This window comes from Halogeometricum limi (genome assembly GCF_900115785.1).
Classification (GTDB): Archaea; Halobacteriota; Halobacteria; order Halobacteriales; family Haloferacaceae; genus Halogeometricum; species Halogeometricum limi.
In genome coordinates, this window is record NZ_FOYS01000004.1 from 56,497 (window position 1) to 170,585 (window position 114,089).

Consider the following 114,089-nt stretch of genomic DNA (forward strand, 5'->3'; position numbering starts at 1 on the left):
ATGGGTCTGTTCGTCTACGGCGCAATCGGCTGGAACGCCGTCATCTCCTTGACCGAGTGGTCCGGGTTCGGCAGCCCCGACTACGGCGACCTGGACTTCTCGATGTACGAGCAGATGCTCGGGGACCCGACGTTCGTCGTCGCCGCGCGCAACACCGTCGTCTTGCTCGTCGTGTTCACCGTCCTCTCGCTCGCGGTGGGACTCCTCCTCGCCATCCTCGTGGACCGAGACATCCGCTACGAGAACACCCTTCGGACCATCTACCTCCTGCCGATGAGCCTGTCGTTCGTCGTGACGGCCATCTTCTGGGCGTGGATGTACAACCCCGAAATCGGTCTCATCAACGTCGTCCTCCGGGGGGTCGGATTAGACTTCCTCGCGAACGACTGGATAAGCGACCCGTCGACGAAACTCGGCGCGGTCATCTTCGCGCTGATGTGGCAGTTCAGCGGCTACTGCATGGTCGTCTACCTCGCCGGACTCCGCGCGATTCCGAACGACCAGTTCGAGGCGGCGCGCATCGACGGCGCGTCGACGCTCCGGATGTATCGCCGCGTCATCATCCCGCAACTGCGCGCCTCGACGATGAGCGCCGCCGTCGTGCTGATGGTGTTCGCGCTGAAGGCGTTCGACTTCCTGTTCGTGCTGTTCGGCGACACCCCCGGTCCCTCGACCGACATCCTCGCGACGATGATGTTCCGCGAGGCGTTCAGTTCCTCGAACTGGGCGTACGGCGCGGCCATCGCGACGGTGCTCTTCCTCCTCGCGTTGGTGGTCATCGGTCCGTACCTCTACGTGCAGTACCAGCGGGGTGACCTATGAGCGTCGCGGACGACCTCAGAGAACTCAGCCTCGGGCGGGCGGCGGTGTACGTCGTCCTCCTCCTCGTCGGCGCGTTCTACCTCGCGCCGTTGGAGAGCGGACTGATGACGGCCATCAAGACACAGGACGCGTTCTTCTCGTCGACGCCGTTCGTCCCACCATTCGGCGACGGTTTCACGCTCGAACCGTGGTACGAGGCGTGGGCGCAGATGCAGGGTCCGCTCTCGGACTTCTCCGGGGCGCTCTACAACAGCGCGTTCGTCGCCATCCCGGCGACGGTGCTGTCGGGCCTCATCGGCTCCGTCGCGGCGTACGGCCTCACGAATCTGAAGTGGCGCGGACAGGCGGGCGTGCTGATGCTGTTCGTCGCGGGGATGTTCGTCCCCTACCAGTCCGTCCTCGTCCCGCTGACGCGGTTTTGGACCATCGTGGGACTGCAGAACTACCTCGCGGCGGTGCCGTTCCTCCAGTCGCGCGTCGGTCTCATCGAACTCGTCGTCACGCACACCGCGTACGGGATTCCCATCTGTACCATCCTGTTCCGGTCGTACTACGCGAACTTCGACGAGTCGATGCTGGAGGCGGCGCGCATCGACGGCGCGACGTTCACGCGCATCTACCGGCGAATCATCTTCCCGCTGTCGAAGCCGATGTTCGCCGTCGTGCTCATCTACCAGTTCACGCAGGTGTGGAACGACTTCCTGTTCGCTCTCGTGCTGGTGTCCTCGCCGACGAACGAAGTCGCGACCATCGCCCTGAACAAGCTTCAGGGGTCGATGGTCCAACAGTACAACGTCCAGATGGCCGCCGCGTTCATCGCGGCACTCCCGACGCTTCTCGTCTACGTCCTGTTCGGAGAACAGTTCGCAGAAGGCGTCGCAGGTGAATCATAATGGCAGAACTCACACTCGACAACGTCACGAAAGTATTCGACGACAACGGCTCGGACATCGTCGCGGTAGACGACGTCTCGATAGACATCGCGGACGGGGAGTTCCTCGTCCTCGTCGGCCCTTCGGGCTGTGGTAAGTCAACGACGCTCCGCATGATTGCGGGCTTAGAGACCATCTCCGGCGGGGAGATTCGACTCGACGGCGACGTCGTCAACGGCAAACCGCCCCGCGACCGGGACATCGCGATGGTGTTTCAGTCGTACGCGCTCTACCCGCACATGACCGTCAAGCAGAACATGTCGTTCGGCCTCGAAGAGTCGACGGACATGTCCGACGGCGAGATATCCTCGCTCGTCACCGAGACGGCGGAGATGCTCAGTATCTCGCCGCTCTTAGAGCGCAAGCCCGGCGAACTCTCCGGCGGGCAACAGCAACGAGTCGCCCTCGGGCGCGCCATCGTGCGCGACCCGAAGGTGTTCCTGATGGACGAACCGCTGTCGAACCTCGACGCGAAACTCCGCTCGCAGATGCGAACGGAACTCCAGCGTCTCCAAGAGGACCTGGGCGTCACCACCGTCTACGTCACGCACGACCAGACGGAGGCGATGACGATGGGCGACCGCATCGCCATCCTCAACGACGGCGTCCTCCAGCAGGTGGCGACGCCGTTGGAGGCGTACCACCAACCCGCGAACCTGTTCGTCGCGGGGTTCGTCGGCGAACCGTCGATGAACTTCTTCGAGATGGAGGTTCGAGACGGCCGCCTCGTCGGCGACCAGTTCGACTACCCGCTCTCAGAGGAGACGCTCGCCGCCGTCGGCGACGCCGACCGCGTCACGCTCGGTATCCGGCCCGAAGACGTGCAACTCGTCGACGAGGGCTCCGGTGACCACGACTTCGGCACCGTCGTCGACGTGGTGGAACCGATGGGCAACGAGAACAACGTCTACCTCGGGTTCGCGACGGACGGCCCCGCGGACTTCGTGGCGACTATCGACGGGATGCGTACGCTGGAGGCGGGTCAACCCGTCGTCGCGCGTATCCCCGAGTCCGCAATCCACCTGTTCGACACCGAGACGGGCGCCGCGCTCAGGAACCGTTCGCTCGACGAACTCGAAGAGACCGAACCGAACCTCTGAGTCCTCGCGGACTCAGTCCGCGGCGTCGTACTCCTCCGGGGTGTACGTCTTCAACTCCATCGCGTGGATGTCCGTCGTCATCGACTCGCCCAGCGCGTCGTACACCATCTGGTGCTGTTGCACGAGGCTCTTCCCCTCGAACGCGGGAGAGACGACGACGGCCGCGAAGTGCGCGTCCTCGTGGTTCTCGTCCGGGACGCGCGGGAGCGACACCGTCGCCTCCGCGTCCTCGATGCCCGATTCGATGAGACGTTCGACCTCCGAAGTGTCCATATGCGTCCGTGGGGCCGTCCTCGGATAAAAGACTCCGGAACGTCCCCGCCCCGTCGACACCGGCCCCGCGAGTTCGAACAAACGGTACGAAACTTGCTATCCGTTCTTTCGTTGGTAGCGTGGTACTGTTTTATTCAAAACGATAGGTAGAAAAATCAATGTTGATAACTGGAAGCCTAGGTATAACAATCTGGTATACTAAGTCGAGACGTTACGATGAACATCGATACAGTCCCGGTGGTCGACACGCTCGAGCGAAGTCTCACACGAACGGTCGCGGCGCTGTTTCTCGCCGTCGCCGTATTCGTCGCCGGTGTCGGGGCGTACACGTATCTGAGTCTCAGCGCCGAGATAGAGAGACACACCGCCGCGGCGGCCGCGGCGTCGCTGGAACGGGCGCTGCTGTTGGACCTCGGAATCCTCGTCGGCGGCGTCTTGGTAGGCGTCGTCGGCATCGCACTCTTCTTCGGTCGGTACGTCACCGGGCCCCTCGAACAGTTGGAACGAAGCGTCGAACGCATCCGCGCGGGCGACTTGGACGAACGCGCCGACCTGAACCGACGAGACGAACTCGGACAGGTCGCGGACGGCATCGACGGCCTCCGGCGTGACCTGAGAGACCAAGAGAACGACGCCGAGGCGCACCTCGCGACGATTCGTGCGGGTGCGGAGGGCGACCTGACCGCGCGGATGGACGACGGCGTGAACAGTCGCGACATGCGCCGCATCGCGACGGCGTTCAACGCGATGATGGACGACTTGGAGACGACGGTCCACGCAGTCAAGCGATTCGGCGACGACGTCGCCGCGCAGAGCGAACAGGTCGCGACGAGTGCGACGGAGGTGAACCGCGCGAGTCAGGAGGTGGCCGAGTCCGTCGAGCAGATTTCGTCGGGCGCGCGCGACCAGTCCGACAGCGTCACCGTGCTCTCTTCGGAGATAGAGACGCTTTCGGCCGCGATACAACAGGTCGCCGCGGAGTCCGACCAGGTGGCGTCGCAGGCCGACGAGGCGGCGGCGCGGAGCGAACGGGGACAGCGGTTCGCGGAGGAGGCACTCGACGGCATCGAGACCATCGAACGGCAGACCACCGAGACGGTGGCGGCCGTCGAGACGTTAGACGAGAAACTGGTCGAAGTCGGCGAGATAACCGAACTCATCACCGGCCTCGCCGAGCAGACGAACATCCTCGCGCTGAACGCGAACATCGAGGCGGCGCGGGCGGGCGAGGCGGGCGAGGGCTTCGCCGTCGTCTCCAACGAGGTGAAGTCGCTCGCGGAGGAGACGCAGGCGTTCGCCGAGGACATCACGACGCTCGTCGACGAGGTGCGCGCGCAACGCGCGGCGGTTACGGACGGTATCGAAGAGATGCGTGAGTCTGTCTCCGAAGGGTCCGACGCCGTCTCGAACGCGCTCCGAACGCTCGACGATATCGACGCGGCCGTCGGCGAGACGAACGAGAGCGTCACCGAGATATCGGCGGTCACCTCCGAACAGGCCGGGGCGGTCCAGGAGGTGCAGACGATGACCGACGACGTGGCCAGCATCGTCGAGGAGACGACGGCGGAGTCCGAAAACGTCTCCGCGGCGGCCGAACAGCAGACGGCGTCGCTCGGCGAAGTGACCGACAGCGCCGTCACCTTGGCACAGCGAGTCGACGCCCTCCAACAGCATCTCGCCGAGTTCGCCGTCGACGCGGCGGCGGACGCGGACGACGTCGTGCGTGACGAGGCGGACGCCCTCTCCGGCGAAACCGAGACGGAACGGATGCTGGATGCCGAGGTGACCGACCGACTCGACGCCGCGTCGCCCGTACAGGGATAACATCTAACACGGCGCTGTCCCGTGGTTTTTGACTCAGAAATCAGATTCGATAATCGGCGGCGAAGGGTTTTGAACCGAAACCCCATCGGTCGAACGACATGAAGGTCGCCCGAACGTTTGACGAACTCCTCCCCGAATCGCTCCGGCGAAGCTACCTCGCCAAGTTGGCGTTGCTGTTCGCCGTCGTCTCCCTCGCCGTCGTCGCCATCGGCGGCTACACCTACGTCTCCGTTGCCGACGAGGTGAGCACCTCCGCACAGCGTGACCTGCAGTCGACCGCGACGCTACAGGCCGAGCAGTTGTCCGGATGGATGAACGCCCAGCGACAGACGGCCCGGATGATGTCGCGCTACGACGTGTTCCAGACCGGCGACTACGACCGGATATCGCAGCAACTCCGCCGCGAGAAGGCGGTCCTCCCGGCGTCCGTCTCGAACGTCCACTACGTCGACACGGAGGCGAACCGCATCGTCGCCAGTTCGACCCCCGACGCGGTCGGAAACGACCCCGTTCCGGAGGGCACGGCGTTCGTCGAGGGGTCGATGGAGATGGCCATCTCCGACCAGGTGTCGTTCACACGACCGTACGAACGCGACGGGCGAACGTTCATGGCGTTCGTTAGCCCCGTCCAACTGAAGTCCGACCGCGTGGTCGTCGTGGTCGCGGACCTGAGCTACGTCGAACTGACGCTCGACACCGCCGTCGAGGGGAGTTTCGCGCAGGTGCTCACCGGCGACGGTGCGGTCCAGTTCGACGCCTCCGGAGGCGAGTACTACGGCGACTACGCCGAGGCGAACGCGACGGCGCTCACCGACGGCACCGCGGGCAACGCCGGCGTCTACGAGGAGACGTCCAACGGCGTGATGGACGAACGCCACCTCGTCGCCTACGCGCCCGTCGCCGGCACCGACCTCGTGACGGTCGTTCACGCGCCCGCCGCCGCGGTGTACAGCGTCGAACAGTCCGTCCTCACCAAACTCGGAGCGCTCCTCCTCGCCGTCGGCGGCGGCTTCGTCGCCCTCGGCGGCATCATCCACGGCACGACCGTCTCCCCGCTTTCCACGCTCGCGGGCCGCGTCGAACGCCTCCGCGACGGTGACCTCGACGTGTCGCTCCCCGGCGGTCGAACCGACGAGTTCGGCTCCGTCGTCGACGGCGTCGACGCCCTCCGCGACGACCTGCAGTCTCAGCGCGCGGACGCCCGCCGCTACAGCGACGTGATGAGCGAAGCGGCGGACGGCGACCTGACGGTCCGCATGGACCGCGACTCCGACTCCGACGACATGGTGACTATCGCCACCGCGTTCAACGAGATGGTCGAGGAGCTAGAGACCACCCTCGTCGCCGTCACGGCGTTCGGCGAGACGGTGGCCGAGCGCAGTTCGGGCGTCGCCGACGGCGCGGCCGAGGTGAGCATCGCGAGCGACGAGATAGCCCGGTCGGTCGAGCAGATATCCGCCGGGGCGGGCGACCAGGCCGACCACCTCGCCGACCTCTCCGGCGAGATGGGCGACCTCTCGGCGTCCGTACAGGAGGTGTCGGCGACGACGGACGACCTCGCGTCCGGGGCCGCCGCCGTCGCAGAGAAGGCGGACGACGGTCGCGAAGCGGCGAACGAAGCGCTCGACGGCGTCGAAGCCATCGAGGCGGAGACGCACGAAGCGGTCGCTCTCGTGGAGGCGTTGGACGACGAGATAGCCCGCATCAGCAACGTCACCGGCGTCATCGCGGACCTCGCAGAGCAGACGAACATCCTCGCGCTGAACGCGTCCATCGAGGCGTCGCGGGCGGGCGAGGCGGGCGCTGGCTTCGCCGTCGTCGCCGACGAGGTGAAACACCTCGCAGAGGAGACGGCGACGTACGCCGAGACCATCGAGGACCACGTGGCGACGCTGGAGACGAAGCGTGCGGACGTCGTCGCCGGCATCGAACAGATGCGCGAACAGGTGGAACTGGGCGCGTCCGACGTGGACGAAGCGCTCTCGTCGTTCGACGAAATCGCCGCCGGAGTGAGTCAGAACAGCGCGAGCGTCGAACAGGTCGCCGCCGCGACGGCCCAGCAAGCGAGCGCCACCGAAGAGGTGCTGTCGATGGCCGACGAACTCGCGGGCATCGGAGAGGAGACGACGGCCGAAGCCGAGAACGTCTCCGCGGCGGCCGAAGAACAGACCGCGACGCTGAGCGAAGTCTCCTCCGGCGCGAGTCGCCTCGCCGACCGTGCGGGCGAACTGACCGACCTCCTCGACGCGTTCGAGGTGTCCGCCGCGAACGCGGACGTAACAGACCTCACGGAACTCGACGCCGACACGGCCGAACTGCTCGAAGAGAACTTCGGTGACGATTCGACGGAGGCCGACCCGACGGGAGCGACCCGCTCTGTGGCCGCGCGGTCACCCGTCACCAGCGACGACGACTGACGGCGATTGACGACTGAGGACGACCGACCGCGACGCGTCGGTGACCGACGACTCACCGCGCCTGACGGGGGCGAGTCGGCGTCCGACCGGCGTTCTTTTCCGTCGACTCTCGAATCCTCCTTCGTGTCCGAGACGACAACCCGCGTCGAGAAGCGCCTCCGCTCCGAACATCGCGAGGTACTGGACGGACTCGTCGCCTGCGCGGACGCCGTCGTCGCCGAGTGGGCGAGTGAAAACGGGGACTGGGACGAAGGAGACGACGAGTCGAACGAAGGAGACGACGAGTCGAACGAAGGAGACGACGAGTCGAACGAAGGAGACGACGAGTCGGCTGCGGCGTGGACGACCGACCGCGACAGCGTCGTCCCCGCCCTCGAACACGCACTGGACGCCTCCGGACTCCTCTTGCACCTCCCGAACGTCCTCGCCGACCTGGTGAGCGTGACGGGCCATCCGATGCCCGCCCCGCCCGTCGCCGCCCCGCCGTACGTCGTCGTCACGAGCGAAGGCGTCCTCCTTCGGGCGTCGCTCGACGGCGCACGACTCGTCGTGTCGCTCCGCGTTTTCGCGGTCGAACCCGACGCGGAGACGCGGTACGTGAGAAGAGACGGCGTCGCCGTCGGCGTCGAACTCCGCTGACCCGGCCTACATCTGGTAGCGTCGTTCGTCGTCGCGTTGCGGGTACTGGTCCTGGCCGGTCATCTCCTCGTACGTCATCCCCGAGAGGTACTCGTCGTACGTCACGTCGTAGCCCTGCCGCAGGTGGAAATCGAGCGTCCCGCGGTCGACGGTGGTTTGAAACAGCAGGTGGACGGCGCGGCGGAGCAGTTCGTCGACCTCGTCGGTTTCGAACGCCGCGGAGAGCATCGCCAGTTCGTGGCGCGTCTCGCGGTCGAGCGACACCGTCGACTCGGCGTCGATGTCGGTGTAGGCGGCCTCTACGTCGTCTGTGAGTTCGTCGAGTCCCATACCCACGGCCGAGAACGGCGGGAGGTAAGGCTCCTGCGACTCCGCGCGGCGTCAGTCGTACCCGGCCAGCGACCCCCGAACGAGTTTCGCCTCCGCGCGGCGGAGGTGTTCGCCGACGGTGCTGGCCGACAGACCGAGTTCGTCCGCGAGTCGTTCGTGCGTCGTCCCGCGCGGCGCGTCGTAGTAGCCGCGTTCGACGGCGGCGCGGACGACGGTCAGTTGTCGGTCGGTCAGCGTCGCGGCCGGAAACTCGCCGCCGACGTCGAACTCCGTCACCGACTCCACCTCGAACGCCACCCCGTCGGTGAGCGTCTCCACCGCGCGAGCGACGTCGTCCGCGGGGCCGACGAGGTTCCCGCGGACGCGACCCCCGCGGTAGACCATCGGACGGACGACGACCAACCCGCCGCGCGTCAGCGCGTCGAAAAGCGCCGTCAGCGGCATCGTCGCGACCAGCGTGACGTGCAGCGCGAACCACGGACCGCCGGTGTGCTGGACGTCGTACGCGTGGACGTCGGGGACGCCCGCGAGTGCCGCCTCGAACCGGACGCTGTCGCCGCGGACGACGAACAGGGCGGCGGGCCGTTCGCCCCCGAGCGTCCAGTTGACCAGACGCGTCTCGCGGACCCAGTCGCTCGCGGCCAGCAGGTCGAACAGCGGTCGTCTGAGCGCGCCCTCCGGCGACGCGCTGAATCGAACGTGTCGCACGCCGGGAAGAGTATTTGAATCCATATAAACACACCACGCATAGCCGGAGAAACGGCCACTCCGCTGGGCGACCTACGCTCGGGCATGGGACCAGAGACCGACGACGCGAACGGGCGGGAACGGCGCGGAACCGAGCGCGAACTGGAGACGGACGTGGTCGTCGTCGGTGCGGGTCCCGGTGGGTGCGTCCTGAGCGGCCTCCTCGCGCGGAGCGGTGTCCGGACGACGCTCCTCGAACGCCACGCGACGCTGGACCGCGAGTTCAGGGGGTTCGCCTTCCAACCGTCGGCGCTTCGCATCTTCGACCAGATGGGCGTCTTGGCCGACGTTCTCGACCTCCCGCACGAGCGGATGTCGCGGTTCGCCGTCGTCGTCTACGGACGGTCCTACACGTTCGCCGACTTCACGACGCTCGCCCCGCCGCACGACTTCGTCCTCTCTATCGAGCAGTCACCACTTCTCCGGACGCTCGTCGACGACGCTACGCGGTTCGACTGCTTCGACTTCCGCCCCGCGACGGTCGTCCGGGACCTCCTCGTCGAAGACGGCGTCGTCACCGGCGTCCGTGCGAGAGACCGCGAGACGGGCGAGAGCCTGACGGTACGGGCGCGACTCGTCGTCGGCGCGGACGGGCGGTTCTCGACGGTTCGCGAGGCGGCGGGCATCGACGCGGGACTGGTCGACACCGACTTCGAAATCGTCTGGACGAAGGTGCCGGGGTGGGCCTCCCACGACATCCAGGCCCGCATCGGCGACGACGGCCCCCTCCTGTACTTCGGTCTCGGGTCGAACGTCCAACTCGGGTGGGTGATTCCGAAGGGAACCTATCCCGACCTCCGCGCGGCCGGCATCGAGGCGTTCCGCGACCGAATCGCCGCGGTCGACCCGCGCCTCCGACCCGCACTGGAAGACTCGCTGACCGACTTCGAGCAGTGTTCGCTCCTGGACGTGTCGCCGGGGTTCGCCCCCGAGTGGACGCGCGACGGCCTCGCTCTCCTCGGCGACGCCGCCCACGTCGCCTCACCGCTGGGAGGGCAGGGGAACGCGCTGGCGATTCAGGACGCCGCCGCCCTCCACGCCGCCGTCGTTCCGGCCCTCCGCGAGAGCGAGGGCGTCGTCGCCGAGGACGCACTCGAACCGTACGCGACCCGCCGGAGGTCCGCGGTCAGAGAGGTACTCGACGCCCAACTCGTCGGCCAACGAGTCCTCTCGCGACTCGTGGTCCGCGACGACGTACCGTCCGTGCTCCGCCGAACCGCGCTTCGGGCGGGGGCGACGCTCGCGCGTCTCCCGCCGGCCCACGCCCGAATCCGGTCGCTCCTCGCGTTCGGTCCCGACCCGGTGGACGTGACGACGGCCCTGTTCGACCCCGTCGAGACGGCCGCCCGCGACTCCCCCTCGTCGGCGAATCAGCATCCATAAACGCCCGCCGACCAACCGAGAGACGATGACCGACGGCCACGCTTCGTCGCTCGACGACGGCGACGCCCCCGCCCTCCCGGAGGACCTCGACGCGGTTCGCGACGCCCTCGTCTCGTGGTACGAGGCGGACCACCGCGACTTCCCGTGGCGGCGGACCGAAGACCCCTACGAGATTCTCGTGAGCGAGGTGATGAGCCAGCAGACGCAACTCGGCCGCGTCGTGAAGGCGTGGGAGGACTTCCTCGACGAGTGGCCGACCACCGCCGACCTCGCGGCCGCAGACCGAAGCGACGTCGTCGCCTTCTGGAGTTCGCACAGTCTCGGCTACAACAACCGCGCGAAGTACCTGCACGAGGCCGCCCGACAGGTCCGAGAGGAGTACGACGGCGAGTTCCCGCAGACGCCCGACGAACTCTCCGAACTGATGGGCGTCGGCCCCTACACGGCCAACGCCGTCGCCTCGTTCGCGTTCAACAACGGGGACGCCGTGGTGGACACGAACGTCAAACGGGTTCTGCACCGCGCGTTTGACGAAATCCATAATGCGGACGATCCGGACTACGAAACCCTCGCGAACGCCCTTATGCCGCCCGGAGAGTCACGTATGTGGAACAACGCGATTATGGAATTGGGCGGAGTGGCCTGTCAAAAGACTCCGAAGTGTGACGAGGAGGGTTGTCCGTGGCGGAAATGGTGCTACGCGTACGAGACGGGTGATTTTACTGCGCCGGACGTTCCGACGCAGCCTGAGTTCGAGGGGAGTCGACGGCAGTTTCGGGGGCGGATTGTTCGAGTGCTAAGTGAGTACGACGAACTGTCACTGGACGAACTGGGACCAAAGATTCGTGTCGACTATAATCCTGAAGGGAATCACGGCAGAGAATGGCTTCGAGAACTGCTCAGTGACCTATCCGACGATGGATTGATCCACATGAAAAATTGCGACGGCACTACTATTGCCCAACTTCGCAGGTAAGTCAATATAGAACAAAGCCACTATTATCAACTTCTATAGCTAAGTTAGATTTCAAGGTTAGAGATTGGTACTATCGGGAATACAGTGGATTGAATATCATTTGAGCTTGATTGTAGAAACATTTTTTGAGGAAAACCGATAGCAGCTCAATTTTTGACGACTCGAGAAAGTCATTTATATACACGATAGGTATCAATAATGGACTGATGAATCTCGTAAGGGATAGTCTCCAACAGGCACCTGACCCGCTAGATCACATAAAAATCAATAACATGGCGATTTCTGATCTGGCATTTGAATTGAAGAACGCTAAGTTAGAGATCCCCGAATGGCGACATTCGATATTTCTTGATGAAAATGATCCAGACGAGTCTGTTGAGAGTGTCATTAATTACATTCTTGTCGGTAATTCGATAAATTTTCAGTTCCGGGATTACGAATCTGGAGAAAAATTCCGATCAGAATATAACGGACAGACCTGGACAGGAGCGTTTGGTATGTGGGCGTGTTTGAAGCGTGCCTGTGATAATGGAATACCCATTACGAATGGTGAATATTTGCAGTCTCTGTCACAAAGTGATGTAGAAAATATTTTCCACACATCTTCTGGACCAGATATCCCACTTCTGAATGAGAGAGTCAAAATACTTAATCAGATTGGGGAAATTCTAGTAAATAAATACGACGGCAATTTCTCATCAGTAGTGTCTGGAGCTGCAAGCTATCTCTATCATGACGGGAATGGTCTCCTTGAGATCCTGAATGAAGATTTCCCTCCATATCGAGACTGTGCTACAATAGCTACCGAACATGGTGATAGAGAAATTCACTTTCTAAAACGCTCTCAACTCGCAATAGCAGTTCTCTATGGAAGATTTCATGAGAGTAACAAATTTATGATACACGATCCAATGGAATTTACGGTGTTTTCAGATTACAACATACCCAATATCCTAAGATATTATGACATACTGGAATACGATCGATCATTAACGGAAAAAATCGATTCTGGCGAATTTATTGAAGAATGTAGCCAGATGGAGCTCGAACTTCGTATTGCAACGATACGTGCAGCCGATAGACTTCTCCTCAAGTTAAATGAATACCACGAAGATCAGATAACTGCTCCCCAGTTAGATTGGGAGCTATTCCAGAAACGTGATTCGGTAGACACCAAACCTCATAAATCAATTACTACTAACTATTGAGGATAATATCCTATATAGGAGAGGGGTTAGTACACTAGTATGAGCGACGAGAGAGATAATTCAACTGAGCCCGAACCCAGTCCGGAGAATAGCATAAGCGCCCGTGAAGAATTTCTACTCCAAATGTATGATCAGCTTTGGGAAAGTGTGGAACGTGTTGAAGGGGGAATTTGGTCATTCATCGCGGCTTTTGCAGCCATCGCAGTTTCATTTTCAGCTGGATTCCAAGGGTCGATTTCGATCTTCTACGCAGCAGTCTTCTCAATAATCATTGGATTTTGGGGAATGAACCTTTCAATTGTATCCTCTCGCTGGTTCAATAGGAATCTCATTCAAATATCAAATATAGAGAGTGAATTTTTAGAAGACAACGACTACGATAAAATTATACCAAGAGATTATGAAGAACCAGGTAATAGATTCTTTTTTCAAACATTGGACTTTTATAATTTAAATTTCTTAGCCTTCGCATCCGCCATATTTGTTATTCTTATGGCTATGTTTTCTAGTTCCTCCTCTAATGGTGTAGATGTTGTCGACCAATTACGAATACTCATTTTAACATTGATTGGATCTGGGATTACGTACTATCATTATCAGATCTCAGACGAACATATTGAACATATGCGCCGAAATACCAAGCAAATTAAAAGATCCAATCAGAATACTTACAATAACACGCCTTTGAGATTGGTAGTAGCCGTTTCAGTAATTTCCATTATACTACTTACAGTCTCAATCTTCGGAAATAGGATCACATCAAACATTAGTGGGATTCAAACCATTCCAAATTTGATATGTATGTATATTCTCTCTACGATAGGAGCACTAATAATTTGCTTTGGGTTCGTGGAAATCATAGGAAAATATTGATTGTTATCCACCCCACCCATAATATATGTCCAGAAATAGGGCATATCATCCACTAAAATATTAAACTTGAGGCCATATTGATTGGAAAAATTGGATTGATTAATTGTGTATGTTATATCTTATTGAAAGACATTAACTGAGTTTTGTTTAACAAATATTGTTGTATATTTACGATATGAACCCTACTCAAATTGAGAGAGGATAACGAGCATACGGCTTCAAGAACGATTGTTCTGACCTAATACCGATATTTCTACACGATGTGAGACTTTGACGTTAGAGCGACTAAATGAGAATACTTTGTACACATTATCTTCCTTGTCTTGTACCAGAGTGGTCGTGGACCGATCCTCTTTCAGCCGGAATATCCCAAAGTGAGAATAGCCGTCGTTCGCCAGGGATCTAAGATCTTCGTGGGAACAATTATGAAGATCACCAACCTCAATGAGTTTCCCTATGTAATCGGCCACGTCATGTTCGCGGAGATAGCGTAACTGGTACCAAATTGTATCGTCTTTATCTTCTTGAGAAGCCTCGAATTCTGACAGTTGGTTCAATAATATACTGGATGAATCAATATCATTATCGTTGTCAACCATCTTGCCCTATCATGGATCAGATTTGATAAGAAAGTATCGTTACAAGTGGACTGGACGAGCAATAATTCGTGATTGAGAATCCAGTCTGACGGATTCAACGAGTAGTCAGGCCCGCAACTCGTTATCGATCAAACTAGTATCAAACTCTACAAACGGAATGAACATTTCGTCGAATGTGAACGCTCCGTGAGTAGCAGTCATATCTTCTTTTTCGGAATAGTACCGCCGTTTAAACCGAAGCGTTCGACCATCGCACTTGTCTTTCGTCAAGGCTCTGAGCTCTTGCATGGTTTGCTTAGGTAGGATCTCGAACCATTGATTTTCTGGGTTCTTCCCGAAAGAATTGCTTTGTTGGTTATTATCTTTAAGCCCTGCAACCCGTTGACCAAGATCTTGATAGTATTCACCTCTGTTTTTCAAGGCGTTCAATCCCTCTCCTGATGTCAGTGATTTTCTGGAATTGGCGGTACGGACCATTCCGTGATCCGCCGTAAGAATAGGTAGTATATTGTCGCCGAGTCGCTTGGTAAGTTGTTTCACAAACGTTGCCAAATCATCTGCCACACCAGGTATCAATGAGTCTGCGATGTGGTCAGTGCCTTCGTGTAGTTGGTCGATTTGATTATGCTGGAGAAAGTGAACCGACTTCTCGTACTGGTTTACAACGTCTGCAATGTGTTTAACAGTCTCTTTCTGGAATGCAGCGTCCTCTGCCCTGAGCCCTTCCAAATGTACGAAGTTGTCTGCAGCACTTCCGAGAACTTCGCTGAAGCCGCCTGCGCCATCATGGAGATAGCTCAAAGCTTGAGTATATGCACCCGCTCTTCGGGCACGGTCGAAGAGGTTCCCCTCTGGCGGATTGATTGCTTTTTGAATATCGTCTCTGCCATGCTCAATCGGGAATTGGCCTGTGAAAAGCGAATAATGGCCTGCCCCTGTTTCTGACGGGAAGATTGTCGTCATGGGCGTGTTTGAGGCAACCCCATTTTTGGCCCAATCGCTGATTTTCTCGTTGTTGTGAGTTGCTTCAAGCCATTGGCGTAGACCGAATCCATCAGATACAATCACGAGAATGTGATCGTGATTATCGAGGAGTTTTTCAACCTTAGTTGGGATATCAGTGATCATCGCGACTTCTCGCGATGTGGGATCTGTGTTTGCCCACTGGCGATAAGTATCACGGATGTAGTCTTCACACACTCTAAGGACGGCATCTGCTATTTTCCTCTCTGTTTCCCCGAACTGAGTCGATAAAGACGCTTCCCGGTCGAGTTGATCATCGTATAATTCGATACAATCTGTTGGAGACTCTGGTGACGTCGGGGAGAGTGCCGAAATCATCTCCCGGGCGTCAGTTAGATTCGATCGGGTTTTCGCAGCTTCTTCCGATGCAACCGGTTCAATGAAATCTTCGATCTCTTCGAGTCTGGTTATTAGCTTATTCACCTGACTTTCTTCGTTCGCAATCGCTGTATCAAGATCTGATAGAAGGATATCCGATTCTAGGGCATCAACCACTGTTTGAATCCCACTTGTTGGAGAACTTGAAAACAGAGCTAATGGAATCTGATCCAGATTATTGATTATGTTCTCTTTGAGTTCTTTTGGTCGACTCTCCCTCACATGTCGTCGTATCTCGTCTATTCCGATATCGATTGAATCAATCGACCGGAGTGCGCCTTTCTCATCTGCGAGCTGTTGAGCCATCTCATAGCTCTCGGGAGAGGCAATGTTAACAAGAACAGACCGGAAGTCCGAGTCCAGATCGGTCAATTCAGTACTTATACTGAGTTCGTTTTTTGCCTTCTCGAGCTTCGTATCAATAAGCATATTAGACCGTGACGCTGCAGCTTCTTGAGCATGGGATAACAAAGCATACGACTCCCATTCGGTCTTCGCTCCTCGTGTTGCCTTTGCGTACGAAAGCGCCTGTTCACCTGATAGTGTTTTTTCGTTTTCTCTGATCCATCCCATGTGGATCGCCCACGCTTCATGTTCCAACGTGACTTTCGCAGGCTCCTCCAATGCGAAAATGAAATCATCACTGGTGAGAAGCTCTCGAAGAATCGTCTTTCGTATCTGTTCAGGAGAGTCTGCGTTGCGACACTCTGCTACTAATACTGGCTGTTTATCAATCAGTGCTGGAAGAGGGATTCCTGATTGACCCTTTCTCTTTGCTATCAGGAGCTCAAGAGCGTTCACACGGAGAGAGAGATCACACTCATCGTCAGCATTGATCAAGTCTTGGTACTGCATAACATCCGAGAACCGGAGGGAAAAGCGAACCTTTGATAGTACCTCTGTGAGGTCGTCGAAGTACTGGATTACTTGTGGAGCGTCTTTGACCTGTGATCGGGCTGCTATCGCTTCCCAATTTGCGGCAAAACTGTCAAAGTCCCTGGTGATATACAGCTGTGTAACTGCTCCACGATCTGCACTATTTCGGATTTCCCGAATTGACGACGCGTCCATCACATCGATCAATTCTGCTGAATCACCCTCAGGGCTGACTACCTCAGGTGAGGGACCTTCCCTTCGATACCAGTGATCAGGGTCTTCAACTATATACATATCTATTTGATAGTTACTTGTCCATCGAATCCCATACTCAGATCGCCAGTACTGATCAATGAGTTCAGTGCGCTCACTACCTCGCTCTTTGATTCGAGGAAGTCCTCATCAGGAATTTCACGTGCGATATCGTCTGGAGTAACGGTTTGTCTGGACCGAACCATCTTTTTGATCCGTTCTTCAATAGGGACCCGGTCAATCTCTCCTGCATCGGAGATACGTTCGATACGATTGAGAATCGACTCTATGCGATCCACAGGTTTGCTCTTCAGTGGTCTGCTACGAATGTCCTCGATTTCTTTGCGTCGACCTGGGGGAAGGTTTTCCTTCTCAGACTGGTAGTAGTCCTCTTCGATATCTTTGAGTTCCTCAGCGAAGGTGGAAAACTTCTCTCCATCGCTCATGAATTCTTCATAGTTTTCACGAATAGTAGCAAGTCCATACACTGTCGACGGCCTGACCTCAAGTACTTCTGATGCGGCGTCCTCAATGGTTTCACTGAATGCAGAAAAGTCGTCTCTCCAATTTTGGGCACGTTGCCGGGCACTTGCAGTCTGAATCTGAGAGAGTATAGTCCAATTTGGTTGTGAGCTTATTTCCCTTACATGAGCTCTGATCTCCTGTACTTCATCGGTGATCGAGCTCGTGCGGCGACGTATTTCTTTATCCACTTCGTTCCGCTTTTCCTGGGCGTTTTCGTATAGCTCAGCCGCGTCCTGCACAGTGGATTCTATTGAGTCTATGCTCTCTTCCGATACCCCCCGGAAGCTTGTATTTTCGATTTCTTCTGTCGCACTGATGAGCGCCTCACCAGCAGCGTCATACAGATTGATTACCTCTGCAGCGTCGTCGCTCAGGTCGATGTCTCTGTCAACATCGTATTCACTAAGATCTGTCTCCTCTAGCGATTGGAACTTTTCTAGGAGTTTTGCACTTTCTCGAACTACTCGCTTAGAGAGGTTAATCCGAGTGTCAAAGGTCTCAATGGCATCTACAGCATCTCTGACAGCCTTCGGATCTGGTCTTACTGTAGAAAAGTCTCGGAGAACTCTGTTAACAGCATCGTCATCATTATATTCGTTATAGACCCCTATCTTCTTAAACTCTGGTAGTATGTCATCATGAACTGCTTGCAAGGATTCAAAGACGTTACTCTCGCTGTCTGCATCCAGCTCTTGTTCAAGGAATCGTCGAGCACCGTTTGACAGGTCACTCGATTTTGATTGGAGGATGTTGACCTCGTTGAAATATTGAGTTGAGCTATAATCTGTATCGGGATCTGACTCTTTGATTTCCTCAATTCTTCGACTGGTTTGAACTAGTTTTAGTGCGTAATCCGTTGTATTGAACTTCTCTACCGCCTTGATTGTTGCTTCGTGGAACTCTTGGATGCTCTCGATTAATTTCTCAACGGGGTTTGATGTGCCATCATTATTATGTTTTTTTATTTGCTCGATTTGATCTTCACAGACTCCCTGAAGACGAACGATCTCATCTCGGTTTGGAATTACGTTCCTTTGGAAACTTTCTGGGAACTCTGGCGAAGTAAGCCATTCTGCAACTTCGTTCACCCCATCAAAAAATATCTTAGCTTCATACGAGCTATCTGATGTCCGTTGGATTGTACTGTCCTCAATGCGCACCTTGCCACGCTTTTCGAGAATCGTAAGGAACTCTCTGATGTCTGGGATCGGGTAACCCTCCACAGACATGTGGTTGAAGAGTTTATCCTGATGAATCATCCCATCGTCCTCGTTTTTTATACTATCCAGGATAAGCGACTCAGATTTTGATACCTTCAGTTCGATAGTTTTTATTGAAGAAGATTGTACTTCGTTCGCGAGGTCATACTTGACCCATTCGTCCATGTAATTTTCGACCGATCCTTGACCATCTGCTTTCCCGATCTCTTTGATATCTTCCCATGTCAGTTCCGCTCGTGATAGTCCTTCTTCAATCGCGTTCAGATATGCATCCTTCGCATTACTATTCATTCGACCAAGCGGACCCGGATAGTGTGGATAGACTCGAGTAAATTGGTCCGCTACCCTATTGCCGAATTCGAACTCATCAATATCAAGAGCGTGGCCGACCACTTTTGTTTGGATCCCAGACATTAGCGCATGAGCACCTTCCGGAAGTTCACTTTTTAATTGACGGTAGCCACAGATCCACTTCTCGAGCTTGTATTCTATGTTTTCAACCTCGTAGGACCAGTTTTGCTTAAGTGAACCCGGCTCAATGGCCAGAATCCTTTGATTGCTGTAGTTGTGGTTACCGTAGTCAATCGTGATTACGAGCTCGGCGTCTTGGTCGTCTCGAATCTCCTCCAGTTCTTCAGGAGACTGATTCCCGACTGCAACAAGAAGACGTCGGTCATGAAAGTCTCCGTATGTACTTTTGACAATGAAATAATGTTCATCGTCATTATGGCTTCCAGGAATTAGCTCACTTTTGAACGGATCAGTATCTTGGAGTACAGCACAGAGGTTACGATAGAGGATCTCTTCATCTACCATAACATTGGACATGGTATTCTCAACAATCCGTTTTAGTTCTCCAGCTGTCTCTGCTTCTCCCTCTTTTAGCAGAGCATCAAGTTTCCCACCCGACAGCTCGTATTTTAGTGTGCTTCCACTCTGTCGACGAGTAAGCCACCCTCTCTCATGCAGATGCTCAATCCGATCATCAAGACTATTCTCATCTAAGTGAAGTACTTCTAGTAACTCAGATCGAGAAATACCCACATCAAGGGTTGCAGCAATACTCGAGAGAACTCCCATCTCATCAAATTTCTTGATTTGATTAAATTGATCTCTGACAAAAAAGCCCCCGTCACCAGCTGTGAGGGCGTCCGTAGAGAGGAATATATCGCCGGGACTTACCCATCGAGTTTCGTCATTCTTGAAGAATAAATTATATCCATCCTTCATCAGTTTAATCGCAGTCCGATTTGAGTCTGCTCGATCTGCAATCTGATGAATCGCTCGTAGAGTCGTAGTATGGAGTGGAAATACGTCGCTATTATCTACTTCCGGAAGATCTACACCTTTTCGAACAAGATATTTCTCTCTTCGTAGTTTCCAGGTTTCGAGCAGTTCCTCTTCGTTGAGGGGACGCAGTCGTACATGTTGTCTCGGCGTCGGACCAAACATTCGGTCCATCATTGCAGCGTGGACCTGTTCGAACCGGTTCCACTGATCCCGAGGTGCGGTCATAATCATCAGGACCGGTGTCTCTTGGTCAATTTCGTCGAAGAACTCCCGATACTTATCGAGATCTTCGAAGCTTACGTCTTCTCCACGAACGATGCCTTCGATCTCGTCCATGAGAAGAACGACTGCGTCGTAAAGTTCCTCATTGACGATCGACTTACATCCTTCCGAGAAAGCTATGCCCGCATCCTGGCCTTGTCGCTTCTGAACCTCGCGATCTTTGAATCGAGCTTCTGCCTCCTCACGACTTAACCCTAGTTTGACAAATTCGTCAATGACCGCTTCTGTTTCGTCATCTTGGACATCAGAGATCTTCTCAGCAGCGTCAGGACCGATCTCTGCTTTTACCCGCTCACGCAGTGCTTCAACGATATCTGCCGGATTACTAGTGAAATTGAAGGGGTCTAAAGTCAGGAGATTCATCCCCTCGGGGCAGACAATCTCTTCCTCGTTTTGGAGGAGTTTATGGATCTGAGAAAGGAAGTGGGTTTTTCCGTCACCGTATTGGCCAACTACCCCGTACCCCTTCATTTCCGGATATCCCGCAGGAGAATTTTTGTACTCGCCGAGTAGCTCTTTGATGTTGGCAAGACCATCGGTGTGTACGTCGCCCAGTGAAGTGAGAGCAGCGTACTGTTCGATCTTTTCTTTAATTTCCCCTTTTTCGTATTGACCTGGTTTTGTCTTTCCTAGTTTGACAACGGTTCTGAACGCACTACTGTCTTGTTTGAAATACTTGCTGGGAGGGCCCTGAACGATTGATTGTGAAGACATTATTCTTTATTTGCTTTGATGAAGGAATTAACCACTGTATGGTATCCGAAGGTCTCTGCAGGATCTGTGTTTATCTCTGGAGAGACTGTGTCCATTGGTGATGCGTCTTTGAGGTTTGACAGTAAGTGATCCACCGTAAATGTATCCATTTTGTTCAGTTGGGTGTTAACAATACGCATTCCTCGAATTACTGTCTCAAACCACTCGTTAGTATAGTACTCTGGAAAGACAAGCCAAACTGAACGTTCGTATGAACTTAACGGATGTTCTATATACTCGTGAATCTGTTCTAAGTACGTTCGTTCTTTTGGAATTACGTCAAAGTTGTCTATGACTACAACTTCAGATCCGTCAACCTTGTCCTCTAATTCTGAACTTGACGTAGAATCCAACAGCTGAGAAGCTGGTAAATAGAGAAATTCAGACCCTTCTTCCCTTAAGAAATGGCGAATGGCAAAAGTCTTCCCGGCTCCGATTCCACCGTAGATTCTAAGATCATGATCCTGGTCTAATTCTTCGGTCAACAGTTTCTGATGACTAGTAAGTGAGTACTCTTCAGGTGACGACCAAAGAGCCTCTAATAGTCGATTTCCCAATTTGTTCATCCTCTATACAAGAAGTCATAGTAGGGTATCTTGTAAATCATTGGGTCCAATGTTTCCGACCTGAATGTCAAACACCCCCCCAAATGGATTAGTTCGTGCGCTATCACCCATCGTGCCATACGTGAAGAGAGAATATCGGTCTCTGGTTTGTCTCAGCAATTGTTCTGTTCCTTCATCAGAACAATTCACCAGCCTTGGAAGACGCTGACGCAAGTATGGTGCCTCGAGTGTTTGGTGATTTTGTCCCAAGAGATAGACACCATATGGAATTGATTCAGGGACTGCTTGGTCACGAGTAATCAGTTTCCATTTTTTCTCATCACCCGGTTGGTCTACATTCAATAATTTGAAATCGTCTATGAGATGAAGTGCGTTCCTCACAGAGTTCTCTTTCGAGGTCGAACTGGTGTCACTAATCGTAATCATCCGCTCATGGATCTCTTCTGCACTCAACGATTGAGATGCAGATCGCAGAATATCCAGGGTATATGCTATTGTCGGCATTCCTCGCATGTGTTGGATGAGAATGTCGTCAAGTAGATCGCTCCTTTTTGCTTTAATCACGTAACCAGCGAACTCTCCGCTATCTGTTGGTGAATTATCTGAACCCAGAAATCCGAATTTTTTCAATAATGCATTTGTCTCTTCGCCGGCGCTAGTGCTCGCGCCCGCATACTTTTCGAATTCCTCAATCAGCCGATCCCGATCGTAATCAACTTTCTCGCCTACGTGGTAGATAATGTGGAGAAATTTTCGAAGGTTGTCTCGACTGCGTGCCCGTACATGTTGACACTTCGCGGGCGTATTATCTATGTTGGCAAAGTATAATTCCATTTATATTTCCTTCTTCATGAGCGCCATTTCTCGTCCCCCATCCGTTGTCCTCGTTGACGTAACCTGGAAGTCCATAGTTAGCCAGAACTGTTTTGCATCACTTGAAGCAGCTGTTTCAGCTATCAATACAGTTTTCCCTGCCTCTTTGGCGTAATTCTCTGAGGCTTCGATTAAGTCCGCACCGAGGCCTGTACTACGGAAGTCCGGGTGAACAGCTATTAACCGTACTTGAGCTTGCCCTGGCTTTAGAACTCGTGATTCACACCAAACCATAGAAGCGCCGATCACCTCCTCCGTTTCGTTGTCATCAGTAAATAGTATATCCCGTCCTTCATTGCTGACTGCTCGTTCTAACCCATCACGATAGGTATACCAGTGAAGCTCCTTCTTAATCTGATTGTGGTTATACAATCGTTGAATTCGATCAATGTCCTCCGGGCGTGCAGTTTTAATCGCTGAGCGTTCAAACTCATTAGAAGTCATTAGTTTTCACCACCTCCGTGTCTGCTCCGACGTGGCCGCATCTGAACAATTGAAATGCTCTCATCTTCATCATCTACATAAACGGCTTGGCCAACCCGGTCCAATTTTTGGATATATGTCTTTAGTTCGCTACTCATATAATCCTGAGAAAGTCGGTTCAATTCTTGGATGTCCTCACGAGTCGTGATCTTATGACAGAGGATAACATCACACTGAGAAACCATATCATGATCTAATGCCGATGGTTGTTGGGTTGCTACGGTAAGAGAAACGCCGGGCTGCCTGCCCTCCTTGACCCACCGAATTAAGATGTCTTTCGAGAGGGAGGACTCACCAGAGGGAACGAAATTATGAGCCTCATCAATGAATAGCCAGACTCGAGGGACGTCGACTTGAAGCTCCAATTCTTCGCGTTTTCGTGCTTTGATTCGTCTTTTAAATAAGTCCCTGCACAGCACCGATACAACAAGATTCCGCAGACCGTACTTACCTGGATCCACAACACTCAGATCAAGTACGTTCAGGCTCGTCTCATCTAGACGATCCCATATCGGAGTATACGTATCGCTGAACAGCCCCCAGTCTCGGGACATCTCCAGACGGTTGAGCAGCGCTTCTTTCGTTCGCTCGTTGGATTGAGCATCGCCCTCTACCGTATCAATAATATCATCCAAATTGAACTCATTTCCCTGCTGTCGGGACAAGTTTCGTATCGCCCTGTAGAGGGTGATCCCCATTGGCTTATTGATATTCAAGTCAAACAAATCACACCAGCCATCGGGCGAAATGTCAGATGGATTGATCTTTATCGCGCTGACTTCAAGTCCTCTCCGCTTCATCTCTGATAGAACTTCTTCACCATATCGCTCCTTCGGATTGCCTGGAACGAGAAGGTTGACGCGGTACGCTCGCGACTGAAGTCCCCAGTCCCATAAGCTGTTCTGTTGTTCTTCATTTTCACTAACCATTGTCCAATATATTCCCATTGGGTCAACGATGAGAGGAACAACACCCTGGGTGTGGTCGTGGACTTCCTCAATGATGTCTCCCATCGAGTAACTCTTACCACTTCCCCGTTTTCCACAAATGAAGACTGCCCTGGAATGCGAGCCGTCTACGTACTCTTCTTCGTCTGTATCCAGTTCCTTCCCAATAAATAGTTCAATTTCGTCTTTCATTCTGAATCCTCCGAATTGCGAAACAGCAGTGGTACGAGTGACTCCTCATACGACAGTCCTCCATGAATTCCAAACTCGTCATGATGGAATTCCCGTGAGACAAACGGGTAGGGGAATACTGTGTACGTACTGCCATAAGCATCGAGCAGCTTTGCATCCCCTTGGACGCCGATTTTTGACTTTGCATACCGCATGTTGCTTTGACCATTTGTAGTCAGAATACTCATATGTGGCTCAAATTCTTTCCGCCACAAGATCCCGTGATCTGCCGTTAGAATAAATAGGTATGAATCGACTTGTTCGTCTAAGACCTCGCAGATTGCGTCAATATCTTGTTGGAGCTTCTTAATCTCATGATTGATGTCTGACTCTCGAACTTCCTTTCCGTCGTGGGCATCACCATCTAGTGCTCGTCTGCTAATTTGAATGAACGTCCGATGGTCGCTCAGCCTTCGGTTTTCCAGATCACTAATGATCTCCTCAGATGTCCGAACCCTCGTCAGTTCCGAATCGCTGAAGTTCTCAAAAACGAGCTTGTTGAGATCGTTGTAACTCTCCTTATCCCAGTAACTGTAACCTCGCCGCCGCATGAATCCTCGCTTGACTAAGTGATCAACGATTGGCTTATTATCATGGCCGAATACAATATTTCGGTATCCAATTGGTGTAATAGTTGGTCCGTTGACTAAGCAGGGTTCTCCTTCAAGCTCCGTACCTTGCACATCTTTGTATCCCAGCCCGTCAGCAATCATCAGAACGACTACCGACTCATCAGTCAGATAGTCCAATATCCGCCGCTTGATGTCTCGCTGAGTTAGTAGATATTCCTCAACTTCTTCATACTTGGTTCCGATAATCTTATTTAGTGCTGGGGAAAGTGGGTCGTGATCGATCGACATTGAGGGGTAGGTAGTCGATGTTTTCACCCTCGGCTCTTTGATCGCGACGTTCCTTTCGAAACTCTTCGATGGATTATCTAGCTCATCTTCGAACTGCTTCTCTGACTCGAATAACTCAAGCTCTTCTTGCAAATAGAGATAGCTCAGCGGATGATCAACATCGACTACTACGGGATGAGATTTTGCCTCATCGACGACTTCCTCTAGTTTTGCCATTATTTCTCAGGTAGATCTCGGAACCGTTTTTGAACAGATAGGTCGAGAAGGTTTAATTTGAATAACTTTGCTAGCTTCACTGCGATTTCCTCTGGGTCTTCCGCCTCTTCACCTTGAGACTCCAAAATCTCATCGAGTTGGATCTGTTCCCCGAAATCTAGTTTCTCGTAGAGCTCTTGGATATCGTCAGACTTCGGTCGAACAGGACGGTTGAGAGCATCTACTTCGTCACTAAGAGTGTCGACTTGCCTCCGAATCTCTGCGAGATTATCAGCAATCTCTGAACCCACCTCTTCACTATTCTGGAGAGACCAATCAGTTGTCGATTCAGAGACCTCTGAGAGTGCTTCGTATTGGGACTCAAGTTCGTGTGCAATCTCGTCAATCTCCGCACCCCTCGGAACTGTTTGGAAGCGCTTTGACCGTGAGACTGTTCTCTGCATATCGCTGAGACGACTTTCCATGGGGTCAATAACGTCTGAGTTCAACGTATCCAGAAACTCGGTTTCCAGATTGTCATATGATTGATCTGGATCCGCTTCAGAGAACTGAACTCGAAGTCCCGGATGCCCCCCATTCGCCGTAGATAGGATATTCTCTAACCGTTCTTTTTCTCTTTCGAATGCCTTCCGCTTCTGGCCGACCCGCTCGTCGAACTCGTCCTGGATCGCTTTAAATTCACCTTGGTAGGTATCTGCAGCCGTCAACAATTCTCTGCCATGCTCAGAGAACTGCTCTGCGATACGTGTAAGCAACCGATCGAGCTTGTTCTCAAACTCATCTTCACCGGAGCGCTCCGTAAACCGCATAATTCGCTCATCTAGATCGACTGCCCGACCAGCTAGCGTTCGCCAATCTTCAAATCCACCACAGTACTGCTCCTGTTTTTCTATTTCTCCTTCTATTTCTTCTAGTCGACTCTTTTCGTTTTCACGGGTTTCTGAGAGCTCGATTACCGTCTCAACATTCGGATTCTGCGTATCATTGAGAGTCTTATCTATCTTCGAAGCCACGTTTCCAGCACGCGAGCCTTGATACTCTAATTGATTGTTGATCTTCGTTCGTTGTTTGTTCAAGTGCCGATTGAATGTGGCAGGAACTTCGACCTTGTCCAGAAGATCTGATTCACTACGTCGCTTTAGCGACTCAGCTCGATCAGATAGCTCTTCGAGCGCCCGCTGATTACTGTGAAATTGGGATTTTATCTCTTCATCAACTGACCGCTTCAGGTTCGTAACTTCTTCTCGGAGATCTTCGAGAGTACCTTCGTCATCGGGAGAGGTATTTTCGATTTGTGTGAGTATTCTCTCACCCGTGTCTTTTAACTGTTCAGCTGAAGAAGATTCCTTAGGAACCCTATCGAGTCGGGAGAGAGCTTGTTCTAAATCTGGTTCGATATCTTCCTTACGGACTGCTGTTTCGACACGAACTAAACTGCCATCCTCCTCGTCAAGATATTGTCGAGCGGTGAGCAGTCGTAGAATCTGGTCAAATTCCTCGTCAGTATAACCTTCTTTCTCTGCAATTGCGGTTGCTTTCGTTTTACTCAGAGTTGCCCCTGCCTCGTCTTCGGGGAAATTCTCCAATATCACTTGCTCAAGAGGATGCAACGCGAATGTGATTTCCGCAGTATCTGCATCTCCATGCCCCCAATCGAGGTCGATCAGGTCTTCATACTTGCTCGTGAGTTTTGTTCGAAGACTGGAATGGTTCTTAACATTGAATGCGTCGCCGAGAGCGTCTTTGTCAACTACTACAGATCGACGACCCTGCTTTTGGGTGAGTCCAAGGTTTAGTACCGAGCTCTCGAGAGCGGACGTATATTCACCGACCAGTTTCGTGATACTATTTCCCTTGTATAAGGTGTGGTAATTTGGATATTGGTTTCGCATCACCGATCGGAACAGATCGTCGACCATGCGCTCGCGCAGTCTACGGATTCGGATATGACCTGGTGCCTGGTTTCGTAGTTCGTCATCGAAGAGGATCTCGATTGTCTCCGTGATCAGGTTCTCTCGGAGGTTTTCTAAGGATTGAACCTCAGCGAGCGTCATATTATCTTCCTCGCTGTTGAGTTCACGATTAATCCGACTCGTCAGCGCGAGCATTAGCAGAGGGGTGACGGAACGAGGGTTCATGTAATCCTTGAGCTTCCGAATACGCTGAGGAAGATCCCCCTTCATCAACGTCTCTTTTAGATCAAGTACGATCTGATACGTCTCGTTTTCTTCCAGCTCATTCAGGCCTTCCTCGACCAGATATTTGTGGTCAAGGTAGAACCCCAGCTTGAGATCTGCATCTGAATCAATTCCATTCTCTGAGTAGACGTCACCTATATCTTGTTGTCGTCCCGTGACCCGCACATAGAGCCCGCGGTTCGGGTAATTCGGGTCGAAAGTACCTTCCCGATAGGATTCTAGCGTTTGCGCATGTAGCTGATTAGATTCACGAACTGTCCACCCTGTTTTCGATTGTCCCCGTCCCCGAGAGGGAAGGAGTTTTGGGATAACATGGTCGTTGAATGCTTTGATCGCGTCAGCTACGTCTTCATCATTCTCTTCGAATTCTCGCCAGAAGTCCCGAAGAACCTCACTTCCGACAGAGATGTCAGGGTCACCCTCAACAATATCGACTAATGTAAAGCCGTCTGCGTAATATGTGAGGAGAGTACCCTGGAGCTCCTGACTGAGTTCCTCTATAGTATCCTTCAATCCATAGGTAGCTGAGACGTCTTCTGTGACACCATTCGGGAAGGCTGCCATGAGCTTGATCGCTCGTTCATGATCCTCCGTCTCTGCTACATCTGCTGCCATAGCCTCAGCGACCGCACCGCGGACTTTTTGTTGCGGTTCTGTGAACCTAAGGCGGTTATCGATATATGCCTCAATATACTCAATAGGCGTAAACGTGCTTTCCGATTCGATATATTGAGTCACCGCCAAACCCATGGCATCAATTACGGTTCGAGGACCACGACTGAGATCGTCGCGTGTTGCATACTGTCCGATTGCAATCAAGGTCTCTTCCGGAATGATCTCATCTTTATAATCCTCAAATTCGTATTTTTCCGCATAATGGTCCCAGAGACGTTTTGGGAATTCATGATCGTATGTAGAGGTTAGATTTAATAGCAGGTTGTTCTCTCGAACTCGGTCGAGAATATCCGCACCTCGTTCATTAATAACTGCTAGCTGTTCATCAGGGATCGAGAACATCATACCGAATGAGACTGTTCGCGGGTTGAAACCCCAGATTATAGAACGGAGTTCCTCTTCCGCATGAGAATACGAGTGTTTCTTGAAAAACTGTTGGACCTCATCAGGGAAAACAACTAACCCCTCGTAACCTGCCTCTTGGACGAGATCTGTTGCTTTGAGGAAGAATTCAACGAGGACCTCTGCTGGTAAGTCCTCATTCATTCGACCGCTTTCTTGGAGGCCGGTGATTATGTCGCTCAATTTGTCTGCTTCAATATCGTGTTCCTGACCTGCCTCTTCAGCAATTTCACTAATCCCTTTGCGCTGGTATTTTTCTCTAAGCTGCCTAACTTGATCGGTATAGCGGTCAGCGAGCTTGTGCTCAAGCCATCCCGTTGTCGCTTCTAAGACGTCAATGAGAGATGAAAGGATGAACGGCGGGACAGCAACATAATTTTCATTCTCGCACTTTTCCCAGAAGCTGATTGATGTACTGGTTTTTCCATAGGCGTACTTGCCAGCGATAATCCCGATGGTTCCATCTCCTTCCCCAAGATTCTTGAGAAGCCTTTCTTCAGTCTCTGAAGTATCCCCTAGTGAGAGATGTGTACGAAGATGGTCACGATACTGCTCTTCGACTTCGCGTGGACTGTCTCGCAAGTGACGAGCCTGGACAGTGTCTACTACTTCTTCTTTCTGGGCGATTTCTTGGAGACGGGAGAGTTGATTTTGAGTGCTCATGAGTGGTACCGGTTAAGATAGTTTCTAGTAGAGTCAAGTGAAGTCATCTCCGGATTAATGTTGTGTTTTGAGATGTTGATCCAGTTATCAATAATCTCTTCTTCTTCTTCGGTTGTCAAGCTCATACTTACTTGTGGAATTGTTTCTGCGTGACGTATAGGATGACGAGTGAGTAAGATACAATTAGAAATATAGTTCAGTTGACAATGTGCGCGAGTGGACCTGGCTTCAACTCGCCCAGAGGGAGCATCATCTACGACGACGTATTCCGATGCCACACTACTGAGCGGCCATTTCGTGTAAGACCATCCTTCATTTGAAAGGACCCATGCGAGGAACGTCTTTCCGCAGGAAGAACCGGCAGATAATACTACTAACCGATGAGTCTCCAGTTTGTTTTCAACTTTTGTGAGTACCTCTTCCTGGCTTTCTACCAGCATCTCTCGAGATGCTTTTTGCTTCAATCTGTTTGAAAGGTCCAGCAGAGGGGCTAAGTTAGATGAGGTCATGGTAGTTGACAGGGTCTGACAGTCGAACTTGCTTTGCCATCCCGGTAGAAACTTCTAGATGGTCGAATTCGCGAGCCCATTCAAGAACTTCGTCGAAGCCAGACTCGTCGAGAACGAGGATTCGACAGAGTGTTTCAATATTCTCGTTGTTTAGAATTAAGGCTGTTCCATAATCTGTATTCGACTCTTGATAAAGGAAATCGATTGCGACAAGAAGCATCTCTGCCGGTGCAAAGCTGCGAATTTGGAATTTCTCCTCCATCTCATTATTCGTATGTTGACCTTCTTCTATCACAGGTGGAGAGAGCTCTCTGAGATATTGAAATGCTCCGGAGATGCTTCGAGGGCCAATAGAGACCTCGTCCCGAATCGAGGTTAGTTCTTCCTGAGCTTGTTCAAAGATGGCTTCCGCGATCTCCTCGCGCGATTTTTTCGTACTAACTGGGTTAACGGGACTGTTGTCGATGAGGTAATCTACGACGGCTCCATAGGTCCACGATGACATTTCTCGATTTTTTGGCGGTACACCTTCTGCAGCGTCAATTCGATCTCGGGTATAGAAGAGATGATGTAGGATATTTTTGAAGAGTCGAATGTCGTGGTACATTACTTCAACTAGTTGTTCGCCGCGCTCTGTCCGGGTGGTTGCAGTTTCTAGAACACCCATCTTCTTGAGGACAGTGGGGACTTCACGCTCGGTTTGATAGCCGACTTCGTATCCGAACTCTTCAGCAAGTTCGTAGACCTCTTTTCCACTTGACGCATCCGGGTATTGGTCAAGAATATCGAGATACTGATAACACCATTCGGGGTTCGCTCCATCTCGAATGTGAAATGAAATGCGGGCCATGCTCACCATCATTGGCTGTGACTATTTAAAATATTACTGAGAACCCATGTGATAGAGCTAGTCACGAGTTATGATATGGATCGGAGGATAGTAGTGTATCTCGACTTATCATTCATCAGATCTAACATCTCTTCAGTTGAATAGCTGTTTATCGATTCCGCCATATCTCGAAGTACTATGAGATTATGTAGAATTCGGATAATGCGAGAATCGCGTAGCTTATCATAAGATGCACAGAATGGGCATTTGTGACCCGTTTCCTTCTTGAGTTCCTCTAGATCACTTCGGAAAACTTTCGGACCAGTGCGGTCGGTTTTATGAGTGACGTTCCGGGGAGTTCGGAAGGGGAAGTATATGTCCCCGTATCCGGCTGCCCGAAGCCAACTGGAGCAGTCAAATGAATCGACTCCCAATTTTCCTAAGACTGGTATAGCAGTTGGGCCTCCAACACCAAATGCGTGAATTTTCAACCCTCGCTCGTGTGCGAGGTTAACGGCATATCGCAAAGTCTCTGCTACTCGTTCAGAGATGAAGTTAATTCCATTGTTTTTCCCGAATGTCTCGAAGCTCCCAAACCCAACGGTTTGAATCTGATCTAACTCGGAGTATGTGTCAATACAGTCCGTAATGTGGGGATACTTACTGCCTTGAATGACTGGGACTGCTCGAGATTTCAATTCCTCAGGTAGAAAGTGATAGGAAAGCTTTGCATTCGTTCTAGTCTCTTTAACCTTTCTCTCAACAGTCTCATCGTCGTCATCACTCAGTGGAACATTATCCGGGAGTACGTACTGGTGAGCCCAACGGTTCTTATCATAGAAGGGCATAATGTAGTTATACAACTCATCAAAGTCGCCGTTATTGGTCTGGACGTGATACCCTCCCGAGTCAAACATCACATTCACGCCTTCTTTGCTCAACTGCTTCATTTCCTCGGTTAGCCCATCTCCCGTAGAAATCGGAGTGTATATGAGCGGATCCAGCGCTTCTAATGTGCCATATTCGCGCAGAAGATGCTCTTTAAATTTCCTGACCGTCGACGGACTTACCGTCATAGATGCATAGAGTTTCATTTAAATACCCCAAGATGACAACTCTACACTGTGCGGATTAGATTCCATCAAATTCTACTTTTCTTCTGAAGATTCGACAGTAGTGTAAATTCCACCGCGGGCTTTGAATTCGATCTCCACATGGACGGAATGTGGAGCAACTGCTTCTGCGATATGATTACAGATATCTGAGGCAGCTGCCTCATGCCAAATTCCCTTATCTCTGTATTCGAATAGATAGTCTCGCAGGCTCTTTTCTTCGATTATACGTTGATCTGGCTCATAGGTGATGTTCAATACCCCATGGTCTGGTCGTCCTGTGACAGGACAAACGTGAGTGAATTCCGGAAACTCAAGATTCACTTTAACATCGCCGAATTCGTTAGAAAAGGATTGGAGATCAGGCTCTACACGTTCACACTCGATATCCTCTGCATCAGCGTACGTGCTCATGTATTGTCAGTCGAAGTATTCACAACATATAATTGTATTGTAGCGAGAACAGTCTGTTATTGGTTCACACATCCTAAAGTAGCTCGCAGCTTTGACGACTTTACAGCATTTCTTTGCAGATTATTGCAGGCAGTGAAGCCACTTACTCATCGTGGGATAGTTTAGTTGCAACCATCCCATAGACACCAAAGGCAGAAGTTGAATAGACAGCGATATAACAACTGTATCTAAATTATGTCTGCAGAGTATTTGCCAATTTATTTGTATATGTCGCTTCCTGCTGCTGTACCGGCCACCGTCTGGTTCAGTTGGTTTCCAGTACATATGCCAGAAACTGCTGGCATCGCTCAGATACCTCGTGAATGAGACCATGAGACACTCCGGTAACGCACTGTAACGTACCAGATAATGGTTTACAAACCTGTTCTGACCCTACAGCGAGTAGAGATCGAGAAATACGACGTAACACACTGTTACAGGTCTTTGAGACGGCCACCTATTGTTTGGTCCAACGAGTTCGACTTCAGGAGATACAGTAGGTTCCACACAGTATTCTGGATATGCTCTCGCCATCTTGACCCACAAATCAATAATTGGTGTACTTACCCTGACCAGAAGTATCATCTGCCATTAGATGGCTGTTCGGAGTAAAATCAGACATCTCCAGTCAGGGGTTGGCTGTCTGTTCAGGTTCATTTCAGTCTACTCTCAATGTAGCATATTGTAGGTGTATTTACCGCCGAGCTATCTTCCAGATCGTGCCAAAAAATTGGGCTGGTTCAGCAAAACCAGATAGTTGATGAAGCGTCTATCTTGCTCGATACCCTCTTCTGGAAAGAACCTTGTATCATATACTGAATATTCAAAGTTACAATTGGGAATGAGTATGCGATCCACCAATTCTTATTGGTATACGGCCACCGGTAGCTGACTAATTTACGAATCAAAGAGATATTTTGATATTGAGGGCAGTTTAACATCCTCATACCCGATATTCTAGCTCATCTGCTGTCACTAATTGGGGAACACCAATTCACCAATCCCCAATTCTAATTGGCCCTCTAAATACTCAATTCAGCTCTCTCAGGGTGATGACGTCGAACACGTCAAGAGCATTCGCAGGTCGGCTCCCCGTCGACGAAGCGAAGCTCTTCGAAGCAGCGGTGGAAGAGTCGAACAGAACGAAATCCGATCTCGTGCGGCGGGCGATTCAGTACTACGTCAGTAAGAATCCAGACCGGCTGGAAGTTCTCTATCCAGACGATTCTCTGGAGCGGTTCACGCTGGAGTTGATGGACTGATGGCTGAAAACCAGGTGCCGACCATCGTCTACAACGAGCCTGAGGGACGTGAGGCTCGTATCGCGCGAGATGCGAACGGCGTCGCGATCGGAGTCGCCCTATTCTTCACTCCGGGAGAACTCGCAGCTGTCGGCGTTGACCCCGCGAGAACAGATATCGTTCGACTGCGGTTTGTCGACGGCGAAATAGACCTCGCACCAGCAGGAGCGAGAGAGTACCCATCAGCGTAGCCGTTGCGAATTGAGGAAACGGCTAAATCAGATGTTCCCGTTGCCTACATTAGAAATGGATAATCCCCACGAAGACGGTGAGGGACGGGACGACGAGGGTAAGTTCTCGACGAAATACTCTCCAGAGGATTTCCTCAGCGCACTAGACCAATTAGGTGGCTCAGGGTCGACGAAGGAGATCGCAGACGAAGTCGGCTGTTCCAGGCGGACAGCGAACTATCGCCTCTCTGACCTCGAAGACGAAGGGCGAATCAACTCGCGCGAGGTCGGACGCTCGATTCTGTGGCAGGTGAACGAAGATGGCGAATAGCCGCCACGCAGCGACGTATCCGAGCGAGGAGCAGTATCAGCGGTGGCAGGACCGCGCGAACGAGATGGGGATGTCCACTTCGGAATTCATCGAAGCGATGGTCGAGGCGGGGATGAAGAAGTTCACCGCAACCGTCGAGCCCGACGAAACGAACCAAGAGCTCCGAGATCAGCGACGGGAACTGAAAGACGAACTCGACCACACGCGGAGCCGAATACGAGAACTGGAGGACATGGTCTACCACGGAGAGCGCCGGACCATCAAACGCTACGTCGACGACAATCCGGGCGCGACGTACGACGAGATCATCCAGCACCTCATCGAGACCGTCCCCAGCAGAGTCACCACCCATCTCGGTGACCTCGAAGGAGACGAACTCCGCTACGAGGACGAAGGCTACTACCCGGTCACCGGAGACCATCTCTGATGGTCCAAGGCGACGCCGACACAGCCGAACTCGCTACCAACGAATTCGGAGAGCGAGACGTCGAATACTGGCTGGGAGTGTACAAGTCGATAGACGAGGTTCCGACCCGATATCGACTGGAGAGTTTCTCGTCCGAATTCGCTGGACAGGACACGTGGAGTGACTACTTGGATACGCGTGACGACCTCGCGGAGTCGACGAAGAAGAACTCGTGGTATCCGTGCGGCGACCGCTTCAAGAAGTTCATGCGAGAGAAAGTAGGGCGACACCACGCACTCGCTCACCCGGACGACATAGAGTCGTACCTGAGTCACATCAAAGACGGCGGTTACTCGATCAAGGTCACGGAGCGGTCGTCGAACACCGTCTACTATCAGCACCTCTCCCCGCTGAAGACGTTCTTCGCGTGGTTGGTCCACCACGTCGACTACCCGCACGTCTACAATCCGGTTCTACTGGCGGCCCACGCGGGCGGGATAACGTGCGAGGTGTGGTACTGGCAGACCGAATACAAACCCGGCTACGCGGAGCGACAGGATGAGTGAAAACCAAGCAACCCACGAGACGATAGCACAGGCGTTCGGTCGAACGACCGACCCGCTGGCAGAGTACGACGGCCGATTCAAGCAGCTCGACGTAGACCCGTTCCAGCTCTGGTTAGAAGAGCAGGTCTACACGAAGGAGTACGCGAAGGGGACGGTCAAGGCGTTAGAGCGTCCGATCGATCAGTGGTGCGAGTTCATGGCCGAACGGCACGACCGCCACCCGGCAGTTCCGACGACGAGCCACGTCATGGACTTCGCTCACTACTATCTGGAGGAGCGAGGCAACTCGAAGAACACGGTCGGCGTGAAGTTGGGTACGCTCAGCCGAGTGTTCCGCTACTTCCAGAGCGAGCCTGCCTTTCCCCACCCGACGGATTTCAATCCGTTTGACGCCGCGAAGGGGAAGATCGATCTGAACGGCGACGACCCGAAGGAACCGCGTCCGATTCCGCTGGAGGAACTTCAGAGCGTTCTGCAGAACGAGGTCAAACACGTCCGCGATAGGGCGCTCATCGTCATGCAGTTCAAGCTCGGCCTCCGGGCGTCGGAGACATCGAACATCAAACTGAGCGAGATCCACATCGCCAACGCGGAATTGCAGGACCACTACGAGGAATTGGGCACGCACCCGGCGCTTGAAGGGAGACCGAACGCGGTCTTCATCCCCCACGACCGAGAGCGGAACAAGTCGGAGCGCCCGCGCGTGCTGCCATTAGACGACGAACTTCGTCGAGTGTTGCTCCAGTATCTGCTCTGTCGACCGGACAACGGTGAGCCGTGGCTGTTCCTCTCGAAATCGGGTGGGCGAAAGGTCGGTCACACGAACATCAACGACGTTTGGAAGAAGTACTTCCGACCGGAGTATGGTCCGAACGAGCGATATCGCGGCGTGTCGTCACACTACGGTCGCCACTATTTCACGACGTGGTTCAGTATCGAGAGAGAGTGGCCACGTGACCTCATCAAGTACCTTCGCGGTGATCGACAGAGCGGCGGGAAGATTCGGTCGACACGAGACGCTATCGACTCGTACATTCACGCGTGGTACGAGGACATAGAAGATCGGTACCGGGAGGAGATCTACAAACTTAGAATATGATCGAACCGGAGAGAAGAAACAAAAATCGTCTAACGGCTCGCAATTTTCGCTTTCGCCGCGGTATTTTTTCGACTGAATGATGTGATTTTCACATTTACCACATCATCCACAGCGATATCTTCCGGTACGTCTTTCACAAAGATCTGAAAGCCTTGGTATGTACCTCTCAGATCTCGTCTACCAGAGTGATGGTCCGTCTCTTCTTCTAACAAGATTTCGTATACGCCACCCAGCTCGACTGGTGGTTCCCTTTCTTGAGCGTCTTTATGCGCCATGTACGATTCTTCAACCTTATTGTTGGGTTCATCTGGCGTAATTGAGCTATCACTCGCGCCTGCAGAAAATCGAGTCTCCTCCCCGTACTCACCACTGTCCGACTTTTCGATGTCGTCCGTGAAGTCACCTACAGACATTTCAGCCCCCTCCTCCTCTGCCCTCTCGTAGGCTCGAATTACTTCCTTCTTGAGAATGTCCTCAATCTCATTTGACTCGCGGGTTTCGACTTTGTAGCTTGTCTGGCTGGCTTCTCCCTCAGAAAAATATCTCTTCTCACCGATGACTACTCCCTCATCTCTAACCGCTGTTATGAATGCCTTTTTAGTATCGGTACTGTGAGAAGATGACGTCTGAGAACCAGCAGAGTTCCGCTTTCTGACTTTCTGTGCGACTTTGACCGCACCGACTACTGCAGCGAGCCCAGCCAAGTATGGAGCAACCATGTAGAAAAATAAACAGGTTAGTATATATTACTAACGCACTATTCAGTTGTTCAGAAAATTGGCAAGAAGAGGACTACTCCTCGTGCTTCGGACCTCGGGTGAACTTTTTGCTCTCTTTATCTCGGTAGCGTTCCGCCTCCTCGTTGTACTCCTCGCGAGTAATGGCGTTCTTCACCTTGTCGACTCCCTTCTTTACCTTGTTAGAGGCTTTCTCGGGCATACGGTCCAAAGTTTTGCTACGTTATCATATTATGGTTTCTACCAGTTTCAGATTTTGACTAGTAACTTCAAATTTGATTATTCCCGTCCTCTATCAAACGTGTATCTACTGGGTAGCGACAGTATACCTCGGTATTTGGCCATTCACAATCTCTGTACGTCGTTTCTAGCCGGACACTGACCTCAATCGAGGTCTATTATGAATTTCGCCCATAACCGCGCCTTCGACGTCCCCGACGACGACGCCGCGTTCGAACGCGTCGCGCAGTTCGTCATGCCCGACGGCGAGTCGAGAGTCTGGAACAACGCCATCATGGAACTGGGGGGCGTCGCCTGCGGGAAGACGCCACAGTGTGACGAGGCGGGGTGTCCGTGGCGCAGATGGTGTCACGCCTACGAGACGGGCGATTTCACCGCGCCGGACGTGCCGACGCAACCGAGTTTCGAGGGGAGTCGCCGCCAGTTTCGGGGTCGCGTGATTCGCGTCCTCGGCGAGTACGACGAACTCTCCCTGGACGAGTTGGGGCCGCGGGTTCGGGTCGACTACGGCGGCGACACCGGGGAAGACTGGCTTCGCGGGTTGCTCTCGGACTTGGAGGGAGACGAGTTGGTGTCCGTCGCGGAGACGCAGAACGGCGTCGTCGCGCGTCTGCGCGAGTAATCGCTCTCTCCGAACCGTTCCGAGGTCCGAGGGGCGCGTCGTACGAGGGGACCGACCCGATAGCGACCAGTTCGACGTTCGCCGGGGCGTTCAAAGGGACCGACCCCGACTGTGCGCTCATGGTCGGTGAGTCGGCAACGTTGCTCGTTTTTCTGGCCGGGTTGACGCTCGTTCTGGCGACCGCGCACGCCCTCGGAGCGGTCGCCGACCGACTGGGTTTCGCGCCGGTCGTCGGCGAACTCCTCACGGGCCTCGTCCTCGGTCCAGCGGTCCTCGGCGTCCTCGCTCCGAGGCTTACGGCTCTCGTCGTCCCCGTTCCGGACCGGTTGGCGGCGCTCGCGTCGCTCGGGCTCGTCCTCCTGTTGGTGCTGGCCGGAACGGAAGTCGACGTCGCGACGCTCCGGCGACACGTCGGTCCGACGGTCGCACTCGCCGCGGGAGCCTCGGTCGTGCCGTTCGTCTTGGGGTTCGCACTGGGATGGACGCTCCCCGAGAGCTACCTCGTAGACCCGGAGCAGCGGCTCTCGTTCGCGTTGTTCCTCGCGACGGCGCTGAGTATCTCCGCGGTCCCCGTCGCCGTTCGCGTCCTCGTCGACCTCGACGCGATGGACCGGGCGGTGGGGCAACTCACGCTCTCCGCCGCCGTCGTTATCGACGCGGCGGGATGGGTCGCACTCACCGTCGTGTCCGACGTCGCTCGGCAGGGACACGTGACGGCGTCCGCGCTCGGTCGGACGGTCCTCGCGCTCGTCGGATTCGTCGCCCTCGCCGTCGTCGCCGGCCCGCGAATCGTCGAACGGGCCTTCGACGTGGTCGCTCGCGCCCGGTCGCCCGCTCTGACGGGCTTCTCGCTCGTCGTCATCACCGGATTCGCGGCGGCGACTGCCTCGCTCGCGCTCGGACTCGAAGCCGTTCTCGGGGCGTTCGTCGCGGGCGTCCTCGTGAGAGACCGACTGAGCGGGGAGAGCGCTCGAGTGTTTCAGGTCGTCACGCTCGGACTGTTCGCACCGCTGTTCTTCGCGACCGCTGGGCTCCGCGTCGACCTGAGCGGCGTGTTCACGGTCGAGACGCTTCTGGTCGGGGGAGTCACGCTCGCCGTCGCCGTCCTCGGAAAGTTCCTCGGAGTCGCACTCGGTGCGGCGTTCACCGACCTCTCTCGCGCGGAGACGGTGTGCCTCGCGGTCGGTCTCAACGCTCGCGGAGCGATGGAAATCGTCGTGGCGGCGCTCGGGTTGAGCCTCGGAATCCTCACGCCGACGCTCTACAGCGTCGTCGTTCTCGTCGCTATCGTGACGTCCGTGATGACGCCGCCGCTCCTCCGTCGGGCGCTCTCGCGTCTCCCTGAGGAGGTCCCGTCGACTGGACCCCACGGACAGGAGTGACGACGGCCACCCCTCGATTACCCCTCAGCTACCAGTCCCGCTCAGTCGTCCAACGCCACGTCGTCGGGGTCGACGGCGACGAACGACCCGTCGGCGCGGGCGGACTCGTACGCCGCCTCGGTGACGGCCGTCACGCGGAGGCCGTCGAGCGCCGTCGCCACCGGTCGTTCGCCCGTCTCGATGGCGTCGACGAACGCCTCGGCCTTCGTCGGTTGGTCCTTCCGGGAGAGTCGCGGCCGGTACTCCCCGCTCTCGTCGTCTATCTCGGCGTACTCGCTCGGTTCCCAGTCCCGGCTGTCGAGCGTCACTGCGCCGTCTTCGTCCCACATCCGGACGTGTTCGCGCATGCACGGCGTCTCGCCCGAGAGCGAGAACGTCGCCGTCGCGTCGTTGGTAAAGCGAACCGTGACGTTCGCGCGGCCGTCGACGCGCTTCTCGTCGTCGAGAAAGTGCATGTTCGCCGAGACGGCCTCGGGGGTGAGGCCGGTGCTCCAGAGGACGCCGTCCAAGAGGTGACTCCCGGTGTCGTAGAGGTAGCCGCCGCCCGAGAGGTCGGGGTCCTGTCGCCACGCGCCCTCGAACCGGTCGACCCAGTCCTGTGAGACTTCGGCGGTTATCCAGCGCGGTTCGCGCCCGTCCTCGTTCCACACCTCCTTGGCCGCTCTGAACGCCGGGTAGAGGTGTCGCTGGTAGCCGACCATCAGCACCTCGTCGCGTTCGGCGTCGCGTTCGACGAGGTCGCGGGCATCGTCTAAGTCGGTCGTCAGCGGTTTGTCGCAGAGGACGTGGAGGTCACGCTCGAACGCCGCGAGAATCTGGTCGTAGTGCAGCGTGTGCGGCGTCCCGATGAGCACCGCGTCCAGTTCCTCCGCCTCCAGCATCGTCTCGTAGTCGGTGTACTGCGAGTCGGCGTCGACGCCGAGTTCCTCGCCGGCTTCTTCGAGGACGTCCTCGGCGATATCGACGACGGCGACGACGGCCGCGTCCTCGTGTTCGACGAACCCTTCGCCGACCGCCTTCCCGATGAACCCGCCGCCGACGATGCCGACCCGAAGGGGGGCGTGTTCGGCGTCGGCAGCGTCGCTCTCTTCGACTGCTGTGTTGCTCATGCCGGTGCGACTCGGGGAGGCGTGATAGCCGCTGGGGTTCTGGCCAGTTTGATGGGGAAGCCACGAGAGACCGTCGGCGGTGTCCGCGTCTCGCGGTGTCCGGCGCTGCCGTGCCGTGCTGAACAGTCAGGGTGCGTCGGTGCCTGCGACCGGTCCGACGCATCTTCCGAGACGAAGGGCTTCCACTTTATGCACGTCGTGGCCGTAGGCTGTTGTATGATAGCACGGATTCTCGTCCCGATGGACGATTCGGAGATGGCGCAGCGAGCGCTCGAGTACGCTCTCGAGAACCATCCCGAGGCGGATATCACGGTCCTGCACGTCGCGGGCAACCCGTCACTGATGGCGGGCGCGGCCACGGCACTCGCTCTCGAGGAGAATCCGGAAGCGGCCGCCGAAGAGCACGCGAAGGTGGTATTCGAAGACGCCCGGGAACTCGCCGCCGAGCACGGTGTCGAGATTACCACCGAAGTTCAGATGGGCCACCCGGCCCGGGCGATTCTGAACAGAGCGGACGACTTCGACGCGGTCGTACTCGGGAGCCACAGCGGTTCGTTAGTCGACCGACTGGTCATCGGGAACATCGCGCAGAAGGTGGTCCGCCAGTCGCCGGTCCCGGTCGTCGTCGCCCGGTGAGCGGCGGCGAGGACGGTCGTCGGACAGCTCTGCCTCCCGTCAGGTACCGACTGTCTCCGCAGGGCGGCTAATAGTATATCTCCGTTGGAAGCGTCTCTCTAGACGAGTGAGCCGAAATGACTTCGAGACGATACCTCGGATGGGCGGTCGGAATCGTCGCCGTCGTGGCCGCGTTCCTCCTCGGAACGACCGTCGCCTTCGGCGGGGGCACGACGGGCGGGTGGATGACTCCTGGTGGCTGGATGGCACCCGGAGGCTGGATGGGGATGGGAATGGGGGCCTGGGGGTTCGGGATGCTGTTCGTCGGCCTCCTCTGGATGGCCCTCCTCGTCGGCGTCCCGGTGGCGTTCGGCTACTGGTACGTCACGCGGCGCGACGAGACGAGAGCCGACCCGGCGATGGACGAACTCCGGAGCCAGTACGCTCGCGGCGAGATAGACGAAGGGGAGTACGAGTCGCGCCGACGGCGTCTGATGGGCCAGTAGGCGACGTGCTGAACGTTCGCGGGTCCGCACACAGCTTTTAGGCTCGGCCGCAGACCCACGAGTATGGCAGAGACACACGTCGTCGCCGTCTGCGGGAGTCTCAGGGAGCGAAGCTACACCAGACTCGCACTCGAACGCGCCCTCGAAGGCGTCCGGGAGGCGGGTGGTACCGGGGAGATTCTCGACTTGCGCACGTACGACCTCCCCGTGCTCGACGCCGACGAGGACGCGCAGGGCGACAGCGTCGAAGTCGTCGAGCGAATCCGCGAGGCAGACGCGTTGATACTCGGAACGCCCGTCTACCACGGGTCGTACTCGGGCGTGCTGAAGAACGCGCTGGACTACTGCGGGTTCGACGAGTTCGACGGGAAGACGGTCGGACTCCTCGCCGTCGCGGGCGGCGGATTTCCGGTGACGGCGCTGGAACACCTCCGCTCGGTCTGCCGGGCGTTGAACGCGTGGGTGCTCCCCCATCAGGCCGCGTTGCCGCACGTCTCCTCGCAGTTCGACGCGGGCGCGTTGGCGAACGAGGGGCTAGAAAAGCGCGTGCACGTCCTCGGCCGCCGCGTCGTGGAGTACGCGAGCATCGAACCCGACCCGGCGACGTTCGAGGCGGGCGAGAACGTCGGCGCGAGTGGCAAGTAAGCGGTCCGACACCACGCCGCGACCCGGGGCGAATGGACAATCGTTTTGACGTTCGCTCGCACCCGAACGAGATATGCACGCCATCACGAAGAGCGGGTGGATTGAGGTCATCACGGGGTCGATGTTCTCCGGGAAGACGGAGGAACTCCTCCGTCGTCTGCGACGCGCCGAAATCGCGGGGCAGGAGGTGGCGGTGTTCAAACCCGCCGTCGACGACCGGTACGGTGAGACGACGGTGGGGTCGCACGCCGGCAGTCAGTGGGAGGCGCACGTCGTCCCCTCCGAGGGCGAGGAGATGTGGGAAGTCACGGAGAAACTGAACGGCGAGGACGTCGTCGCCATCGACGAGGCGAACTTCTTCTCCGCGGAACTCGTCGATATCTGCGAACACCTCGCCGCCGACGGCCGGCGCGTCCTCGTCTCGGGCACCGACCAGACGTTCCGCGCGGAACCGTTCGAACCGCTCCCGCAACTGATGGCGCTCGCCGAGTACGTCGACAAACTGCAGGCAATCTGTACTGTCTGTGGCGAACCCGCGAGCCGAAACCAGCGACTCGTCGACGGCGAACCCGCGCACGCCGACGGCCCCACTATCGTCGTCGGCGCGGAGGAGTCCTACGAGGCCCGGTGTCGCAACTGTCATACGCTCCGACGCGACTAGTCTAGACGACGTGACCACCTGGGTAGAGAATCCGGAAGGCGGGCGCGAACGCGGCCCGCGCGGCATCGTTCGAGCGTGGGTCGAAGTGCTCGTTCGCCCCCGGCGGTTCTTCGAGAACGGCGTCGCCCCCGGCGACCAAGCGCCCGGACTCGTGTTCGCCATCGTCGTCGCCGTCGCGTACACGACGGGACTGTTCGCGACGACGCCCGCACGAATCCCGTCGCTCGCCGGCGGGCCGGGCGTCTCCGCCCTCGTCGCACTCGCGGCCGTCGCCCTCCTCCTCGCGCCGGCGACGTTACATCTCACCGCCGCGATACAGACCGTTCTGCTCGTGCTCACCGTCCGCTCCCGCGGCGGTATCAGCGAGACGGTGCAGGTCCTCGCGTACGCGTCGGCGCCGTGCGTCCTCGCGGGACTCCCGATTCCGGAACTCCGCGCCGTCTGCGCGCTCTACGGGGCGATACTCCTCTTCGTCGGCCTGAGCGAACGGCACGGCGTGAGCGTCCCGCACGCCGCCGTCGCCGGCGGCGTCCCCGCGGCGTTGCTGTTCGGGTACGTCTTCGGCGGGTTCGAGGCGATGCAGTCGCTCCTCCGCGGCGCGGGACTCCTCTGACGCTCGACGCCGGGCGGAATATGTGTAGTCAGATGTCAGTTCCGGCGTCCCGTCGGCGAATCCGTCGGAAAAACGGAGGAACGACGGGGAGACGGGGTCGTTTCCGAGAGTGATTCGACAAGGGTTTTAGTCCCGGGTCGTTTGTTGCACGCAATGGATTGGATTACGCACGACGAAGACGTTTGGTTCGAGTTTCGAGGGAATTCCCCTCATCAGCTGACGCCGGGGCGCTACTACAAGGGTGAAGTCGACGGGTTCGCGGAGTTCGGTGTGTTCGTCGACCTCGCACCGGGCGTGACGGGACTGCTGCACCGCAGCGAATTGGACCGCCGCTTGGAGAGTCTCGACTGGGACGCGGGCGACACCGTGTTCGTTCAGGTGAAGAACATCCGCGACAACGGGAACATCGACCTCGGCTGGTCCATCCGCCAGACCGAACGCGAGTTCCGCGGGTCGAAGGTTCACGACCCGGACGGCGACGACGACGGCAAACCCGTCGAGAAGTCCGACGACGACGACTCCGGCCCGGTGAAGAAGAAGCCGAAGGGGATGTCCACGAAGTCCAAAGAGCGCAACGGCGAGAGCCAGACGACGGCCGACGACACGGAAGACGAGGCCGACCACGACGAAGCCGATTCGGAAGTCGCCGCCGCCGCGGCGTCGGAAGCGACCACCGACGACCATCAAGCGGCCGAGACGGAGTCTGCGGAGTCTGACGCGACCGACTTCGACGAGAGCGAGGACGGTGCGTCCGACGAGGAGCGATTCACGCTCGTCACCGTCGACAGTCTCGGTGACCGCGTCGGCGAGGAAATCCGCCTCGAAGGCGAAGTCGTCAGCACGCGACAGACCGGCGGCCCGACCATCTTCGAGATTCGCGACGAGACGGGCGTCGTCGACTGCGCGGCGTTCGTCGAAGCCGGCGTCCGCGCGTACCCCGACATCGGTGAGGGCGACGTCGTTCGCCTCGACGGCGAAGTCGAACTGCGACGCGACGAACTCCAGGTCGAGACCGAAGAACTGGTCGCCCTCGACGGCGACGAGAAGCAGGCCGTCTTCCAGCGTCTCGAAGACGCACTCGCCGCGAAGGCCCGGCCCGAGACGGTCGAACCGCTGGCCGACCACGCGCCCGTCGAAGCCGTCGTCGAGCAACTCCGCGACGCCGCGGAGGTTCTCAACCGCGCCATCCTCGAATCGCGACCCATCGTCGTCCGCCACCCCGCGACGGCCGACGGCTACGTCGCCGGTGCCGCCGTCGAACGCGCCGTCCTCCCGCGCATCCGCGACGAGCACGAACGCGCCGACGCCGAGTACCACTACTTCACCCGCCGACCGCTCGACGACCCCGTCTACGGCATGGACGCGGCGACGAACGACGTGACGCGGATGCTGCAGGACAACGAGCGACACGACGAGAAACTACCGCTCGTCCTCCTCATCGGCGTCGGCGCGACGGCCGAGTCGCTGGACGGTCTCGGTCTCCTCGACGTCTACGGCGCGAAGCGCGTCGTCGTCGACGCCGCCACCGCGGACGAGGAAGTCGCCGACGCGGCCGACGTCGTCGTCAACCCCGGACTCGCCGGCGCAGACGCCGCCGACCTGTCGACGGGCGCGCTGGGTGCGAACCTCGCCGCCGCCCTCGACACGGACGTGCGCGACGACGTGGCCCACCTCCCCGCCGTCAGCTACTGGGAGGGGACGCCCGAGGCGTACGTGACGCTCGCCGAAGAGGCCGGCTACGACGCCGACCGGACGCGCGAACTCCGCGAGGCCATCGCGCTCGAAGCCTACTACCAGTCCTACGAGGACAAGCGCGAACTCATCACGGACCTGCTGTTCGACGACGGCGTCTCTGCCGGTGCACAGCGCGCCGGCGGCGACGCCGTCGAGGGCAACCTCGCCGGCCACATCGCCGAGCAGTTCCGCATCAAACTCGACACGGAAGTCGAGACGGCGCAGGCGAACCTCGACGTGCGCGAGGAGGGCGACGTGACCGTCGCCGTCTTGGACGCCGACGCCTACACCCACCGCTTCGACTTCCCGCCCACGTCGCTTCTCGTCGACGAACTCCACCGTCGCAACCGCGAGGGCGACAACTACGTCACCGTCGCCACCTCGATGGACGAACTGTTCGTCCGCGCGACGGGCGACGTCGACATCCGCGAAATCGCCGCCGCGGCGCGCGAAGCCGTCCCCGAGGGCGGCGTCACCGCCATCGCCGTGCGCGACAACCGCATCGAGTTCCTCTCCGGCGCCCGCGACGCCGTCGTCGACGCCGTCATCGACGCCGCCGTCGACCAGTTCTGAGCGGTTCTCTCTCGACGCGCTCTTCTCTCTGTTCTTTCGACGCCCGCGAGCGACACCCTTAACCCCGAAACGGCGCGATTGAGACCCAATGAGTTCCTTCGTTCACCTGTCGGTCCCGGCGGTGGTGGTGCCGTGAGCACCGACGCCGACGCCGACGCCGAGACGAACCCGGACGACCCGACGGAGACGGACGCGTTCCGCCGCACCTGCGAGTCGCTGGTCGAGCGGATTCTCGACGGCGAGGTGGGCCGCGACGACCTGGAGTCCGCGAAGCTGAACGCCTGCTCGGAGCACTCCTCGCCGAAGGTGCCGAAGAACGCCGAGATTCTCCAGTACGCGCCGAAGAGTCGGCGCGACGAGGTCAAAGAGGTGGTCCGCCGCAAGCCCGTCCGAACCGCGTCGGGCGTCTCGCCCGTCGCCATCATGACCTCCCCGCACATGTGCCCGCACGGGAAGTGTCTGTACTGCCCCGGCGGCCCGGCCTCCGAGTTCTCCTCCTCGCAGTCGTACACGGGTCACGAACCCGCCGCCGCCCGCGGCGTCCAGAACGACTACGACCCGTACGGACAGGTCACGCTCCGCCTCGAACAACTCCGCCACATCGGTCACCCCGTCGACAAAGTCGAACTCATCCTGATGGGCGGGACGATGACCGCGCGGAGTCACGACTACCAGGAGTGGTTCGTCAAGCGCGCACTGGAGGCGATGAACGACTACGACCTCGACTCGGAACCCCAACCCGCCGAGGACCAGTCGTTCAAGCCCGACCCCGAGGACGTGGAGTTCCGCTACCTCGAAGACGTCATCGCGGAGAACGAGACGGCCGACATCAGGAACATCGGGACGACGTTCGAGACGAAGCCCGACTGGTGCGACCCCGAACAGATAGACCGGATGCTCGACCTCGGAGCGACGAAAGTGGAGGTGGGCGTCCAGACCACCTACGAGCGAATCAACCGCGACATGCACCGCGGCCACGGCGTCCAGGCCTCCATCGACGCGAACCGTCGCCTCCGCGACTCGGCGTTCAAGGTGGGCTTTCACATGATGCCCGGCCAACCCGGGATGACCAAGGAGATGTGCGTGGAGGACTTCCGGCAGTTGTTCGAGAACTCGGACTGGCGGCCCGACTACTTGAAAATATACCCGACGCTCGTCGTCCGCGACACCATCACCTACGACATGTGGCGGCGCGAGGAGTACGACCCGCTCGACAACGAGGAAGCCGCCGACGTGGTGGCCGAGGTGATGGGGATGATTCCGAAGTACACGCGCCTGCAACGCGTCCAGCGTGACATCCCCGCGGACTTCATCGACGCGGGCGTCTGGAAGTCGAACCTCCGGCAACTGGCCGAGCAACGCGCCGAAGAGAGGGGTATCGAAGTGAACGACGTCCGCGCCCGCGAGGTGGGCATGAACGACGCCGACCCGGACCCGGAACGCGTCGAACTGCAGGTGGAGACGTACGAGGCCGCCGAGGGGACCGAACACTTCATGTCGTTCGAGGACCCCGCGGAGAACCTCCTCATCGGGTTCTGTCGCCTCCGGTTCCCGCACGACCCCGTCCGCAGAGAACTCCAGAACGCCGCGCTCGTCCGCGAACTCCACGTCTACGGCTCCGAAGTCGGACTCGGCGGCGAGGGCGACTGGCAGCACAAGGGCTACGGCCGTCGCCTCCTCGAACACGCCGAATCGATGGCTCGCGACGCCGGCTACGACAAGGTGAGCGTCATCTCGGGTATCGGCGTCCGCGAGTACTACAAGAACAAACTCGGCTACCATCAGGACGGTCCGTACGTCTCGAAGCGATTCTGAGAGCGGTAGTCGTCGTGCGGCGCGGTACGGTGCGGTGGCGGTGCGGTACGGCGCGGTGCGGTGCGGTGTTTTTCCTCCAGGTTTTGCGGGGGCGAGCGGAGCGAGCCCCCGGAAAAAGTGGAATACCACCGCTCGAACTAAGTTCGGGCTGTCGAAACTCACGCGAATGAACGACGTGACGGTGGACGTGACGGCGGCCCTCGCCGGGCGGAGAGACTGGTCGGACCCCGAACTGGCGGGGCGACTCGCACACCACCCGCTCGAAGCACTGGAGACGGAGTACCCCCACTACGTCCGCGAGGTGAACTCGCCGGACGGCGTCGTCCGCCCGCGAGAGAGAAATCCCGTGTTCTACGGCTGTTACGACTGGCACTCGGCGGTCCACAGCCACTGGACGCTCGTCCGCCAACTCCGACTGTTCGACGACCACCCGAGTCGGACCGAAATCGTCCGGAGTATCGACGCGCGACTGACGCCCGAGAACGTCGCCACCGAAGTCGAGTGGTTCGAGGAGCATCCGACGTTCGAGAAGCCGTACGGGTGGGCGTGGCTCCTCCACTTCGACGCGGAACTGTCGCTGTGGGAGGGCGGACGCGCCGACGAGTGGCGGACGACGCTCGCCCCACTCGCGGAGACGGTCCGGACGCTCGTCGACGAGCGGTTTCTCGCGCAGGACCGGCCGTTCCGCGTGGGGACGCACGGCAACTCCGCGTTCGCCCTGCACTGTCTGCACGACTACGCGAGAACGACCGGAGACGACGCACTCGAACGCGCCGTCGCGGAGACGGCAGTCGCGTTCTACGCGGACGACGAGTCGTACCCCGTGGCGTACGAGCCACTCGGCTGGGACTTTCTGTCGCCGTCGCTGGTGGAGGCGGACCTGATGCGACGCGTGTACGACGGTGAGGCGTTTCGCGAGTGGGCCGACCGGTTCTTCCCCGACGTGCGGACGGACCCGCACGCGTCGCTCTTGGACCCCGTCGGCGTCGACGCGGACCCCGAGGAGGGCGTCGCTCTCCATCTGGTCGGACTGAACGTCTCGAAGGCGTGGGCGCTTTCGGACGTGGCGACGGCCCTCGGCGACCACGAGTACGCCGGGCCGTTCGAAGAGAGCGCGCAGCGACACGCCGAATGCGGCCTCGAACAGGCGTTCACCGACGACTACGCCGGGTCGCACTGGCTGTCGTCGTTCGTGCTCTACCTCCTCTCGCGAGGGGAGGGCGGTATCGCGTCCGCCTGAGACCGAAGACACCCCGCCCCCGCGACACGACGAACGGAACTTATGGTTCGCTGACGAGACGTGCGGGTATGGTCTCGTTGCGAAGTCGTCCGCGGGTCGTCGCCGCGGCACTCGTCCTCTTCACTACCGGCGTCGCGTTCCTCCTTTCGGGCGGACTCGTCCTCGGTGCCGGCTTCTGTGTGCTCGCCGTCGTCCTCGCTCGCGCCGCACCGCGCGACGCCGAGTCGCCCGAACCGAACGAGGTTCCGCCCGAGACGTCTGACACCGCCCTCGCGACGCTCCGGACCCGCTACGCCCGCGGCGAACTCTCCGAGGAACAGTTCGAGGCGAAACTGGAACGACTCGTCGACGTCGAGACGCTCGAAGACGTCGAAGAGAGCGTGGAACGACGGCGCGAGAGAGAGCGAGCGTCCGAACGCGAGTGAGTCGCCTCCCGGCGGCCACGTATCAAATCTGATTTCTCTCAGGAGAACTTATGTGTCGGTGCCGTCGTCTGTTCGACGACGCATGACCAGTCGCGTACCGAACGAAGCTCTCAGTCGACGGACGAGATGCAGATGATGCTGCTCGAAGAACTGTTGACGGGGGTTCGGTCGTCGCTCGCACAACTGGCGACCACGGAGGCACGACTGGGCGCGACGGCGGTGTTGTTCGGCCTCGCCGTGAGTGTCGCGGCGTTGCTCGCTCCGCGTGCGGTGACCCGTGCCGCCGTCACGTTCGACCGGCGAGTGCTGTCCGACCCGCGCGTGCCCGAACCGGTGACGGAGGCGCGGTGGCTCTTGCCACCGTCGCTCGTCGTCAGGTCGCTCCAAACGGTCGTCGTCGTCACGACGGCCCTCGCCGTCCTCGTCGTCTGGGGGCGCGAGGACCTCGCTCTCGCGACGACGGTGTTTCTCGCCTCGCTCGTTCCGCACGTGGTTCGGATACTCTTGACCGTCGCACTCCTCGCGGGGGCGTACGTCGGAACGGACACGCTGGAGTCGTGGCTGTCGTCGTACGCCGCCGACTCCGACCGCATCAACGAACACCAGCAGGGAATCGTCTTCCGCGTCCTCCAGTTGGTCGTTCTCGCCGCCGTCGGACTGGCGACCATCACGCTGTGGGACCCCAACCTGTTGGACGGCCTCCTCGTCGGTGCGGGGTTCTTGGGAATCGTCGTCGGGATGGCCGCGAGACAGACGCTCGGGTCGCTCATCGCCGGGTTCGTCCTGATGTTCTCGCGGCCGTTCGAAATCGGCGACTGGGTGGAGATAGACGGCGAGGAGGGCATCGTCTCCGACATCACGATAATCAACACCCGACTCCGCAACTTCGACGGCGAAACGGTGGTGTTTCCGAACGACCGCGCGACGAACGCGACAATCACGAATCGGACGCGCCGGGACCAACTCCGCCTGACCGTGGACGTCGGCGTCGACTACGAGACGGACCTCGACGTGGCCGTCGACGTGGCGGAGGCGGCCGTCGAAGACGTGGACGTCGTCGCCGACGTCCCCGCGCCGAACGTCCTCCCGACGACGTTCGGTGACTCTTCGGTCGGACTCAAGGTGCGATTCTGGATAAAACATCCCTCCGCACCACGCCGCGCGAAGGCCAACGCCGCCGTCGTTCGCGCGGTGAAGTCGGCGTTCGACGCGAACGACATCAAGATACCCTACCCGCAGCGAGAACTGCACGGCCGCGAGGAGGTGGGCGGGTTCGTCGTCCGACGGACCGGACGAGAGGCGGAGACGCCGAACCGCGTCAGCACCGGCGGCGACTGAGCGCGCCCTTCGACCGTTCTTCGGTCACTCCTCGGCGTCCAACCGCTTGTGCATCTCGATGTGCGGGATACCGGCGTCCTCGAACTCCTCGCCGCGGCACTCGTAGCCGAGCGATTCGTAGAACGGTTGCACGCGAATCTGGGCGTTGAGCATCACGTTCGGAAAGCCGGCGTCCCGCGCCTCACGCTCGGCGGCCCGCATGATTCTGCTTCCCCACCCGTCCTCTCGCACGTCCGCGGCGACGACGACGCGTTCGACCTTCACCGTCTCGTCGTCGTACGCGCGGAGGCGGGCCGCGCCGACGACGCGTCCGTCGTCGTAGGCGACGAAGTGCGTCGCGTCGGCGCTCGGTTCGTCGTACTGGTCCCACTCCAGAGACTCGTCGACGCCCTGTTCCTCGACGAACACCTCGCGGCGGATGGCGAACGCGTCCTCGCGTTCCGCGTCGGTCCGGACAGCGAAGACGCCGCTCCGATTCGAGTCGGTCATCGTCGGTCAGACGGGCCGGGGTGGGCTGAGCGTTTCGGCTTGGGCGACTCGGACCGACGCGGACGCGTCGGTCGAACGTGCGGCTTTTCATCCGCGCGCGAGAACGGAGGGGTATGGATCCGAAGCGGGAGTTGACGAGCGTCGACCTCAGCGCTCTCGTCACCGAGTTGAACCGGTACGAGGGGGCGAAAGTCGACAAGGCGTATCTCTACGGCGACGACCTGCTTCGCCTCAAGATGCGGGACTTCGACCGCGGGCGAATCGAACTCTTCCTCGAAGTCGGCGACGTGAAGCGAGCGCACACGGCGAAACCGGAGCACGTTCCGGACGCACCCGGTCGGCCGCCGAACTTCGCGATGATGTTGCGGAACCGCCTGAACGGGGCGGACTTCGCGGGCGTCGAACAGTACGAGTTCGACCGCATCCTCACGTTCGACTTCGAACGCGGCGACGAGAACACGAGCATCGTCGTCGAACTGTTCGGACAGGGCAACATCGCCGTGTTGGACGAGACGGGCGAAGTCGTCCGCAGTCTGGAGACGGTTCGGTTGAAGTCTCGAACCGTCGCCCCCGGCGCGCAGTACGAGTTCCCCGCCTCGCGTCTACACCCCTTCACGGTCAGTTACGAGGGGTTCAAACGCCGGATGGACGACTCCGACACGGACGTGGTGCGGACGCTGGCGACGCAGGTGAACCTCGGCGGCCTCTACGCCGAGGAGTTCTGCACCCGCGCGGGCGTCGAGAAGACGATGGACATAGAGGACGCGGGCGACGACGAGTACCGCGCCGTCTACGACGCCATCCAGACGTTCCACGAACGGCTGAAATCGGGCGACTTCGACCCGCGCGTCTACGAGGAGGACGGCGCCGTCGTCGACGCGACGCCGTTCCCACTGGAAGAACACGAGGCCGACGGCCTGAACAGCGAGTCGCACGACACGTTCAACGACGCGTTGGACGAGTACTTCTACAGACTCGACCGGACCGCCGAGGACGAACCCGACGAGGAACCCGGGTCGAACCGCCCCGACTTCGAGGCGGAGATAGAGAAGAAAGAGCGCATCATCGCCCAGCAGGAGGGGGCTATCGAGGGCTTCGAAGAGCAGGCGCAGAAGGAGAGAGAACGCGCCGAACTCCTCTACGCCAACTACGAACTGGTCAACGAGGTGCTCACGACCGTTCGGAGCGCCCGCGAGGAGAACGTCCCGTGGGACGATATCCGCCAGACGCTCGAAGACGGCGCGGAACGGGGGATTCCGGCCGCCGAAGCCGTCGTCGACGTGGACGGCGCGGAGGGGACGGTGACCGTCGACATCGACGGGACGCGCGTGGAAGTCGTCGTCGACACCGGCGTCGAGAAGAACGCCGACCGTCTGTACAAGGAGGCGAAACGCGTCGAGGAGAAGAAGAAGGGTGCGCTGGCGGCCATCGAGGACACGCGCGAGCAGTTGGCCGACGTGAAAGCGCGCAGAGAGGAGTGGGAGGCGGGCGACGAAGAGGAGATGGACGACGAGGACGACGAACCCGAGGAGGTCGATTGGCTCTCTCGCTCCTCTATCCCGCTCCGAACCGAGGAGTACTGGTACGAACGGTTCCGCTGGTTCCACACCTCCGACGGCTACCTCGTCATCGGCGGACGAAACGCCGACCAGAACGAGGAGATAGTGAAGAAATACCTGAACAAACACGACCTGTTCTTCCACACGCAGGCGCACGGCGGCCCCGTCACCGTCGTCAAGGCCACCGGCCCCTCCGAACCCTCGAAACCGGTCGAGTTCCCCGACGCCACGAAGGAGGAGGCGGCGCAGTTCGCCGTCTCGTACTCCTCCATCTGGAAGGAGGGACGGTTCGCCGACGAGGCGTACATGGTCTCGGCCGACCAGGTGTCGAAGACGCCCGAGTCCGGCGAGTACCTCGAGAAGGGAGCGTTCGCCGTCCGAGGCGACCGGACCTACTTCCGCGACGTCGAGGCGCGAGTCTCCGTCGGCATCCAGTGCGACGGCGAGACGCGCGTCCTCGGCGGGCCGCCGTCGGCCATCGAAGACCGGGTGGCCGCGTCCGTCCGCCTCCAACCGGGCCGGTACGCGCAGAACGACGCCGCGAAGATGGTCTACCGGAAGTTCCGCGACGCGTTCGCGGACCAGTCGTTCGTTCGAAAGGTCGCCAGTCCGGACAAGATTCAGGAGTTCCTTCCCCCGGGTGGGAGCGAAATCGTCGAATAACCGGCGAGCGGCCTTCTTCCGGCGAGGTGGCTAATCGCCGGACGGCGAAGTAATACTCTGTTATTCTTACTGTACGCTGTACATATTTATCTCCGGAGGCGCTGTCTCTACGTCCGAGCGTACACTCCGTCCTACTGACGGAAAATATCACCATGGCCACATTACGAAACGGTGGCCACACGGCCGGTAGAGGGGGCAGGAGGACGCTCGTGATACACTATGATTAGCGAGTCACTCAACTACGTACGAAACGACGAGGACTGGATTCGGACCGTCCTCATCGGTGGTGTCCTGAGCTTACTGAGCTTCCTCGTCGTCCCGACGATTCTCGTCGCCGGCTACCTCGTCCGCGTCATCCGTTCGACGATGCACGGCGAAGAGAAACCCCCGGCGTTCGACGACTGGGGCGACCTGGCGATGGACGGACTGAAGGCGGCTATCATCGGGTTCGTCTACATGCTCATCCCCGGCATCGTCGCCGGCGTCCTCGTCGGCGGGAGCATCTTCACCATCGTCCTCGGACAGGGTTCGAACGGAGCCAGCATCCTCGGGAGCATCGGCGTCGTCGTCGGCCTCCTCGTGGCGTTCGTGCTCGGTCTCCTGGCGGCCTACGTCATCCCCGCGGCGGTGGCGAACTTCGCGGAGACCGACAGTCTCGGAAAGGGCTTCGCTATCGGCGAACTCCGACCGATACTCACCTCGGGTAAGTACTTCACGGCGTGGATTACCGGCTTCGCCATCATCCTCGCGGCCAGCATCGTCACGGGCGTTCTGAGCGTCGTTCCGCTCCTCAACCTCGTCATCGGTGCGTTCCTGACGTTCTACGCCGCGGTGGCCGCCTACTACCTCATCGGGAACGCGTGGGGCGAACTCCACGACATCCAGATGCAGGAGAGCGACGAACGGCCCGACGAACAGGCCGCCATCTGAGCGGCCGGCCCTTCCTCCTCGGATTTCGAGTTGATAAAGAGTTAACTCTCCAACGGGTGTCGGTTCCTGCAATGTTAGGTGACGCCCTATCGTACCCGCGAAACAACCCCGACTGGATACCGACGATACTCATCGGCGGCGTCCTGAGCGTCCTCGGTGTCCTGATTCTCCCGATATTCATCGTCCAAGGCTACTCCGTCCGCGTCATGCGGAGTGCGGCGAAGGGGGAGACGTCCGCCCCCTCCTTCACCGACTGGGGCGGCCTCACCGTCGACGGCCTCAAACTGTTCGTCATCAGTATCGCCTACGCGCTCCTCATCGTGATACCGATAGTCGCCGTGACCGTCGTCTTGGGTCTGGGGTCGACGCTCGCGGACCCGACGACCGGTCCGAGCGCCGCGTTCGGCGTCGCGACGCTTCTGGGCTTCCTCGTCATCGGTCTGTTCGGCCTCGCCATCGGTTACTTCGCGCCCGCGGGCTACGCTAACTTCGCCGTCGAGGACTCCCTCGGCGCGGCGTTCGACGTCTCCACCATCGTCTCGGCGGCGACGACGGGCGAGTACTTCACCGCGTGGGTCCTCGCCGTCCTCGTCGGTCTCGTCGGCGGACTCCTCGGCGGTGCCCTCTCCGTCGTCATCGTGGGTATCTTCGTCGTCTTCTACGTCCAAATCGTCGTCTACTACCTGTTCGGCCGCGGGTTCGCGAAAGGACTCGGGAAGAAGCGCCGGGCCGCCGCCGAGTCGAACGTCTAAACAGTAGCACCTTTCCCCGCCCGCCTCGCACGTCGCGTATGCGCATTTCGAGTCGCGGACGCGGCGAGGAGGGCCGCGAACGCATCACGCTCGTCCCCGAGAACGTGGACGACCTCTGGCACCTCTCGCACGTCCTCGAATCGGGCGATTTGGTCTCCGGCGACACCACCCGCCGCATCCAACGCGACGACGACCAGATGCGGGACACCGGCGGACAACGCGAACACCTGCACGTCACCATCAGCGTCGACGACGTGGAGTTCGCTCGCTTCGCCAACCGCCTCCGCGTCGGCGGCGAAATCGTCGGCTGTTCGCGGGAGGACCAACTCGGTCACCACCACACGCTCAACGTCGAAGAGCACGACGAGGTGACCGTCGAGAAACACTTCAAACCGGACCAGAAGAAGCGAATCGAAGAGGCCGAACAGGCCGCAGAGAACCCCGACGTCGTCATCGCAACCGTCGAAGAGGGCGAGGCGCACGTCCACACCGTCGCCCAGTACGGCACCGAAGAGCGGTTCTCCTTCACCGCGCCGACGGGGAAAGGCGAGTACGCCCGGCCGCGGTCCGAACTGTTCGCCGAACTCGGGAAAGCGCTCGCCCGGATGGACGTCGACGCCATCATCCTCGCCGGCCCCGGGTTCACGAAACAGGACGCCCGCGACTACATCGCGGAGAACCACCGCGACGTGGTCGACAAGATAACCGTCGTCGACACGTCCAGCGTCGGCGACAGGGGCGTTCACGAGGTGCTCAAGCGCGGCGCGGTGGACGAGGTGCAGACGCAGACGCGCATCTCGAAGGAGGCGGACCTCTTGGACGACCTGATGGAGGGCATCGCGACGGGCGAGAAGGTCACGTACGGCGTCGATTCGACGGCCGAAGCGGCCGAGTTCGGGGCCGTCGAGACGTTGCTCGTCCTCGACGAACGCCTCCGTGAGGAAAGACAGGGCGCGGGCGAGTGGGACGTCGACGTGAACGAACTCATCCAGACCGTCGAACGGCAGGGCGGCGAAGTCGCCGTGTTCTCCTCGGAGTTCGACCCCGGCCGACAGTTGAAGAATCTGGGCGGCATCGCGGCCCTCCTCCGGTACCGTCTACAGTAGGTCGCAGAGAGACTCGACGAGACGACCGACCGAAACGTTTTGCTCGCGGCGTGCCAACTCATCTCGTGGTTCGGCACGGAATTAGACGCGCGATTCGACGGGTCGACCGTTACTTGGACCTGACGTTCTTCGCCGGGATGGAAGTCTGGACGCTCGTCGTTCCGACGCTGTGGTTCCTCCTGGCCGCGCGGCCAGCGGAGGCGGTGTCGCTGTCGGCGATGACCACCGTCTGCGTTAGCCCGTTCGCCGTCGCCGCCTTCCGCGGCGGCTACGTTGGCGGCGGACGCTGGCCCAAGCCCGGACACTACGGGACGCTGGCCGCCCGTTCGGCGTACTACAGCCTCGTCGTCGGCGCGGCGACGTATCTCGGCGTCGTCTCGCAGGTACGCTGGGGGTCGTTCCTCCTCGGTATCGTCGTCCCGGCGGTGGTGTGCGTCGCCGCTCTCGCGGCGCTCCCGCGCGTCCTCGGCGCGTTCGCGCGCCTCTCGCGGGTCCGTCTCTACTAGCTTTCGCTTCGTTACTCCCCGGTCAGCGCGTCGCTGGCGGGCGCGAAGTCGATGGTCGTGCCGAGGCCCTCCGCTTTCGCCTTCTCGTAGAGCAGGTACGCGCCAGCGACGGTTTCGATGCCCGTCCCACCGCTATCGAAGACGGTTATCTCCTCGTCGTCCTCGCGGCCCGGAACCTCGCCCGCGACGACGTCGCCGAGTTCGGCGTAGACGTGGTCCTCGCTGACGACGCCCTCCTCCAGCGCGTGGAGGAACGACCCGGCGTCCTTCGTCGCGCGGTCACGCAGGTCGGGGACGTACTTCGCGCGTTCGATGGTCGTCGCGTCGAGTTCGCGCTTGCCGGGCGCGTACTGGCCCATCGCGGTGACGTGCGCGCCGGGTTCGAGTTTGTCGCCGTCGAACACCGGTTCGGAGGCGTTCGTCGCGGTGACGACGATATCGGCGCCTTCCACGGCGGCGGCGGGGGAGGCGACGGCGGCGACGCTCGTGTCCAGCGCTCGGTCCATCTCGCCCGCGAACGCCTCGCGGTGCTCCTTCGTCGGCGAGTACACCCAGACGGTGTCGAGGTCGCGAACCGTCGCGATGGCGCGCAGTTGACCGCGGGCCTGCGCCCCACTGCCGAAGACGGCCAGCGTCGACGCGTCCTCGCGGGCGAGGGCGTCGACGCCGACGGCGCCGGCGGCACCGGTCTTGAACGGGTTCATGCTCGCGCCGTCGAGGAGGGCAAGCGGTTCGCCCGACTCGGCGTCGAACACGGGCGTCATGAACCACGCGTCCCGTTCGCCAAAGCCCGCGCTGTACATGTACCCGCCCATCGCACCCGTCTCCGGGAGGACGGCGGCGTACGTCGTGAGAAAGCCCGGCGGTTCCTCGTTCGTGAGCTTCGTCCGCGGTTCTGCGGGCGCACCCTCGCCGCGCTGTCGGTACCCCTCGCGGACGGCGTCGACGAACTCCGCGGGCGTCGCGAGTCCGGTCACGTCGTCGCTCGTCAAGAACAGCGTCTCCGTCATGCCTCATCCCTCGGACGCCAGCGGCATGAACGTGCGGGGAACGGCAGACGGCGAGTGGAGACGGTGCGTCGAGACGGTGAGTGGCGGCGACGCCGTGGCTCGGTCGGTGGGTAATAATAGAAGGTCGCTGCGCCGAGTCGTCGATGTGACAGGGAGAGACGACTAGTCGGCGTCGACGGGCGTTGCGGGGTTCGAGCGCGTGGTGGTCGACACGTCCGTCTCGACGGACTGGCTCGCACCAGCCGAGACGGGTCCGTTGACGAACAACGCGTGACCGATGATGCAGGCGGCGACGCCTGCGGCGATTGGGACGGCCTGCGTCAGGCCGAACCCGGCGACGGTGAGTGTTCCAGTGAGTCCGAACAGTGCGACTGGAATGAGTCCGAGAACGTAGTCGTAGTACCCTGTCATAATACATACTATATTACGAGAACAACTGATATAATTCTTTCCCATGGGCCACCCATACGTCTCGCATCACTATCGAATAGGATTCTCATAAGTTATGGGGGAGTGATGGAGGTACGGGTGCCCTGTGTACATTTTTCTCTCATTTCGTACACGAATTAATTACTGTATACCACAGTGGAATATTTTATCTCTCAGTTCGGTTCACAGACTGCCCACATCGGAGCGTTCAACTGTACCCTCGTACGACTCACCGACGTGAATCGGAACGACCGTTCGATAGTCGCGCTCGTGATGCTCGCCCACGGGATGGTGCATACGTACGAGTTGTCCATCCCCATCTTCGTCTCCATCTGGTTGGTGGAGTTCGACGTGGTCAACCTCGGCCTCACGCAGTTGGAGGTGACGGCGGCGACGCTCGGGTTGGTCGTGACCGCGGGGTACGGACTGTTCGGCGTCGGCGCGCTTCCCGGCGGCATCCTCGTGGACCGCCTCGGGTCGCGACGCCTCATCTCGCTGTGTCTGTTCGGGATGGCCGGGTCGTTCGTCCTCCTCGGCCTCTCTCCGAGTCTCGTCGTCGTCACGCTGGCACTGCTCTTTTGGGGTGCCGCCGCCAGCGTCTACCACCCCGCCGGACTGGCGCTCATCTCGAAGGGCGTCGAAGAACGCGGAACGGGGTTCGCCTACCACGGCATCGCCGGCAACGTCGGCATCGGTCTCGGACCGCTCCTCACGGCTATCCTGCTCTTGTTCCTCGATTGGACCACCGTCGCCATCGTCCTCGCCGTGCCCGCACTCGGCGCGGGCCTGTACGCCACGCGCGCGAAGTTCGACGAGACGGCCGCCGTCGGCGCCGGTGAGGGCGGGTCCTCGAAGGCCGACGCGGGCGTCGACTCGCTCGGCGAACTGCTCTCGGAGTCGAAGCGCCTGTTCGCGGGCGGGTTCGTCGTCGTCTTCCTCGTCGTCATGTGCTCGGGGCTGTTCTATCGCGGCGTGCTCACGTTCCTCCCGAACCTCTTGGAGGGACTCGACGCGTTCGCTCCCGTCCCCCTCGCGTCGCTCCTTCCGGCCGCCGTCGCCGACGCTCTCGGCGTCGAAGCGGGGTCGGGCCGAACGCTCCAACCGGAACGGTACTTCTACTCCGGACTGCTCATGGTCGGCGTCCTCGGGCAGTACGCCGGCGGCAAACTCACGGACCGCCTGCCCGTCGAGTACGGACTCGTCGGGTCGTTCGGCGGCCTCGCCATCCTCGCCGTGCTCTTCTTACCCGTCGCGGGCGCGGGCCTCGTCCCGCTTCTCGCGTTCGGCGCGGTGCTCGGCTTCTTCCTGTTCGTCATCCAGCCGTTCTATCAGGCCACCGTCGCGGAGTACACCCCGGCGGGCACGCGCGGCCTCTCGTACGGCTTCACCTACCTCGGGGTGTTCGGCGTCGGCGCACTCGGCGGCGCACTCGCCGGAGCCATCCTGACGTACGCGACGCCCGCCGTCCTGTTCACGACGCTCGCCGGTATCGCCGTTCTCGGTGCGCTGTTCGGACTGTATCTCGCGCGGAAGAACGGGTCGTCCGCCGGGTCCGACGCCGCGTCGAACTGACGAGACGACGCGTCACGCGACGTCGACGCCTCGAACCTCGAATCGAGCGCCACCGTCTCGACTCTCGCGAACGCCGACGGTCCAGCCGTGGCTCTCGGCTATCTTCCGGACGATAGCGAGTCCGAACCCCGTCCCGTCGGCCGAGTTCGTGTAGCCGTCGTCGAACACCGAGTCTCGCTCCGCCGGCGGGATGCCCGGGCCGTCGTCGTCGACGAAGAAACCCTCGCCGTCGTCGAGTCGTCCGACGCGGACGACGACAGCCTCGTCGGCGTGGTCCACGCAGTTCCGAAACAGGTTCTCGAACAGTTGTTGGAGGAACGCGGGGTCGGCGTCGACCCTCTGCTCGTCCGCCGTCTCGAACGAGAGTGTCGCTCGCTTCGTCTCGACCGTCTCCCACGCTCTTCGGGCGACGGACTGGACGGAGACGGACGTCGGGTCCACCGCGTCGGTTCCCACGCGAGCGAGGGTCAGCACGCCCTCGATTATCGTCTCCATCCGCTCTAACGACCGCTCGACGGCGTCGAGGTGGTCCGTTCCGGCGTCTCGCTCTCGTGCGAGTTCGAGGTTCCCTATCGCCACGTTGAGCGGGTTTCGCAGGTCGTGACTCAGCGCGTTCGCGACGCCTTCGAGCCGTTCGTTCTGTCTGTCCAGCCGGTTGCGCTGGTCGCGGAGGAGACGCACCTGACGAACGCGCAGTCGCTCCCAGCGGACGAGTCCGACGAGGAGCAGTCCGACCCCGGCGATCATCGACCCGTCCTCTAACACGGTGAGCACGGCCGTCGGATGGGCGAGAAACTCGTCGAGGACGTCGGTCACGGCCCGTATCGTGAGAAGCGTGATTCCGAAGAGCACCGGGGTGGACGCGTATCCGACCCGTTCTCTGGGGTTGGCGGTCAGTTCTCTCGACGACGACACCGCGAACAGGCCGGCGACGGCGACGACGAGGAACACCGATTCGACGACCGCTTGACTCGTCACGGTCGTGTTGTCGACGGGGAACGCGAGTAACTGGGCGACGGTCACGACGACGACGAGAGCGAGGAGGAGAGACGGCTTCGCACCCGCCGCGTACCGTTCCATGTCCCTTCGAGGCGAACCCCGAGCATAGCTCTGATGATACGCACGCTGTCAGTTACTGCCGAGCGAGGACGCGCGGAGAACGGAACCGAATGGAACGACCGCGGAGAAACGGGGTTACGCGAAGAGCTTGAAGTAGAGCCAGCGCCAGCCGACGAGGGCGACGAGGCCCGTCACGACGATGACGACGGCGAACACGACGGCGAAACCGCCCTCGAACAGCGGAGACGCGCGGAGACCGAGGCCGAGAACCGACCCCGGAATCCAGCCGCGAATCGCCAGCGGAATCGCGGACTTCGCGGTTTCGGCCGCCCCGGCGGAGTACGCGCCGATGAGCGTCCCGAAGACGGCCCATCCGAGCAAGAACGGAACGAGCGTCAGTATCCACCCGACCGGTTCCGCCGAGAGGTAGTCCACGCCGTTGTGGTTGACGACACCGAAGGTCAACACGCCCGCCAACGCGAGGAAGTCACCCACTGCGAGGGGGGCCGCGCCGGCGTCGAGTCGTTCGTCGAGGAACGAACTGTTCGAGGTTCCCATACCCGTGGATTCGGAGCGTCCCACATGACTCTCTCGTTTTCTGGTCGGTCCACGCCTCGCTCGCTCGTCCGGGGAGAGCTGTCAGCGGGTAAGAACTATACTGCCGCTCCGAGAACTGACCGTATGGACCTTCCACGGAACGTCGGTGGGAGGGACCGCATCCTCCGAGGCGTCCTCGGCGTCTGGTTGGTCGTCGTCGCCGTCGCCGCCTACTCCGAAGACCGCAGACTCTCCGCCGCCGTCGCCGGACTCTCGGGGGCGGGCCTCCTCCAGAACGCCGCGACGGGGTTCTGCGGTGGTAACTTCCTCTTCGGCATCGACACGACGGACGACGCCTGTGCGCTCGACTGAGCGGACCACACCGGGCTCTCAGTCGTCTTCGACGCGCCCGACGACGACGTACTCGAAGCCGCCCGAGACGATTCTGGCGTTCAACCCCGCCCGTTCGAGCACGTCGCAGAGTTCGTCGGGCGTCCAGAACTGCGAGTCGAACCCGATGGCGCGTTCGGCGAGGACGAGTCCTCGCCCGCGGAGCGTCCGCGGACCGAACTCCTGAATCACGACGACGCCGCCGGGGACGACGACGCGGGCCGCCTCGCGAACCGCCCGTTCGGGGTCCGGGAGGTGGTGAAGCGCGTCGACGACGACGACGGCGTCCACGCTGTCGTCTCGCATCGGGAGCGTCCCGGCGTCGGCGTGGACGGCTTCCCGGCCGTCGTCGCGCGCGCGTTCGAGCATCCCGCGCGAGAAGTCCACGACGGTCGGTTCGGGGCCGTCGCGGGCGAGTGCGCGCGTCGCGCGTCCGGTTCCGCCCGCCACGTCCAGCACCCGTTCGACCGGGCGGCGAGCGAACGCGAGTCCCGCCCGAAGCGAGTCGGCGTCGGCGGCGGGCATCGCGGCGTCGTAGAGACGGGCGATTCGGTCGAAGAACTGCACGTCGCCGGGGCCGTGGAGTCGGGACATACGCGCCGTACGGTAGCGAGCGTGAAGAACCGACGCACTCATTCGTCCGACTCTCCACCGACGAGTATGGAGTTCGTCGTCCTCGGGTGGCCGGACGACGGGCCGACGCTTCGGTTGGACTACCGTCGGTTCGCCTACGCCGGGAAGTTCGTCATGTCGAACACGGGGAAAGCCGTGGCGCTCGACCGGTGGGACACGATGCCGACACAGTCGCGGGAGTACGACTCGAACGTCGTCGCCGCCGTCGCGTTCAACGAGGACCGCACCGACGAGACGACGCTGTGGCTTCGCTACGTCTCCGTCCGCGCCGACAGACGAGGCGAGTCTCTCGGCCCGCGACTCTGCGCGTTCGTCGTCGACGCGGCGCGGAGCGAACGCTACGAGACGCTCAGGATAGCCGTCAACAACCCGTTCGCCTACGCCGCCCTCTACAAAGTCGGCTTCGCGTGGACGGGCGAGACGACGGGCCTCGCGGAACTCGTCCTCGAACGTCCCGCCGACGCGCCCGCACCGCGGACGCGAGAGCGGTATCAGTCCGGCCTCGAACGCTACCGGGACCGCGAGTTGAGCGACGAAGAACGGACGTTCGTGGACGCCAACGAGGGCTCCGGGCCGCCGGAACTGCTCTCGGTCCTGTACGCCGTCGACGCCGACGCCGGAAGCGACGACGACGCCGGAGGCGGAGTGGACGGCGACGCCGAGGACGGGGCCGACGCCGGGACGGACACGGGACGTTGATACCCCCGGCGGCCCTACCCGAGGCCGATGGGTAACGCAGACTTACGGACGCTCGCCGCACTCTCCGACGTGTCGTTCGACGACGTCGCCGGGAGCGTCGTCGCCGTGGACGCGCACAACTGGCTGTACCGCTACCTCACGACGACGGTCAAGTTCACCAACAGCGACGTCTACACGACGAGCGAGGGCGACGAAGTGGCGAACCTCGTCGGCATCGTCCAGGGCCTCCCGAAGTTCTTCGAACACGACCTGGTCCCGGTGTTCGTCTTCGACGGCGGCGTCACGGAGTTGAAAGACGCCGAGGTGTCCGAACGCCGGGCGCAACGCGAGAAGGCCGAGGAGTTGAAACAGGCGGCCGAGGAACGCGGCGACGACCTGGCGGCGTCCCGACTGGAGGCGCGAACGCAGCGACTCACGGACGTGATTCACGAGACGAGTCGCGGCCTCCTCGAACGACTCGACGTGCCCGTCGTCGAAGCCCCCGCCGAGGGCGAGGCGCAGGCGTCCCACATCGCAAAGCGCGGCGACGCCGATTACGTCGGCAGCGAGGACTACGACACCCTGCTCTTCGGCGCGCCGTACACGCTCCGACAACTCACCTCGAAGGGCGACCCCGAACTGATGGACCTGGAAGCGACGCTCGCGGACCTCGACGTGACGCAGGAACAACTCGTCGACATCGCAATCCTCTGCGGAACCGACTTCAACGAGGGCATCTCCGGCGTCGGCCCGAAGACGGCGCTGAAGGAGGTGAAAGAACACGGCGACCTGTGGGCGGTGCTCGAAGCCAGAGACGCCTACATCGAGAACGCCGACCGGGTGAGAGAACTGTTCTTCGACCCCCCCGTCACCGACGACTACGAGTTCGACACCGACATCTCGCCGGATATCGAGGCGGCCCGCGCCTACGTCACCGACGAGTGGGAAGTTCCCGAAGCGAAGGTCGAACGCGCCTTCGACCGCATCGAGGAGTCGCTCGTCCAGACCGGGCTGGACCAGTGGACGTGAACCGAAAGTACGGACGAACGACACGTTTGTAACGCCCGAGCGAAAACCTCGGTGCATGGTCCCGCAGCCCTCTCTCACGCGCCGGACCCTCCTCGGCGGCGTCGGTGCCGCACTCGGCGCGAGTCTCGTCGGTACCGGACTGTTCGCTCCGACGTGGCTCCCCGACGCCGTGACGGACGAACTGCTCAGATACTATCCCGAACCGGCGGACAACTACCTCTGGCGGCCGCCGGTGTCGGAGTCGCACGCGGACGCCGCCGTCGAACGCCTCGCGGAGACGGTCGAAGCGGCGAACCGGCTGGCCGAACGAGTCGACGAGGAGTCGCTGTCGGACGACCAGTCGTACTACTTCCGCATCGGCCGCGACCCCTCGGGCGGTTGGCTCGGGTCGGCGCGAGACGCCTCGGACCCGCGGGAACGACTGTTCAACGCGACGTACGGGATGCAGTTCGCGGGCGAAGCGCTCGGCTACCTGAAGCTTCACTTCGACGAACTCGACGCCGAGGACGTCGTCGAACGAGGGGACAGACTCCGAACCGCCGCGGCCGACGTGCACGACTCCGTGCGCGACTACCGCGTCTCGGACCCGAGACGTGACCTCGCGTATCTCTACTCCGTCGAGAAGTATCTCGGACTCGTCAGACTCGACTCGCACCGAGGCGGCGTCTTCCTCGGCGGCACCGCAGACGCGGAGGAGTACGACGAACGGGACGTGGCGGGGACGGTGGGGTCGCACCTGCAGGCCGAACAGCGACTCGCGGACGCTCGCCACTACCGCGACCAGTACCGCGAGAATCTCGGGGACGACGCCCGGCCGTACGCCGACCAGTTGGACGGTGCCCTCTCGCGACTCACCGCGATGGCGAACGACTACCCGCGACGGCACGACTTGCAGGAGAGACTGCGCGAGGAGGACGTCGACCAGTCCACACCGCTCGGCGCGGCGCGGTGGGAACTGTTCACGCTCGGCTACGACGACGACTTCCGGTTCGGCTTCGACGATGACGGCTACCGACCGAACCACCGCGTCCAACACGTCGTCGAGACGGCGTGGGCCGTCCTCGCTCGTCGGGCACACGAGTTCGCCCTCGACGAACTCGACGTCTCGCCCGGCGACACGGGCTACGACTCCGGCCGGACCCTGAAGGCGAAACGGCGCGCGATGCGGACGTTCCGGTCCGTACGCGAGGCGTACGACTCGCCGTTCGCGGGCGTCCTCGCACAGGAGGCGGCCAGTCGCATCCGCGCGGGCGACATCGGCCTCGGGAGTCGCTGGGACGCCGCCGCCGACGACAGACCGGCGTGGCAGGACCGCGTCGAGTCGACGACGTACTACCTGATGGGGAACGGGACGATGCGCGAACTCGGCGACGTTCTCGGCGTGATTCTGGCGCGGTAGCGCAGACGGCGACTCCCCGTCACTCGCACTCTTCGACCGCTTCGCAGAACAGCGAGGCACCCAACTCGATTTCTCGCTCGGTCACGTCGAGGGGCGGCAGGATGCGAATCACGTCGTAGCCGCAGGCGAGCGTGAGAAGCCCCTTCTGGAGGCAGGCCTCCTGCACGTCGTTTCGCCGTTCTTTCGAGTCGAACTCGACGCCGAGCATGAGGCCCTTCCCGCGGACGTCGGTGACCGAGGACAGGCCGGCGTCGCGGACGAGTTCTTGGAACTGTCGTCCGCGTTCGACGGCGTTCTCCATGAGGTCGTAGTCGCGGATGGCGTCGAGCGTCAGTGCGCCCTGAAGCGAGGAGATGATGTCTCCCGCGCCCCACGTCGAGGAGATGCGCGATTTCTCCTCGGGGAACACGTCTTTCCGGGAGATGGTCGCACCGACGCGAAGACCCTTCGCGGAGGTGATGACGTCGGGTTCGATGGCGTAGTGGTCCGAGCCCCACATCTTCCCGGTTCGGCCGACGCCGGACTGAATCTCGTCGGCGACGAGCGTGATGTCGTGTTCCGTCACCAGCGAGTCCAGTTCCTCCATGAACGCGTCCGAGGGGAAGCGGTAGCCGCCCTCGCCCTGTATCGGTTCTAAGATGACGTAGGCCACGTCGTCGGGATGGACGTGTCCCTCGTCGGGGTCGAGTTTCTTCCGCAGGCGGGAGACGGGCGACTCGTCGGGGAAGAAGCCGCAGTCGCACGTGGCGGGCGAGCACCCGGTGTCCTCGCAGAACGGCACGTCGATGATACCCGAAATCTCGGGGAACCGCCGCCGGTAGACGGACTTCGAACGGTTCAACGAGAGTGCGCCGAGCGTTCGTCCGTGGAACGCGCCCTCGAAGGTGACGCCGTACTTCGCGCCGCCGGAGGCGTCGTAGGCTATCTTGATGCCGTTCTCGACGGCCTCCGCACCGGAGTTCGAGAGGAACACCGTGTCCATGCCGTACTGCGAGGTGGCTTCGACCAGCCGGTCCATGAGTCCGGCGGGGCCAGGGAACTCCTCTTCGCCCGGCGAACTGCCGTCGGAGACGTAGAAGTCCTGTCCCGCTATCTTCAGCGGGTCGACGAGGTCGAACTCGCGGAGGCGGCCCATTATCTTCGGGTTGTTGTAGCCGAGTGGAGCGGCCGCGACGTGACTCGTGAAGTCGAGGAGGACGTTTCCGTCCACGTCCGTGCAGAACGGCCCTTCGGCGTCGGCGGTAACGTCCCACACGAAGTCGTAGACGTACGTGCTCGGGGCGGCGTTCGAGCGGTGGTAATCGACCCACGCGCGTGCGTTTTCACCCGGGAGGGAGTCGACCTGCGGGGTCGCGGTGTCTCGGTCCATGCACGTCCGTCTGCGTCCCACGTGTTAAGAAGTTCGTTCGTTCGTGATAGACTCTCAGAGCAGGCCGAGGAAGACGAAAAGCGCCGTGAGCGCACCGGTGACGACGAGGAGCACGACGGACCAGATGGCGACGACGCGCGCGAAGCGACGCGGTCCGCCCAGAGAGAACAGCACCTTCACGAGGACGCTGGACGCCGTCGCGAGGAGGACTGCGACGGTCGCCGTCGAGGAGTCGATGGTTCCGCTCCGGTAGAGCAACACCGCCGTCGTCGTCGCGCCCGCCGAGGAGACGAACCCCGAGACGAACGAACTGGCGTAGAGGCCGGCCCGACCCAACTCGCTCTGCGCCAAGGAGCCGACGACGAGGATGGTGAGGAAGACGAGACCGAACGCCAGCGCGTTCCGGAGCGAGAACGGACTCTCCAGGGGAATATCCACCCGTTCGCTCCAGTCGGCGGCGTACCACGCGGCGACGAGGCTCCCGACGACGAGACTGCCCAACGGGAGGGCGACGCCGTACAGCACGCCGCCCGAGAGCGTGAAGCCGACGGCGATGACGAGGTTCCGAACGGCCATCGCTGCGTCGGCGAGGAGGACGGCGGCGACGCCGTACCGGTAGGCGTCGGGACGTTGCCGCACGTGGTCGAGCATCGTCCCGACGACGGCCGAGGAGGAGGCGAGACCGCCGAAGAATCCCGTCACCGCGATTCCGCGGCCGCCGTACTGCTGGACGACGGCGTAGTTGACGATGCCGATAGCCGCGACGGTGACGACCATGAGCCACGCCACGCGCGGTTCGACTTCGACGCCGAACACGGGGTACGGTTCCGCCGGGAGAAGCGGGTAGGCGACGAACGCGAGGATGGCGAACTCCGTCGTCGAGCGCAGTTCCTCCCGTTCCAGACTCCCCGCGAGGCCGTGCAGTTCGCGCTTCAACACGAGGAGCAACGAGGAGACGACGGCGACGGAGACGCCCTCCAGGACGCGGCCGAGGGCGACGAGCGTCCCCACCCCGTACGCCGCCATCAGCGACATCGACGTGGTGAGAGAGAGGCTGTCGGCGTCGCCGGTGGTGAGGCCGCGGGCGGCGAGCAGGACGCCCTGGACGACGACGAGGACGGCACCGACGGTGAGGAGGGCGACGCCGAGTATCGACTCGACGGCGATGAGCGTGAACACGCCGCCGACGAGACTCGCGAGACTGAACGTCCGGATACCGGCGGACTTCTCGGACCACTCGCGCTCTAAGCCGAGGAACATCCCCAACAGCGCCGCGAGGACGAGTCTGACGACGTCGTTCGAGAGGGACGCGGACACCACGTCCCCGCCCTGTAGGACGAACGGAGCGAGAGAGGACATCCAGTAGCCTACGCGCGGCGGCGGGTTTAATTCGTTGCGGCAGTCGACGAAACCCGTTAGATTCGCGACAGACTTTTGCCGACGGACGGTCCGTTCTCTGGTATGTCCCTCCTCGACATGGACCGTTCACGCGTGGCTTGGTGGTCTCTCGGTGCGGTTCTCGCGGCGGCACTCGTCTTCGTCTTCTACTCGTTCGTCGGCACGTTCGTCTTCGGCATCTTCCTCTACTACGCGACGCGGCCCATCTACCGCCGCCTCAAGCGACGCGTCCGACCGCCGAGTCTCGCCGCCGCCATCGCCCTGTTCGCTCTCGCCCTGCCCGCACTGGGCCTCGTCGGCTACGCGTTCGCCATCGTCGTCAACGAACTGGTGAAACTGACGAACTCGGGCGTGTTCGACCTCTCTCAGTACCCCATCACGACCGACCAACTCGCTCGGTTCACCGACCCGAACACGCTGTTGGCGTTCGACTTCTCGGACGTGTCCGAAGCGCAGGTGTCGCAACTGCTGTCGTCGCTCGGGTCGGCCGCCGACACGCTGGCGTTCTTCGGCATCGGACTGATCCACCTGTTCGTCATGACCGCACTCGCGTTCTACCTGCTGCGCGACGACAAACGGTTCGCCCGGTGGTTCAGAACGCAGTTCTCCGACGACAGAGGCGTCATGGAGGCGTACGTGACCGCCGTCGACCGCGACTTCAAGAACATCTTCTTCGGGAACATTCTCAACGCCGCCCTCACGGGGACTATCGGCGTCATCGCCTACACGCTCTTGAACGTCGTCGCGCCGCCGGAGATAGCGATTCCCGGGGCGGCACTCGTCGGATTACTCGCGGGTGTCGCCAGCCTCATCCCCGTCGTCGGGATGAAACTCGTCTACGTTCCCGTCGCACTCTATCTCGCCGGTCTCTCGTACTTCTCGAACCCGACGGGATTCTGGTTCGTCATCCTCTTCGTCGCCGTCTCCTTCGTCGTCGTCGACACCATCCCGGACCTCGTTCTCCGACCGTACGTCTCGGGGCGCGGTCTCCACGTCGGCGCGGTGATGATCGCGTACACGTTCGGTCCACTGCTGTTCGGGTGGTACGGTATCTTCTTCGCGCCGATGATACTCGTCCTCGTCGTCAACTTCGCGAAGTACGTGCTCCCGGAACTGGTCCGCGGAACGCCGATTCAACCGTACGCCGTCGACCCCGCGGCCGCCGAAATCGAGGTGGGCGGCACCGAGTCGACGGACGAAGCGGTGCCGGCCGACGAAGCGGTCGAAGAGGCACCGACGGACGACGTGGTGAAAGAGACGCCGACGGGCGGCGACGCTCCCGACCGAAGCGACGAGAGTTCATCGCCGTCCTGATAGGACCGACAGAGATGTCGACTGAGGTAGAAGAACGGCTCGACTACGCGCGGACGCCGCTGTACTCGATGTCGATGTAGTTTCCTTCCCAGTCTTTCCGGGCCTCTATCTCGCGACGGCCGCGGCGGGTCAGCGTGTAGTAGTTCGTCCGCCTGTCACGTTGTCCCTTCTCGACCAGCCCTTTCTCGACGAGGGTGTCGAGGTTGGGGTAGAGACGGCCGTGATGAATCTCCTTTTCGTAGTAATCTTCGAGTTCCTCTTTGATAGCGAGTCCGTGCGGTTCGTCCAAGCCGGCGATTACGTACAGCAGGTCACGCTGAAATCCTGTCAAGTCGTACATCGGTAAATTCAACTAGACCCTTATTGTCTGATTGAAATAAACATATCGGAGAACGACCGTTCCTAGAGAGTGTTAAGACAGGAAAAATCGGATATTCTCTCCGGCAGTTCGTGTAAATTTGCTTTCAGGAACCGGGGCTGATGCGGGTTGGCGGGGGAACCTCTCGCTCTGGCGACGGTTGCGATTTATGTCTCCGGTGGTCGTAGTTCCCCTATGCCCGAGACGATACTGTTCGAGAGCGAGTCCCCACACACCCGCGAAGAAGTCGCGGCGTACCTCCACACTGTCGCGGACGCACTGGGCGACGGCCGCCCGATATCGCTCACCGCGGGCGACCAGTCGGTCGAGATGGACGTTCCAGAGCGCGTGACGTTCGAGGTGAAAGCCGAACACGAGACGGAGACGGGCGCGACGACTGGCGAACTGAGCGTCGAGTTCGAAGTCGCGTGGGACGAAGACGGGACGGACGAGTCGCAGGGAAGCCTCTCTATCGAGTGAGTTCGTGGAAAAGGAAGCAAGCCACGCGAAAATCGCGTGGATGCTTGCCGCCCTGAATTGGTCCCCGCTGACGCTTCGGCCCTCCAAAGCGAAGCGTCACCAGCAACTATTGTACCATATATATTAAAGATATCGACCGTCCGTTAATTTGCCGGTTGTGAGGACGGCAATCCTCACATGTGTTCTTCTTCGAGCACCCACCCGAGCGCACGCTTGTAGTGCGTGAACAGTTCTTCGACCCCGCGGTGTCGCATCTCCTCGGACGCCAGTTCCTCTTTCAGAAACTCGTACTGCTCGCGGACCTCCTCTTCAGAGCGCATGGTCTCTCTACTCGCCTCGGCCGCATGAAAGTGGTGCGGCCGCGGTGCGGCCGTGGCGTCGGGCTTTTGGTCCGCGAACGCGCACGTCGGCACATGGAGATACGGGGTCGCCGTCGGTGCAAGTCGTGTGAGCGCGAGTGGTCGTACTACGACACCGGGGAAGTCGCGTGCCCGGCGTGCGGGAGCATGCAGAGCGTCGGCGTGGGCGGCCGCGCGAGACACACTGACAGCGCAGACCCACTCGACCTCTCGGCACACCGGACGGCCGCGAACGACGACGCCCTCTCCGCAGTCGTCGACGACCTGAAGTCCGACCTTCGAACGTACCTCAGAGCGCGGGGGTTCGTCCACGGGGGCGAACTCCGCGAGTTGGACGACACCTACCTCGCCGCCCGCGAACTGCTCCACGCCGTCGACGTCCTCGTCCGTGTCCGCGACCCGGACGAAGACACCGAACTGTACGTCCTGTCGCTCCTCAGAGGCGCGGACGCGGGCGAACGCCCCGAACCCGAGGCGGTTCCGCAGGCGATGACCGCCGCCCGCGGCCTCGCGTACGCCGAATCGCTCGCCGCGTACCGGCGCGACTTCGCGACGTGGCTGGACGACAATCCGCATCCGGAGGCGGCGAAAACGCTGTCGACGCTCTCAGAGCACGTCAAACGCGCCGAAGCGCTCCACGGCGACGTCCCCGTCGAACAGGCCGAGAGCCTCGTGCGCGTCGCGCGCGAACTCACGAGGTACGTCCGCGACGACGACGAGTCCGCCCTCGCGGCGGCGCGCGACAGACTGTCGCGTCTGGCCTAACGAAGAGAAGACAACGACTTTCTCGCTGTACGCTCGTTCACTGACGATGCCCGAGCGATTCGACCAACACGCCGTGCGCCACCGGATGAAACTCCTGACGGACGACGGCGACGTGACGTTGTACGAGAACCGCGACGGCGTCCCGTGTCCGGCCTGCGGCGACGCCTTCGACCGCATCCTCCTCACCACGCGGCGAAGTCACTCGTTCGACGTGGCCGGGAACTCGCGCTTCTGTCTCACCGACGAGGGCGACAGGCGCGTCGTCTGCACGCATCGCTGAGTCTTCGTCTCGAACGCGGCGCTCAGGGCAGGTCGACGTCGACGCCCGACGACTCGCCCGCGGCCTTCACCGTGTTCCAGAGGAGCATCGCCCGCGTCATCGGCCCGACGCCGCCGGGGACGGGCGTGATGGCGCTGGCTTTCTCTTCTGCGCTCTCGTACGCCACATCGCCGACGAGTTCGTAGCCCTTCTCGGTGTCCGTCTCGACGCGGTTGATACCGACGTCTATCACGACGCACCCCGCGGAGAGCATGTCGCCGGTGAGGAACTCGGGGACGCCGACGGCGGCGACGACGACGTCCGCCGCGCGCGTCTTCTCGGCCACGTTCTCGGTCCGGGAGTGACAGACGGTGACCGTCGCGTTCCCCATCTCGGCCTTCTGGACGAGGAGGTTCGCCATCGGCTTGCCGACGATGTTCGAACGCCCGAGGACGACGACGTCGGCACCCTCCGTCTCCACGTCCGTCGCGGCGAGCAGTTTCTGGATGCCGTGCGGCGTGCAGGGTTTGAAACGCGGGTGTCCCGCGACGAGGCGGCCCACGTTCTCGGGGTGGAAACCGTCCACGTCCTTCGCGGGGTCGATGCGCCGGAGCACCTCCCTCTCGTCCACGTGGTCGGGGACGGGCATCTGCACGAGGATGCCGTGCACGTCGTCGGCGGCGTTCAACTCGTCGATGGTGTCGTACAGTTCTTCGGCGGGCGCTTCGGGGTCTATCTCGTAGTCCCGCGTCGCGATACCGACTTCCTCGCAGTCGCTGTGCTTCATCGAGACGTACGTCTCGCTGGCGGGGTCGGTGCTCATCAGAACGGTGGCCAGACAGGGCGTCACGTCTTCGTCGGCGAGGGTGTCCATCGCGTCGGAGAGGCCCGAGCGAACGTCCGCGGCGACGGCGTTCCCGTCGATGATTTCAGTCATACTCGAATCGGCGCGGGCCGCACACTTCAATCACGCGGATTCGTGCATACTCTGCGTCTCATCTCCGGATAGATACTCACATCCGTGCTTAGAAACGGCCGTCGGCGTCTCACGGGCAGGACGTCGCCAACTCGGCGTTCGCTATCGCCTCGGCCTCCTGTCTGACGCCGGCCGTCTCGCCGCTCTCGAGGTTCACGAGGACGACGCGGCCGCCGTAGCCGTGCGTCTGGTCGTGACCGCGGACGACGACGCAGTTCACGTCTTCGGGAATCGGCATCGTCGCCGACCGGGTGAACTCCCGCGTCCCGTGGGCGTGGGTGAGTTCCCGCCGACCCAACCGCCGCCCCTCGGTGTCTTCGACCTGCCACCAGTCCGCGTAGCCGTCTTCGCCGTCGTCGTCGTGGATGAGCGTCACGTCGAAGCGGTACGTCGTCCCCTCGCGCCTCTCGAAACGCACGTCGACGACGTTCGCCTCGCGGAGGTCGAGTTCGCTCCGCGGCGTGGTCGTGCCGGGCGTCGCCGTCTCGGTTCCGGTCTCCGTCCCCGTCTCGCCCTGGGTACCCGTCTCGGGCGCGTCCGTGGCGGTGTCCGTCTCCGTCGGCGTCGCCGTCTCCTCCGTCGCTGTGGGACTCCCGACGCGCGTCGTCCCCGCGTCCGGACTGGCCGTCCCGTCGACCGGTCCGGGGTCGTCCTCCGGCGGTTGCGTCGGGTTCTCCGAACACCCCGCGAGACCGGCGATGGCGAGGCCGAACGTGGCGAGGAGGCGTCTACGGGTCGGCATGGGTCGGTAGTCGGCCCCCGCGAGCAAAAAACCGGCGCGGGTGCGGTGCGGGTCGCGTCTCAGTCGTAGAGGGGGTGCGCGTCGCAGAGCGCTTGCACGTCTTCGGCGACGGCGTCGATAGTCTCCTGGTCGTCGTAGTCGTCGACGATGCGGACGATGAGTTCGCCGACTTCGCGCGTCGCCTCCTCGTCGAACCCGCGCGTCGTCAGCGCGGGCGTCCCGGCGCGGATACCGCTGGGGTTGAACGCAGAGCGCGTCTCGCCGGGCACCGTGTTCGCGTTGAGGACGATGCCCGCCTCTTCGAGCGCTTCTTCGACGTCCTTCCCCGTCGTGTCGGGGTGCGAGGGACGAAGGTCGACGAGGACGAGGTGGTTGTCGGTGCCGCCGGAGACGACTTCGAGACCGTGTTGGGAGAACGTGTCCGCGAGTGCGCGGGCGTTGGCGACGGTTCGTTCGGCGTACTCGGTGAACTCCGGTTGGAGCGCTTCGTTGAAGCCGACGGCCTTGCCCGCGACGTTGTGCATCAGGGGACCGCCCTGCGCGCCGGGGAAGACCGCGTTGTCGATGGCCTTCGCGTGCTCTTCGCCGCACATGATGATACCGCCGCGACCCGCGCGGATGGTCTTGTGCGTCGACCCCGTGACGAAGTCCGCGACGCCCACCGGCGAGGGGTGGACGCCCGCGGCGACGAGGCCCGTGATGTGGGCGATGTCCGCGAGGTGGTACGCGTCGACGGACTCGGCGACGTCCTGGATGCGCTCCCAGTCGACGGCGCGGGGGTAGGCCGAGTAGCCCGAGACGACGATGTCGGGGTCGAACGCCTCGGCCTGTTCGGCGAGCGTCTCGTAGTCGATGTAGCCCGTCTCTGGGTCGACCTCGTACTGCTCGACGTCGTACGTCTTCCCCGTGAAGTTCGCCGGGTGACCGTGCGAGAGGTGCCCGCCGTGGCTGAGTTCCAAGGAGAGAATCTTGTCGCCGGGGTCGAGCATCGCGAGGTAGACGCCCATGTTCGCCTGCGTCCCCGAGTGCGGTTGGACGTTGACGTGCTCTGCGCCCCACAGTTCCTTCGCGCGGTCGATGGCGAGGAGTTCGACGTCGTTGGCGAACTCGCACCCCGCGTAGTATCGCTCGCCGGGGTAGCCCTCCGCGTACTTGTTCGTGAGTGCGCTCCCCTGCGCTTGCATGACCGCCTCGCTCACGTGGTTCTCGCTGGCGATCATTGCCAGTGTGTTCTGCTGGCGGTCGACTTCACCCTCGAGTGCGTCGGCGACCGCGGGGTCGACGCCGCGGACGTGACTGTAGTCCATGTGTGCCACGGTGGGCCTAGTTCCAATAAATGTGTCCACTTTGGCAGTGAGTTCCCCTTCTGCTACCCACATCTGTGCATACAATCGGAAGGAACAGCCGCGAGTCCGACGCACGGGGTCGTCTCATCGCGCGTTTTCACGATTTCTGCCGGCGATAGACATAAATTCGGCAAGCCCGGTCATCCAGTGTACCTGATGGTCAAGGTGAAGGCGACAGATGCCGGGGTCCAAGCGGTCGGACCCGGCACGGCCTCCGCAGTCGTCGCCGCCGAGGGGTGGGTGGCAGGCGAGTCAGAGCACGAGCTACCGCGTGCGGCGGTGGACGCAGTCGGCGGTGCGGCGGAGTCGCTTCGACTCCCGCCGGGACTCCTCCGACTTCGCCGTCTCGACTCGGAGACGGAGCGTGAGCCGACGGCTCCCGCCGAGGGGACGGTCCAACTCCCGGACGCCCCGCACCTGCTCCGCGTCGAAGGGGCAGCCGTGGTGTTCGTCCGCTTCGACGGCCCCGCGACGCTGACCGACGCGGGCGGCGCACCGACGGTCAGCTTCGCCGACTCCCGGCGCGTCACCATCGGCGTCGGCGACCGCTCCGAGCGACCCGAGACGGTCACGGTTCCGCGGACTCCCGAGGGCGTCGCGACGGCGCTCTCCGTGATGCCCGCGGGACATCTCACGACCACGCCCGACCGGTCGCTCCCGGAGATGCGCGCGCTGCCGCCGCGAATCGAGTTCGGCTCCGAAGTCGACGTCCCCGAGAGCGTCGCCGCCCGACGACCGGAGGCGTCGGTCACGCTCGAACTCCCGGCGAGCCTCGACTATCTCGTTCCGGCGTCGTCGCTGGCGCACTACCTCGGCGCCGACGTTCGCGTCGCCGACGAGACGAACCCGACGCTCCGGACGCCCACCCTCGAACGCGAGTTCGACCCGAACCCGGGCTACCAGGCGGGGGTGGCTCGCGTCCTCCGTCGCGTGTTCTTCTTCGACTGTCTCGTCCGCGGTGCCGGCCCCAACGGACGAGACGTCGCCGAGGCCGACCTACTCGACGAAGTGGGCCTCGACGCCGCCGCGCTGTACCGTGCGGACGCGGGTGATCGACTCGAAGCCTACCTCGACGCCCCGTTCGACGACATCTCGAGTCGCCTCCCCGGCTGGCATCTGGCGATGTACGTCGCTCCGACGTACGAACACATCCGGACGCTCCCGTACTTGCTGCAGAACGTCCCGAACGTGTTCCTGCCGGAGGCGAAACCGCTCGGCACCGACGAACGTCTCTCGCGGTCGTTGGACGACTTCTACCGCGTCGGCCCGCCCCACGACGGGGGGAACCGGGCCGACACCGGGGACGTTCCCGACGTGAACCCCGTCAAACCCGTCCTCGGGGCCGGGCGCGTCCACGGCTGGTTGGCCGACGGCGTCCCCATCGACGTGTTCAAGTCGATTCCGCAGGCGTACGAACACCGCGCTCGCTACCCCGAGGACCCGCAGTCGCTGTCGGTCGTCGCCGTCCTCAACGACAAGCGGATGATAGACGAGTACACCGACGCGACCGAGATATACGAGTCCGGCCCCGCCGGCCTCGACATCGAGACGACGGTCAAGAAACGCACAACCCGCGCGGAACTCGCCGAGGTGTTCGAGTCGAACCACGACCTGGTCCACTACATCGGCCACTGCGACGAGTCCGGTCTCCGGTGTGTCGACGGCAACCTCGCTGTCGACGACATCGAAGAGTCGAACGTCGAGGCGTTCTTCCTCAACGCGTGTGGGTCGTACTACGAGGGCCTCGAACTCGTCGAGAAGGGGAGCGTCGCCGGCGCGGTGACGTTCGACAAGGTGTTGGACAGTCACGCCGCCCGGGTCGGGACGACGTTCGTCCGTCTCCTCATCAACGGGTTCAGCCTCGAACGAGCGCTCGCACTGGCCCGTCGCCGTATCATCATGGGGAAGGACTACACCGTCGTCGGCGACGGGACGCACCTGCTCACGGAACCGGGCATCCCCGCCCCGGCGGTGGCGACGATAGACGCCAACGACGACGGGACGTTCCGACTGAAGTACGACACGAACTCGCCCCGAATCGCCGGGGGTACCTACGCGCCGCCGTTCCCCGAAGACGAACGGTCGCACCTCCTCGGGACGTCTCAACGAACTGACCTGACCGACGACGACCTGGCGGACTTCTTAGAGCGAACCGACGTCCCCGTCATCTACGACGGCGACATCCACTGGTCCGGCGACCTCTACCGAGAGCTGACCTCCTGACTCCGACAGATGTTAATTACGTAGTCGACTACCACTGGTACATCTTGCGACCGTGTTTATTTATCGGTACTATTCTGGTATAAATTCGGAGGTAATATTCGGAATTTCTTCATCAACGGCTTAGAATTAGGTCCTACGCGAGGGATTCTGATAGTCGGCTTGCGTTAATATTAAATATTCTCTGAGGCATATTGTAAGGCATGACCCTCACTTCGAATATGCTCACAGAGGGTGTTGAGCATATCCTTCGCTCGGTCCTCGGGTCGGGAACGGAGGAGGTACTAGTCGTCGATCCGTCGACGGACGTCATCGATACGCTGGTCGCAGTCGCATCCGAAACCGACGGCGACCGACCGCACGTCAAGGTCGTCGCGGACGAATCGCTCCTGAAAGACGTCATGGACGACTTCATCGTCGCGAGTAACGCCGCCGACCTGGTCTCTTCGGGCGACCTATCGATGCGCGTCTCCGCCGACGGCACCGAGAATCCGCTCCTCATCACCGAGGACGCCGTCGTCTCACTCGTCACCGCCGGAGACCACGTCGCCGGTCTCGTGACGACCGACGAGGAGTTCGTCGCCGCCGCTCGAAGCACCTACACGACGCGGTGGGAGGAAGCGTCCGACTACAAACTGCGGACGCCGCCCATCACGGCGGTTCGGACGAGTCTCGAAGACGAAATCAGTCCCGACGCGCGGACGGACTTCGACGCCGTCCTCTCTTCGCTTCAGACCGCCAGAGGCGACGGCGACGGACTCGACGAAGTGACCATCAGTCTCCTCGTTGCCGCGAAGAACGAAGTGCTCCTCTACGACATCTCGAAGTGGGGCGAAGACGTCGGTATCGCCTCGAAAGCGACGTTCTCGCGCACGAAGACGAAACTCGAAGAGATGGGTCTCATCGACACCGAGAAAGTCCCCATCGACGTGGGCCGTCCGCGTCTCCGCCTCAAACTCGGCGACGACCGACTCGTCAACTCCGGCCCGGACCAACTGGCCGGCGTCGCCCAGAGTCTCCTCACGTAACCCCCTCCACTCGCCCCCTCCCGTTCCCGTCGCCGAAGACCCCCGAGACTTTTCTCTCGTTCTCCCGTCCGTCAGCGCGTGACAACGTACGATATCGCACTCGTCGGGAGCGGTCCCGCCGCGGAGGCGGTTCGCGCCGCCGCCGCCGACTGTGACGCGAGCGTGATGGAGGCGGCACCGGACGCCGTCGACGACGCCGACCTCGCCGTCGTGGTGGCTCCCGCGGGAGCGTCCGCACCCCGCACCGCCGACGCTCTCGCGGACCGTCTCGTCGTCGTCGAACTCGGTGGCATCGGTGGCGTCGCCGTCTCTGAGGTGGACGCGAGCGTCTCCGCGTTCGCCGACACGAGTCGCTACAGCGACCTCTGTACCCGCGTCGCGGCGACGACGGAGAACGGAGGGTCCCCGTCGGGTGACCGAAGTGCCGTCCGTCTCGCCGGGGCCGTCGCCGGACGACGGGCTGTCGCCCTCCTCGTCGGCGACGAGGCCGTCGCGGGCACCGCCGTCGAAGTCGCCGGTACCGGCGTCGTCGCCGAGCGACACGTCCTCCCGGTTCCCGACGCCTCGGACCGCGACCGGACGGTCCGGCGGGAGTTCCGGGACGTCTCCGTGGACGACGCACTCGCCCGTGCGGAGCGTTCGCTGGACGACCGAACCGGACTCGTCGCGCAGGTGGGCGAACGGGAGTCGTTTCCGGTGCCGTACTACCTCGCGCAGACGACGGACACGCGGAGGTTCAGCGACGCTCGCGCCGCCGAGTTCGCCGCCGGCGTCGACGCCGACTGGGACGTCGCGTTCGTGAAAGCGCTCGGCGAGGCGCTCGAACGATACTGCGCGGGCGTCTATCGCTCGACAGAGTTCACAACCGCGTCGGAGCGCACTCGCGCCCGCCCCGTCTCGCCCGCCCGGTTCGTCCGACCGGACTCGTACCGAGCGCCCGACGCCGAGGAACCGATTCCGTGGGTCGACGGCGAGCATCTCGCGACCGGTGAGTCGGTGTCCGTCCCCGCGGAGTTCGTCCACTACCCTCCGCCGAACACGCGACACAAACCGCCCATCACGACCGGACTCGGACTCGGGAACTCGGGGGCGGAGGCACTGCTCTCTGGACTGTACGAAGTCGTCGAACGCGACGCGACGATGCTGTCGTGGTACTCCTCGTTCGAACCGCTGGCGCTGTCGGTTGACGACGACGGGTACCGGACGCTCGTGAAGCGCGCCCGCGCGGAGGGGCTGACGGCGACGGCGCTGTTGGTCACACAGGACGCCGACGTGCCCGTCGTCGCCGCCGCGGTTCACCGCGAGGGCGAGTGGCCGCGATTCGCTGTCGGGTCGGACGCGTCGCTCGACCCCTCGGACGCGGCGAAATCGGCGCTCGCGGAAGCGTTGCAGAACTGGATGGAACTCCGTGCGATGGGACCGGAACGGGCCGCAGAGGAGGAGGGCGCTATCGGCGAGTACGCCGACTTCCCCCGGGCGGCGCAACGGTTCGTCGACGCCGGACCGACCGTGCCCGCCGAGAGCGTCGGCCCCGACGAGATACCCGCCGGGACGGCGGAACTGGACGCTCTCGTCGAACGCGTCGACGACGCCGGACTCGACGCCTACGCGGTGCGGACGACGACGGCGGACGTGGAGCGACTCGGGTTCGAGGCGGTTCGGGTCTTGATTCCCGAGGCGCAACCGCTGTTTCAGGGCGACCCGTTCTTCGGAGACAGAGCGAGAGACGTGCCCGCGGAGATGGGCTTTTCTCCCGAGTTGGACGGCCCGTACCACCCGTTCCCGTAGGCGAACAGTCGACACTGCGGTCGTACGGGCGACCACCGCTCGCACGACGTCGTGTCGAACACTCGCGTCCCGTCGTGCGGACTCGTCTCGACGATGGCGGGTCTGGGTCCGTCTCCGTACAAGAAGGTTCACACCGACGAGACGGCGGTCTGTTGGCGTCGTTCGCGCCCGCGACGCTCGGACCGGGGTCGCCGAAAAGGGGTGCCTCTGAGAGAGATGGAAGGAGTCGAGAGATATCGGGGTCTGGTGGGGTGGTCTCCTCCCACCGATACCGTAGCGGTGAGAATTAAAATATACTTCGGAAGTTATAGAAATATACACCTATGCTGTCCAACACGTCTGGATACCGGTTCCTGTACCGTCTGGAGTTCCGTCGGACACGCCGCGCCGGAGTGGTGCCGCAAAGAGAACGCGGCCGACCGGTCAGACGCCGAACGTCGCCCGGAGCATGTCGCGCGTTCCCGGGCCGAGGCCGACGGCGAGGACGGCGACGAGGAGGAGCATCGTGTAGCGTGGACTCTCCTCGAAGATACCCTCCTCGAACACCCAGACGACGAACGTGGCGGCGACGAGTTTCACGAGGAGGAACGGCCACGCGTCACCGGTGACCGCGAGGACGGACGCCGGGAGCGTACTGGCCGTGAAGTCGACGACGAACTGGTTGACCGGGTGTTTCGGGACGAGGTTCGGTCCCGCGTTGAGCGCGGTCATCCAGTCGAGGCCGACGACGTTCGCGACGCCGTCGACGGCGTGGCCCCAGATGATGACGAGGCCGATGGTTCCCGTCCCCGAGTTTATCTCGGGTGCGAACCGTTCGATGAGCCACCACGTCGCGGCGGCGGCGAGCGTCGCCCCGACCAGCATCACGACGAGTACCTGCGGGTAGAACTCGACGCCCGGTGCACCGGTGACGACGAGCGACAGGAGGTACGCGAGACTCGCGGCGAGGACGACGACGCCGATGCCGAACAGCGGTCTCTCGTAGGACGTCGTCACGTCGAACTGGTCGAGGGCGACGGCGACGACGACGGCCCCGAGCGTGATGAGAAAGACGGTGAAGTAGATGATGGGGCTGATGACGAGCGTGTTCAGCGGATAGCTGATGAGCGTCTCTGCCGCCCCCGGGGTGTCGTTGGCGTCCTCGACGACGCGGAGTGCGCCGCCGAAGAACATGAACGGCAGTAACGCGTAGAAGAAGCTCCTGTCCTCGCCGATGTCGAGACGACGCATGAGGAAGACCACACCGATGAGCGCGAACAACAGCGTCACCATGTAGCCGACTTCGGAGACGAGCGTGTACCCGGGGTAGGCGACCGGTTCGGCCGCGGCCGCACACGCACTCGCACTGTCGAGGTACTTGGTGGCGCCGCCCTCGCGGACCGCACAGACCATCGAGTTCGCGTCGACCTGTACCGGTCCCCAGAAGTAGTGCCACACGAAGCGGTCGTAGACGAGGTTGGGGAAGGCGAGCGACCCACCGACGAGTGCGAGGAGGGCGACGAGGAACGTCCCGCCCCACAGTCGTTCGGGGTCGACGCCGACCCGTTCTGCAACGGTAGCCATACCCCAAAAGCTGACGTCGCGGGTGTTGAGGATTCCGGTCTCTCGCACGCACGGCGCACGGGTCGCCCGACAGCGACGACTACGGACGGGTCGCGGCGACTACACCGACAGCGACGGGTCCTCGAAGTCCGTCCCGAGGATGACCATCGTCTGCGACCGGGAGAACCCTTCCATCTCGGCGATGTTCTCGAACATGAGTTCGCGGAGGGCGTCGGTGTCTTCGGCGTACACGCGGAGCATCACGTCCCACTCGCCGGTCGTGAGGTGGACCTCTTTGACGCCCGCTATCTCGCGCAGTCGGCCAAGCGCGTCCTCTTCGCGACCCTGTTCGACGCGGAGTCCGACCAGCGCGGACGTGCCGTAGCCGACCTTCCGCGGGTCGACCTTCGCGTGGTAGCCCTCGATGACGCCCGCGTCTTCCATGCGGCCGACCCGGTCGTGGACCGTCGCACTCGACATCTCTATCTGCCTCGCGATTTCGCTGAACGGCGTCCGCGCGTCGTCTTGCAGGATGCGGAGGATGGCCCGGTCCGTCTCGTCGAGTTCCATGCCCGTCAGTAGTCGACGGCCCCCTTTTCGCTTGCGGACCGTCGCCCGGTGGTCAGCCGTCGAGCCCGTCTATCTCGCGTGCCGCTTCGAGCACGGTCTCGTGGACCGCGCCGTTCGAGGCGACGAGACCGGTCGAGTCGTGCCGCCAGCGGTCGCCGTCGAGGTCGGTGACCGTCCCGCCCGCGGCGCGAATCAACTGGACGCCCGCGACCGAGTCCCACGGGTTCGCCCGCACGTTCGTCAGGACGCCGTCGAGTTGCCCGTCGGCGACCATCGCCAACACGGCCTGTGCGCATCCGAAGCGTCGCATGTCGCCGAAGCGTTCGACGATGGCCGTCGTCGCCCTGCCGTACTGGTCGCGTTCGTCGAAGTCCCACCAGATGGTCGGACAGACCGCACAGACCTCCGGGTCGTCGCGGGCGCTGACGGTCACTTCGGTGCCGTCGCGGTACGTCGTCTCGCCGTCGGTCCAGTAGAGGTCGTCGAGCGCGGGAAAGCAGGTGGCGGCGGCGACGGGTTCGCCGTCTTCGACGGCGGCGACGGCGGTGCCCCACACGCGCAGGTCGCGGACGAAGTTGTTCGTCCCGTCGATGGGGTCGACGACCCACGCCGCCCCCTCCTCGGGCACTCGCTTCAGTTCGTCGTCCTCCTCGCCGACGACGGCGTCGTCGGGATACGACTCGCGAATCACGTCGATGACGCGGGTCTGTGCGTCTCTGTCGGCCTGCGTCACCACGTCGGTCTTCCCGCCCTTGCGTTCGACGTCGATACCGGTCCGGAACCGGTCGGCCGCGACGGCACCGCCCGCGCGGGCGGCGCGACGGGCGACGTCGGCTCTCGTGTCGTCTTCCATACACGCCCGCGGGCCGCCGCCGCCGTAAATCTCTCGTGTGACGTCGGCACCGTCGCTCGTCGTCTGGAACCGTCGGCGTCCGCTTCGACACGTTTTATCCGTCGGCTCTCGTCGGTGTCTGTCGTGACGGCCGATGCTCCCGAGGACGTGCCCGCAGACGTTCGCACGAAGCTCTCAGAGCTGTTCGTGCGCGGTGCGGACGCGGCGCGGGCCGTCGACGGCGACACCGTCGACTCCGTCGTCGACTCGGTGGATACGGTCGTCTTGAGCGAGTTACCGGACGGGGAGACGAAGACGGTGCTCCTCCACGGCTGTGACCGCGTTCGGCGAACCGCGGCGGCGGAACCGCTCGTCGCGGCGGAGTACTTCGAGGCGATGCGACGGTTCGTCGGCGAGTGAAGGCGTCGCTCGGCGAGCGATAAGCAGAGAAACTGGAACACGATTAGGACCCGGACGGGATGCGTTTTCCACGACCCACACGTCTCTTTCGGGGGCTCCCTTCTTACGGGGTCTTCCGACTTCCCGAACTCCGTTTTCACGTAATCCGGTAGTTAGACTTCGCCCTGTTCCTTGCGGAACAGCACTGGGTCGTCGCGGTCGTCCTTCGATGCGTTGACCTTACGTTCCTGTTACGGGCCGCTTGGTGTTTGCATCGACGCCGTTCCTCCCCTTCTTCCGAAGGTTCGGTCAGGTCGCCCGGTACGCCCTCGCGTACCAGCAACTATGGTATATGGTACCGAACAACATAAATATATCGCCCGTCTCACGCCTTGACAGTCCGGAACTCGGGTGGTTCACGCCCGACTGCTCATATACTCTGCTGTCGTACCCCGCACAATGTCCGAGTACTCGCTCAAACAGCGATTCGTCCTCGACACGTCGCTCTTTCTCTCCGAGGAAATTCGAGAAGACGGAGAGACGCTCGAAGCCGCCCTGTACCGACTGCTCGACGCTATCGCGCGGGCGAAACTCCGACTCGACATCTCCTGTTACATGGCTCCCACCGTCCACGCCGAACTCGTCGGTATCCTCCACGAACGCGGCATCGACGGCGAGATAGAGACGCAACTCAACACGTGGGTCATCAAAAAGAACCCCGCCCGGTACGAGGTGATGGTCCCGGCCGCCGTCATCCACGACTTCATCCACGAGATGTCCGACCGGGTGAACCGGGGACTCCGCGTCTCAGAAGACGCCGTTCGCCGCGCGCGCGACGAGGACCCGGAGCAGGTCATCTCCGAACTCAGAGCGGAGTACCGCATGGAACTCCGGCAGGGCATCCTCGACTCCCGAGAGGACTTCGACCTGCTCATCCTCGCGCGCGAACTCGACGCGGGCGTCGTCACCGAAGACACCGGCATCGTCGACTGGGCCGAGGACTTCGGCCTCCGCTACCTCCGGGGGCGCGACTTCCCGTCGCTCCTCGACGCCTACCTCACGGGGACCGGACAGGACCAACCGCTGAGTGATTAACTCAGTTCCGAGTCGGAGTACACTTTTGTGTATCCTGCCCGTCGTGTGGAGTATGCACCCCGCCGACGCAGCACGACAACTTCGATACGCGGTCGCCAAAGAGACGAACACGTACGACTACGAAGTCAGCCACTGGGAGGCACACGCCTACGAGGACGTCTTCGCGGACGTCATCGAACGCGGCGACCTCTCGGACGTGATGTCGGTGGTAGAGACGCTCGGCGCCGAGTTCTCCGAGGAATCTCGTCCGACGCCCGACCGCGCACGCGTCGTCGCCGACGACGTGCTCTCGTCGAACGGCCGCGCCCTCACCGACGGCGGCCCGCGCGAAGACGACTCGTAATCCGACCGCTCGTCGGACGCTGTCGACGGCCCTTCTCTCCGATTTCCTCGGACGCGACGCGTGCGTTTCGAATGTGGCAACAGATATGTCCGGTCGAAAACGCTATTAATCGGACCAACCGTTTATGCAAGTGCTTCCGTAGGTGGTCGGTTCAGTCTCCCACGGGAGTACCGACGTGCGACGCCGGATGGCACCTGTCGCGCCGTACGTCACGGACCGCCGCCCTCTTGGTCCACCTCTTTCACCCCGCGACCGTTCGGTCTCTCGGTTCGCTCGCTCTCCGAGTCGCCTCTCTCAGATGCGCAGTCGGCACTCCTCGCGTTGGTCGCCGGTACGAGTGCGAGGGGGGGATTTGAACCGCACTCGCAAATCGGAGATGTGCTCGCTGGTCCGAACTCCCCGTTCGAGGTTCACCCCTCGCTGTCGCTCGGGGATGAGAAGTGCGAGGGGAGGGATTTGAACCCACGGACCCCTACGGGAGCGGATCTTGAGTCCGCCGCGTTTTCCAGACTTTGCTACCCTCGCGCAGTTACAGGTACGGACACCACGCCGCTAAAGCGTTCCGAAACCGCGTCCCCCCGTGCGAATCGGTCGTGCGCAACTCGACTACGTCCCGCCGAATCGCTCCCGGAGCACTCGCGGAAGTTCGAGTGCGACGGCGGCGCCGACTGCCGGGAGGACGACGGCGAGGAGAACGAGGACAACGCCCATCCCGACGGGCGCGAAGCCGATGCCGAAGAACACGACGAGGAAGACGGCCGTGTAGAACGCGCCGCGTCCGAGGGCGCGCCCGACACCGACGGCGTAGGCCGCGAGTGCGTCCGGGACGTCGCTGAGTCCGGGTTCCATGTCCGACTCGACGACACCCACCGGGATAATACTGTACCACCGGCCGTCGCGCACCACCCGCGGTCACGTGCTCGGCGACGCCGTCGCGTCGCTCTGTCCGGCGATGCCGTTAGGTCGCTCCGTCGTGTGTCTCCGCACATGGACGAGCACACCCGCGACCCGAGCGTCGCGCCACCACTCGGGAACCCCTCCGGTTGGTCGGCGGAGCGTCGCGAGTGGGAACACGCCACGCTCCGACGCGCGACGGAACACGGCGTTCGCCTCTACAACGCGAGTGACTTCCACGAGTCGCACGACTGCTTCGAGGACGAGTGGTACAACTACGGACGCGGGAGCGTCGAGTCCGCGTTCCTCCACGGGATGGTCCAGGTGGCCGCCGGCGCGTACAAACACTTCGACTTCGAGGACGACGACGGGATGCGCTCGCTGTTCGGGACGGCGTTGCAGTACCTCGACGGCATCCCCGCGGACTTCTACGGCGTCGACGTCGCCGAGGTGCGGACGACGCTTCGCGCGGCGCTCGACGACCCGACTGCGCTCCACGGGTGGCAGATACCGCTCGACGGCGCGGCGACGACGGCGTATCCCGCCGATTACGACTACGTCGACGGGTTGGACCATTGACGACTCCGTCTCGGATTCGAACTGGTTTTGTCTCTCCCGCGGCGAACTCGGCCATGCGAATCTACGAACTCGGGGACGGGACCCCGGAAGTCGCCGTCGTCGGCTCTATCCACGGCGACGAACCCTGCGGTGCCCGCGCGATAGAGCGGTTCGTCGCCGAGGAACCGGACGTCGAACGGCCGGTGAAACTCGTCGTCGCCAACGAGAACGCTCTCGACGCGGGCGTTCGCTACCTCGACGAGGACCTGAACCGCGCGTTCCCCGGCGACCCGAACGCCGACAGCCACGAGCGCCGCCTCGCCGCCGACTTGGTCCGCGAAGTGCGAGGCTGTACGACGTTCTCGCTGCACTCGACGCAGTCGTACGCCAAGCCGTTCGCTCTGGTCGACACCGTCGGGGCCGTCGCACGCTCTATCTGCCCGCATCTCCCCGTGGAGGAACTCGTCGAGACGGCGGAGTTCGCGGGGGGTCGCCTCATCGACCACGCGCACACGCTCGAAGTCGAGTGTGGTCTGCAAGGGACCGACGACGCCGCGGAGAACGCTTACTGGCTGGTCCGGTCGTTCCTCGCGGCGACGGGCGTGCTCTCCGCACCCGCCGACGGGGAGGAGTCGCCCGTCTCGCTGGACCGCCGTGACCGAGACGACGTGACCGTCTACCGGATGCTCGAACGCATCCCGAAGGGACCCGCGGAGACGTACGAGGTGTACGTGAACAACTTCGAACTCGTCGAGGAAGGAGACCGGTTCGCCGCCGCCGACGGCGAGGTGTTCACCGCCGACCGCGACTTCTACCCGGTGTTGCTCTCGGCGTACGGCTACGAGGGCGTGTTCGGCTACGCCGCCGACCGCCTCGGCACGCTCGACTGACTCGGACTCGCTACTCTTCTCGCGCCGCGAACTCTACCTGCGTCAGGTTCCGGTCCAGATAGCAGACGTCGTGCGGCGGGTCACCGTGAACCTCGGTGATGCGGTACTCCGTCTCGAAGTCCGCGCCGTCGGGGACGCAGAACTCGTGGCTCGGACACTCGGTGTGCGGGCACGGTCCCGCCAGTTGCGCTTTGCTCCCGGCGTAGGCACCCTTCGAGGGGACGTTGGCGACGACGGGCGCGGGTTCGACTTCGACGGCGCGAACGCCGGTGTCGTGGACGGCGCAGTCGAGGAGTTGGGCGTTCTCGCGACGGCCCACCACCTCGTATCGGACGCCCTCTTCGAGGTTGAGACACTGCTTTCGGTACGGACACCCCTCGCAGGCCGAGGACGCCCCCTGATAGACGAACTGCGTCCCCGACTCCGCGAGTCGGTCGCCGATGAGCGTGACCTTCGTCATAGTTCGAACGATAGCCGGGCCGGTCGGATAACGTTACTCGTCGCGACCGGTCAACTCGTCTAATCGGTCCAGATACGCCTCCTCGGGCACCTGATACAGGTCTCTGTACGCTATCTCCCCGGCGGCGAACCGCCGTGCGAGTTCGTTCGCGCCCGCGACGGCCGCCTCCCGAGTGTCGAACTCCTCGACCGGTCCCTCCACGTCGGGTTCCAGTCGCAGGACGGCGTGCCACGTCTCCGTGCGGACGTGCGCGGCACCCGGCCGGTTCGCCCGCGACCGGTTCGAGACGAAGATGGTCGGTAGGCAGGCGGCCGGGAACTCGCTCTCGTTGAACACGTCCGGCCGGTAGGCGAGTATCCGCCGCCCGTCCGTCTCGTCGTTCCACACCGTCCACCCGCCGGGCGGCGCCGCCTCCGGAGACCGGTCCGACGTCGCGTCGTCACTCATAGTCGTGAGATGCGGCCCGAACGCCGAGTCTCCTTCGGTCCGCGGAGGCCCGTCGTCGTCGCCTCTCGGTGCGTTCGCCTCCGGACGGCCCGCGCTCTCGTCACCGAACGGTGAGCGTCGATTGGCGGTCGCGTCCGGCCGTGTTACGTGACGCCGCGCTGGGAGGATGAGACCACAAAAACCTGTCTGTACTGTCTGTCGTTCCGAGCGGTTCTCTGACGAGGGTCCCGTGCATCGTTCTTCGTGTCTGACGCTGGAGAGAAGAGTTATATGTGTGGGAATCTCACACACAGTTAGTCTCGGTTGACCGGACCGAGCACCCGCCCCTCCGCGCACCGCCTGCCAAACACTCGACGACTCGTCGCTCGCCGCCGATTTGCTGCCGTTGGTCGTCTGTCGCGCGTACCGGGCGGTCGATACGAACGACCGCACGTCGGCGCCCCCTCTCGGACCGACCGTCGCGTCCGCGATACGGCAGTCGTCGCTCCTCCGATTCGAGGCACGTCGGGGAGATGCGGCCGTTCTATCGGGAGATCCGTCAACAAACAATGAATGGTGACATCGAAACCCTCGAAGGGCTGAGCAAGCACTACAAAGAGTCCGTCCCTGAGGACCTCCGCGAAGCGAAGAGCTTCCAGTGGTACCTAGAGGAGGTGTACGCTGACCCGAGAATCGCCCGCAACGCGCACCAACGCGTTGCCGACATGTTCGACTACTACGGCACCGAGTACGACGAGGAAGCCGGCATCGTCGAGTACCTGATGGCGTCGGAAGACCCCATCCACGACGGGGAGAACACGTTCTACGGCCGCGAGGTCCACGAGTCCATCCACGAGTTCGTCAACAAGGTGAAATCGGGGGCTCGCGGCCTCGGACCCGAGAAACGAATCAAACTGCTCCTCGGACCCGTCGGGTCGGGGAAGTCGCACTTCGACTGGATGGTCCGCCGGTACTTCGAAGACTACACGATGCGCGACGACGGCCGGATGTACACGTTCCGGTGGACGAACCTCACCGACGTGATTCGGGACCAAGACCCCGCCGACGACGTGGTCCACTCCCCGATGAATCAGGACCCCCTCGTCCTCGTCCCGCAAGAACAGCGGGACATGATAATCGAACAACTCAACGAGGTGCTCGACGCGCCCTACACCATCCGGAACGACCAGGCGTTAGACCCCGCCTCGGAGTTCTACATGGACAAACTGCTGGCGTACTATGACGACGACTTAGAGGAAGTCGTCTCGAATCACATCGAGATAATCCGCCTCGTCGCGAGCGAGAACAAGCGCCAGTGCGTCGAGACGTTCGAACCGAAGGACAAGAAGAACCAAGACGAGACGGAGTTGACCGGCGACGTCAACTACTCGAAACTGGCCGTCTACGGCGAGTCGGACCCGCGGGCGTTCGACTACTCGGGGGCGTTCTGTAACGCGAACCGAGGGCTGTTCTCCGGCGAGGAGTTGCTGAAACTCCAGCGGGAGTTCCTCTACGACTTCCTGCATGCGAGTCAGGAACAGACCATCAAGCCGAAGAACAACCCGCGAATCGACATCGACCAGGTCATCGTCGGCCGGACGAACATGCCCGAGTACAAAGACAAGAAGGGCGACGAGAAGATGGAGGCGTTCAACGACCGGACGAAACGCATCGACTTCCCGTACGTCTTGGAGTACTCACAGGAGGCCGAAATCTACCGGAAGATGCTGCGGAACGCCGACGTGCCCGACATGCACATCGAACCGCACACGCTGGAGATGGCCGGGTTGTTCGGCGTCCTCACCCGCGTCGTCGAACCCGACGGCGGGAACATCTCGCTCGTCCAGAAGGCGAAAGCGTACAACGGCGAGATAGACGACGGCGACGACGTCGACGTGAAGAAACTCCGCGAGGAAGCGGAGGGGAAGACGGACATCGGCGAGGGGATGGAGGGCGTCTCCGCGCGCTTCATCGGCGACGAGATAGCCGAGGCCATCATGGACTCGACGCACCGCGGGCGAGGCTACCTCTCGCCGCTGTCGGTGTTCAACCACTTCGAGGGCAACTTGGAGAACCACGGCTCCATCCCCGAGGACAACCTCGAACGCTACCACCGCTACCTGGAGATGGTCCGCGAGGAGTACAAAGAGCGCGCCATCGAGGACGTGCGCCACGCGCTGGCGTACGACTTAGACGAGATTCAGCGACAGGGCGAGAAGTACATGGACCACGTGATGGCGTACATCGACGACGCCACCGTCCAGGACGAACTCACCGGCCGCGAACAGGAACCCGACGAGAAGTTCCTGCGCTCCGTCGAAGAGAAACTCGACATCCCCGAGGACAGGAAAGACGACTTCCGACAGGAGGTGTCGAACTGGGTGTCGCGACGCGCCCGCGAGGGGCAGGCGTTCGACCCGCAGGACAACGACAGACTCCGCCGCGCCTTAGAGCGCAAACTCTGGGAGGACAAGAAGCACAACATCAACTTCTCGGCACTCGTCAGCGCCAACGAACTGGACGACGACGAGCGTAACGCGTGGATAGACGCACTCGTCGAACAGGGCTACTCGCGCGACGGGGCCAGAGAGGTGTTAGAGTTCGCCGGGGCGGAGGTGGCAAAGAGCGAACTCGAAGCATGACGCCGCCGAAAGACTACATCCGAGAGGCCGACGACCGACTCCGCGGGACGTACGAAGAACCGATGAGTCTCGCCGCGTACGTCGACGCGGCGTTCGAGTCGCCAGCCATCGCCTCGCACGCCTCGAAGTATCTCCTCTCGGCCATCGAGGCGGCGGGGACGCGCACGGTGGTCGAAGAGGGCGAAGAGCGAGAGCGCTACCGCTTCTTCGACGACCCGTCGAACGGCGGCGAACACGCCGTCCTCGGCAACACGGAGATACTGAACCGGTTCGTCGACGACCTGCGGACCATCGCCGCCGAACGCGGCAAGGGCGAGAAGATAATCTGGTTCGACGGCCCCACCGCGACGGGGAAGTCCGAGTTGAAACGCTGTCTCGTCAACGGTCTCCGCGAGTACTCGAAGACGAAGGAGGGCCGGCGCTACACGGTCGAGTGGAACGTCACCAACGCGGACGACAGCAGGGGACTCTCGTACGGCGGCGAGATGAGCGGGACGGAAGACGAGTCCGACTGGTACGAGAGTCCCGTCCAGTCGCACCCGCTGTCGGTGTTCCCGGCGGCGGTCAGACGGGACCTCCTCGCGGACCTCAACGAGAGCGAGTTCGACCACATCCCCGTCGCTCTCGACGAGGAGCTCGACCCGTTCTGCCGCGAGGCGTACGACTACCTCGAAGAGAAGTACCGCCGCGCGGGCAAGCCCGACCTGTTCAGCGCCGTCACCGACCCGAAACACCTCCGCGTGAAGAACTACGTCGTCGACGTGGGCAAGGGCGTCGGCGTCCTCCACTCTGAGGACGACGGCTCTCCGAAGGAGCGACTGGTCGGGTCGTGGATGCCGGGGATGCTCAGAGAGTTGGACTCGCGCGGGCGCAAGAACCCGCAGGCGTTCAGCTACGACGGCGTCCTCTCGCAGGGCAACGGCCTCCTCACCATCGTCGAGGACGCGACGCAACACGCGGACCTGTTGCAGAAACTCCTGAACGTCCCCGACGAGGGCCACGTCAAACTGGACAAAGGAATCGGGATGGACATCGACACGCAACTCGTCATCATCTCGAACCCGGACCTGGACGTGGAGTTGGACAAGTACGCCGACCGGAACGGACGCGACCCTCTGAAAGCCTTGAAACGCCGCCTCAACAAACACGAGTTCCGCTACCTGACGAACGTCTCCTTGGAGACGGAACTGATTCGCCGCGAACTGACGAACGAGACGGCGGTCTGGGACCTCGAAGAGAGACCGGAACTAGAAGCGCGCATCCGCGAGGGTCTGTTCGTCGACGTGCGAAGCGGTCCCGGCGCGGTCAAGCGACGCGAACTCGCGCCGCACGCACTCGAAGCCGCGGCGCTGTACTCCGTCGTCTCGCGTCTCGACAGCGACGACGTCCCCGACGGCTACACCCTCGTCGACAAAGCCGTGCTGTTCGACCGGGGCTTCCTCCAGGTCGGCGACACCCGCGAGGAGATAGACGAGTTCGGGTTCGACGCCGAGAACGAGGGGACGCACGGTATCCCGGTCACGTTCACCAGAGACGTCATCGCGGACATCCTCCACGAGGACAGAGACAGACACCACCCCGAGTTGGACGTGGGTGCGGTCGTCATGCCGGACGACCTGTTGGACGCGATGGCCGAGAGCCTCCACGAGGCGCCGGTGTTCTCGCGGGCGGAACGCTCCGAGTACGAGACGCGCGTCGCCGTCGTGAAGTCGCACATCTTCGACCAACAGGAGAGCGACGTGCTCTCTGCCGTCCTCGCCGACAAGCACGTCGAACAGGAGACGGTCGAAGAGTACGTCGAACACGTGTACGCGTGGGACTCCGGCGACGAGATAGAGACCGAACACGGGGCGGTCGAACCCGACGCGCTGTTGATGAAACTGTTCGAGACCGAACACCTCGGACGGTTCACGGAGAGCGACTACACGGGTAACGACCCCTCCGAGGACGTCGAGACGTTCCGTCGCGAGAAGGTAATCACCGCGCTGAACCGGTACGCCTGGGAGAACCGCGACGAGGGGTTCACCGTCGGCGACGTCGACCTCTCCGAGATTCCCGTCATCCGGACGGTGTTAGAGACCCACGAGTGGGCCGACGTCCGTCGACTGTTCGAGGACTTCGACCCCGACCAGTGGGACGACCCGCCGACGAACACCGAGACGGACCGCGTGAAACGGCGGACTATCGAGCAGATGGTACAGGACGGCTACACGCCCGAGTCGGCCGAACTGACGAGTAGAGCAGTCATGAACGAGGTACGACACAGATGGGACTGAGAGAAGACATCGAGCGGTTCCGCGAAGTCGGCGAAGAACGCCGCGAGGACCTCGAAGAGTTCATCAGCTACGGTGACCTCGGCGGGTCCGGCCCGGACAGCATCAGGATACCCATCAAAGTCGTGGACCTCCCGGAGTTCCGCTACGACCGCCTCGACAAAGGCGGCGTCGGGCAGGGACAGGGCGGGACGCCCGACGTGGGCCAACCCGTCGGTCAACCGCAACCCGGCGACGGCGACGAGGACGGCAAGCCCGGCGAAGAGGGCGGCGACCACGAGTACTACGAGATGGACCCCGAGGAGTTCGCACAGGAACTCGACGAGGAACTCGGACTCGACTTAGAGCCGAAGGGAAAGGAGGTCATCGAAGAGATAGAGGGCGACTTCACCGACGTGACGCGGACGGGACCGCACAGCACCCTCGACTTCGAACGCCTGTTCAAAGAGGGACTGAAGCGGAAACTCGCGATGGACTTCGACGACGACTTCGTCCGCGAGGCGATGAAAGTCGAAGGAGAGGACGCGCAGTCGGTGTACCAGTGGTGCCGCGAGAACCACATCCTCGTCTCGCTCCCGTGGATAGAGGACGAGTGGACGCGCATCCCCGAGGACGAACGCGACACGTGGGCGTCGTTCGAGGAGATGGAGGAGAACGTCGAGCGGACGACGACACTCCAGCGCATCCGCCGCGACGGCCTGCGAGACATCCCGTTCCGTCGTGAAGACGAACGCTACCGCCACCCCGAGATAATCGAGGAGAAAGAGAAGAACGTCGTCGTGGTGAACATCCGCGACGTGTCGGGGTCGATGCGCGAGAAGAAGCGCGAACTCGTCGAGCGGACGTTCACCCCCCTCGACTGGTATCTCACGGGCAAGTACGACAACGCCGAGTTCGTCTACATCGCCCACGACGCCGACGCCTGGCAGGTCGAACGCGACGAGTTCTTCGGCATCCGCTCGGGCGGCGGCACCCGAATCTCCAGCGCGTACGTCCTCGCGAAGCAGATACTTGAAGAGCAGTACCCCTGGTCCGAGTGGAACCGCTACGTGTTCGCCGCGGGCGACTCGGAGAACTCCTCGAACGACACGACGGAGAACGTCATCCCGCTGATGGCGGAGATTCCGGCGAACCTCCACGCCTACGTGGAGACGCAACCGGGCGGGACGGCCATCAACGCGACGCACGCAGAGGAAGTCGAACGGGCGCTCGAAGAACAGGATAACGTCGTCGTCGCCTACGTCTCCTCGCCCGAAGACGTGATAGACGCGATATACAGCATCCTCAGCACGGAGGCGAACTGACATGACGATGAGACGATTCAGACACACCGCACGGAGGGTCGCCGGGGAACTCGAAGAACCGGTGCGCGAGGCGGGACGACTCGCTCGCAAACTGGGTCTCGACCCGTACCCGGTGAACTACTGGGTGGTAGATTACGCCGAGATGAACCAACTCATCGCCTACGGCGGGTTCCAAAGACGGTACCCGCACTGGCGGTGGGGGATGACGTACGACCGCCAGCAGAAACAGGACCAGTTCGGCATGGGCAAGGCGTTCGAAATCGTGAACAACGACAACCCCTCGCACGCGTTCCTGCAGGAGTCGAACTCGCTGGCCGACCAGAAGGCCGTCATCACGCACGTCGAAGCGCACGCGGACTTCTTCGCGAACAACGACTGGTTCGGGATGTTCGTCGGCGAGTCCGACTTAGACGCCGCGGCGATGCTCGAACGGCACGCCGAGGCCATCCAGCGCTACACCGACGACCCGGAGATAGACCGCGAGGACGTCGAGCGGTTCATCGACGCCGTCCTCTGCTTAGAAGACAACATCGATCAGCATCGCACCATCGGCGACGCGGCCACCGGCCGCGAACGCATCCAACCGGAGGACCTCAGAAAACGGCTGGACGCGATGAACATCTCCGAGAACGTGCGCCGGCAGGTGTTCGACGACGAGTGGTTGGACCAACTCGCCGAGGCGGAGGCGGCGGCCGCGAGACTCGACGCGCCGCGCCGCGACGTGTTGGCGTTCGTCCGCGAACACGGGATGTACTACGACGAGGAGGAGGGCAAAGCCGTCGAGATGGAACCGTGGCAGAAGGACGTCCTCGACATGCTCCGCAAGGAGTCGTACTACTTCGCCGCCCAGAAGATGACGAAGGTGATGAACGAGGGATGGGCCGCCTACTGGGAGTCGCTCATGATGGGCGAAGAACGCTTCGCGGGAACCGACGAGTTCGTCACCTACGCGGACCACCAGTCGCGCGTCCTCGGGTCGCCCGGACTCAACCCCTACAAACTCGGCAAAGAGCTGTGGGAGTACATCGAGAACACGACAAACCGAGCCGAAGTCGCGGACAAACTCCTCCGCGTGAACGGCGTCTCGTGGCGGAACTTCCACGACATCATCGACTTCGAGGAGGTACAGGAACTCCTGCAACCGGACCCGGCCATCGACGGCGTCCGGTCGGACACGCTTGACCGTCTCGCGGCCCTCGACGACGACGACCCGCGCGTCGACTGGGAGACGCTCGACGCGGCCCTCGCGGGCGACGTCGACGTGGACGCGTACCCGTGGAAAGTGCTCACCTACGAGGGACTCGCAGAACGGCACTTCTCGCTCGTGAAGCCGCAGAACCGCGGCTTCCTGAAGCGCATCCGTCGCTCGGAACTCGAACAGTTGTCGCGCTACATGTTCGACGACCAGGTGTACGACAGCGTCGCCGAGGCCATCGCCGACGTCGACCGGTCCGCCGGGTGGGACCGGATGCGCGAGATACGCGAGAGCCACAACGACGTGACGTTCCTCGACGCGTTCCTCACCCACGAGTTCGTGAAGGACAACCACTACTTCACGTACGAGTTCACCCGGTCGACGGGCGAGTTCCGCGTCTCCTCGACGCAGTACGAGGACGTGAAGAAGAAGCTCTTGCTCCAGTTCACGAACTTCGGCAAACCGACCATCGTGGTGTTCGACGGCAACTACGCGAACCGCGGCGAGTTGCTCCTCGCACACCAGTTCAACGGTATCATGCTCGACATCGCGCAGGCGCGAGGCGTCCTCGAACGCCTGTACGACCTGTGGGGACGGCCGGTGAACCTCGCGACCATCGTCAAAGAGTACGACGAACACGACGTGGAAGTCGCCCGACGGCGGAACCGGGAACCGACGCCCGTCGAACGGGGAACGCGAATCAGATACGACGGCGACGAGTTCGAGACGTTCGACCTCGACGACGAGATAACCGACCGGATTCGGGCGACGGATATCGACTACGACACGAAACCCGACGAGTGGCTGTCGTAGCTCCGTTCTACTCTCCTTGTATTCTCTAATTTGAGACTGTACAGAATTGGAACACATTAATATAGCATCAGTTATAATTACCTATCATGCCAACGGGAGGGGCCGAGTCCGTGGGAACGACTCGACACGGGGAGACGAACGGACTCGACCAATCAGACATTCACGACGTCCTGCGCAACGACAGGCGACGCCTGGTCCTCGAGCGACTTCGGTCCGCAGAGGAAGCCGAAGCCGTCGCTGACCTCGCCGAGTACATCGGTGGCGTCGAGTCCGGCGAGTCGCCGCCGCCGCGCAACGTTCGACAGAGCGTCTACGTGTCACTTCATCAGACACACCTGCCGAAACTCGACGAACTCGGTATCGTCACGTACGACAGCGACGCGAAGACCGTCGCACTCGCGGGTGCGGCCGACGAGGTGGCCGTCTACATGGAGATCGTCCCGAAGTACGGTATCTCGTGGGCGGAGTACTATCTCGGCTTGGGCCTCCTCGGCCTCCTGTCGCTCGTCGGGTCCGGTATCGGCGTCCCGACGCTGTCGGGCGTCGACCCCACCTATCTCGGGGGGGCGTTTCTGGTGCTCGTCTTCGTCTCGGCGGCCTACCAACTAGCCGACCAGCGCAGTTCGCTCGTCCACCGCCTCCGTGAGGAGGCACCGGCCATCGGACCGGCGACGACGAGCGACGACGACTGAGTCGTTCTCGGACGCGGGCCGCCGCCCCGTCTGTTCAATACCGCCGCGTCCTAACGTCCACCAATGACGGAGACGGCTCTGGTCTGGTTTCGTCGTGACCTGCGGGTCCACGACAACGAAGCGCTCGCGGAGGCGGCCGCCGCCGACCACCTCCTCCCGGTGTACTGTTTCGACCCTCGCGAGTACGGCACGCGCGAGTACGGCGGCGACGACTCGTTTCGGTTCGAGAAGACCGGGAGTCACCGCGCCCGCTTCCGCCGCGAATCCGTCTCGGCGCTCCGCGACTCGCTCTCTGACCTCGGGTCGGCCCTCGTCGTCCGACACGAACGCCCGGAGACGGCCCTCCCGGCACTCGCTGCCGCCGTCGACGCCGACGCGGTGTACGCCCAGACGCTCCCCGCGCCCGAGGAGGTAACCGCCGAGAACCGGGTGACCGCGGCGCTTCGAGATGCCGGCGTCGCCGTCCACCGGTTCTGGACGCACACGCTGTACCACCTCGACGACCTCCCGACGCCGTACACGTCGATTTCGGACACGTATACCTCGTTTCGGAAGTCCGTCGAGTCGGAGTCGACCGTCAGAGACCCGTTCGCCGTACCCGAAATGCCCCCGCCACCCGCGGCGTTCGACGGCGTCGACGCCGGGGCGATACCGTCGCTCTCGGACCTCGACGGGGGACTCTCGGACCCCGGACACGACGAACGCGCGGTTCACGCGTTCCCCGGCGGCGAACCCGCCGGTCTCGAACGCGTCGAGTCGTACCTGTGGGAGGGCGACCACCTCCGGGGGTACAAACAGACGCGGAACGGCATGCTCGGAGCGGACTTCTCCTCGAAACTCTCGCCGTGGCTGAACGAGGGCTGTCTGTCTCCCCGGCGCGTCGAACGGGAGGTCAGGCGGTACGAGGACGAACGCGTGCGGAACGACTCGACCTACTGGCTCCTCTTCGAACTCGTCTGGCGCGACTTCTTCCAGTTTCAGGTCGCAAAGCACGGGCCGCAGTTCTTCCGTCGCGAGGGCATCCGCGAACGAGACGACATCGACTGGCGAACGGACGACCGACGACTCCGACTGTGGAAGCGCGGCGAGACGGGCATCCCGTTCGTCGACGCGAACGTGCGCGAACTCCGCGAGACGGGGTACGTGTCCAACCGGGGACGGCAGAACGTCGCGTCGTTTCTCGTGAACGACCTCGAAATCGACTGGCGCGTCGGCGCGGCGTTCTTCGAGACGCACCTCGTCGACTACGACCCGTGCTCGAACTACGGCAACTGGGCGTACGTCGCGGGCGTCGGAAACGACTCCAGAGACCGAGCGTTCGACGTCCTCGAACAGGCCGAACACTACGACGGCGACGCCGCGTACGTGAAACACTGGCTCCCCGAGTTGTCGTCGTTGCCAGCGGAGTACGCCCACCGCCCGTGGCGACTCTCCGCGGACGAACAGGCCGAGTACGGGGTTCGCCTCGGCCTCGACTATCCGAAACCGACGATTCGTCCGGACTGGCGGACCGACCGATAGGCCGACTGATGGACCCGCTGACAGACCGGGTTACGGACTGCTCCACGGGTCGTCCTGCGAGGTGAGGCCGACGCCGCCGACGAGGACGGTGAGGAGGGCGAACGCGACCAGTGCCAGTCGCGGGATGGTCAACAGTCCGTCCAGCATCGGGTAGAGCACCGCCGAACAACCCTCGCCGAGCGTACACCCCGTCGACGCGGGCGGGAACAGTTGAATGTAGACGTGGTACGCCGAGACCCCCATTCCGAGAAGAGAGAGTGGGAGCACGGTCCGGTAGACGCCCGAGCGGTCTTCGACTGCGGCGACGCCGAGAACGACGACGAGCGGATACATGAGGATGCGCTGGTACCAACAGAGTTCGCACGGCACGAGTCCGAGGCCGAGACTGAAAAAGAGGCTCCCGGCGGTGGCGACGACGGCGACGAACGTCGCCACAGCCAGCACTCCGCGTGTGGAAGACACCATGTGCGCACCGGGAGTGCCGGCGGCTTCAACGTGTCGGCACCGCCACCGTTCCGGCTCAGTCGTCGTCTCGCAGGCCGACGTCCGTCAGGAACCCCGAGACGCTCGGGTCGCCGCCTTCGAGTGAGACGCGTTCGGTGTAGACGTGGACGGCCGCAGAGACGGCGAACGTGAGGCTGACGAGGAGGGCGTATCCGAGGTCAGACACCAGCGAGAAGGGAAACAGGTCCGTCCACGCGAGACCGACGACGAGAAGCGACAGTCCCGAGAGACCGAGATAGTAGACCGACCACGAACTGATACGACGGTCGGTCGTCCCGTCGAGGAACGTGTCGAGGTCGGCCGCCAGCGGTGTCAGCGAGATGTATCCTCTGTCGCGGTCGTAGACGACGACACCCACGTCGTCCAGTTTGGGGAGATGCGTCTGGTGCAGCGACGTGTAGACGCGCTTTCGCTGCTTGTACGTCAACTCCTCTCTGTCGATGCCGTTCTCCATCGCGGCGACTTCCTTCGACAGGTCACGCACGGACACCTTGTCCTCGGTCTGCCGGAGATAGCTGAGCGCTAATCGCCGCCGACGGTTGCTCAACATCGAGTAGATGTCGTCTTTCGACAGACTCTCTGCTTCTTCGTTTACGAACACACGTTGTACACTCACCTCGTTGAACCCTCCCCACCGTTCACGTCAACATATTCTGCCCGATGGTATAAACAATCCCCTACATCGCGAAGTATCGTTCCTGCGAGGCCCGCGAGACGAATCATATTACGCACTCACAATAGATGAACAAAATACTACTGGCCGTGAAATAAGCAGAAAGTGACACGTCTTTGCCACTGAACGAATCGGATACTTCGTCGGTGCGCGTCCGTTTCAGTCGATTGGGCCTCGTGTGCGACGAAAACGAGTCGCTTGGGTGTTGTGTTCGAGAGAAGCGCTCGGTAGGAGGAGTTGAACTTCGCTCGCTGATTCACCTCTCGACACCACGCACTCTTCGTCACGTTGTTCTGCAGAGAAATGCTCGGTAGGGGATTTGAACCCCTGTCCTCGGCTCGAAAGGCCAAGATGATTGGCCGGACTACACCAACCGAGCCTGCATCCTATCGTGGTTGCCTGATTCGTTTAAAGATTCCGTTACGAGACGACTTCGGGAGTGAGTCTCTTACTCGCCTTTGAAGTCGGGTTCGTGGTCACCCATGAACGCCGTCATCCCCTCCATCAGGTCGTTCGTCGTGAAGAGGAGGCCGAACGCCTCGGACTCGGCTTCCAGTCCGGCGTCGGTGTCGTCCCACCCGCGGTGCATCACGCGCTTCGTGTACCGCTGTGCGATGGGGGGTCCCTGTGCGAATCGCTTCGCGTACTCGAACGCCGCGTCCTCGAACTCGTCGTTCTCGACCAGTTCGTTCACGAAGCCGTACTCGGCCATCTCCTCGGCCTCGTAGCGGTCTGCGGTGAAGATAATCTCCTTCGCGCGACCCATGCCGACGATTCGCTGGAGGCGGACGCTGCCACCCCATCCGGGGATGAGACCGAGGTTGTGTTCCGGTTGGCCGAACTCCGAGCGTTTCGTCGCGAGACGGAGGTCCGCGCACATCGAGAGTTCCATCCCGCCGCCGAGACAGTAGCCGTCGATGGCGGCGACGACCGGTTTGTCGCACTCCTCCAGTTTGCCGAACGTGCGCTGGCCCCGCCGCGAGAGTTCGGCGACGGCCGTCGCCTCTCCGGCACTGCTGGAGAGACTCTGGATGTCCGCGCCCGCGGAGAACGCGCGGTCACCCGCGCCGCTGAGGAGGATGGCGCGCACTTCGTCGTCGTCCGCCAGTTCGTCGATGGCGTCGCCGAGTTCCTCGACGAGTTCGCCGCTGATGGTGTTCAGTCGGTGCGGGCGGTTCAAGCGGAGGTGACCGACGCGTTCTCGAACCTCCACCGAGAGCGTCTCGAACTCGTAGCGACCCGACTCGTCGTCGTCGCTCTCGCCGTGGAAGCCCTCGCCGGACTCGGCGAGTTCGCGCAGAAGGTCGACCGCTTCGTACCGTTCCGCACCGGTCTCGTCGTACAGTTCGTCCAGCGTCTCGACGAGCGTCTCCAACCCGGCGTCGTCGGCCATCTTCGCCGGACCGTCGGGGAACCCGCCGCCGAGCATCACGGCGTGGTCGATGGCGTCGGCGTCGGCCACGTCGTTCTGCACCAGTCCGGCCGCTTCGTTGGCCATCACGGCGGTCAGACGTCGGGAGACGTCGTCGCGAATCTCGTCGGAGGGGACCTGTGCGCCGTCGCCGTCTTCGTAGTCGTAGAAGCCCCGTCCGGTCTTCTTCCCGAGGTTGCCGGCCTCGACTTTCTCTTCGAGGAGGGGACACGGTTCGTAGGCGTCGCCCAGCACTTCGTGCATGTACTGGAGGACGTGGTAGCCCACGTCGATGCCCACCTGGTCCGCCAGTTCGAAGCTCCCCATCGGGATGCCGATGCCGTACTTCGTCGTGGAGTCGACTTCTTCGACGGTGGCGTCGCCCGACTCGACGATCCACGCCGCCTCGTTCATCAGCGGAACGAGGATGCGGTTCACGATGAATCCGGGGCTGTCCTTGTGGACGCGGACGGGCGTCTTACCCATCGCTTCGGCGAGGTCCGAGACGAGGTCCATCGTCTCCGCGGACGTCTCCGCGCCGGAGATGACCTCGACGAGTTGCATCCGAACGGGCGGGTTGAAAAAGTGCATCCCGCAGAACTGCTCGGGTCGGTCGGTCACGTTCGCCAGTTCCGTGATGGAGAGACTGGACGTGTTCGTCGCGAAGACGGTGTGGTCGGGGGCGGCCGCCTCTAACTCCGTGTAGACGTCCTTCTTGATGTCCATCTTCTCGGGGACGGCCTCTATCACCACGTCCGCCTCGGAGACGGAGTCCGCGAGGTCGACGTACGTCGTCACGCGGTCGAGGGCGGCGTCCGCGTCCGACTCCGATATCTGGTCTTTCTCGGCGAGTTTGCCGACCGACCACTCTATCTGGTCGTAGCCGTTCTGGACGAACTCCTCGTTGATGTCGCGGAGGTTGACGTCGTATCCCGCGAGTGCGGCGACTTCGGCGATGCCGTGGCCCATGTTTCCCGCACCGAGAACCGTGATAGTGTTGATATCCGCTAACTCCATACCGGGATTCTCGGATGCGAGGCGTTTGAACGTTTCCCTCGCTGACAGATGAAACTCGTAGTCAGTTTATTCGTGGTTTTTCGTCCCTACGACTGCGGCAGACGCGCCGACGCGGGCCGCTCGTCCGCTCGGACGCGGCCGTTAGTCCACCGCGCGCCACAGATACCGAGCCGCGACGCTTCGATAGGGGCGCCACGCCTCGGCGCGTTCGACCATCGCCGCCCTGTCGTCCTCGTCGATGCCGTAGAGCTTCGCCATCCCCTTTCTGATTCCGAGGTCTTCGACGGGGAACACGTCCTCGCGACCGAGGACGAACATGAGGTACATCTTCGCCGTCCAGTCGCCGACGCCGCGAATCTCGGTCAGCCGGGCGAGGACCTCCTCGTCGGAGTAGCCTTCCAGTCCCGTCCGCGTCAGGTCGTCTTCGAGGAAGGCCGTCGCGATGTTCCGGACGTAGGATATCTTCTGGCTCGACAGGCCGACCTCACGGAGGGCGTCCTCGTCTGCGGCCAGCACCGTCTCGGGCGTCACCTCGAAGCGGTCGAACAGACGGTCCCTGATGGCCGCCGCCGACTGCGTCGAGAGCTGTTGGTTCACGACGGAGACGACGAACCGTTCGAACTCGTCGTCCGCGGGTTCGACCGAGAGTTCGCCGTGTTCGTCGACGAGTGGACCGAGTCGCTCGTCGCTTCTGATTGGTTCCATCGGCTTTCTCTGCGTCTCCCCGACCCATAGACACGTCGTTCTCTCCTCGCGGGCCGTGAGAGTATTCCGTCGGCGGTCCTCCAGTCGAATCGAACGCCATGACCGACGACGCGACCGCGGTCCTCGGACGAGACTCCGTGATGCAGCGAGTGATAGACGAACGCGACCCGTACACCGAACCGGACTGGACGGCGTTCGAACGCCTGTGTATCGCCATCGTCTCCCAACGGGTGTCGACGGCGAGTGCGGCCGCCGTGCGCGAACGCGTCTTCGAGGTGCTGGACGGGGTGGTGACGCCCGAGTCGGTGCTGGCCGCCGACGAGGGCGCACTCCGCGAGGCGGGCCTTCCGGCGTCGAAAGTCGGCTACCTCCGGAACGTCGCCCGCGCGTTTCGGCGCGAGGACCTCACGAAGGCGGGATTGGCTGGGTACTCCGACGACGAGGTCCTCGACCGACTCACGGAGATAACGGGGGTCGGCGAGTGGACGGCCGAGACGTTCCTCATCTTCGCTCTCGGACGCGAAGACGTCCTCCCCCTCGGTGACCTCGCGGTCCGACGCGGTATCGAGCGACTGTACGGCGACGCCGACGGCGACGGTGCGGAGTTGACGCGAGCGGAGATGGAAGAGATAGCCGAGCAGTGGCGGCCGCACCGGTCGCTGGCGACGCGGTACATCTGGGCCGACTACCTGGCCGAGTGACGACCCGACGGAGGCGGAACGACGACCCGACGGAGAGGGGAGACCGAGCGCGGGGCAGTGAGCCGACTTACTCTTCGAGGTACTCGTCCGGGTCGTCGCTCTTCTTGCCGCCTTCGTCGGCGCGGCGACGGACGTCCACGCGGTAGTGCTGGAGGATGTCGCGGCCGAGGAGGATGGGGTAGTCCATGTGCGAACGGTCTTCGACGCTCGCGGTGACGGTGTGTTGGGTGCCGCCGATACCGATGACCAGGTCGACGACGGGACGGGCCTTCCCGCCCTTCAGCGACCCGGACTTCACGCGCGTCATGCTCTTGATGGGGCCCGCACCGATTTTGGCCGCCAGCGAGGTGTCGATGCTCGTCCGCGTCGCCCCCGTGTCGGACTTCGCGAGAGCCTGCGTGGACCCGCTGGTCCCGGAGACGACGATCTCCTCGATGTAGCCGATGAGGGGCATCTCGCCCTCGGGTCCGGGGTCGATGCGGGGCATGCTCGCGGGTTCGGAGTCGTCGAGCGTCGCCGCGAGGTCTCTGACTCGGTCGTCGTCGACGTGGCCGCCCGCCTGTTCGATGGCGAGTTTGGCGATGTACGGCGCGGGGGACCGATTGGTCGCCTTGTACAGTCCCTTGAACCCGGCCGTCGGGTTCACTTCGAGGACGAACCAGCCGTCTTCGCCCTCGACGAGGTCGACGCCGACGTAGTCGAGGCCGATGACCTCGGCGGCGTACAGCGCCGTCTCGCGGGCTTCGGTCGGCATCTCGTCGGTCGCGTTCAACACGTCGCCGCCGAGTGCGACGTTCGTCCGCCAGTCGCCATCGGGGGCGTACCGGTACATCGCACCGATGACCTCGCCGTCGACGATGTAGACGCGGAGGTCGCGGTGCCGCGCCTCGTCGCGTTCGATGAGGTCCTGCAGGAACGCCTGTCGGTTACCGACCTTCGGGTTCACGGGTTCGGTGAGGTCGACCTTCCAGGTGCCGCCACCGTGCGTCCCGATGGCGGACTTGTAGACGCCAACGTCGCCGAAGCGCCCGCGGCCCTGATTCAGTCGGTCGTTCGAGAGCGCGAGGAGGGCGTCCGGCACCTTGATGTTCCAGTTTGCGAGCGTCGCCGCCGTCGCGAACTTGTGGATGGCGGTGAGCACCGACGCCGGTTCGTTCAGCATCGGGCGGATACGCTCGAACGTCGTCGCCAGCCCCAGGAGTTCGGCCGGTTCCTCCGTGTTCGAGAGGAGGAGTCGGTTCGCGATGATGTCGACTTCGGGTTCGACGGAGACGTCGCCGTCCTCGATGCTGATCGCCGTGTTCTCCTGGCGGAGCCAGATACCCTCGTGCCCGAGGTCGTCGACCGCGTTCAGAATCGCCTTCGTCTCCTTGCTGTTGTGCAGGGACAACACACCTACCCGTACTGTTTCTCCGTCGCTCATACCGCTACGTATCAGACCTGCTTTCAAAGATATGCCGGTGTCTCTTCGCTGTCTGTTCGGTCCCGTCGCTCGTTCGCGGTCGGGGGAGTTTATATACCACGGTGACCGAAGGGCCGTATGCGCGACGACGGCGCCTTCACGTACAACGGCGGGAAGGTCGCCCCCGGTGAGACGCAGAACATCCGCTACGGCATCAGCGAGACGTACCTCGGCGACCCCGTCCGTATCCCCGTGACCATCATCAACGGCGAACGCGACGGCCCGACGGCGTTTCTCTCTGCGGCCGCACACGGTGACGAACTGAACGGCATCGAAGTGGTCCGCGAAGTCGCCCACGAGTGGGACCTCTCTGACCTCGCGGGAACGCTCGTCTGTATGCCCGTGCTGAACGTCCCCGGCTTCTTGGCCCAGCAACGCTACCTCCCCATCTACGACCGCGACCTGAACCGGTCGTTCCCGGGGCGCGAAGACTCCACGAGTGCGAAGCGGATGGCCGCTCGCATCTTCGACAACTTCATCGCCCCGTGCGATTTCGGCATCGACTTCCACACGTCGACGCGCGGACGGACGAACATGATTCACGTCCGCGCCAACATGGAACACAAAGGCACCGCGCGCCTCGCACAGGCGTTCGGGTCGAACGTCATCATCGCCGGGAAGGGGTCCGACGGGATGCTCCGCACGGAGGCGACGGCGGTCGGCGTCCCCACCATCACCGTCGAGATGGGCGAGGCCCACCGGTTCCAACGGGAACTCATCGACGAGGCTCTCGCGGGCGTCGAGAGCGTCTTCGCGGAGTACGGCCTCCACGACACCAGCGCGGTCAGGTGGCCCGGGTGGCGGACCATCATCAACGACGAGAACGAGAAGACGTGGATTCGAGCCGACGCCGGCGGAATCGTCGATATGCACCACGAACGTGGCTCTCTCGTCCACGAGGGCGACCGAATCTGCACCATCACCAACCCGTTCAAAGACGACAACGTGACCGTCGAAGCCCCGTTCACTGGACTGATGGTCGGCGTCTTGGAGAACCCCGTCGTCTACCCCGGCAACCCGCTCTGTCACCTCGTCGAACTCGAAGAACGCGTCCGCCGGGTCGTCGAACTCGAACAGTCCCCCGACGGCGACGTCGTCCGGGCCTGACCGCCCTCCGGCACGCTGCCGAGACGAACATCCTGTCCGCCAATCGTCAGAACTTCGCGGCACGGTCTGCCGATTCTTTCGGCGACGTTCCCGGACGTACACGTAAGTTCTATACTACTGTGCTCCCCAGACTCACGAGAGTATGAGTCAGTCTTACAATCGAGGCCTCATCGAGGACTTCGGCCGATGGCGGGAGTTCTCCGCGGGGATGTGGGCCTGGATTTTCCACAAGTTCACCGGCTGGGTGCTGGTGGGATATCTCTTCACCCACATCGCCGTCCTCTCGACGGCGCTGACGGGTGCCGCGGCGTACACCGAGACCATCCAGACCCTCGAGAGTCTGCTCGTCGTCCGTCTCCTCGAGGTCGGTCTCCTCGCCGTGGCCGTCTTCCACATCCTCAACGGCCTCCGACTGCTCCTCGTCGACCTCGGCGTGGGGCTTCACGCACAGGACAAGAGTTTCTACGCGTCGCTCGCGCTGACCGGTGCGATAGTCGTCGCCAGCGTTCCGACGTTCGTGGCGGGGGTGTTCTAACGATGGCAGAGCACTACTCCTCCTTCGAGCGCGGCGGCCGCCGATGGCTGTGGCAGCGACTGACGGCCGCGTTCCTCGTGGTCGTCCTCGCGTTCCACTTCTTCCTGCTTCACTTCGTCCACCACGCGGACGAGGTGACGTTCGCCATGTCGTCGGCGCGGATGGAGCAGTGGACCTACTACTCGCTGATGATACTGTTCCTCGTCACCGCGACGTTCCACGGTGTCAACGGCGTCTACAACGCACTGGTGAATCAGGGGCTCTCCGGCACGAAGAAGACGGCCGTGAAGTGGACGCTCGTCGCCGCGAGCGTCCTCCTCGTCGTGCAGGGAGTCCGAACCGCGAACGTCTGGGCAGGAATCAGCCTCCTCCCCTTCTAACATGAGTACGCAAGTTCCCGAACAGGTCGAAGAGGAATCGTCCGCGGACGCCGAACAGCAGTCCGCCGCACAGCAGTCGCGCATGGAGAAGAAGCGGCAGAACGCGGCCGCGCGCGAGAGTCAAGAGCAGGCCGAAGCCGAAGAGAAAGCGTCGAGCGAGGAGGACACCTACCTCCTCAAAGTGTTCCGCTACGACCCCGAAGTGGCGGGCAAGCAGGAACCCCGCTTCGACGACTTCCACGTCCCCTACCACAAGGGGATGACCGTCCTCGACGCGTTGATGTACGCGCGGGACCACTACGACTCCAGTCTGACCTTCCGGCACTCCTGCCGACAGGCTATCTGTGGCTCCGACGCGATGTTCGTCAACGGCAGACAGCGACTCTCCTGTAAGACGCAACTGTCGGACCTCGAAGAACCGGTCCGCGTCGAACCGCTCCCGCACCAGGAAGTCGTCAAGGACCTCGTGGTCGACATGGAGCACTTCTACGACCAGATGGAGGCCGTCGAACCGTACTTCCAGACGAACGACCTCCCCGAGGGCGAACAGCTCCAGTCCCGCGAGAACCGCGAGAAGATCAAGATGTCCACGCGCTGTATCTGGTGCGGCGCGTGCATGTCCTCGTGTAACATCGCCGCCGGCGACAACCAGTATCTCGGCCCCGCGGCCATCAACAAGGCGTACCGCTTCACGATGGACGAACGCGAGGGCGAGGAGATGAAACAGCACCGACTGGAGATTCTCGAACAGGAACACGGCGTCTGGCGCTGTCAGACGCAGTTCTCCTGCACGGAGGTGTGTCCGAAGGACATCCCCCTGACCGAGCACATCCAGGAACTGAAGCGCGAAGCGGTCAAGAACAACCTCAAGTTCTGGTGAACGCGGTGAAACGCTCAAGTTCAGCCAGTCCTAACCCACGATAAACACTCACACAATGTACGAACACGACGTTATCGTTGTCGGCGGGGGCGGCGCGGGTCTCCGCGCGGCCATCGCGGCACAAGAAGAAGGAGCCGACGTGGCTATCGTCTCGAAGCTCCACCCCGTCCGCAGTCACACGGGTGCGGCAGAGGGCGGTATCAACGCCGCCCTCCGCGACGGCGACTCCTGGGAGAAACACGCGTACGACACGATGAAGGGGTCGGACTACCTCGGCGACGCCCCTGCCATCGAGACGCTCTGTCAGGACAGCCCCGACGAAGTCGTCCAACTCGAACACTGGGGGCTGGCGTTCTCCCGCGACGAAGACGGGCGGATGAGCCAACGCCCGTTCGGCGGGATGTCGTTCCCGCGGACGACGTACGCGGGTGCGGAGACGGGTCACCAGCTCCTGCACACGATGTACGAACAGTTGGTCAAACGCGGGATTCAGGTGTACGACGAGTGGTACGTCTCCCGACTCGCGGTCTCCGACGAGGAAGACCCCGCAGACCGGACCTGCCACGGCGTCGTCGCATACGACATCCAGAGCGGCGAACTGTCGGCGTTCCGCGCCCGCAAGGGAGTCGTTCTCGCGACGGGCGGCCCCGGTCAGGTGTTCGACCACACCACGAACGCCGTCTCCAACACCGGCGACGGCGTCGCGATGGCCTACCGCGCCGGCGTCCCGATGGAGGACATGGAGTTCATCCAGTTCCACCCGACGAGTCTGCCCAGCACGGGCGTGCTCATCTCCGAAGGGGTGCGCGGCGAGGGCGGTATCCTCTACAACTCCGAGGGCGAGCGGTTCATGTTCGAGTACGGCTACGCGAGCAACGACGGCGAACTCGCCTCGCGAGACGTGGTGTCGCGCGCCGAACTGAGCGAGGTGAACGCGGGTCGCGGTATCGAGGACGAGTACGTCCATCTCGACATGCGCCACCTCGGCGAGGAGCGCATCCTCGACCGACTGGAGAACATCCTCCACCTCGCGAAGGACTTCGAGGGCGTCAACGGGTTAGAAGAGCCGATGCCGGTCAAGCCCGGCCAGCACTACGCGATGGGCGGAATCGAGACCGACGAGAACGGCGAGACCTGCATCTCAGGACTCTACGCCGCCGGGGAGTGCGCCTGCGCCTCCGTCCACGGGTCGAACCGCCTCGGCGGCAACGCCCTGCCCGAACTCATCGTCTTCGGCAAGCGCGCCGGCCACCACGCCGCGGGGCGTGACCTCGGGAAAGCGAAGATTCAGACCGGCAAGCGCGGCGAGTGGGAAGTCGGCGAAGTCGACACCCCCGTCGAACCCGGCGACGTCTCCGCCTCCGGCGAGGACGTCGTCGCCGACGGCGGGGCCGCGGCGTCGTCCTCGGGCGGGTCGCTCTCGCCCGAAGAGTACGTCGACCGCGCCCTCGACGCCGAGCGCGCGCGCGTGGAGTCGCTCCTGAACAAAGAGGAGGGCGTCCAGCACGCCGAGATTCGCGCCGAGGTGCAGAAGTCGATGACGCGGAACGTGAACGTGTTCCGCGAGGAAGAAGGGCTGAAACAGGCGCTCCGTGACCTGCGCGAGGCGCGCGAGAAGTACGAGGACGTGTACGTCGCCGACAAGTCGCGCACGTTCAACACCGACCTGATGCAGACCATCGAGACGCGGAACATCTTGGACCTCGCGGAGGCCATCACGCTCGGCGCGTTGGCCCGCGACGAGTTCCGCGGTGCCCACTGGCGCAAAGAGAACCAGGAGCGTCGCGACGACGTGTGGCTCAAGCACACGATGCTGTCGTGGAACGACGGCCGTCCCGAACTCTGGTACCGCCCGGTCATCCTCGAAGGCGAGGAGAAGACGTACGAACCGAAGGTCCGCAGTTACTGACTCGGCCCGACGACTGACTCACCCGACGCGACGTTTTTCTCCGCGCTCTCCGATGGTCCGGTAGTGACACGTCCGAATCCGCGTCGACTCGCCGTCGCGCGCGCCCTGTTCGACATGAGTCGTCCCGAACAGGTGCTGTTGATGGCCGTCGTCTACTCTTTCGGCGGCGCGGTAGCGGTGAACCTCGCCCCCGGCGAACCGCCCTCGCCGACGGCGTTCGCGCTCTCGTTTCTCGCGTTCGTCCCGACGGCGCTCGCGATTCACTACGCCAACGAGTACGCGGACTACGAGACCGACGTACAGGCCGACCGGACGCCGTTCTCGGGCGGGAGCGGTGCGCTCTCGCGGACGGGTCTCTCGCCGGAACTCGCGCGTCGGGCGATGGTCGTCTCCGGGGGCGTCGGCGTCGTCGCCGCGGTCGCCGCTCTCCTCTCCGGCGTTCTGTCTCTGCCCGCGTTCGTCCTCCTCGTCGTCGTCGGCGTCGTCGGCGTCCAGTACTCGATTCCGCCGCTTCGACTCGTCTGGCGTGGGTACGGCGAGGTGACGAACGCCGTCCTCGGCGGACTCCTCCTGCCGGCGTACGGCTACGCCGTCGTGAGCGAGACGGTCCCCACGACGGCGGCCGCGACGTTCCTGCCGTTCGCGGTGCTCGTCTTCTCGAACCTCCTCGCGACGCACTGGCCCGACAGAGCGCCCGACGGGACGGTGGGGAAACGGACGCTCTCGGTTCGGTGGTCGTCCCGACGACTCCGGCGGACGTACTGGCTCTCCCTTCTCGTCGGCTACGGGTCGCACGTTCTCCTCGGCGTCTCCGGCCTCGTCCCCTGGGTCGTCGTCTTCGCCGGCCTCCCTGCACTGCCGTTCTCGGTGTGGGGCGGAGTCCGGTACACGCGGGTCCGGTCGCCGCTTCCCGCCGTCGCCGCGATGGTGGTGTTCGTCTCGGCGCAGACGCTCGTCTGGGTGTGGCTTCCGTTCGCTCGGACCTGACTCCCAACGCCTATTTAATCGCTGGCACCGTACTGACGAACGGAAGGGTGGCTCAGTGGTAGAGCAATAAATTTCCGGCAGCGACCCTCTGCGGTCGCCCGGGTTTACGGCTTCGCGTGGTTCGACTCCCGCCCCTTCCACTCTCCGTTCTCGCGTCGAGACCGATTCTCGTCAGCAGTCGAAAATAGTCGTCGACGACCGGCGCGGTTCGCGGACGAACGTTCCTGACGGTTCGGCGGTTCGGTCGTTTCGAGCGCCCTCTCGGACGATTCCGGTTTCGCCGGGTTCGACAATCGTCGTGGAGTGATTTTATTATCGTCGAAGCCGACGACCCGGTAACAACTATGCAAGGAACCGTCCAATCGCGACCGACGACAGGAACAAGCGCCGTCTCCGTGCCCGCGGAACTCGACTCGCCGCGTGCGAAACTCGTCTATCTCTACCTCTCGGTCGAGGGTGAGTCGTCCGTGACCGAACTGCAAGAGGGGTTGGAGATGAAGAAGATCTCCCTGTACAGCATCCTGGGAACGCTTCGCAAGCGGGGACTGGTCCACCAGGACGCCGAGCGGTACCGGATCGCCTGAGAGGAACTGTTGCGACGACGTGCCGATAGTCGTCGAACCGGCGTCGGTGGACACCGGCCAGAGACGGCAACAGTTCCGATATCGGGGTCAGGTGTTCCGCGGTGAACGTGCTTTTCTCACCTGTGCGCCGTCGCGAACCATATCCTCACAGTTCGGACAGACGCGTGGGTGGTCCATGCCGTCCGGGGCGAACACCCGGGCGTACGCCGTCGTGACGAAGGAACCACAGTTCTGACATTCGGGCATGGCATCTAAGTGACGAGAGCTTTTTGTCATAAACTTTCCGTCGGCTCCCGTCAGAGGACACTCAGTATCAACCCCAGCGCGAGGAGTACGAAAATGAGCACCGATACGACCAGGAAGAAGGTATCAGACCCGTCCATGAGAAGACACGTACGCAGAGGGGTCGCTTAAAAGTGTCCGATACAGCGATTGTGCCCTCCGGCGAACGCCGACCGGTGGCTCTCCGCTCCCCCCGGAAGACGCCCCCTAACATGACACTCGGCTAATAATATCCGACGACACTCGGAAGTTGTTTGTCGGAGGACGCCATGGGTGTGGCCGAATGAGTCGTCCCGCCGTCCGCACTCTCTGCGTCGTGGTGCTGGTCCTCTTCGCCGTGCTGAGCGGTGCGGTGACGCCCGGTGCGGCCCAGTCGACGCAGACCATCGCTGGAACGCAACTGTCGCCCGACGACGTTTCGCTTCGCGTCGACGTGCACGAGAACGGGTCCGCCGTGTGGGAGGTAGAGTACCGGGTCCTCCTCGACGACGAGAACGCCACCGCGGCGTTCGAGTCGGTCCGCGCGGACGTCGAAGCGAACGAGTCGCAGTACGCGAGCGCGTTCCGAGACCGGATGGCGTCGACGGCCGCGACGGCCGAGAACTCGACCGGACGCGAGATGAGCGTCCGAAACGTGACCGTCTCCGCGTCTCGCCAGCAACTCCCGCAGGAGTACGGTGTGTTGACCTACCGCTTCGTCTGGGTCGACTTCGCCGTCGTCGAGGGCGACACCATCCGCGCGGGCGACGCACTCGAAGGACTGTTTCTCGACGAGGGCACGTCGCTTCTCGTGACGTGGCCCGAGGAGTACGTCCTCTCTGAGTCGACACCCACCCCGGACGACGAACGCTCGCAGACGGTCGTCTGGAACGGACCGTTCGACTTCGGGCCGGGGGAACCGTCCCTCACGCTCTCGCGGCGCGACGCCGGGACGACCGGTGCGGCACAGACCGACGAAGGGATGGGAGAGACGGCCCGCGACGGGTCGTCCGGAGATTCGAGCCCCTTCCTCATCGGTGCCGGTCTGTTCGTCGGCGCCGTCGCCGTCGCCGGGGGATGGCTGTTCTACCGCCGACGCGGCGACGTCTCCGGAGCACGCGCGACTCGGCCGGACGACGGACGCGGCGGGACCGAAGCGGGTTCCGACACCGCGGCGGTGACTGCGGGAGGCGGCGCGTCGGGAGCGGTCGAATCCGCCGCGGGCGCCGGAGACTCCTCGTCGCCCGAGGACGCGCGAGCGGACGACGCCGACGCCGACGGAACCGACGACGTCCCTCCGTGGGAGGACGAACTCCTCAGCAACGAAGAACGCGTGCTCGCCCTCATCGAACACGAGGGCGGGCGACTGAAGCAACAGGAAGTCGCACAGACGCTCGACTGGACCGACGCGAAGACGAGTCAGGTCGTCCGTCGGATGCGCGACGACGACGAACTCGACGCCTTCCGCCTCGGCCGAGAGAACGTCCTCGTCCTCCCCGACGAGGACATCGAACCGGACAGGGACTGATAAGAATGTTTCGACCGTTCACGATATCAGACCGGAGCCGAGAGGGAGAATCGACAGACAGCGCGGACCGTGAAACGTCGTTGATTCGGTCAGACTCGGCGCGAGCGTCTACAGTTTATAGGTGGGTGGGGCGAGAGGGTGCAGGTAAGATGAGACAGGTCGTTGCGCTCTCGATGGTCGTCCTCCTCGTGACGTCACTGTCGGCCGGAGTCGCGACTGCGGACACGGCGGAACCGCCCGAAGTGGCCCTCGGAGGCGACACCGTCGCCGCACAGGACGCGAGCGAGGCGTCGACCGACGAAACGGCGGACGAAGACCCGACGGAGACGTCGACACCGACGAACGACTCGTCGGACGACGCCGACGCGTCGGCGTCGTCCGAGAGCGGACTCTCGCCCGGTGCGCAACTCGCCGGCGCACTCGCCGTCCAACAGGCCGAGATAGACGGCGAACTGGAGACGCGGTCGTTCCAAGCGCAGGTCGCCACCGCGAACAGTAACGAGTCGAGAGCGCGCGTCGTCTCTCGGCAGGTCGCTCAGACGAACGAACGCCTCTCGGAACTGCGAACGCGACTGGACGAACTGGAAGCGGCCAGACGGAACGGGAGCATCTCGCAGGGGCGATACCGTGCGCAGGCGGCCCGCCTGACCGCGGAGATTCGCTCGCTCGAACGACTCCTCGACCGTACCAGCGAGACCGCAGCGGAGTTGCCTCCGGACCTCCGTCGGGCCAACGACATCAGTGAAGACCGGTTCGACCGCCTCCGGACGGACGTGAAGAACCTCTCCGGACCGGACGTCGCCGCGGCCGCACGCGAGATAGGGACGAACGTCGGGAACGGATTCGGCCCCGCTGCGAACGCCCGGTCGGGCGACCGTGGACCGCCGGATAGAAACGGTTCGGACGCCCCCGGGAACTCCGCGAACGCCCCCGGGCGTGACGGCGGAAACGCGACGGGTGGCGTCGACGAAACGGGTCGTCCGGGCGAGACCGCCGCGAATCGGACTGTCGGCAACCGAACTGCTTCTAACGGAACCGCCGCGAACGGAACCGCCGCAAACGGGACTGCTTCTAACGGAACCGTCGCGAACGGAACCGGAAACGAGGGCCGAGGAGCGGGTTCGGACGCTCCCGGCAACTCCGGCGACGCCCCCGGCCGAGACGAGAACGCGTCCGACCGCGGTGAAAACGACGGCTCCGGCGCAAGTGAGTCGGACGAACGCGCGAGCGACGAGCGAAACACCACCGCGGCGGCGACGACCGTCGACGAGACGGCGGTGATTCCCAACGAGACGGCGGACGCCAACGAGTCGAACCGAACGGACGGAACCGACGACACCGGGAATCTGAGTCGAGGTCTGTCGGGATTCTCGGCGTTCGCTGCCGTCTTCGCGTGAATCTGCGGGAGACGCTCTCGGCGGTCCATACTCAGTTCTGATAGTCGGAGAGGTAGAACTATACTCGCAGAGAGTCTCCGCGCGAACGAGCATGGAGTACGTGTACCCGGTGAGTGGACTGTTCCTCGGCGCGTTTCTCGTCGCCGTGAGCGTGTTCACCGCCTTCGTCTACACCCCGTACACGTCCTCTACGGTCGACTCTCTCGTTACCGCCTTCACCGGCGTCACCCTGCAACTCGGCGACTTCGTCGCCGTCTCGTCGGCGACGGCCATCCTGTTCGACGTGCTCGCGACACACCTCGGTCTGACTTACCCGCTTATCGTGCCGTTCCTGTTCGGGTACGTCGTCACCCACGTCACCGTCTACTACTCGTGTCTCCGCATCACCGACGTCCAGAGCGAACCGCTGGACCCGGACGTCGACATCCGACAGAACCCGCTGAAACTCGTCGCCCTCTCCATCCCGGGTGCGCTCATCCTCCTCGCGCCGCGGGACCGGGACTCGACGCGCTGACGTTCGTTGCTCTTCTTTTCGGGCGAATACCGACGAGCGGAGTATCGCTAAAACGATCGTTTGAGTATACGCCGT

Annotated in this window: 108 protein-coding genes, 3 tRNA genes and 1 pseudogene (1 of these 112 running past the window's edge); 68 read left to right on the forward strand and 44 right to left on the reverse strand. The window is 61.6% G+C overall.

The annotated features are described in order from the left end of the window. The 3 genes in view from BM282_RS12130 to BM282_RS12140 are tightly spaced (each overlapping or abutting the next) and all read left to right on the forward strand, a layout consistent with a single transcriptional unit that may run on beyond the window. Window positions 1-822 carry the 3' portion of a carbohydrate ABC transporter permease gene (locus BM282_RS12130; protein WP_089881326.1) on the forward strand. It extends 204 nt beyond the left edge of the window, so only the last 822 of its 1,026 coding nucleotides appear in the window; its start codon lies beyond the left edge, outside the window; the stop codon is at window positions 820-822. Beyond that, window positions 819-1,715, forward strand: a complete 897-nt coding sequence (locus BM282_RS12135; protein WP_089881329.1) for a carbohydrate ABC transporter permease — start codon at window positions 819-821, stop codon at window positions 1,713-1,715. Before BM282_RS12130 ends, BM282_RS12135 begins: the two co-directional genes overlap by 4 nt. Next, window positions 1,715-2,854, forward strand: coding sequence for an ABC transporter ATP-binding protein (locus BM282_RS12140; protein WP_089881332.1), 1,140 nt, complete (start codon window positions 1,715-1,717; stop codon window positions 2,852-2,854). The genes BM282_RS12135 and BM282_RS12140 overlap by 1 nt, the downstream gene beginning before the upstream one ends. Window positions 2,855-2,866: 12 nt before the next feature. On the opposite strand, the gene BM282_RS12145 is transcribed toward BM282_RS12140, so the two are convergent. Then, the gene (locus BM282_RS12145) at window positions 2,867-3,127 is read right to left on the reverse strand and encodes a BolA family protein (protein WP_089881335.1); all 261 of its coding nucleotides are present in this window, start codon (window positions 3,125-3,127) and stop codon (window positions 2,867-2,869) included. Between the two features lie 216 nt (window positions 3,128-3,343). Here BM282_RS12145 and BM282_RS12150 point away from each other — a divergent pair, with 216 nt between their 5' ends. The 3 genes from BM282_RS12150 (at window position 3,344) to BM282_RS12160 (ending at window position 8,007) form a co-directional block, all read left to right on the forward strand. Next, entirely contained in the window at window positions 3,344-4,951 is a 1,608-nt protein-coding gene (locus BM282_RS12150) for a methyl-accepting chemotaxis protein (protein WP_089881337.1), read from the forward strand. A 98-nt stretch (window positions 4,952-5,049) separates the two neighbouring features. Further along, on the forward strand, window positions 5,050-7,368 hold the full coding sequence (locus BM282_RS12155) for a methyl-accepting chemotaxis protein (protein ID WP_089881339.1): 2,319 nt from the start codon (window positions 5,050-5,052) through the stop codon (window positions 7,366-7,368). Between the two features lie 123 nt (window positions 7,369-7,491). Beyond that, a complete protein-coding gene (locus BM282_RS12160; RefSeq protein ID WP_089881341.1) occupies window positions 7,492-8,007 on the forward strand; it encodes a hypothetical protein in 516 nt (171 codons plus the stop codon). Between the two features lie 6 nt (window positions 8,008-8,013). Here the strand turns inward: BM282_RS12160 and BM282_RS12165 are convergent, their stop codons facing one another. Together BM282_RS12165 and BM282_RS12170 are read right to left on the reverse strand one after the other, a co-directional pair. Then, complete coding sequence (locus BM282_RS12165) at window positions 8,014-8,337, reverse strand: hypothetical protein (protein WP_089881344.1); 324 nt, start codon at window positions 8,335-8,337, stop codon at window positions 8,014-8,016. A 51-nt stretch (window positions 8,338-8,388) separates the two neighbouring features. After that, complete coding sequence (locus BM282_RS12170) at window positions 8,389-9,045, reverse strand: helix-turn-helix domain-containing protein (protein ID WP_089881347.1); 657 nt, start codon at window positions 9,043-9,045, stop codon at window positions 8,389-8,391. A gap of 84 nt (window positions 9,046-9,129) precedes the next feature. On the opposite strand from BM282_RS12170, the gene BM282_RS12175 reads away from it, so the two are divergent. The 4 genes from BM282_RS12175 (at window position 9,130) to BM282_RS18180 (ending at window position 13,524) form a co-directional block, all read left to right on the forward strand. After that, a complete protein-coding gene (locus BM282_RS12175) occupies window positions 9,130-10,467 on the forward strand; it encodes an FAD-dependent monooxygenase (protein WP_089881349.1) in 1,338 nt (445 codons plus the stop codon). Window positions 10,468-10,492: 25 nt separating this feature from the next. After that, complete coding sequence (locus BM282_RS12180; RefSeq protein WP_089881352.1) at window positions 10,493-11,443, forward strand: A/G-specific adenine glycosylase; 951 nt, start codon at window positions 10,493-10,495, stop codon at window positions 11,441-11,443. 206 nt (window positions 11,444-11,649) lie between these two features. Beyond that, the gene (locus BM282_RS12185; protein WP_089881353.1) at window positions 11,650-12,651 is read left to right on the forward strand and encodes a queuosine salvage family protein; all 1,002 of its coding nucleotides are present in this window, start codon (window positions 11,650-11,652) and stop codon (window positions 12,649-12,651) included. A gap of 39 nt (window positions 12,652-12,690) precedes the next feature. Further along, entirely contained in the window at window positions 12,691-13,524 is an 834-nt protein-coding gene (locus BM282_RS18180; RefSeq protein WP_139229719.1) for a hypothetical protein, read from the forward strand. A gap of 704 nt (window positions 13,525-14,228) precedes the next feature. On the opposite strand, the gene BM282_RS12190 is transcribed toward BM282_RS18180, so the two are convergent. From BM282_RS12190 to queF, 11 genes are all read right to left on the reverse strand, one after another. Beyond that, window positions 14,229-16,694, reverse strand: a complete 2,466-nt coding sequence (locus BM282_RS12190; protein ID WP_089881356.1) for an alkaline phosphatase family protein — start codon at window positions 16,692-16,694, stop codon at window positions 14,229-14,231. Window positions 16,695-16,696: 2 nt separating this feature from the next. After that, entirely contained in the window at window positions 16,697-20,683 is a 3,987-nt protein-coding gene (locus tag BM282_RS18185; protein ID WP_139229720.1) for a hypothetical protein, read from the reverse strand. Next, a complete protein-coding gene (locus tag BM282_RS18190; protein ID WP_139229721.1) occupies window positions 20,683-21,207 on the reverse strand; it encodes a hypothetical protein in 525 nt (174 codons plus the stop codon). Before BM282_RS18190 ends, BM282_RS18185 begins: the two co-directional genes overlap by 1 nt. A gap of 96 nt (window positions 21,208-21,303) precedes the next feature. Beyond that, on the reverse strand, window positions 21,304-22,122 hold the full coding sequence (locus BM282_RS18195) for a hypothetical protein (protein WP_139229722.1): 819 nt from the start codon (window positions 22,120-22,122) through the stop codon (window positions 21,304-21,306). Continuing rightward, window positions 22,123-22,605 (reverse strand): GNAT family N-acetyltransferase, encoded by a 483-nt coding sequence (locus tag BM282_RS12205; RefSeq protein WP_089881364.1) that lies wholly within the window; start codon window positions 22,603-22,605, stop codon window positions 22,123-22,125. Next, window positions 22,605-23,783 carry an ATP-binding protein gene (locus tag BM282_RS12210; RefSeq protein WP_089881367.1) on the reverse strand — a complete coding sequence of 393 codons (1,179 nt, stop codon included), beginning with the start codon at window positions 23,781-23,783 and terminating at the stop codon, window positions 22,605-22,607. Before BM282_RS12210 ends, BM282_RS12205 begins: the two co-directional genes overlap by 1 nt. Beyond that, a complete protein-coding gene (locus BM282_RS18200; protein ID WP_139229723.1) occupies window positions 23,780-24,898 on the reverse strand; it encodes a hypothetical protein in 1,119 nt (372 codons plus the stop codon). Before BM282_RS18200 ends, BM282_RS12210 begins: the two co-directional genes overlap by 4 nt. After that, window positions 24,898-28,836: a hypothetical protein gene (locus BM282_RS18205; RefSeq protein ID WP_139229724.1), complete on the reverse strand. Its 3,939-nt coding sequence runs from the start codon at window positions 28,834-28,836 to the stop codon at window positions 24,898-24,900. Before BM282_RS18205 ends, BM282_RS18200 begins: the two co-directional genes overlap by 1 nt. 495 nt (window positions 28,837-29,331) lie before the next feature. Further along, window positions 29,332-30,195 (reverse strand): hypothetical protein, encoded by an 864-nt coding sequence (locus tag BM282_RS18210; protein ID WP_139229725.1) that lies wholly within the window; start codon window positions 30,193-30,195, stop codon window positions 29,332-29,334. A gap of 68 nt (window positions 30,196-30,263) precedes the next feature. After that, on the reverse strand, window positions 30,264-31,268 hold the full coding sequence (locus BM282_RS12240; RefSeq protein ID WP_089881382.1) for a hypothetical protein: 1,005 nt from the start codon (window positions 31,266-31,268) through the stop codon (window positions 30,264-30,266). A gap of 54 nt (window positions 31,269-31,322) precedes the next feature. After that, window positions 31,323-31,700: a preQ(1) synthase gene (queF, locus tag BM282_RS12245; RefSeq protein WP_089881385.1), complete on the reverse strand. Its 378-nt coding sequence runs from the start codon at window positions 31,698-31,700 to the stop codon at window positions 31,323-31,325. A 1,091-nt stretch (window positions 31,701-32,791) separates the two neighbouring features. Between queF and BM282_RS12250 the strand changes: the two genes are divergently transcribed. The 6 genes from BM282_RS12250 to BM282_RS12270 all read left to right on the forward strand — a co-directional run bounded on the left by BM282_RS12250 (window position 32,792) and on the right by BM282_RS12270 (window position 35,612). Beyond that, entirely contained in the window at window positions 32,792-33,001 is a 210-nt protein-coding gene (locus tag BM282_RS12250; RefSeq protein WP_089881388.1) for a ribbon-helix-helix protein, CopG family, read from the forward strand. Beyond that, window positions 33,001-33,231 (forward strand): hypothetical protein, encoded by a 231-nt coding sequence (locus BM282_RS18215; protein ID WP_139229726.1) that lies wholly within the window; start codon window positions 33,001-33,003, stop codon window positions 33,229-33,231. Before BM282_RS12250 ends, BM282_RS18215 begins: the two co-directional genes overlap by 1 nt. 55 nt (window positions 33,232-33,286) lie before the next feature. Further along, window positions 33,287-33,541: a FaeA/PapI family transcriptional regulator gene (locus BM282_RS12255; protein WP_089881391.1), complete on the forward strand. Its 255-nt coding sequence runs from the start codon at window positions 33,287-33,289 to the stop codon at window positions 33,539-33,541. After that, entirely contained in the window at window positions 33,531-33,968 is a 438-nt protein-coding gene (locus BM282_RS12260; protein WP_089881393.1) for a hypothetical protein, read from the forward strand. The genes BM282_RS12255 and BM282_RS12260 overlap by 11 nt, the downstream gene beginning before the upstream one ends. A 167-nt stretch (window positions 33,969-34,135) precedes the next feature. Then, window positions 34,136-34,513 carry a hypothetical protein gene (locus tag BM282_RS12265; protein ID WP_245758358.1) on the forward strand — a complete coding sequence of 126 codons (378 nt, stop codon included), beginning with the start codon at window positions 34,136-34,138 and terminating at the stop codon, window positions 34,511-34,513. Further along, entirely contained in the window at window positions 34,506-35,612 is a 1,107-nt protein-coding gene (locus tag BM282_RS12270; protein ID WP_089881399.1) for a tyrosine-type recombinase/integrase, read from the forward strand. The genes BM282_RS12265 and BM282_RS12270 overlap by 8 nt, the downstream gene beginning before the upstream one ends. Window positions 35,613-35,641: 29 nt before the next feature. Here the strand turns inward: BM282_RS12270 and BM282_RS18220 are convergent, their stop codons facing one another. Together BM282_RS18220 and BM282_RS18560 are read right to left on the reverse strand one after the other, a co-directional pair. Beyond that, entirely contained in the window at window positions 35,642-36,331 is a 690-nt protein-coding gene (locus BM282_RS18220) for a hypothetical protein (protein WP_139229727.1), read from the reverse strand. A 73-nt stretch (window positions 36,332-36,404) separates the two neighbouring features. Further along, complete coding sequence (locus BM282_RS18560) at window positions 36,405-36,551, reverse strand: hypothetical protein (RefSeq protein WP_175501525.1); 147 nt, start codon at window positions 36,549-36,551, stop codon at window positions 36,405-36,407. A 213-nt stretch (window positions 36,552-36,764) separates the two neighbouring features. On the opposite strand from BM282_RS18560, the pseudogene BM282_RS12275 reads away from it, so the two are divergent. Both BM282_RS12275 and BM282_RS12280 read left to right on the forward strand, forming a co-directional pair. Then, window positions 36,765-37,211 (forward strand): annotated as a pseudogene (locus tag BM282_RS12275) (A/G-specific adenine glycosylase); the annotation flags it as partial. Window positions 37,212-37,330: 119 nt separating this feature from the next. Then, window positions 37,331-38,593: a cation:proton antiporter gene (locus BM282_RS12280; RefSeq protein WP_089881403.1), complete on the forward strand. Its 1,263-nt coding sequence runs from the start codon at window positions 37,331-37,333 to the stop codon at window positions 38,591-38,593. Between the two features lie 41 nt (window positions 38,594-38,634). Here BM282_RS12280 and BM282_RS12285 read toward each other — a convergent pair whose 3' ends face one another. Further along, complete coding sequence (locus tag BM282_RS12285) at window positions 38,635-39,702, reverse strand: Gfo/Idh/MocA family protein (protein ID WP_089881406.1); 1,068 nt, start codon at window positions 39,700-39,702, stop codon at window positions 38,635-38,637. 216 nt (window positions 39,703-39,918) lie between these two features. Here BM282_RS12285 and BM282_RS12290 point away from each other — a divergent pair, with 216 nt between their 5' ends. The 10 genes from BM282_RS12290 to BM282_RS12335 all read left to right on the forward strand — a co-directional run bounded on the left by BM282_RS12290 (window position 39,919) and on the right by BM282_RS12335 (window position 49,867). Further along, window positions 39,919-40,338 carry a universal stress protein gene (locus BM282_RS12290; protein ID WP_089881409.1) on the forward strand — a complete coding sequence of 140 codons (420 nt, stop codon included), beginning with the start codon at window positions 39,919-39,921 and terminating at the stop codon, window positions 40,336-40,338. 116 nt (window positions 40,339-40,454) lie between these two features. Continuing rightward, entirely contained in the window at window positions 40,455-40,823 is a 369-nt protein-coding gene (locus BM282_RS12295; RefSeq protein WP_217642706.1) for an SHOCT domain-containing protein, read from the forward strand. A gap of 63 nt (window positions 40,824-40,886) precedes the next feature. Further along, on the forward strand, window positions 40,887-41,468 hold the full coding sequence (locus BM282_RS12300) for an NADPH-dependent FMN reductase (protein ID WP_089881412.1): 582 nt from the start codon (window positions 40,887-40,889) through the stop codon (window positions 41,466-41,468). Between the two features lie 73 nt (window positions 41,469-41,541). Beyond that, on the forward strand, window positions 41,542-42,129 hold the full coding sequence (locus BM282_RS12305; protein ID WP_089881415.1) for a thymidine kinase: 588 nt from the start codon (window positions 41,542-41,544) through the stop codon (window positions 42,127-42,129). Window positions 42,130-42,139: 10 nt separating this feature from the next. Beyond that, entirely contained in the window at window positions 42,140-42,742 is a 603-nt protein-coding gene (locus tag BM282_RS12310; RefSeq protein ID WP_089881418.1) for a YIP1 family protein, read from the forward strand. 153 nt (window positions 42,743-42,895) lie between these two features. Beyond that, window positions 42,896-45,049, forward strand: a complete 2,154-nt coding sequence (locus tag BM282_RS12315; protein WP_089881420.1) for a DHH family phosphoesterase — start codon at window positions 42,896-42,898, stop codon at window positions 45,047-45,049. A gap of 132 nt (window positions 45,050-45,181) precedes the next feature. Further along, window positions 45,182-46,864: a tRNA uridine(34) 5-carboxymethylaminomethyl modification radical SAM/GNAT enzyme Elp3 gene (locus tag BM282_RS12320; RefSeq protein ID WP_089881423.1), complete on the forward strand. Its 1,683-nt coding sequence runs from the start codon at window positions 45,182-45,184 to the stop codon at window positions 46,862-46,864. 166 nt (window positions 46,865-47,030) lie between these two features. After that, window positions 47,031-48,104, forward strand: coding sequence for a DUF2891 domain-containing protein (locus BM282_RS12325; RefSeq protein WP_089881426.1), 1,074 nt, complete (start codon window positions 47,031-47,033; stop codon window positions 48,102-48,104). A 68-nt stretch (window positions 48,105-48,172) separates the two neighbouring features. Continuing rightward, entirely contained in the window at window positions 48,173-48,529 is a 357-nt protein-coding gene (locus BM282_RS12330; RefSeq protein ID WP_089881429.1) for an SHOCT domain-containing protein, read from the forward strand. A 132-nt stretch (window positions 48,530-48,661) separates the two neighbouring features. Next, window positions 48,662-49,867, forward strand: coding sequence for a mechanosensitive ion channel family protein (locus BM282_RS12335; RefSeq protein ID WP_245758359.1), 1,206 nt, complete (start codon window positions 48,662-48,664; stop codon window positions 49,865-49,867). A gap of 24 nt (window positions 49,868-49,891) precedes the next feature. On the opposite strand, the gene BM282_RS12340 is transcribed toward BM282_RS12335, so the two are convergent. Beyond that, on the reverse strand, window positions 49,892-50,356 hold the full coding sequence (locus BM282_RS12340; protein WP_089881435.1) for a GNAT family N-acetyltransferase: 465 nt from the start codon (window positions 50,354-50,356) through the stop codon (window positions 49,892-49,894). Window positions 50,357-50,469: 113 nt separating this feature from the next. On the opposite strand from BM282_RS12340, the gene rqcH reads away from it, so the two are divergent. From rqcH to BM282_RS12365, 5 genes are all read left to right on the forward strand, one after another. Then, window positions 50,470-52,578, forward strand: a complete 2,109-nt coding sequence (gene rqcH / locus BM282_RS12345) for a ribosome rescue protein RqcH (protein ID WP_089881438.1) — start codon at window positions 50,470-50,472, stop codon at window positions 52,576-52,578. Between the two features lie 219 nt (window positions 52,579-52,797). Continuing rightward, window positions 52,798-53,508, forward strand: coding sequence for a DUF4013 domain-containing protein (locus BM282_RS12350; RefSeq protein ID WP_089881440.1), 711 nt, complete (start codon window positions 52,798-52,800; stop codon window positions 53,506-53,508). 71 nt (window positions 53,509-53,579) lie between these two features. Beyond that, window positions 53,580-54,260 (forward strand): DUF4013 domain-containing protein, encoded by a 681-nt coding sequence (locus tag BM282_RS12355; protein WP_089881443.1) that lies wholly within the window; start codon window positions 53,580-53,582, stop codon window positions 54,258-54,260. Window positions 54,261-54,298: 38 nt separating this feature from the next. Further along, the gene (locus tag BM282_RS12360; protein ID WP_089881446.1) at window positions 54,299-55,366 is read left to right on the forward strand and encodes an mRNA surveillance protein pelota; all 1,068 of its coding nucleotides are present in this window, start codon (window positions 54,299-54,301) and stop codon (window positions 55,364-55,366) included. Between the two features lie 65 nt (window positions 55,367-55,431). Continuing rightward, a complete protein-coding gene (locus BM282_RS12365) occupies window positions 55,432-55,872 on the forward strand; it encodes a hypothetical protein (protein ID WP_245758360.1) in 441 nt (146 codons plus the stop codon). Window positions 55,873-55,883: 11 nt separating this feature from the next. Here the strand turns inward: BM282_RS12365 and BM282_RS12370 are convergent, their stop codons facing one another. Continuing rightward, window positions 55,884-56,882: an ornithine cyclodeaminase family protein gene (locus BM282_RS12370; RefSeq protein ID WP_089881449.1), complete on the reverse strand. Its 999-nt coding sequence runs from the start codon at window positions 56,880-56,882 to the stop codon at window positions 55,884-55,886. Window positions 56,883-57,044: 162 nt separating this feature from the next. Then, window positions 57,045-57,293 carry a hypothetical protein gene (locus BM282_RS12375; protein WP_089881452.1) on the reverse strand — a complete coding sequence of 83 codons (249 nt, stop codon included), beginning with the start codon at window positions 57,291-57,293 and terminating at the stop codon, window positions 57,045-57,047. A 291-nt stretch (window positions 57,294-57,584) separates the two neighbouring features. Between BM282_RS12375 and BM282_RS12380 the strand changes: the two genes are divergently transcribed. Beyond that, window positions 57,585-58,883, forward strand: coding sequence for an MFS transporter (locus BM282_RS12380; RefSeq protein ID WP_175501549.1), 1,299 nt, complete (start codon window positions 57,585-57,587; stop codon window positions 58,881-58,883). A gap of 12 nt (window positions 58,884-58,895) precedes the next feature. Here the strand turns inward: BM282_RS12380 and BM282_RS12385 are convergent, their stop codons facing one another. Continuing rightward, complete coding sequence (locus BM282_RS12385) at window positions 58,896-59,963, reverse strand: sensor histidine kinase (RefSeq protein ID WP_089881455.1); 1,068 nt, start codon at window positions 59,961-59,963, stop codon at window positions 58,896-58,898. A 114-nt stretch (window positions 59,964-60,077) separates the two neighbouring features. Then, window positions 60,078-60,500: a DUF3054 domain-containing protein gene (locus BM282_RS12390; RefSeq protein ID WP_089881458.1), complete on the reverse strand. Its 423-nt coding sequence runs from the start codon at window positions 60,498-60,500 to the stop codon at window positions 60,078-60,080. 123 nt (window positions 60,501-60,623) lie between these two features. Here BM282_RS12390 and BM282_RS12395 point away from each other — a divergent pair, with 123 nt between their 5' ends. Then, window positions 60,624-60,851, forward strand: coding sequence for a YgaP family membrane protein (locus BM282_RS12395; RefSeq protein ID WP_089881461.1), 228 nt, complete (start codon window positions 60,624-60,626; stop codon window positions 60,849-60,851). An 18-nt stretch (window positions 60,852-60,869) separates the two neighbouring features. Here BM282_RS12395 and BM282_RS12400 read toward each other — a convergent pair whose 3' ends face one another. Next, window positions 60,870-61,463 (reverse strand): class I SAM-dependent methyltransferase, encoded by a 594-nt coding sequence (locus BM282_RS12400; protein ID WP_089881464.1) that lies wholly within the window; start codon window positions 61,461-61,463, stop codon window positions 60,870-60,872. A gap of 66 nt (window positions 61,464-61,529) precedes the next feature. Here BM282_RS12400 and BM282_RS12405 point away from each other — a divergent pair, with 66 nt between their 5' ends. From BM282_RS12405 to BM282_RS12415, 3 genes are read left to right on the forward strand one after another with little or no spacing between them, the layout of a single operon-like run. Then, window positions 61,530-62,201: a GNAT family N-acetyltransferase gene (locus BM282_RS12405; protein WP_089881466.1), complete on the forward strand. Its 672-nt coding sequence runs from the start codon at window positions 61,530-61,532 to the stop codon at window positions 62,199-62,201. Window positions 62,202-62,228: 27 nt separating this feature from the next. Continuing rightward, the gene (gene fen, locus BM282_RS12410; RefSeq protein WP_089881470.1) at window positions 62,229-63,209 is read left to right on the forward strand and encodes a flap endonuclease-1; all 981 of its coding nucleotides are present in this window, start codon (window positions 62,229-62,231) and stop codon (window positions 63,207-63,209) included. Between the two features lie 55 nt (window positions 63,210-63,264). After that, window positions 63,265-64,608 carry a transcriptional initiation protein Tat gene (locus BM282_RS12415; protein ID WP_089881472.1) on the forward strand — a complete coding sequence of 448 codons (1,344 nt, stop codon included), beginning with the start codon at window positions 63,265-63,267 and terminating at the stop codon, window positions 64,606-64,608. A 19-nt stretch (window positions 64,609-64,627) separates the two neighbouring features. Here the strand turns inward: BM282_RS12415 and BM282_RS12420 are convergent, their stop codons facing one another. Together BM282_RS12420 and BM282_RS12425 are read right to left on the reverse strand one after the other, a co-directional pair. Next, window positions 64,628-65,977 carry a class-III pyridoxal-phosphate-dependent aminotransferase gene (locus BM282_RS12420; protein ID WP_089881475.1) on the reverse strand — a complete coding sequence of 450 codons (1,350 nt, stop codon included), beginning with the start codon at window positions 65,975-65,977 and terminating at the stop codon, window positions 64,628-64,630. A 54-nt stretch (window positions 65,978-66,031) separates the two neighbouring features. Continuing rightward, window positions 66,032-67,336: an MgtC/SapB family protein gene (locus tag BM282_RS12425; protein WP_089881479.1), complete on the reverse strand. Its 1,305-nt coding sequence runs from the start codon at window positions 67,334-67,336 to the stop codon at window positions 66,032-66,034. A gap of 102 nt (window positions 67,337-67,438) precedes the next feature. Between BM282_RS12425 and BM282_RS12430 the strand changes: the two genes are divergently transcribed. Then, window positions 67,439-68,689 (forward strand): AI-2E family transporter, encoded by a 1,251-nt coding sequence (locus BM282_RS12430; protein WP_089881482.1) that lies wholly within the window; start codon window positions 67,439-67,441, stop codon window positions 68,687-68,689. Between the two features lie 43 nt (window positions 68,690-68,732). On the opposite strand, the gene BM282_RS12435 is transcribed toward BM282_RS12430, so the two are convergent. Then, a complete protein-coding gene (locus BM282_RS12435) occupies window positions 68,733-69,029 on the reverse strand; it encodes a PadR family transcriptional regulator (RefSeq protein ID WP_089881484.1) in 297 nt (98 codons plus the stop codon). Window positions 69,030-69,242: 213 nt separating this feature from the next. Here BM282_RS12435 and BM282_RS12440 point away from each other — a divergent pair, with 213 nt between their 5' ends. Further along, on the forward strand, window positions 69,243-69,527 hold the full coding sequence (locus tag BM282_RS12440; RefSeq protein WP_089881488.1) for an amphi-Trp domain-containing protein: 285 nt from the start codon (window positions 69,243-69,245) through the stop codon (window positions 69,525-69,527). A gap of 173 nt (window positions 69,528-69,700) precedes the next feature. Here the strand turns inward: BM282_RS12440 and BM282_RS18565 are convergent, their stop codons facing one another. Continuing rightward, window positions 69,701-69,847, reverse strand: coding sequence for a hypothetical protein (locus BM282_RS18565; RefSeq protein WP_175501527.1), 147 nt, complete (start codon window positions 69,845-69,847; stop codon window positions 69,701-69,703). A 93-nt stretch (window positions 69,848-69,940) separates the two neighbouring features. Here BM282_RS18565 and BM282_RS12445 point away from each other — a divergent pair, with 93 nt between their 5' ends. Together BM282_RS12445 and BM282_RS12450 are read left to right on the forward strand one after the other, a co-directional pair. Then, the gene (locus BM282_RS12445) at window positions 69,941-70,651 is read left to right on the forward strand and encodes a DUF7117 family protein (RefSeq protein ID WP_089881491.1); all 711 of its coding nucleotides are present in this window, start codon (window positions 69,941-69,943) and stop codon (window positions 70,649-70,651) included. A gap of 46 nt (window positions 70,652-70,697) precedes the next feature. Continuing rightward, window positions 70,698-70,931: a DUF7385 family protein gene (locus BM282_RS12450; protein WP_089881494.1), complete on the forward strand. Its 234-nt coding sequence runs from the start codon at window positions 70,698-70,700 to the stop codon at window positions 70,929-70,931. A 22-nt stretch (window positions 70,932-70,953) separates the two neighbouring features. Here the strand turns inward: BM282_RS12450 and BM282_RS12455 are convergent, their stop codons facing one another. The 3 genes from BM282_RS12455 to glyA form a co-directional block, all read right to left on the reverse strand. After that, a complete protein-coding gene (locus tag BM282_RS12455; RefSeq protein ID WP_089881497.1) occupies window positions 70,954-71,847 on the reverse strand; it encodes a tetrahydrofolate dehydrogenase/cyclohydrolase catalytic domain-containing protein in 894 nt (297 codons plus the stop codon). A 109-nt stretch (window positions 71,848-71,956) separates the two neighbouring features. Further along, a complete protein-coding gene (locus BM282_RS12460; protein WP_089881500.1) occupies window positions 71,957-72,628 on the reverse strand; it encodes a hypothetical protein in 672 nt (223 codons plus the stop codon). Window positions 72,629-72,687: 59 nt separating this feature from the next. Next, on the reverse strand, window positions 72,688-73,935 hold the full coding sequence (gene glyA / locus BM282_RS12465) for a serine hydroxymethyltransferase (protein WP_089881502.1): 1,248 nt from the start codon (window positions 73,933-73,935) through the stop codon (window positions 72,688-72,690). A 195-nt stretch (window positions 73,936-74,130) separates the two neighbouring features. Between glyA and BM282_RS12470 the strand changes: the two genes are divergently transcribed. From BM282_RS12470 to BM282_RS12480, 3 genes are all read left to right on the forward strand, one after another. Continuing rightward, the gene (locus tag BM282_RS12470) at window positions 74,131-76,197 is read left to right on the forward strand and encodes a hypothetical protein (RefSeq protein ID WP_089881505.1); all 2,067 of its coding nucleotides are present in this window, start codon (window positions 74,131-74,133) and stop codon (window positions 76,195-76,197) included. A 200-nt stretch (window positions 76,198-76,397) separates the two neighbouring features. After that, a complete protein-coding gene (gene tbsP / locus BM282_RS12475) occupies window positions 76,398-77,222 on the forward strand; it encodes a transcriptional regulator TbsP (RefSeq protein WP_089881508.1) in 825 nt (274 codons plus the stop codon). Window positions 77,223-77,300: 78 nt separating this feature from the next. Beyond that, window positions 77,301-79,010: a YcaO-like family protein gene (locus BM282_RS12480; protein ID WP_089881511.1), complete on the forward strand. Its 1,710-nt coding sequence runs from the start codon at window positions 77,301-77,303 to the stop codon at window positions 79,008-79,010. Between the two features lie 423 nt (window positions 79,011-79,433). Here BM282_RS12480 and BM282_RS12485 read toward each other — a convergent pair whose 3' ends face one another. The 3 genes from BM282_RS12485 to BM282_RS12495 all read right to left on the reverse strand — a co-directional run bounded on the left by BM282_RS12485 (window position 79,434) and on the right by BM282_RS12495 (window position 81,975). Further along, window positions 79,434-80,573: a DUF63 family protein gene (locus BM282_RS12485; RefSeq protein WP_089882147.1), complete on the reverse strand. Its 1,140-nt coding sequence runs from the start codon at window positions 80,571-80,573 to the stop codon at window positions 79,434-79,436. A gap of 99 nt (window positions 80,574-80,672) precedes the next feature. Then, on the reverse strand, window positions 80,673-81,122 hold the full coding sequence (locus BM282_RS12490; protein WP_089881514.1) for an Lrp/AsnC family transcriptional regulator: 450 nt from the start codon (window positions 81,120-81,122) through the stop codon (window positions 80,673-80,675). A gap of 52 nt (window positions 81,123-81,174) precedes the next feature. Then, window positions 81,175-81,975 carry an inositol monophosphatase family protein gene (locus BM282_RS12495; protein ID WP_089881517.1) on the reverse strand — a complete coding sequence of 267 codons (801 nt, stop codon included), beginning with the start codon at window positions 81,973-81,975 and terminating at the stop codon, window positions 81,175-81,177. Between the two features lie 123 nt (window positions 81,976-82,098). Here BM282_RS12495 and BM282_RS12500 point away from each other — a divergent pair, with 123 nt between their 5' ends. The 3 genes from BM282_RS12500 to BM282_RS12510 all read left to right on the forward strand — a co-directional run bounded on the left by BM282_RS12500 (window position 82,099) and on the right by BM282_RS12510 (window position 83,791). Continuing rightward, a complete protein-coding gene (locus BM282_RS12500; protein WP_089881521.1) occupies window positions 82,099-82,374 on the forward strand; it encodes a hypothetical protein in 276 nt (91 codons plus the stop codon). A 438-nt stretch (window positions 82,375-82,812) separates the two neighbouring features. Further along, entirely contained in the window at window positions 82,813-83,448 is a 636-nt protein-coding gene (locus tag BM282_RS12505) for an RNA ligase partner protein (RefSeq protein ID WP_089881524.1), read from the forward strand. A gap of 52 nt (window positions 83,449-83,500) precedes the next feature. Further along, entirely contained in the window at window positions 83,501-83,791 is a 291-nt protein-coding gene (locus BM282_RS12510; RefSeq protein WP_089881527.1) for a hypothetical protein, read from the forward strand. Between the two features lie 441 nt (window positions 83,792-84,232). On the opposite strand, the gene BM282_RS12515 is transcribed toward BM282_RS12510, so the two are convergent. Both BM282_RS12515 and BM282_RS12520 read right to left on the reverse strand, forming a co-directional pair. Next, window positions 84,233-84,316 (reverse strand) — tRNA-Leu (locus BM282_RS12515). Window positions 84,317-84,397: 81 nt separating this feature from the next. Next, entirely contained in the window at window positions 84,398-84,640 is a 243-nt protein-coding gene (locus tag BM282_RS12520; protein ID WP_089882149.1) for a hypothetical protein, read from the reverse strand. A 138-nt stretch (window positions 84,641-84,778) separates the two neighbouring features. Here BM282_RS12520 and BM282_RS12525 point away from each other — a divergent pair, with 138 nt between their 5' ends. Together BM282_RS12525 and BM282_RS12530 are read left to right on the forward strand one after the other, a co-directional pair. Further along, the gene (locus tag BM282_RS12525; RefSeq protein ID WP_089881531.1) at window positions 84,779-85,264 is read left to right on the forward strand and encodes a DUF309 domain-containing protein; all 486 of its coding nucleotides are present in this window, start codon (window positions 84,779-84,781) and stop codon (window positions 85,262-85,264) included. Window positions 85,265-85,317: 53 nt separating this feature from the next. Further along, window positions 85,318-86,133: a succinylglutamate desuccinylase/aspartoacylase domain-containing protein gene (locus tag BM282_RS12530; protein ID WP_089881537.1), complete on the forward strand. Its 816-nt coding sequence runs from the start codon at window positions 85,318-85,320 to the stop codon at window positions 86,131-86,133. Window positions 86,134-86,143: 10 nt separating this feature from the next. Here the strand turns inward: BM282_RS12530 and BM282_RS12535 are convergent, their stop codons facing one another. After that, entirely contained in the window at window positions 86,144-86,593 is a 450-nt protein-coding gene (locus BM282_RS12535; protein ID WP_089881539.1) for a UPF0179 family protein, read from the reverse strand. 33 nt (window positions 86,594-86,626) lie between these two features. After that, complete coding sequence (locus BM282_RS12540) at window positions 86,627-87,040, reverse strand: DUF5820 family protein (protein ID WP_089881542.1); 414 nt, start codon at window positions 87,038-87,040, stop codon at window positions 86,627-86,629. Window positions 87,041-87,588: 548 nt separating this feature from the next. Between BM282_RS12540 and BM282_RS12545 the strand changes: the two genes are divergently transcribed. The 6 genes from BM282_RS12545 to BM282_RS12570 all read left to right on the forward strand — a co-directional run bounded on the left by BM282_RS12545 (window position 87,589) and on the right by BM282_RS12570 (window position 97,459). Continuing rightward, the gene (locus BM282_RS12545) at window positions 87,589-89,661 is read left to right on the forward strand and encodes a PrkA family serine protein kinase (protein WP_089881544.1); all 2,073 of its coding nucleotides are present in this window, start codon (window positions 87,589-87,591) and stop codon (window positions 89,659-89,661) included. Further along, a complete protein-coding gene (locus BM282_RS12550) occupies window positions 89,658-91,937 on the forward strand; it encodes a PrkA family serine protein kinase (protein WP_089881547.1) in 2,280 nt (759 codons plus the stop codon). The genes BM282_RS12545 and BM282_RS12550 overlap by 4 nt, the downstream gene beginning before the upstream one ends. After that, window positions 91,928-93,238 carry a YeaH/YhbH family protein gene (locus tag BM282_RS12555; RefSeq protein WP_089881550.1) on the forward strand — a complete coding sequence of 437 codons (1,311 nt, stop codon included), beginning with the start codon at window positions 91,928-91,930 and terminating at the stop codon, window positions 93,236-93,238. Before BM282_RS12550 ends, BM282_RS12555 begins: the two co-directional genes overlap by 10 nt. 1 nt (window position 93,239) lies before the next feature. Continuing rightward, window positions 93,240-95,246, forward strand: a complete 2,007-nt coding sequence (locus BM282_RS12560; protein ID WP_089881552.1) for a SpoVR family protein — start codon at window positions 93,240-93,242, stop codon at window positions 95,244-95,246. A gap of 86 nt (window positions 95,247-95,332) precedes the next feature. Beyond that, window positions 95,333-95,938: a DUF7344 domain-containing protein gene (locus BM282_RS12565; protein WP_245758361.1), complete on the forward strand. Its 606-nt coding sequence runs from the start codon at window positions 95,333-95,335 to the stop codon at window positions 95,936-95,938. A gap of 63 nt (window positions 95,939-96,001) precedes the next feature. Beyond that, complete coding sequence (locus tag BM282_RS12570; protein ID WP_089881557.1) at window positions 96,002-97,459, forward strand: DASH family cryptochrome; 1,458 nt, start codon at window positions 96,002-96,004, stop codon at window positions 97,457-97,459. Window positions 97,460-97,489: 30 nt separating this feature from the next. On the opposite strand, the gene BM282_RS12575 is transcribed toward BM282_RS12570, so the two are convergent. From BM282_RS12575 to BM282_RS12595, 5 genes are all read right to left on the reverse strand, one after another. Then, entirely contained in the window at window positions 97,490-97,924 is a 435-nt protein-coding gene (locus tag BM282_RS12575; RefSeq protein ID WP_089881560.1) for a disulfide bond formation protein B, read from the reverse strand. 55 nt (window positions 97,925-97,979) lie between these two features. Continuing rightward, on the reverse strand, window positions 97,980-98,579 hold the full coding sequence (locus tag BM282_RS12580) for a DUF7344 domain-containing protein (RefSeq protein WP_089881562.1): 600 nt from the start codon (window positions 98,577-98,579) through the stop codon (window positions 97,980-97,982). Window positions 98,580-98,940: 361 nt separating this feature from the next. Beyond that, a tRNA-Glu gene (locus tag BM282_RS12585) sits at window positions 98,941-99,015 on the reverse strand. A 69-nt stretch (window positions 99,016-99,084) separates the two neighbouring features. Beyond that, complete coding sequence (locus BM282_RS12590) at window positions 99,085-101,064, reverse strand: 3-hydroxyacyl-CoA dehydrogenase/enoyl-CoA hydratase family protein (RefSeq protein ID WP_089881565.1); 1,980 nt, start codon at window positions 101,062-101,064, stop codon at window positions 99,085-99,087. A 141-nt stretch (window positions 101,065-101,205) separates the two neighbouring features. Beyond that, window positions 101,206-101,769 carry a DNA-3-methyladenine glycosylase family protein gene (locus BM282_RS12595; RefSeq protein ID WP_089881568.1) on the reverse strand — a complete coding sequence of 188 codons (564 nt, stop codon included), beginning with the start codon at window positions 101,767-101,769 and terminating at the stop codon, window positions 101,206-101,208. A gap of 98 nt (window positions 101,770-101,867) precedes the next feature. Between BM282_RS12595 and BM282_RS12600 the strand changes: the two genes are divergently transcribed. Continuing rightward, window positions 101,868-102,470 carry a DNA-3-methyladenine glycosylase family protein gene (locus BM282_RS12600; RefSeq protein ID WP_089881571.1) on the forward strand — a complete coding sequence of 201 codons (603 nt, stop codon included), beginning with the start codon at window positions 101,868-101,870 and terminating at the stop codon, window positions 102,468-102,470. A 67-nt stretch (window positions 102,471-102,537) separates the two neighbouring features. On the opposite strand, the gene BM282_RS12605 is transcribed toward BM282_RS12600, so the two are convergent. Further along, a complete protein-coding gene (locus BM282_RS12605) occupies window positions 102,538-103,893 on the reverse strand; it encodes a putative ATP-dependent zinc protease (RefSeq protein ID WP_089881574.1) in 1,356 nt (451 codons plus the stop codon). Window positions 103,894-104,010: 117 nt separating this feature from the next. Between BM282_RS12605 and BM282_RS12610 the strand changes: the two genes are divergently transcribed. The 8 genes from BM282_RS12610 to BM282_RS12645 all read left to right on the forward strand — a co-directional run bounded on the left by BM282_RS12610 (window position 104,011) and on the right by BM282_RS12645 (window position 110,314). Next, window positions 104,011-105,039 (forward strand): succinylglutamate desuccinylase/aspartoacylase family protein, encoded by a 1,029-nt coding sequence (locus tag BM282_RS12610; protein ID WP_089881577.1) that lies wholly within the window; start codon window positions 104,011-104,013, stop codon window positions 105,037-105,039. Window positions 105,040-105,181: 142 nt separating this feature from the next. After that, window positions 105,182-105,574: a succinate dehydrogenase, cytochrome b556 subunit gene (gene sdhC, locus BM282_RS12615; protein ID WP_089881580.1), complete on the forward strand. Its 393-nt coding sequence runs from the start codon at window positions 105,182-105,184 to the stop codon at window positions 105,572-105,574. Window positions 105,575-105,576: 2 nt separating this feature from the next. Beyond that, window positions 105,577-105,954, forward strand: a complete 378-nt coding sequence (locus BM282_RS12620; RefSeq protein ID WP_089881582.1) for a succinate dehydrogenase — start codon at window positions 105,577-105,579, stop codon at window positions 105,952-105,954. Window position 105,955: 1 nt separating this feature from the next. Beyond that, window positions 105,956-106,834, forward strand: a complete 879-nt coding sequence (locus BM282_RS12625; protein ID WP_089881585.1) for a succinate dehydrogenase/fumarate reductase iron-sulfur subunit — start codon at window positions 105,956-105,958, stop codon at window positions 106,832-106,834. A 55-nt stretch (window positions 106,835-106,889) separates the two neighbouring features. Further along, a complete protein-coding gene (locus BM282_RS12630; RefSeq protein ID WP_089881588.1) occupies window positions 106,890-108,743 on the forward strand; it encodes an FAD-binding protein in 1,854 nt (617 codons plus the stop codon). A 63-nt stretch (window positions 108,744-108,806) separates the two neighbouring features. Continuing rightward, on the forward strand, window positions 108,807-109,730 hold the full coding sequence (locus tag BM282_RS12635) for a prenyltransferase (protein WP_245758362.1): 924 nt from the start codon (window positions 108,807-108,809) through the stop codon (window positions 109,728-109,730). 41 nt (window positions 109,731-109,771) lie between these two features. Further along, window positions 109,772-109,870: transfer RNA gene (locus tag BM282_RS12640), tRNA-OTHER, on the forward strand. A gap of 204 nt (window positions 109,871-110,074) precedes the next feature. Continuing rightward, the gene (locus BM282_RS12645) at window positions 110,075-110,314 is read left to right on the forward strand and encodes a helix-turn-helix domain-containing protein (RefSeq protein ID WP_089881590.1); all 240 of its coding nucleotides are present in this window, start codon (window positions 110,075-110,077) and stop codon (window positions 110,312-110,314) included. Window positions 110,315-110,401: 87 nt separating this feature from the next. Here the strand turns inward: BM282_RS12645 and BM282_RS19070 are convergent, their stop codons facing one another. Next, complete coding sequence (locus tag BM282_RS19070; protein WP_449271689.1) at window positions 110,402-110,560, reverse strand: DUF7563 family protein; 159 nt, start codon at window positions 110,558-110,560, stop codon at window positions 110,402-110,404. 319 nt (window positions 110,561-110,879) lie between these two features. Here BM282_RS19070 and BM282_RS12650 point away from each other — a divergent pair, with 319 nt between their 5' ends. The 3 genes from BM282_RS12650 to BM282_RS12660 all read left to right on the forward strand — a co-directional run bounded on the left by BM282_RS12650 (window position 110,880) and on the right by BM282_RS12660 (window position 114,014). Further along, a complete protein-coding gene (locus BM282_RS12650; RefSeq protein ID WP_089881593.1) occupies window positions 110,880-112,103 on the forward strand; it encodes a helix-turn-helix transcriptional regulator in 1,224 nt (407 codons plus the stop codon). 149 nt (window positions 112,104-112,252) lie between these two features. Continuing rightward, complete coding sequence (locus BM282_RS12655) at window positions 112,253-113,500, forward strand: DUF7096 domain-containing protein (protein WP_089881596.1); 1,248 nt, start codon at window positions 112,253-112,255, stop codon at window positions 113,498-113,500. A gap of 91 nt (window positions 113,501-113,591) precedes the next feature. Then, window positions 113,592-114,014, forward strand: coding sequence for a hypothetical protein (locus BM282_RS12660; protein WP_089881598.1), 423 nt, complete (start codon window positions 113,592-113,594; stop codon window positions 114,012-114,014). The last annotated feature ends 75 nt before the right edge of the window (window positions 114,015-114,089 follow it).

Excerpts from the sequence above, each read along its gene's own strand:
- BM282_RS12135 (WP_089881329.1), top strand. The coding sequence starts at position 819 with ATGAGCGTCGCGGACGACCTCAGAGAACTCAGCCTCGGGCGGGCGGCG.
- BM282_RS12140 (WP_089881332.1), top strand. The coding sequence starts at position 1,715 with ATGGCAGAACTCACACTCGACAACGTCACGAAAGTATTCGACGACAAC.
- BM282_RS12145 (WP_089881335.1), bottom strand. The coding sequence starts at position 3,127 with ATGGACACTTCGGAGGTCGAACGTCTCATCGAATCGGGCATCGAGGAC.
- BM282_RS12150 (WP_089881337.1), top strand. The coding sequence starts at position 3,344 with ATGAACATCGATACAGTCCCGGTGGTCGACACGCTCGAGCGAAGTCTC.
- BM282_RS12155 (WP_089881339.1), top strand. The coding sequence starts at position 5,050 with ATGAAGGTCGCCCGAACGTTTGACGAACTCCTCCCCGAATCGCTCCGG.
- BM282_RS12165 (WP_089881344.1), bottom strand. The coding sequence starts at position 8,337 with ATGGGACTCGACGAACTCACAGACGACGTAGAGGCCGCCTACACCGAC.
- BM282_RS12175 (WP_089881349.1), top strand. The coding sequence starts at position 9,130 with ATGGGACCAGAGACCGACGACGCGAACGGGCGGGAACGGCGCGGAACC.
- BM282_RS12180 (WP_089881352.1), top strand. The coding sequence starts at position 10,493 with ATGACCGACGGCCACGCTTCGTCGCTCGACGACGGCGACGCCCCCGCC.
- BM282_RS12185 (WP_089881353.1), top strand. The coding sequence starts at position 11,650 with ATGAATCTCGTAAGGGATAGTCTCCAACAGGCACCTGACCCGCTAGAT.
- BM282_RS18180 (WP_139229719.1), top strand. The coding sequence starts at position 12,691 with ATGAGCGACGAGAGAGATAATTCAACTGAGCCCGAACCCAGTCCGGAG.
- BM282_RS12190 (WP_089881356.1), bottom strand. The coding sequence starts at position 16,694 with ATGTATATAGTTGAAGACCCTGATCACTGGTATCGAAGGGAAGGTCCC.
- BM282_RS18185 (WP_139229720.1), bottom strand. The coding sequence starts at position 20,683 with ATGTCTTCACAATCAATCGTTCAGGGCCCTCCCAGCAAGTATTTCAAA.
- BM282_RS18195 (WP_139229722.1), bottom strand. The coding sequence starts at position 22,122 with ATGGAATTATACTTTGCCAACATAGATAATACGCCCGCGAAGTGTCAA.
- BM282_RS12205 (WP_089881364.1), bottom strand. The coding sequence starts at position 22,605 with ATGACTTCTAATGAGTTTGAACGCTCAGCGATTAAAACTGCACGCCCG.
- BM282_RS12210 (WP_089881367.1), bottom strand. The coding sequence starts at position 23,783 with ATGAAAGACGAAATTGAACTATTTATTGGGAAGGAACTGGATACAGAC.
- BM282_RS18200 (WP_139229723.1), bottom strand. The coding sequence starts at position 24,898 with ATGGCAAAACTAGAGGAAGTCGTCGATGAGGCAAAATCTCATCCCGTA.
- BM282_RS18205 (WP_139229724.1), bottom strand. The coding sequence starts at position 28,836 with ATGAGCACTCAAAATCAACTCTCCCGTCTCCAAGAAATCGCCCAGAAA.
- BM282_RS18210 (WP_139229725.1), bottom strand. The coding sequence starts at position 30,195 with ATGGCCCGCATTTCATTTCACATTCGAGATGGAGCGAACCCCGAATGG.
- BM282_RS12240 (WP_089881382.1), bottom strand. The coding sequence starts at position 31,268 with ATGAAACTCTATGCATCTATGACGGTAAGTCCGTCGACGGTCAGGAAA.
- queF (WP_089881385.1), bottom strand. The coding sequence starts at position 31,700 with ATGAGCACGTACGCTGATGCAGAGGATATCGAGTGTGAACGTGTAGAG.
- BM282_RS12250 (WP_089881388.1), top strand. The coding sequence starts at position 32,792 with ATGACGTCGAACACGTCAAGAGCATTCGCAGGTCGGCTCCCCGTCGAC.
- BM282_RS18215 (WP_139229726.1), top strand. The coding sequence starts at position 33,001 with ATGGCTGAAAACCAGGTGCCGACCATCGTCTACAACGAGCCTGAGGGA.
- BM282_RS12255 (WP_089881391.1), top strand. The coding sequence starts at position 33,287 with ATGGATAATCCCCACGAAGACGGTGAGGGACGGGACGACGAGGGTAAG.
- BM282_RS12260 (WP_089881393.1), top strand. The coding sequence starts at position 33,531 with ATGGCGAATAGCCGCCACGCAGCGACGTATCCGAGCGAGGAGCAGTAT.
- BM282_RS12270 (WP_089881399.1), top strand. The coding sequence starts at position 34,506 with ATGAGTGAAAACCAAGCAACCCACGAGACGATAGCACAGGCGTTCGGT.
- BM282_RS18220 (WP_139229727.1), bottom strand. The coding sequence starts at position 36,331 with ATGGTTGCTCCATACTTGGCTGGGCTCGCTGCAGTAGTCGGTGCGGTC.
- BM282_RS18560 (WP_175501525.1), bottom strand. The coding sequence starts at position 36,551 with ATGCCCGAGAAAGCCTCTAACAAGGTAAAGAAGGGAGTCGACAAGGTG.
- BM282_RS12280 (WP_089881403.1), top strand. The coding sequence starts at position 37,331 with ATGGTCGGTGAGTCGGCAACGTTGCTCGTTTTTCTGGCCGGGTTGACG.
- BM282_RS12285 (WP_089881406.1), bottom strand. The coding sequence starts at position 39,702 with ATGAGCAACACAGCAGTCGAAGAGAGCGACGCTGCCGACGCCGAACAC.
- BM282_RS12290 (WP_089881409.1), top strand. The coding sequence starts at position 39,919 with ATGATAGCACGGATTCTCGTCCCGATGGACGATTCGGAGATGGCGCAG.
- BM282_RS12295 (WP_217642706.1), top strand. The coding sequence starts at position 40,455 with ATGACTTCGAGACGATACCTCGGATGGGCGGTCGGAATCGTCGCCGTC.
- BM282_RS12300 (WP_089881412.1), top strand. The coding sequence starts at position 40,887 with ATGGCAGAGACACACGTCGTCGCCGTCTGCGGGAGTCTCAGGGAGCGA.
- BM282_RS12305 (WP_089881415.1), top strand. The coding sequence starts at position 41,542 with ATGCACGCCATCACGAAGAGCGGGTGGATTGAGGTCATCACGGGGTCG.
- BM282_RS12315 (WP_089881420.1), top strand. The coding sequence starts at position 42,896 with ATGGATTGGATTACGCACGACGAAGACGTTTGGTTCGAGTTTCGAGGG.
- BM282_RS12325 (WP_089881426.1), top strand. The coding sequence starts at position 47,031 with ATGAACGACGTGACGGTGGACGTGACGGCGGCCCTCGCCGGGCGGAGA.
- BM282_RS12330 (WP_089881429.1), top strand. The coding sequence starts at position 48,173 with ATGGTCTCGTTGCGAAGTCGTCCGCGGGTCGTCGCCGCGGCACTCGTC.
- BM282_RS12335 (WP_245758359.1), top strand. The coding sequence starts at position 48,662 with ATGATGCTGCTCGAAGAACTGTTGACGGGGGTTCGGTCGTCGCTCGCA.
- BM282_RS12340 (WP_089881435.1), bottom strand. The coding sequence starts at position 50,356 with ATGACCGACTCGAATCGGAGCGGCGTCTTCGCTGTCCGGACCGACGCG.
- rqcH (WP_089881438.1), top strand. The coding sequence starts at position 50,470 with ATGGATCCGAAGCGGGAGTTGACGAGCGTCGACCTCAGCGCTCTCGTC.
- BM282_RS12350 (WP_089881440.1), top strand. The coding sequence starts at position 52,798 with ATGATTAGCGAGTCACTCAACTACGTACGAAACGACGAGGACTGGATT.
- BM282_RS12355 (WP_089881443.1), top strand. The coding sequence starts at position 53,580 with ATGTTAGGTGACGCCCTATCGTACCCGCGAAACAACCCCGACTGGATA.
- BM282_RS12360 (WP_089881446.1), top strand. The coding sequence starts at position 54,299 with ATGCGCATTTCGAGTCGCGGACGCGGCGAGGAGGGCCGCGAACGCATC.
- BM282_RS12370 (WP_089881449.1), bottom strand. The coding sequence starts at position 56,882 with ATGACGGAGACGCTGTTCTTGACGAGCGACGACGTGACCGGACTCGCG.
- BM282_RS12375 (WP_089881452.1), bottom strand. The coding sequence starts at position 57,293 with ATGACAGGGTACTACGACTACGTTCTCGGACTCATTCCAGTCGCACTG.
- BM282_RS12380 (WP_175501549.1), top strand. The coding sequence starts at position 57,585 with ATGCTCGCCCACGGGATGGTGCATACGTACGAGTTGTCCATCCCCATC.
- BM282_RS12385 (WP_089881455.1), bottom strand. The coding sequence starts at position 59,963 with ATGGAACGGTACGCGGCGGGTGCGAAGCCGTCTCTCCTCCTCGCTCTC.
- BM282_RS12390 (WP_089881458.1), bottom strand. The coding sequence starts at position 60,500 with ATGGGAACCTCGAACAGTTCGTTCCTCGACGAACGACTCGACGCCGGC.
- BM282_RS12395 (WP_089881461.1), top strand. The coding sequence starts at position 60,624 with ATGGACCTTCCACGGAACGTCGGTGGGAGGGACCGCATCCTCCGAGGC.
- BM282_RS12400 (WP_089881464.1), bottom strand. The coding sequence starts at position 61,463 with ATGTCCCGACTCCACGGCCCCGGCGACGTGCAGTTCTTCGACCGAATC.
- BM282_RS12405 (WP_089881466.1), top strand. The coding sequence starts at position 61,530 with ATGGAGTTCGTCGTCCTCGGGTGGCCGGACGACGGGCCGACGCTTCGG.
- fen (WP_089881470.1), top strand. The coding sequence starts at position 62,229 with ATGGGTAACGCAGACTTACGGACGCTCGCCGCACTCTCCGACGTGTCG.
- BM282_RS12415 (WP_089881472.1), top strand. The coding sequence starts at position 63,265 with ATGGTCCCGCAGCCCTCTCTCACGCGCCGGACCCTCCTCGGCGGCGTC.
- BM282_RS12420 (WP_089881475.1), bottom strand. The coding sequence starts at position 65,977 with ATGGACCGAGACACCGCGACCCCGCAGGTCGACTCCCTCCCGGGTGAA.
- BM282_RS12425 (WP_089881479.1), bottom strand. The coding sequence starts at position 67,336 with ATGTCCTCTCTCGCTCCGTTCGTCCTACAGGGCGGGGACGTGGTGTCC.
- BM282_RS12430 (WP_089881482.1), top strand. The coding sequence starts at position 67,439 with ATGTCCCTCCTCGACATGGACCGTTCACGCGTGGCTTGGTGGTCTCTC.
- BM282_RS12435 (WP_089881484.1), bottom strand. The coding sequence starts at position 69,029 with ATGTACGACTTGACAGGATTTCAGCGTGACCTGCTGTACGTAATCGCC.
- BM282_RS12440 (WP_089881488.1), top strand. The coding sequence starts at position 69,243 with ATGCCCGAGACGATACTGTTCGAGAGCGAGTCCCCACACACCCGCGAA.
- BM282_RS18565 (WP_175501527.1), bottom strand. The coding sequence starts at position 69,847 with ATGCGCTCTGAAGAGGAGGTCCGCGAGCAGTACGAGTTTCTGAAAGAG.
- BM282_RS12445 (WP_089881491.1), top strand. The coding sequence starts at position 69,941 with ATGGAGATACGGGGTCGCCGTCGGTGCAAGTCGTGTGAGCGCGAGTGG.
- BM282_RS12450 (WP_089881494.1), top strand. The coding sequence starts at position 70,698 with ATGCCCGAGCGATTCGACCAACACGCCGTGCGCCACCGGATGAAACTC.
- BM282_RS12455 (WP_089881497.1), bottom strand. The coding sequence starts at position 71,847 with ATGACTGAAATCATCGACGGGAACGCCGTCGCCGCGGACGTTCGCTCG.
- BM282_RS12460 (WP_089881500.1), bottom strand. The coding sequence starts at position 72,628 with ATGCCGACCCGTAGACGCCTCCTCGCCACGTTCGGCCTCGCCATCGCC.
- glyA (WP_089881502.1), bottom strand. The coding sequence starts at position 73,935 with ATGGACTACAGTCACGTCCGCGGCGTCGACCCCGCGGTCGCCGACGCA.
- BM282_RS12470 (WP_089881505.1), top strand. The coding sequence starts at position 74,131 with ATGGTCAAGGTGAAGGCGACAGATGCCGGGGTCCAAGCGGTCGGACCC.
- tbsP (WP_089881508.1), top strand. The coding sequence starts at position 76,398 with ATGACCCTCACTTCGAATATGCTCACAGAGGGTGTTGAGCATATCCTT.
- BM282_RS12485 (WP_089882147.1), bottom strand. The coding sequence starts at position 80,573 with ATGGCTACCGTTGCAGAACGGGTCGGCGTCGACCCCGAACGACTGTGG.
- BM282_RS12490 (WP_089881514.1), bottom strand. The coding sequence starts at position 81,122 with ATGGAACTCGACGAGACGGACCGGGCCATCCTCCGCATCCTGCAAGAC.
- BM282_RS12495 (WP_089881517.1), bottom strand. The coding sequence starts at position 81,975 with ATGGAAGACGACACGAGAGCCGACGTCGCCCGTCGCGCCGCCCGCGCG.
- BM282_RS12505 (WP_089881524.1), top strand. The coding sequence starts at position 82,813 with ATGTCCGAGTACTCGCTCAAACAGCGATTCGTCCTCGACACGTCGCTC.
- BM282_RS12510 (WP_089881527.1), top strand. The coding sequence starts at position 83,501 with ATGCACCCCGCCGACGCAGCACGACAACTTCGATACGCGGTCGCCAAA.
- BM282_RS12520 (WP_089882149.1), bottom strand. The coding sequence starts at position 84,640 with ATGGAACCCGGACTCAGCGACGTCCCGGACGCACTCGCGGCCTACGCC.
- BM282_RS12525 (WP_089881531.1), top strand. The coding sequence starts at position 84,779 with ATGGACGAGCACACCCGCGACCCGAGCGTCGCGCCACCACTCGGGAAC.
- BM282_RS12530 (WP_089881537.1), top strand. The coding sequence starts at position 85,318 with ATGCGAATCTACGAACTCGGGGACGGGACCCCGGAAGTCGCCGTCGTC.
- BM282_RS12535 (WP_089881539.1), bottom strand. The coding sequence starts at position 86,593 with ATGACGAAGGTCACGCTCATCGGCGACCGACTCGCGGAGTCGGGGACG.
- BM282_RS12540 (WP_089881542.1), bottom strand. The coding sequence starts at position 87,040 with ATGAGTGACGACGCGACGTCGGACCGGTCTCCGGAGGCGGCGCCGCCC.
- BM282_RS12545 (WP_089881544.1), top strand. The coding sequence starts at position 87,589 with ATGAATGGTGACATCGAAACCCTCGAAGGGCTGAGCAAGCACTACAAA.
- BM282_RS12550 (WP_089881547.1), top strand. The coding sequence starts at position 89,658 with ATGACGCCGCCGAAAGACTACATCCGAGAGGCCGACGACCGACTCCGC.
- BM282_RS12555 (WP_089881550.1), top strand. The coding sequence starts at position 91,928 with ATGGGACTGAGAGAAGACATCGAGCGGTTCCGCGAAGTCGGCGAAGAA.
- BM282_RS12560 (WP_089881552.1), top strand. The coding sequence starts at position 93,240 with ATGACGATGAGACGATTCAGACACACCGCACGGAGGGTCGCCGGGGAA.
- BM282_RS12565 (WP_245758361.1), top strand. The coding sequence starts at position 95,333 with ATGCCAACGGGAGGGGCCGAGTCCGTGGGAACGACTCGACACGGGGAG.
- BM282_RS12570 (WP_089881557.1), top strand. The coding sequence starts at position 96,002 with ATGACGGAGACGGCTCTGGTCTGGTTTCGTCGTGACCTGCGGGTCCAC.
- BM282_RS12575 (WP_089881560.1), bottom strand. The coding sequence starts at position 97,924 with ATGGTGTCTTCCACACGCGGAGTGCTGGCTGTGGCGACGTTCGTCGCC.
- BM282_RS12590 (WP_089881565.1), bottom strand. The coding sequence starts at position 101,064 with ATGGAGTTAGCGGATATCAACACTATCACGGTTCTCGGTGCGGGAAAC.
- BM282_RS12595 (WP_089881568.1), bottom strand. The coding sequence starts at position 101,769 with ATGGAACCAATCAGAAGCGACGAGCGACTCGGTCCACTCGTCGACGAA.
- BM282_RS12600 (WP_089881571.1), top strand. The coding sequence starts at position 101,868 with ATGACCGACGACGCGACCGCGGTCCTCGGACGAGACTCCGTGATGCAG.
- BM282_RS12605 (WP_089881574.1), bottom strand. The coding sequence starts at position 103,893 with ATGAGCGACGGAGAAACAGTACGGGTAGGTGTGTTGTCCCTGCACAAC.
- BM282_RS12610 (WP_089881577.1), top strand. The coding sequence starts at position 104,011 with ATGCGCGACGACGGCGCCTTCACGTACAACGGCGGGAAGGTCGCCCCC.
- sdhC (WP_089881580.1), top strand. The coding sequence starts at position 105,182 with ATGAGTCAGTCTTACAATCGAGGCCTCATCGAGGACTTCGGCCGATGG.
- BM282_RS12620 (WP_089881582.1), top strand. The coding sequence starts at position 105,577 with ATGGCAGAGCACTACTCCTCCTTCGAGCGCGGCGGCCGCCGATGGCTG.
- BM282_RS12625 (WP_089881585.1), top strand. The coding sequence starts at position 105,956 with ATGAGTACGCAAGTTCCCGAACAGGTCGAAGAGGAATCGTCCGCGGAC.
- BM282_RS12630 (WP_089881588.1), top strand. The coding sequence starts at position 106,890 with ATGTACGAACACGACGTTATCGTTGTCGGCGGGGGCGGCGCGGGTCTC.
- BM282_RS12645 (WP_089881590.1), top strand. The coding sequence starts at position 110,075 with ATGCAAGGAACCGTCCAATCGCGACCGACGACAGGAACAAGCGCCGTC.
- BM282_RS19070 (WP_449271689.1), bottom strand. The coding sequence starts at position 110,560 with ATGCCCGAATGTCAGAACTGTGGTTCCTTCGTCACGACGGCGTACGCC.
- BM282_RS12650 (WP_089881593.1), top strand. The coding sequence starts at position 110,880 with ATGAGTCGTCCCGCCGTCCGCACTCTCTGCGTCGTGGTGCTGGTCCTC.
- BM282_RS12655 (WP_089881596.1), top strand. The coding sequence starts at position 112,253 with ATGAGACAGGTCGTTGCGCTCTCGATGGTCGTCCTCCTCGTGACGTCA.
- BM282_RS12660 (WP_089881598.1), top strand. The coding sequence starts at position 113,592 with ATGGAGTACGTGTACCCGGTGAGTGGACTGTTCCTCGGCGCGTTTCTC.